The organism is Streptomyces sp. NPDC051322 (genome assembly GCF_040689485.1).
Taxonomy (GTDB): Bacteria; Actinomycetota; Actinomycetes; order Streptomycetales; family Streptomycetaceae; genus Streptomyces.
Window position 1 is genome coordinate 113,192 of sequence record NZ_JBFBAK010000009.1, and the last position, 114,267, is coordinate 227,458.

Genomic DNA, 114,267 nt, shown 5'->3' on the forward strand with positions numbered 1-114,267 from the left:
TGAGATGCCCGAGATTCCCCAGCAGCGGCCCGGTCTTTTCGTGATCGATCTCGACGGAACGATGATCGGCATGGTCGAGCTCAAACGGCACCGCGCGGAGGGTGCGGGGCACGTCCGTCAGGGTGTCGGGGAGGCCGAGCTCGGCTACCTGTTCCTGCCCGGGGCGTGGGGACACGGGTACGGCACCGAGGCGTGCGCGGCAGCACTCGGCTGGTTCGCCGACGTGCGTCCCGGCGAGCCGGTGGTGCTGTACACCCAGACCGCCAACGACCGCTCGATGCGCCTCGCGGCGAAGCTGGGCTTCACCGAGGTGGAGCGGTTCGAGGCATACGGCGCCGAGCAGTGGTTCGGCGTGTGGTCCTTGGCCGCACCGTCCGGCTGATCGAGCGGGGCCCGCCGCTCGTCGACTTCGGCGTGGCCCAGTCAGGCCCGAGGGCGCCCGTGTCGCCCTGCGGTCCCGTCACGACGCCTGCGTCACCGTGTTCACCCAGCCGAACAACTACCTGGCCGAGGTCAACGGCCGGTTCCTGGAGACCGCTTCGAACCCCGCGGCGGTCACTGAGCGACGGGGCTCGCTGAGAAGGCCCTGCAGGGGGCACGACTTCACGCCGTGCTCGATGAGGTCCTCGACGGCCTGGCGCAGCCAAGAGTTGAAGTCCGGGAACCGGTCCCGCTGTTACCAGCCGGGACTCGCGAAGCTTCAAAAGGTCGGCCATGGCTCGGGGCACCGTCCCCTGGGTACAGCGTGCAAGCCGGTGTCAGCGCCCGGACGCGTACGCCACGAAGTCGGCCCACGGTCCGCGCGGGAAGGCCAGCCGTTCGCCGTCCTTGTTCTTGGAGTCCCGGACATGGACGGAGGTGGTCGCGGACGCGACCTCGACGCAATCATTGCTGTCGCCTGCGCTGTAGCTGCTCTTGAACCACTGCAGTTCGGTGTTGGTCACGTCTCTCCCCGCACTTTCTCGATGAAGGCCAGCGACTCACGAGGCGTGAGAGCCTGCGAACGGATGATCCCATAGCGCAATTCGAGGATCTGGAGCTCCTTGGGATCGGAGATCAGGTAACTGGCCAACTGGGCCTCCGTGTACCCGACCGTAGACCCGTCCTCCAGCTTCAGCACCTGGATCTGGCCGCCCATTCCCGCATGGTCCTCGCGCTCCGTCGGCATCACCTGGATCTCGACGTTGCGCAACTCCCCCACCGCACCGAGCCGTTCCAGTTGCCGCCGCAGCACGGGCCGGCCGCCGAGCGGGCGTCGCAGGGTGACCTCCTCCAGCACGAAGGTGAGTGTGGTGCCCGCCCTCCCGAAGATCTCCTGGCGCCCCATGCGCGCTTCGACCTGCCGGTCGATCTCGTCCGGCGAGTAGCCGGGCCTCCGCATTTCGAAGAGGGCCCGGGTGTACTCCTCGGTCTGGAGCAGGCCGGGCATGTTGTGGTTGCTGTACGCCCCGAACTCGACGGCCGCCGCCTCCAGCCGCGCCAGGTCCCGCACCTTCTTGGGGTACCGGGCCTCCGCGACGTCCTTCTTCATCGCCGCGATGATGCCGCCCGCGCCCAGCACCTCGTCCGCCCGGTCCAGAAACTCCGGCCTCGGCACCCGCCGCCCGCGTTCCACCGACGAGACCTGCTCCTCGCCGTACCCGACCGCCTCACCGAACTCCGACTGCCGCAGGCCCGCACGCTCCCGCCACAGTTTGAGCTGCCGGCCGACCGCTTTGAGTACGGCTGCCGACTCGTCGTCCGTCGACTGGTCCATGTCCGCCCACCCTCCACACGGGGTACTCGAACCGGGCGGCCCCGGACAGCACCCGGACAGTGACGCTCCGTACGGGCGCCAAGCCTGTTCAGGGTATGCACGACCGGACACGCTGAGTGACGTGAATCAGGAAATCGCCCTCGCATCCACCCCCGTACGGCACTTCAGCGTGCTGCTGTCCGCGACCCGCCGGGGCGTCCGGCTGGCACGTCTACTGAGCGTGCAGCAACTCATCGACTGGGAGCTGCCGTTCGACGCGGCGGCCCATGTCGTGGCCGAACTCGCCGCGAATGCGGCCACGCACGGCCATGTACACGGCAGGGGATTCCGCCTGACCCTCTCGGTGCACGACAACGGATCGCTACGCATCGCGGTGACCGATCCACGCCCCGAGCGTCTCCCGGGCCTGGCCCGACCGGATACCGGGGACGCGGAATCCGGTCGGGGCCTGCTCCTGGTCGACGCGTACGCCGACCGGTGGGGTGTCGACGACGGCCCCGCACCCTGCAAAACGGTCTGGGCGGAGCTGGATCCTGCCTGATGGGCACCGGGTTCCGGAAACCCGGGCACCGGCCGCGCGCAACGCTAAAAGACCAAAGAACCGAAGAAAGAACCAACCCGACCCCACCCCTCCTCCACCTCGTCACCCACACGGGTGATCAGCGCCAACTCGGCTGGCGCCCAGGCGGTTTGGTAGGGCAGGGTCGCCCGCAGCAGACAATCCGCACATGAGACGGCCCCCGCCGGGACTAGTGATCCCGAACGAGGGCCTGACCACCAAGGAAGTTAGGCCCTTCCCAGATGGCTGAGCAGCAGCTTAACGCGCCTTCGCGCGCCCCGTCCGCCCGTTCACGAACCGGTCTCCGGCACCTGGATCAACACCACCCCGATCGGTTCACCATGGTCGGAAACCACCTCGCCCAGCACCCCGATCTGTCGTTGACGGCGATCGGTCTCGCCACCCACATCCAGTCGCTGCCGGACGGTGCGCGGGTCAGCATCAGGGCCATCGCCGCGAAGTTCCAGGAAGGTGCGGCCCGCGTTGCCTCCGCGCTGCGGGAGCTGGAGACCTTCGGCTACGTGTCCCGGACCAAGGAACGGCTGCCGTCCGGGCAGATCGTGACCCGTACGACCTCGTACAACACTCCTCACGGCGCACCAACCCTCCCGTTGCGACCGGCGAAGCCCGCCCGCGCGCCGCTGACCGCATTCACACCGCCCGCGCCGCCCAACGCTCCGGATCCCGAGTGGATGCCGACGCCAGCACCGGAGCCCGGCATCGTGCCGGCCCAGGAGTCGGTGCCGCCCTCCGTCCGGCCAACTTCCGCGCTGCTCCCGGCTCCGCGTGTCCCCGACCCGGACCGCAGCCATCCGTGCCCGGCCGCCGAGCTCCTGGCGGGTCTCCGCGCCCGCGACCCCCGGCTTCTCCTCTCGGCGCGGGACATCGACCGTCTCACCGGGGCGGTGTCGGCCTGGCTGGAGCGCGGTATCGACCCCGCCGCCGTACAACACACGCTCACGGCATCCCTGCCCCAAGGACCTCTGCGCCACCCGGCCGGGTTCCTCGCACACCGCCTCACCGCGCTGCTGCCGCCACCGCTTCCGCTCGTACCAGCGGCACCCGCACACCCGTATCCGCTGCAGAACTGCGACACCTGCGACCGCGCTTTCCGCGCTCCGGAGCCGGGCCGCTGCCGGGACTGCGCCTCATACGCCGCGGTGGCGGCCTGACCCGCAGCAGCCCGACCGAAGTAGTACACAACCTGTACCGTGGAGATATGGCCTTGAAGCGCACCAATGTCTACGCAGACGACAGCGACCTCAGCCTGATCAAGGAGGCGGCGGCGCGCCTCGGCGTCTCGGAGGCGGAAATAATCCGCGAGGGCATCCACCGCATCGCCCTGGCCCATCGGGTCTGGAACGAACCGTTCGTCACCGACGAGGAGACCTTCGACCTGGGCGGGCCCGTCACCGGAGAGGACATCCGTTCCGCCGCGAACGACTCCCATGACGCACGGGAGCGCCGGAACGGTGGAAGGGCGGCGTGATCGCCATCGCCGATACGTCCGGCCTGCTCACGCTCTTCAACCGCGCGGATCCGGACCACGACGCAGCCAGGAAGGCCGCTGACCAGTGCGGCCTCCTCGTTGCGACTCCCCTGGCTCTGACGGAGATCCACCAGGTGGCCACCAACCGGGCCGGAAGGGCCGCCGCCGACGGAATCCTGCGTTCACTGACGGCGCGCATGCGGCAGATGCGGCTGGTCCTGGCACCGTCCACGCCCGAGATTCTGGATGCCGCCCTCTCCGTACGGGCGAGATACGGAGCTCTCGACCTGGACCTGGTGGACGCGGTGAACGTGGCGCTGGCTGCCGAGTACGAGACGGACGCCGTCCTGACCCGGGGCATCCGCGATTTCCGGACCGTCAGGCCGCTCGGAGGCAGGCGGACGCATTTCCGGATCCTGCCCGACGATCTCTGACTGAGCGGGATGATGCCCCGCCGCGCCACAATCGATGGACCACTCGCCCGAGCGACCGAGGAGCAGCGAGCGATGACCCATCTGGACGCGCGGCCACTGATGTTCGTCGTTTCCGGCCCCAGCGGCGCCGGCAAGGGGACGGCGCTGCGGTTCCTCACCGGCCAGTCCCTGCTCCAGCGGGTCCCCACCTACACCACCCGGCAGCCGCGCGTGCACGAGAAACCGGGGATGGACTACATCTTCGTGGGCGAGGACGAGTTCTTCCGGCTGCACCACGAGGGAACGATCTTCGAGTACACCCGGACGTACTCGGCCAGCTACTACGGCTCACCGCAGCGGCTGCTCGCCGACGACCAGGCCGAGCCGCTGCTCACCGAGCTCGACCCCGGCGGATTCGTACGGGTGCGGGCCGCGTCCCGGCGCCGGGTGATCGGCATCTTCGTGACCACCACGTCCGAGGACGAGCTCCGGCAGCGGCTGCACCGCCGCGGGCAGGGCGACGAGGCCAACCAGCGGCTGCGCATCCGCACCGATCAGCTCACCTGGGCCTGGGTGTACGACTACGTGCTCGTGAATGAGGACCGCGGACAGTTCCTGCGCGACCTGGAGACGGTGGTACGGAGCGAGATCCTCCGGTCGGACGGAGCACGCAGGATGCTGGAGCTCAAGGCCGAGTCGAACCCTACGCTCCGAGACATCGACTGAGCCGGCGCGGGCAAGGCGGACGACCCGTCCGACCTGCGCGTGATGACCAAATGCTTGACGTGGACCAGTCAGAGTTGTAGACAACAAGCCTCTTTGAGAGCGCTCTCAAAGAGATGTCGGCCTCCCCGTCATGCGCCCGATGCCGTACCCCCCACATCGCACCCCACCGTGCAGCGCGGGCGCACCCCCACCTGAGGAGAACCCCGTATGCACCTCGGACAGACACCGGAGCAGGAACGGATACCCGGCCAGGGAAGCGGCGGCGCCCACCGGTCACGGCGGTCACGGGCGCGGATCACGCTCGCCGCGCTGGCAGTCGGCGCGCTGGCTGCGGCAGGCCTGGGAGTCATCGCGGCGCCCGGCGGCGCGGCCACCCCGACGGCTGCCGCAAAAGCCGCCGTCACGAAGGCCGCTGCGGCGCAGAGCGAAGTACCGGCGCCGCCCGCCGGTTTCACCACCACCTGGAGCGACGATTTCAACGGCGCGTCGGGCACCGGGCTTGACACCGGCACCTGGAAGTACGACACCGGGCCGGGCAGCAGCTTCGGCACCGGCGAGATCGAGACGATGACCGACTCCACCGCGAACGTCTTCCACGACGGGAACGGCCACCTCGTCCTGCGCGCCAACCACAGCGGCAGCGACCCGGCAGCGGGCTGGACCTCCGGACGGGTCGAGACCCAGGCGGCCACCTTCGGCGCCCCGGCCGGCGGGGTGGTCGAGATGGTGTCGTCCATCCAGCAGCCCGACGTCAGCACCGCCAACGGCGCCGGATACTGGCCGGCCTTCTGGATGCTGGGCTCCACGCTGCGTACCGGCACCACCTGGCCGACCTCCGGCGAGGTGGACATCATGGAGGACATCAACGGCCGGAGTTCGGTCTTCGGCACCTTGCACTGCGGGACCAACCCGGGCGGCCCCTGCAACGAGAGCACCGGCATCGGCAGCGGCGAACAGGCCTGCGCCGGCTGCCAGAGCGGCTACCGCACGTACGCCGTGCAGATCGACCGCTCGGTCTCGCCGGAGCAGATCCGCTACTACCTCGACGGCAAGCAGTACTTCAGCATCGACTCCACGAAGGTCGACGCGGCGACCTGGTCGAGCGCCGTCGACCACCCGTTCTTCATCATCTACGACCTCGCCATGGGCGGCGGCTTCCCCAACGCGTTCGGCGGCGGCCCCAACGCGGCCACGGTGTCCGGCGGTCAGATGAACGTCGACTACGTCGCCGTCTACAACAAGGCGCCGTAACGAGGCACTCGGACAAGACACCGGACGACTGCCGGCGGAGGGGCCGTCCACCAGGACGCCCCTCCGCCGTGCATCAGCGTGCGGCAGCCGGTCAGGCGCCGGCCGGGAGCCGGCTGACGAGCTCGCGGCCGTCGGCCTTGAAGGCGGGCGGGAAGACCAACTTCAGGCCGTCCGTCTCACCGTGCACGGTGATGACCGTCTTCAGACCGAGACCGAGCAGGGCCTTGGTCAGCGGCGCCGCGGCGATCAGCCCACGCTCCAGCGACATCAGCGGCTTGCCCGGCTTGCCGCTCGTGGTGGCGCCATCGAGAAACAGCAACCGCCGGTCCGTCAGGGCCAGATACATCGGACGCGGCTGGACGGTGGCGATGACGGTGCCCGCGCTGAGCACCCCGACCAGTGCGCTGGTGAGCACCTGACGCTTCACCGACACGGTTCCGACCTTGGCCAGACCGGTGAACTCGATCTGCTCACCCGCGATCAGGAGCGTGGTGGCGGCGTCCAGGACTTGGCGTCTGCGACGGCTGTTCATGACGCCACGATCGCGACCGGCGCGTCCCACGCGTTGCGGTCGATGGTGAGCGTGCCCCCGGTGTGGGTGACCTTCTTGTTGACGGCGTACTGATGCCCGCGGCGGTGCCCGGTGTACAGCGTCGAGGCGTACGGGAAGCCCTTGGTGGTCGAGTAGACGTTGTCGTACCGGGCGTACCAGAGGATCTCCGGCAGGTCCGTCCGGGTCTTGGCGTTGGCGACGACCGCGGCGCTGGAGTTGCTGAAGCCGTAGAAGCCGGACCAGTAGCCCTTGGCCTTGACGGTCTTGTCGAAGGACCGGATGTAGGAGAGGACGGTGTTCACGCAGGAGGTGTTCTTCGGGTCGAAGTACTCCATGTCGAGATAGACCGGGCTGCCGGCCTTCATTCCGAGCGCCGACTCCTTCTTCACCGCGTCCGCGGCATCGGCGGCGGCCAGTGAGGTGGCGTTCGACGCGGTCATCTTCTCCGGGTTGTTGCTGGTCTGGCAGGGCGGCTGCGCGCCGACATACAGCGGGACCAGCTTCCAGCCGGTGGCGCTGACCGACTTCACCCAGGAGGCGGTGAGGTTCGGCTGGGCGCAGCCTCGGTTCTTCCCGCCGACGTACACGGCGGCCCCGCGGTACACCGACGTGGCGTACCAGCCCTTCATGGCGGTCAGCGACGGGGCGGTGCAGGTGTCGAAGGCGTGGCCGGTGAAGATCTTCGGCGCGGGCCGGGTGACCGTGGTCGCGGTGGCGGCCTCGGCGGCGAACGCGCCACCGACCAGAACGGCCAGGCCCGCCACGGACATTCCGATATAGCGCCGCTTTTTGGATATGCGGTGATTCGACACAGAGACCTCGACGGTTCTCGAAGAAGAAAAGAAAGGGGAGCCGAGCCGCGCGCATCGACAGCGGGCTCAGCGGCAGATCACAGTCTCACGCCGGACCCCTGGTGGAACCCCTGGTGAGGGTGATGCGCGAATACATTGCGGAAGTTTGGTGAATCCATTGCCGAACAACCGTCCGCACACGGGTGGTTGCCAGACGGGGGAGGGGCCGCACTCCTCGCGAGTGCGGCCCCCTTGCTCATACGGCTACCCGGTCACCGGTCAGGCGACGGGCCCGGTCTTGCGGCGGCGCACCACGAACAGCGCACCGGCACCGAGCACCACGGCGACGCCGCCCGCGATCCCGATGGTCGGCACCATGGACGACGAACCGGTCTCGGCGAGACTGCCCTCGACCGGCACGGTGGTGGAGGTGTCGGGCTTCTTGGTCGGGACCGGAGCCTCGCCGCCTTCCTGCGGCTTGGTGCCACTGGTGTCGGTACCGGCCGCGACGATCCGGAACTTGTACGCCACGTCGTCGGTGCCCACGCAGTCGTCGGCGCCGAGATAGACGCCCGCGCCGAGCGTGAAGCCGGCTCCGGCGGGGGCGGACGACGTGACGTTGATCCGCAGCGGGATGTTGACCTCGTAGTCCGGCTTCAGCTGGTCCGTCTCTCCGACGTAGCCGACCGCCTGGCCGTCCTCGCTGAGGTCCTCCCAGACGTTGGTCTGCGGGTTGAGGGCCTGCAGCGCGACCTTCTTGGACGCGAAGAGCTTGTCGCCGTTCTTGTCGGAGGACGCTCCGGCGAAGAAGGCGACGCCCTTCGCGACCGCGTCCGAGGAGTTGTACACGTTCAGCGTGAACTTGTGCCATCCGCTGCCTGCGGAGATCTTGCCCGGCAGACCCTTGATGGTGAGGTCGAGCTGCGCCTTCTCACACGCCTTGGGCGGCTCGCCGCCGCCGGGCGGCGTGCTCGCAGCGTCCGACGGGGTGCCGGACGGGGTGCCTGACGGGCTCCCGGACGACGTGTCCTTCCCGGAAGGAGTCGACGCCGACGTACTCGGCTTCCCGTCCTCGGACGGCGTGTCCTTGGACGGCGTGTCCTTGGACGGCGTGTCCTCGGAGGCCGTCTCCGGAGCCGTGGTGTCCACCGACTCGGAAGCGCTCGGGGAGCCACTCCCGCTCTCGGCCGGGGCCGACTGCGCAAGAGCAGGGTCGTCGGCGGCGAATGCGGCCGGAGCCGCCAGGAGAGCGGCCGGTGCGATGGCAGCCGTCGCGGCAGCGACAGCTATGGCATGGCGAAGCTTCATGCAGACCTCGTAATGATGCGGCGCACCAGACGATGCGCCGTGCCGACGATGAAGGGCCCCTCGTGGATGTGGCGGCACACGGGCGGGGCTGTTGGTTGCGCATGTGTGACCTGTGAAAGCTGTGAAAGGTTGCCACAACGTGACGCCGGACTCATGTGGCGTGCACCACAACCGCCATGGGCGGTCGCGTCGGCACCACCTTGACAGCGGCGCGCGTCGGCACCGCCGTGGTCACCGTGCTCTCCAGCAACGGCACCGACAACGGCGCAGCCGAAGGGACGAAGCTGACCGCTCGGATAGTCTCCGCGCTCAACGGCAAGGCCTGAGCCGACCCCCAGGGCCCCGTGTGTGTGCGAGGCCCTGCGGGTACGCCGACCCGCGCCTCAACCCCGCCGCATCTCGCGGTTCCGCAGCAGCGCCCGGCGCAGTTCCACCGGGAGCGGGTGGTGCGGGCCGTACAGGCGTTCCGTGTCGTAGAGCAGTTCCTCGAGCTGGCGGTGCGCCTCCGCGTGGTCGCCCAGGGCGAGCAGCAGGTGTCCGATGCGGTGGCGGATCTCGAAGGAGCGGGCCGGGTCGTTGCCGGTCGCGTACTGGTTCTTGTAGTACGGCAGCATCGCGCGGTACTCCGACAGGGCGGCGGCCGCTTCGCCCAGCTGCTCGAGGCACTGCGCGGCGTCGAAGCGGAACTGCAGCGCCTGTTCGTCCGCGGTGCCCGACTCCGATGTGCGGATGTCGGTCAGTTTGCGCAGTTCGGGCAGGGCCCGGCGGTACTGGCCGTCGTCCATCAGGGTGGCCGCGTACTGCTTGCGCAGGATGCGGACCACGGGTGACCGCTCGCCGTGCTGCTCGGCCGCCGCCGGCAGGATGCCGCCGAGGATGTCGACGGCCTGGGTGATCCGGCCCTCCCCGAGCAGCTTCTTGACCTCGTCGACTGCGGCCGCCACATCCGGTTTGGCCGCCACCGGGGCCGGTAGCGCGGCGGGCGGGGTGGTGACGCGGTCGGGCCACGGTGCCTGTGGGCGCAGAAACGGGCGGGTCGGGTCGAGCGGGCCGGACGGCTGTCCGGATCCCCGGGCGGGCAGCAGCGGTATGAGGTGTTCGTACACCTCCTGGGCGCTCGCCGGCCGGTGCTGCGGGTCCTTGGCCAGCAGGCGCAGTACGAGGTTCTCCAGCTGCGGGGGGACCTCGGGCCGGGCCCGGCGGACCGGCAGCGGCGGCTCGTACAAGTGGCGGTGCAGCACACCGAGCGCGGTCGATCCGGCGAACGGCACGTCCCCGCTGAGCAGTTCGTGCAGCACCACGCCGAGGGCGTAGAGGTCGGTGTACGGGCCGACCGCGCCGCCCATCGCCTGCTCGGGTGCCATGTATGCCGGGGAACCGATGGGCGTACCGGTGTGGGTGAGGCGGGTGGTGTCGGTCTCGGTGTCGAGTACCGAGGCGACCCCCAGGTCGAGCACGGTGACCGTACCGTCCGGACGCACCATCACGTTGCGCGGCTTGAGGTCACGGTGCACGATCGGCACCGCATGCACGGCGGACAGCACCGCGCACAGCTGGGCGGCGACGGACACCGCCCACGGCCAGGGGTACGGGGTGTGCTCGGCCAGGTGGTCGGCGAGGTCGGCGCCCTCGACGTGCTGCATGACGAGGTAGAGGTCCTCGTGGTCGCTGCCCGCGTCGTGCACGGTGACCAGGCCGGGGTGGTCGACCTGCGCGGTGACCCGGCACTCCCGCACGAAGCGGCGGCGCAACTCTTCGGCGTCGGCCGAGCCCGCGACCCGGTCGGGCCGCAGCAGCTTCACCGCGACCCGGCGGTCCAGTCGCTTGTCGTACGCCGTCCAGACCTGGCCCATGCCGCCCTGGCCGAGAATCGCAGCGAGCTCATAGCGCTCGGCGACGACGCGTCCACCGGTCAACGGCTCTCCCCCCGGCGTCCGTCGGTGTCCTTGCGCAGCAGGTCACTGAGCTCGTCGAGCTCGGCACGGACCTGATCGATGCGATGCGCCGGCCGGTCCGCCGGAAGGGACGGCTGCGGTTGCGGCTGCGGTTGTTGCGGTTGCGGTTGCGGTTGCGGCTGGGCGTACGGAGCCTGGTGCGGAAACGGGGGCTGTGGCGCCTGCGGCCGCTGCCTCTGCGGGTGCGCCTGCGCGCCGGGGACCGGGGTCGGGGCCTGCGGCGGGTAGCCGTAATTGACCTGCGGCTGCGTCGGCGCGCTGTACCCCGGCCGCGACGCGAAGTACGACGGGGCCGCCGAACGCTGCCGCTCCAGGTCCCGTATGTCGAAGATGACGAAGTGGACGGCGCTGCCTGCCCCGAGCAGCAGGACACAGGCCAGGGCCACATCGGTCCCGTGGTTCGATTCGGGCAGCGAACCGACCACCGCGAAAGCGCTGATGGACACCGGCAGACTCAGCCAGGCCGCCGTCCAGTCGTACCAGCGCCCCCGCATCATCGCGATCCGGAACAGCGGGAGACAGGAGAGCAAGCCACAGGTCAGAAAGGCAGCGACGGCGAAGACCACGCGCAGAGCGATCCTGCTGCCCGCGCTCGACGAAGGCGGCGAGGGCGGCGCGGGGCTGGGGCCGAACATGGCTGCTCCTGGGACCTGGTGGGACGTGGATTCGAGCGTATACACCGACACCGACAACCGGTCATCGGTTGTACGGAACCGTTGTCCGACTGATCACATCAACTCACACCGCCGGGCCCGGGAGCCCGCCGGGTCACTGCATACTGGTGAGCTCATGGGCGCAGCCACGACATGAGCGCCGGCTCCCGACATCTCACCCCTGGACCGCCGTGATACCTCCTCGTGCCACCCGCCGCACCCACCCACTCATACCGGTCGCTGTCCTGCTGATGGGCGCACTCGCGCTGGCCGGCTGCAAGGCCGGTACCGGGCCTGCGGACTCGCACCCCGGGGGGCCCGCCTCCGCGACCACGGGAGCCGCGCTGACGGGGACCGCGCTGCGGGCCGTCGAAGGTCTCCCCGTGAAGGGGCGGGCGCCCAAGACCGGCTACGAACGGGACAAGTTCGGCTCCGCCTGGGCCGATACCGATCACAACGGCTGCGGCACCAGGGACGACATCCTGGCCCGTCAACTCCGGTCGGCCACCCGGGCGTCGGACGGCTGCAAGGTACTGAGCGGAACGCTCGACCCGGACCCCTACACCGGCACCCGCGTCCGTTACGTACGGGGGCACAGCAAGGTCGACATAGACCACCTCGTCGCCCTGTCCGACGCCTGGCAGAAGGGCGCGCAGCAGTGGGACGACGGAAAGCGGCGTGCTTTCGCCAACGACCTTATGTTGGCGGCATAGATGTCTCACGGTGATGTGTCTCAGGGGAGGAGTGGTCGTGTGACCAAGCGGTGTCTCACGAGCGGCGTGATGCATGCCGGCGCTGTACTGGTTGTCGGGACGGTCCTGGCGGGCTGTACAGGAGGTGAACTCTCCGGCGAGAGCGCTTCATCAGGTGGCGGCACGTCCGCCAGGTACGGGACGAGCCCCCTGGCCGATCCTGACGGAACCAAGCCGGGACTGGCCCCGATCTCGGCAGAGAAGGACGAGGCGACAGCACGGGCGCTGATCTCCAAGGTGACGACCAAGGGGAGAGGGCCGAAGACGGGATACGACCGGGACGAGTTCGGCTACGCGTGGATGGACACAGCGGACGGGGTGCCGCTGGCGCGAAACGGCTGTGACACACGAAACGATCTGCTGAAACTCCACGGTCGGAACGTCGAGTTCCGTACGGGTTCCGACTGCATTGTCGTGTCGATGGACCTGTACGACCCGTACACCGGCAAGGACATCGCCTGGAAGAAGGCCAAGGCCACCGAGGTGCAGATAGACCACGTGGTGCCGTTGTCGTACGCCTGGCAGATGGGCGCCGCGCGCTGGAGCAAGGAGAAGCGGCGGCAGTTGGCCAACGACGTGCTGAACCTCTTGCCGGTCTCGGGCTCCACGAACTCCTCCAAGCGGGACTCCGGTCCGGCATCCTGGCTGCCGCCGAACAAGGCGATCCGCTGCTCGTACGCGGTACGGTTCGCGCAAGTGGCAGCCAAGTACGAACTGCCCGTGACGTCGGCGGACAAGACCATGATGCTGCAGCAGTGCAGCGCTTGAGGTTCCAGAGGTTCGGCAGCTCTGCAGGCCGCTGCTGTCAGGCTTGGGCACCCTCGTTCTCGTCTCTGCAGGCATCCTTTGGACCGCACCACCAGGAGAAACCAGTGTCGTACCCGCAACCGCTCACCGCTGAGGAGAAACTCGCCGACGCGAAGAAGCAGCTGAGCCTCCCGCGTATCGTGGTGATCTGCGGTTCCACCCGCTTCATGACCGAGATGACCGAGGCCGATCTGCGGGAGACCAAAGCCGGAAAGATTGTCGTCAAGCCGGGCTGTGACATGAAGTCGCCGCACGAACTTTGGTCCGATCCTGTCGAGGCCGAGGCGCTGAAGGTTCGACTCGACGACCTGCACCGGGCGAAGATCCGGCTCGCTGATGAGGTGCTCGTAGTCGGCGACTACATCGGAGACAGCACCCGAGCCGAAATCGCCTACGCCCGGTCGCTGGGCAAGCCCGTACGGTTCACGCACCCCGAAGTCGACCCCGACGCCTGACCGCCCACCCCGGGCTGGATGCGTGGCAGCGCTACCTTCAGCAGCCGGAGAGCGCGACAGGACGGCGTGAGTGAGTCAGGGCTGCACTGGTGATGAGCCCGTGGCCGTCCTGGCACCTTTGAGCTGCTTGACCACCCCTCCCTGCTTCCCGGCAAGCTGAGCGTGAAGGCGACGGGCGTCCGATTCCAACTCGGCGTTCCTCAGGGCGAGGATCTGGATCTGGTTCGCGTACGCCGCGACGGTGGCACGCAACTCCCGGATCTCGGCGCCCTTCTCCCGGCGGAGTTCCCGCTCGGACTGTTTCAGGCGCGCGACTTCCTGCCTTAGCTCGTCGGACTCAGGACGCCTGGCCTCAGGCGAGCTGAGAATCCCCTTGATGACTGCCGCGACGGGAGAGCGGTAGTACGAGGCTCGGGAGACGCCTGCCTCGGCGGCGATGTTCACTGCTGAGGTGCGCCCGTCGGTGATCTCGGGGCGGCCGAGCATGAGCTGCTCGAAGGCGCGCGTGATCCGCTGGTCGATGTCGGTCAGGCCGGAGTTCTCCCGGGCCAGGCGGGCGAAGGCGGTGCGGACGGCTTGAAGGGTCTCGTCCATGGAGCCGGTCATCGTCAGGAGTCCTCGTGGTCGATCTCGGCAATCAGGCGGGTGAGCGTGGACAGGTGTTCGGCGATGGCGAGCTGCTGGAGTCGCGGGAGGTCGGCGGCCTCGCCGAATTCGGCCCGGGCCATGTCGTGTGCTCGTTCCAGGCAGGGCAGGTGGACGGCGGAGCGGCGGGAGTTAGGGCAGTTCATGCACATGTCGAGCATGGGGACGGGGCGTCCCAGTGGCTTGGCCCGCTTGCGGCACACGGCCGTCTCCGCCTGGTAGAAGCAGTCGTTCAGCACGCCGGGATGCAGGGTCTTCGTCAGGTGGTGCAGCAGCGTTCTCAGCCGGGAGGGGCTGGCCACCACGCCCGGCAGGTCGCCGAGTTCGCTGCGGATGCGGTCGAACTCGACCTCGATGCGCCGGGCGGCACCGCCCGCTGAGGGGCCGCCGTCGTTCCAATCGTGGTAGAGGTCCTCGACGTAATCGAGCTTGGCCACGGCCTCCTCGGCCGCGACCTCGTCGGCGAAACCGGAGGCGGACGTTCCCGCGTAGCCCTCGAACATGGTGATCGCGGCGTGCTTGTACTGGCGGGCGCCCGCAACCACGCCGAAGGGCTGGTGGGCGATGTGCCAGGCGAGGGTCCGGCGGAACTGCCGGGTGTCGAAGGCCCATGGAAGAGCTGTGGACTCTGCTACTGCTGCCTCTTCCGCTGTGTCGTTCGGAACCGCGGCGTCGGTGATCGGGCCGGTATCGGGCGGTGGGGTTGCTGTGATCGTGGGTACGTAGAGCCCCTCCGGTGTGCTGAACAGCTCGTTGAGATGGTCCCGGAAAGCCCGGATGCGGCGTGGCATGTTGCTGAGCAGCACGTACCCGTTGCGCCCACCGCCGTCGTAGCCGAAGAGGTGGCCGGGGTCGTCGTTGATCTCGCGGAGTACGGCGACGGCCCGGTGGACGACATCCAGCACGACCCATTCGGCTTCCTCCCCGCTCAGGTCGCGCCCCTTGCCCTTGTAGACCCGACCCCGGAGTTTGTACCGGGTCCGTCCGTCGGCTCCGCGCTCGGTGATGGCGCAGTCCCGGCCCAGCTCACGCACCTCCACGTCCCGCATCCCCGACAAGTAGGCGATGACGATCCAGCAGGCCGTTCGCAAGAGGGACAGCTCGTTGGCCAGGGTGAAGGGGCTGAGCCTCGGCCGCCAGGGGCCGGCCGAGCCGGACCATGGCGACATCGGTGTGTCGAGCCCGCCCTCCTCGTAGCCGATCTCCTTCCCGGCCTCGACCACGAGCGCAAGCACTTGTGACGTCTTGGCGACACCGGCGAGGAGGGAGACGAGGCTGTGGTTGGGCACCTGTGGCACGCCGTCGACGACGACGGCGCCGGGCACGGTGTGGGCCGTCCCGAGCGGTACTGCGGGGATGCCCCGCCCGGCCTCGCGCCGTTCGGCGATGAAGGACAGCACACGTTCCCGCGCCCGGCCCTGGGCCAGACAGCGGCTGTCGCGTGCTGTTTCGAGCGCGTCGATCTCTTTCTGGGCGGCGAGGATGTCCCCGCTCGCCGTCTCCACGTAGAAGATTGCCGCTCGCAGCAGGGGAGCGAGGACCTCCTCAGGGATGCGGGGCGTGGTGTTCTCGCCCTTTACGCGCTGGAGTCCGACGACACCGTAGGCGCTCCGGCCGTTCCACGGCAGGACGCCCAGCCTGGCCTCGGACAGGAACGGTCCGTGGGCCGACAAGTGCTTCAGGAAGGTCACGTTTCGAACCGCGGTGTGCGGGCTGCTCTGCCACCTCTTCAGCGCGGCGTCCAGGTGGGTGTGTTCCACGTCGGGCATTCGTGCGGCGCCCACGGCCTGCAGATCCTCCATGACGACGATGAACGTGCGCAGCTCGGTGGCTGCCGTCGTCGCCTTGAGCGGCCCCAGGCCCAGCGAACCCCTGTTCAGGCGGGAGGCGATGTACTCCTTCGCCGCGCGTCGCGTCACAGGGTCGACGATCTGCGTGAAGTCGAGCCGCCACGTCCGCCAAGTGCGGGGGAGCACGCACCGTAGGTCCCAGATGTCCTCGGCCAGGCGCGGGCCACGGCCCGGCAGCCCGACCGTGAGGCGCTTGGGGAGCACGAACTCCGCGGAGCCCTCGGACGGTGTCAGGTCCTGCTGCCCCGACCTGGGGTGGGGTACGGCAGTCACGAGATGACCTCCAGAAAGGACGAAGGCAGGAGCAGGCGATCACCATCGGCCTCGGCGATGGCCTGGGCCGTGGCGAGCTGTCGCGTACTGAAGCGGGCACGGACACCATGGACGATGCGATCCCATGCGAGACCGAACCGTGCATCCCACTCGGCGGTGGGGTACTCCTCGCGCTGCCGCTCCAGGAAGTCCAGGAAGGACAGTAGACTCGGCAGGTGACGGCCGGTGAACACCGCGTTCGGGCACTCCAGACAGCCCCAGGCCGGTACCGGGCAGGCGGCTCCCGGCTTGCGGGCGAACGGGGAGGCAAAGAAGTCGCGGCAGGAGGCAAGCCACACGTCCTGCTCACCGGAGAGTGCCGACTCGATCTCCTGCGCGCTCAGCGCGGCCTCACCGTCGTCGAGTCGACCGCCGACGTCCGAGAGCACCACCGGCGGGGCCAGAGCCGCGCCGAGCGCCTGTTCAAGACCTGCCTCCACCGCCTGCTCGTGCGTCTCCTTGTGGGCATCGATATCGGCGTAGTGCTTCGCCGCGACCGGCCGGGTGTGACCGGATGCGAAGTCCTCCAGCACCCCGCCGGCCCTCAGGTACTGCCGGGACTTGACGGTCTTGCGTACTCGGCGCAGGTCAAGGGCGACGGGTTCGCCGTTGCTGTCGGTGAGGCGGTCGAGCCCCCGCCTGGACATCCACTCCCGCGTCGCGCCCGACCATGGGGTCAGCCCGCCAAAGGGTGCGCGTGCTTGTCCGTGGCTGCTGACGTCGCACCAGAGCGCGTCGGTGCCGACCAGGTCACGTGTCCTCTTCGTGAGACGCAAGGCCAGCCGGATCACGCCGCCGGGAAAGTGCAGCGAGCCACCGTCGGAGACCCTGATCGTCTTGTGCGTGGAGCCCGGGGCACGCTTCTTGACGTAGGCGACGCTGACGAAGCCGCGTGCCGGGCTGACCAGACAGTCTGAGCGCAACTGCCGGAGGCTCTCGGGTTCCATACCCGTCTGGCAGGCCAGCAGGAGGAGGAAGGGCACCAGGTCCCGCGCAGTGAGGTGGAGACGGCCGTTGATCTCCGGTCTGCCGCCCAAGGGTCGCAGGATCTTGTACGAGATGTCGTCGGCGGTCAACGGCCCGTGGTGGGCGATGTACCAGAGGACGTTCTCCACTCGGTCCCAGCCGTGCTGACGTGGGTCACGGCCGGTGGCTGCCAGCTTCTCGCCCTCCAGGATCCGGTCGCGGATGCGGGCGATGTCGTCCCGGGCGGCACTCTCCAGCGCGTCCAGCACCGGGAACGGATACGCGTCGAGCGGTTTCGTCGCCCGGTGGGCTGAGGCCGATGTGAATCCCAGCCGTGCATGAAAGGTGGCGTCGAAGGCGTCGGGGTGCGCCTCGTGCACCAGCTTCAGCAGCCGCACGAGGTACGTCATGGTGAGGTACGGCTCCTTGCTCCGCTCCCCGTACTGGATGATCAGCTTCTGCTCGAACGCGTCCAGGAGGTCGGGGGCCAGGTCACCGAGGTGCAGATCAGCGGCGGCCGCAGGCAATGCCGCGGCGGTGAACTCGACGAACTCACGGATGCGCCTGACGACGTAGCGGACGCCGTTGCGGTCACGCATGGTGCCGGGGCTGCTGATGACGTCGGCGAGGGCACCGGCCAGGGCGCGGGTGAGACGCGGACATGGAAGCTCCGACAGATCGATGTGCTCGGGAGTTCCGTCCAGATCCACGGCGAAGACCACGGGGCCGATCGACGGTACGGGATCCGCCGGGGCAGGGGCGTTGACCGCGGCGGGGAAGCGGACGCGGCGCGGGCTCACTGGTACTCCTCCGTCTCCGTGCGTACCTGCTCGAAGGCTGCGGCCTGTTCGTCCCAGTCGTCGAGAGCCGCAAGAACGATCTCCTGGGCCTCGTCCAGCACGTCCAGGTAGGTGTAGACCGTCGCCTCGTGACGGTGGCCCAACAGCAGCTGGAGCCTGCGCAGAGGGTTGCCGATGAGCAGGCGTTTCACCTCGGCGTGCGTGAACCGTCGGTCCTCCTGCATGCCCAGCGCCCGGACCGTCTGCCGCAGCAGGAGGCCGAGCATGTGGACGGCGAAGGAGTGCCGCAGGGTGTGCGGGTGGACATCGAAGTCAAGGCCGAGGGCTGAGCACCGCTCGTTCGCCCGCCGGAACACCGACTGCCAGGTGCTGGCGCGGAGCGGCAGCCCGTTCTCCCCCAGCCACAGCCACAGGGGTCCGCTGGCACGGCCATTACCGTCGAGCTGCAGGAGCCGTGCCCGGTCCATCGTGCCGATCCGCGAATACGACCAGCTGGTGCCGGACTCGAGCGCCAGGGCGTGCCGGTTCGCCCGGCGCACCGGAAGCCGATCCGCGCACGCCTCGTACACCCCCTCGACGCGCCGCCGTTGCACGAGCTCGTCCCGCTCGATACCGACGTAGTGGTGCAGGTCGCGGGCGACCCGGGGGCGGACATACACCGTCCGTGCCCTATTGCGCTTAGCCACGGCGGCCGAGACAGTGATGTCGCCGAGCACACGTCTTCCGGTGACCGGCGGCAGTTCCGCCGTCAGCAGGCTCGTGGCTTCACCCAGGCGCATGCCGGTACAGATCAGCAAGTCTGCGAAGAGGGCGTTGCGTTCGCCGTTCCGTCCCCGCCAGGCGGGATCGGGGGAGCCGTCCGGCAGCAGCCCCCGCAGGCCGATGTCCCGCCAGAGCATGAAGTCTTCGTGCGACAGGAACCTGATCGGCTGCCGGGGCACCTCGGGCTCGGCGGCGGCGTTGACCCGAACCCGCTTCGGTCCCTGCGGCGATACCACGGTCTTGTCGACGTACCGGAACGGCTCGGCAGGTAGCAGTTCCTCGTACAGCGACCACTGCACCCACTTGTCGAGCGCCGCGATTGCCCGGTTCCAGGTCGCCACCGACACCTTGCCCTGACCGCCACCGTGCAGCCGTACGGCTTTGTAGGCGCGCAGGTCGGCGCCGTCCGAGTTCCAGATGGATTTGCCGCTCCGGGACTCGTGGAGGAAGCGGCAGTAGAGCATGACGTCGGTGCTGTAGGCGATGCGGCTGTTCTCCGATCGCACGCCCCAGTTCTCCAGATCGCGGAGGAACCGGTTGAGGTGGAGGTCGTAAGTGCCGTCGGGGCCGAGGATGAAAGGTCTTTGGTCATCGGCCCCGGCTCGGCGGAGCACGGTGCTCGCGTCGAAGGGAGGTTCATCCTTCGGGGAAGGGTTGAGCACCGTCCTATGGAGGAGAACCGTCGATTCCACGTCGGTACCAGCATCGTCGGAGTCCGTCGCGTGCAAGTCGCCCTCCCCCTGTGAGACATGTCGTACGCACAGATAACGGGGCGACTGGTGAGACAGTTACGGGTGCCGACATAAACGACCCGCTCAATCTGGTCGCCGCCGATTCCTCCGCGAACCGCCAGAAGGGGGACGGCGACGCGGCGACCTGGCTGCCCGCCAACAAGTCCTACCGCTGCACCTATGTGGCGGGCCAGACGGCGGTCAAGAAGAAGTACGGGGTGTGGGTGACGCAGGCCGAGAAGGACGCGATGGAGCGGGTGCTGCAGGGCTGCCCGGACCTGAAGCTGCCGTCGGGCGGCAACCCCACCGAGGCGCCGGCCACATCCACCGGCTGACGTGATCGCGCCGGTACGGGCGACACCGGCGGCCCGCGCGTAGGGTGAAGCGCATGGCCCCGCCGCTGCCCGGCCCGCTGGCCGCCCTGGCTCCGCTGCTGGACGACTACGGCTATCTGGCCGTCGGTGTGGTGATCTGCATCGAGGACTTCGGCGTCCCGGTACCCGGCGAGACGATCCTGATCGCCGCCGCCGTGTACGCCGGAGCCGGGCAGCTGAACATCATCCTGGTCGCCGTGATCGCGGTGCTGGCAGCCGTCCTCGGCGACAACATCGGCTACCTGATCGGCCGTACCGGCGGCCGTGCCTTCGTGCACCGCTGGGGCCGCTACGTCTTCCTCACCCCCGCCCGGTTCCAGAAGGCCGAGGACTTCTTCACCCGGCATGGCGGCAAGATCGTCACCGTCGCGCGGTTCATCGAGGGACTGCGCCAGGCCAACGGCATCATCGCCGGAACCAGTGGCATGCCCTGGCGGCGCTTCCTCGTCTTCAACACGCTGGGCGCGGTGCTGTGGGTCGGGCTGTGGGCGAGCCTCGGCTATCTGACCGGCACACACATCGGGACCATCTACGAGCAGATCAGCCGCTACACGATCTGGGTCGTCGTCGCGGTCGCCGTGGCCCTGGCCGTGTTCGTCGCCCGCCGTCTGCTGAAGCGCCGCAGGAACCGGGAGCAGTGACCGGACACCCGACCGGCCCTCAGGACCGCCGGTCGGGACAGCAGGCCCGGACAGCAGGTCAGGAGCCCAGGATGCTTGCCAGGAACTCCCCTGTCCACGACAGCAGTTCGCGCCCCACCACCGGCTTGCCGCCGATCCGGCCGGCCGTCGGGCGCGGCACCAGGATCTGGTGGGCCGACGCCTTGATGACCGTACGCGGGTAGAGACGCTTGAGGCGCAGCTCCTGCGACTCCCGCAACTCCACCGGAGCGAAACGGATGTTGGAGCCCTGCAGGACGATCTCGCCGACCCCGCAGGCCCGCGCCAGCATCCGCAGGCCGGCCACCAGGAGCAGGTTCTCGACCTGCTCGGGAAGCTTGCCGTAGCGGTCGGTCAGCTCCTCGCGTACCGCCTTGATGTCCGCCTCCGAGTTGGCGGAGGCGATCGACCGGTAGGCCTGCAGGCGCAGCCGCTCGCCGGGGGCGTACTCGTGCGGGACGTGCGCGTCGACCGGCAGCTCGATCTTGACCTCCAGCGGCGGCTCCTCCTCCGCGCCGCCGTCGACCGCGGTGCGGTAGTCCGCCACCGCCTCGCCGACCATCCGGATGTAGAGGTCGAAACCGACCCCCGCGATATGGCCGGACTGCTCGCCCCCGAGCATGTTGCCCGCGCCGCGGATCTCCAGGTCCTTCATCGCCACATACATGCCGGCGCCCATCTCGGTGTGCTGGGCGATCGTTGCGAGCCGCTCGTGCGCGGTCTCCGTCAGCGGCTTCTCCGGCGGGTACAGGAAGTACGCGTACCCCCGGTCACGGCCGCGGCCCACCCGGCCGCGCAGCTGATGGAGCTGGGAGAGGCCGAAGTTGTCGCCGCGCTCCACGATCAGCGTGTTCGCGTTGGAGATGTCGATACCGGACTCGACGATCGTCGTGGAGACCAGCACATCGAACCGCTTCTCCCAGAAGTCCACCACCACCTGCTCCAGCGCGCTCTCCCCCATCTGCCCGTGCGCCGTCCGGATCCGCGCCTCCGGCACGATCTCGCGCAGCCGGGCGGCCGCCCGGTCGATCGAGTCGACCCGGTTGTGGATGTAGAAGACCTGGCCCTCGCGCAGCAGTTCACGCCGGACGGCGGCCCCGATCTGCTTCTCCTCGTACGGGCCGACGAAGGTCAGCACCGGGTGGCGCTCCTCGGGGGGCGTGGTGATCGTCGACATCTCGCGGATGCCGGTCACCGCCATCTCCAGGGTCCGGGGGATCGGCGTCGCCGACATCGTCAGCACGTCGACGTTGGCGCGGAGCTTCTTCAGCTGCTCCTTGTGCTCCACACCGAAACGCTGCTCCTCGTCGACGATGACCAGGCCGAGGTCCTTGAACCTGGTCTCCGAGGAGAACAGCCGGTGGGTGCCGATGACCAGGTCGACCGAGCCGTCCCGGAGTCCTTCCAGGGTGGCCTTCGCCTCGGTGTCGGTCTGGAAACGGCTCAGCGCCCGCACGACCACCGGGAACTGCGCGTACCGCTCGGTGAAGGTACCGAAGTGCTGCTGGACCAGCAGCGTGGTGGGGACCAGCACCGCCACCTGCTTGCCGTCCTGGACCGCCTTGAACGCGGCGCGCACCGCGATCTCGGTCTTGCCGTAGCCGACGTCGCCGCAGATCAGCCGGTCCATCGGGACCGTCTTCTCCATGTCCTCCTTGACCTCGGCGATGGTGGACAGCTGGTCGGGGGTCTCCACGTAGGGGAAGGCGTCCTCCAGCTCCCGCTGCCACGGGGTGTCCGTGGCGAAGGCGTGGCCGGGCGCCGCCATCCGCGCCGAGTACAGCTTGATCAGGTCCCCGGCGATCTCCTTGACGGCCTTCTTGGCCCGTGCCTTGGTCTTCGTCCAGTCGGCGCCGCCGAGCCGGTGCAGGGTGGGCGCCTCACCGCCGACGTACTTGGTGACCTGCTCCAGCTGGTCGGTGGGGATGTAGAGCCGGTCACCGGGCTGGCCGCGCTTGGCGGGGGCATATTCGACGAGCAGGTACTCGCGGGTCGCGCCCTGCACCGTGCGCTGCACCATCTCGATGTAGCGGCCCACGCCGTGCTGCTCGTGAACGATGAAGTCGCCGGTCTCCAGCGTCAGCGGGTCGATGGTCTTCCGGCGGCGGACCGGCATCCGGCCCAGGTCCTTCGACGCGGTGCGCTGACCGGTGAGGTCGGTCTCGGACAGCACGGCCAGTTTGATCGCCGGGTCGATGAACCCGTAGTCGAGCGACCCGCAGGACACGTGCACGACCGACGGGACGAGCTCGCCGAGGTCCTGGTCGAGGCGGGCGGCGATGCCCTCGCCGCCGAGCACCTCGACGGTACGGCCGGCCGGGCCGTGGCCCTCCGTGATGTACACCGTGCGCCAGCCGTCGGCGAGCCAGCCCTTGGTGTCGGCGAGGGCGCGCGCGGTGTCGCCGCGGTAGGACTCGGGGGCGTGCATGCCCAGTTTGAGGGTGTCTCCGTCGAGTTCTTCGTCGGCGGCGAACGGGCTCACCGACCACCACATCATGCCGAGCTCACTGGCCCGGTCGCGGACGTCCGCCATCCCCCGCAGCGATGCGGCGCCCACGTCGATGGGTGCCTCGCCGCCACCGGCGGTGGCCGCCCAGGACGCCTCCAGGAACTCCTGCGAGGTGGCCACCAGGTCGGCCGCCCTGCTGCGTACCCGCTCCGGGTCGCACACCACGGTCATCGCACCCGCGGGCAGCACGTCGAGCAGCAGTTCCATATCGTCGACGAGTACCGGAGCCAGTGACTCCATGCCCTCCACCGCGATCCCCTCGGCGATCTTGTTCAGCAGCTCGCCGAGCTCGGGATGGGCCACCGCCAGGGCGGCGGCCTTCTCCCGCACCTCACCGGTCAGCAGCAGCTCACGGCAGGGCGGCGCCCACAGACCGTGCTCGGCGACCTCCAGGGAACGCTGGTCGGCGACCTTGAAGTAGCGGATCTCCTCGACCTCGTCACCCCAGAACTCCAGCCGCAGCGGATGTTCCTCGGTGGGCGGGAACACATCGAGGATGCCGCCGCGGACGGCGAACTCGCCCCGCTTCTCGACCAGCTCGACCCGGGCGTACGCGGCCGCCGCGAGCGCCTCGGTCACCTCACTCAGGTCCGCCGACCGCCCCGAGCGCAGTGACACCGGTTCCAGGTCGCCGAGCCCCTTGACCTGCGGCTGCAGCACCGACCTGATCGGTGCGACGACCACGCTGACCGGCCCCGCCGACGGGTCGTCCGCCTGCGGGTGCGCAAGCCTGCGCAGCACCGCGATCCGCCGGCCCACCGTGTCCGAGCGCGGGGAGAGCCGCTCGTGCGGCAGCGTCTCCCAGGACGGATACTCCACCACCGCGTCCTCGTGGCCCGCCGGCATCAGCGAGCGCAGCGCCGCCGCCAGGTCCTCCGCCTCCCGCCCGGTGGCGGTCACCGCGAGCACGGTCCGCCGGGTCTCCCGTGCCAGCGCCGCGATGGCGAAGGGCCGCGCGGCGGGCGGACCGACCAGGTCGACATGGCTACGGTGCCCGTCGGTGGCGGCCTTCACCGCTTCGGCGAGCGCGGGGTCCGACAGAGTGGCATCGAGCAGACCGTGCAGGCTCATGAAGAACGCTTTCCGTCCGGGGGCAACGCGGGGGGCAACGCGAAGGGCCCGACACGTGTCACGGGCCGGGGCTCTCCAGCGTACGACGTGCCGAGCACCGGCCGCCGCTCGGAGCCGCTCATCGCTGACGCCCCGCCCCGGCCGGGCCGGACATGATCCGGCCCCGGCAAGCGCACCTGGCGCTCACCGGGGCCGCACCCCCGTCCCCGTTCCCCCGGCTTCGCTAGTCGCTGGCGATCGCGTTCAGTACGTTCATCCGGCCCGCCCGGAAGGCCGGGATCAGCGCGGCGAACAGTCCCACGAAGGCCGAGGCGACGAAGACCCCGATGATCGTCGGCCACGGGATGTCCAGCACCCGCATGCCCTCCAGGGCGAGCAGCTGGTGCGCGGTGGCGCCCCAGCCCATTCCGAGGCCCAGGCCGAGCAGCGCACCGAAGAGCGCGATGACCACCGACTCCAGCCGGATCATCCGGCGCAGCTGACGGCGGGAGAGGCCGATCGCCCGCATCAGGCCGATCTCCCTGGTCCGCTCCACCACCGACAGGGCCAGGGTGTTCACCACACCCAGCACCGCGACGATGATCGCCAGCGCCAGCAGACCGTAGACGATGTTGAGCAGCTGACCGATCTGGTCCTTCAGGTTCTGCTTGAAGTCCGTCTGGTCCCGCACCTGGTACTGCGGGTAGGCGGCCATGGCGTGCTTGAGCGAGGCGTACGCCTGCTTCTCCTGGCCGTCCTTGGCTCCCGCGAACATGATCTGGTTCAGCGGCATCTTCGCGGCCGGCACGTACCGCTCGGCCGTCGAGATGTTCATGTACATGGCGCCCTGGTCGACCACGGTGTCGTCCGAGGTGATCGCCGCGACCGTCAGACGCGCCGTGCGCCCGTCCTGGAAGTCCACACTCAGCCGGTCACCGACCTTGACGTGCTTGGCCTTGGCGTAGCCGTCGCCGACCGACATCGAGTTCTTGGCGTACGCACCCGTCAGATCGCCCGAGACCGTCTTGCGCTGCAGGTCCTTCTGGTACGACGGGTCGGCGGCGGTGACCGTGGTGGTCTCCTTGACGCCGTTCGGCGCCGTGAGCGTCGCGTCGATCACCTTGTACTGGGTGACGTGGTCCAGGCCCGGCACCGACGCCATCGCCTTCGCCGCCGCCGGCACGATCGGGCCGCCGGCGTCGCTCTGCACCAGGAAATCGGCGCCCACCGACTTGTCCAGCTCGTCGGTCGCCGAAGCGACCATCGACGAGCCGACCACCGACAGACAGGCCACCAGCGCCAGTCCGATCATCAGCGCGGCACCCGTAGCCCCGGTACGCCGCGGGTTACGCAGCGCGTTGCGCTCCGCGAGCCGCCCGACCGGGCCGAACAACCGCAGCACCACCGCACTGATCGCCCGGACCACCACACCCGCCAGCAGCGGGCCGATCACCACGAAACCGATCAGCGTGAGCACCACGCCCAGACCCAGCCAGAGCGAACCCTCACCCGACTTGTCGGCGCCCGCCGCCAGGAAGAGACTCCCCGTGCCGGCGCCGGTGAGCACCAGACCGATCACCGCACGCACCAGCCCGGCCCGGCCGTCCGCCGGCGTACCGGCGTCCCGCAGCGCCGCCATCGGCGAGGTCTTCCCGGCCCGCCGGGCCGGCACATACGCGGCGACGACCGTCACAATCACGCCGAGCAGCACACCCACGGCCGGCGTCGTCCACTTCACCGTCAGGTCACCGGTCGTCAGATCCATCCCCACGGCGCCCATGAGCTTCATCAGCCCCACCGCGAGCCCGACCCCCGCACCGACCCCGAGAACCGAACCGAACACACCCAGCAGCAGAGCCTCGACCAGCACCGAACGGTTGACCTGCTTACGGCTGGACCCCAGGGCCCGCATCAGGCCGATCTCCCGGGTCCGCTGGGCCACCAGCATCGAGAACGTATTGATGATCAGGAAGATGCCGACGAGGAAGGCGATCCCCGCGAAGCCCAGCATCGCGTACTTCATCACATTGAGGAACGACCCCATGGAGTCGCGGTTGGCGTCCGCGTTCTCCTTCTGCGTCTGGAACTTGTACGGGCCCGGCAGCACCGCGGCCACGTTCCGCTTCAACTGGACGTCGCTGACGCCGGGCTTCGCGGTCACCGCGATACCGGTGAACAGGCCCCGCCCGCCCAGCAGCTTCTGCTGCGCCGTCGCGGTGTCGAAGTACACGATCGCCGCACCCGGATTGGTCACCTTGAAGGTGGCGATACCGGAGATCCTGGCCCGGATGTCACCGGTCACCGCGATGGTGCGCAGCGGGTCACCGATCTTCAGGTGGTGCTTCTTCGCGGTGTCCGCGTCCACCATCACCTCGCCCGGACCGCGCGGCCGGTGACCGGAGGTGACCTCCATCGACTTGGCGTCGCTCGCCGTCCAGTTACCCGCGATGGTCGGCGCGCCGGTGCTGGAACCCATGTTCTTGTTGGCGCTGTTGACGACGGTCACGCTCATGCTGCTGACCGTGCCGTCGGCCGACTTCACCCCGTCGGCCTTGGCCGCCTGCCGCACCGCGGAAGCCGGCAACGACACCGGCTTGCCGTTCCGCGGGGTTTCGTCCGCGCCCTTCGCGGACTTCGGCGAGACGGTGACGTCCGGCGCCGTGGCCGAGAACAGCTTGTCGAACGTGGTGTTCATGGTGTCGGTGAAGACGAGCGTGCCGCACACGAACGCCACCGACAGCAGGACCGCGACGGCGGAAAGCGCCATCCGCCCCTTGTGCGCGAAGAAGTTGCGCATCGAGGTCTTCCAGACGGTCATGACGTCCGCCCGCGCGCGTCGAAATCCTTCATACGGTCGAGGACCTGGTCGGCGGTGGGACCGTACATCTCGTCCACGATCCTGCCGTCCGCCAGATACAGCACCCGGTCCGCATACGAGGCGGCCACCGGGTCATGAGTGACCATCACGATCGTCTGCCCCAGCTCGGACACCGACCTCCGCAGAAAGCCCAGCACCTCCGCGCCGGCCCGCGAGTCCAGATTCCCGGTCGGCTCGTCCCCGAAGATGATCTCCGGCCGCGCCGCCAGCGCCCGCGCCACCGCGACCCGCTGCTGCTGACCGCCGGACAACTGCGTCGGCCGGTGCTTCAACCGGTCGGCGAGACCCACCGTCTCCACCACCTGACGCAGCCACTGGACATCAGCCTTGCGGCCCGCTATGTCCATCGGCAGCGTGATGTTCTCGATGGCGTTGAGCGTCGGCAGCAGATTGAACGCCTGGAAGATGAAACCGACTCGGTCCCTGCGCAGCTGCGTGAGCTTCTTGTCCTTCAGCCCGGTGATCTCCGTGTCGGCCAGCATGATCTGCCCCGAACTGACCGTGTCGAGACCCGCCAGGCAGTGCATCAACGTCGACTTGCCCGAGCCCGAAGGACCCATGATCGCGGTGAACTCGCCCCGGGCGATGTCCACATCGACATGGTCCAGGGCAACCACCCGGGTCTCCCCCGAGCCGTACGCCTTGACGACCTGCCGCGCCCGCGCGGCAACGGCCGTACGCCCTCCAGTGCCCCCGTGCCTGGGAATGCTCACAGCCGTTGTCACGGTCAATCTCCTCAGTCGGTCCGTCTCACGTGCCGGTCAGCCGGTACACCAGGAGTCTGCCGAGCTCACCACGCCCGCACACTGGTGCACGTATCCGACTGCGCCCTGGGGTTTTCCCCACCCGAACCCTCGGGCGGACGCCCCGGCAGCCATCAACAAACGCTAAGGACCGGCCGGGCTCCGCTCGTCCTCCGCGTGGACGAACAGCCCCCCGGCCATCAGTAGGGGACGGACCTTAAGGGACCTCACCCCGCGAGCGGGGCCGCTCTCGGGGTCACCGGCGGCCCCCGGACCGGGCGGGGGCCGGGAAAGCCGGTCAGCCCTCCGCCGGCGCCCGGCCGGTCAGCGCCGCCAGGCTGCTGCGCACGTGCGTCAGATGCGCCCGCAGCTCCTCCTGCGCGGCCGCGTTCTCCCGGAGCAGCCGCTCCGTCTCCCGCTCCACCCGCTCCGCCCGCACACCCGCCCGCGAAACCAACTCCGCAGCCCGGGCCTCCGCCTCCTCCTGACCGTGCCTGGCCGCCTCCTCGGTCTCCGTCAGGGCCCGCTGAGCATCCACCAGACGGCTCTCCGCCCGGGTGATCAACTCGGCGTGCCGGGCGTCGAACTCGGTGTCCCTCGCCACGAGTTCACGCTCCGCGCTCTCCCAGCGCTTCCGGTGACCCTTCTCCAGCCCGGCCAGCTCACCCGCCGTCCGCTCCCGCGTCTCCCGCAGCAGCGCCAGCGCCTCGGCACGCCACTGCTTCACATCCTGCCGCGACCCGACCCGCAGCTTCTCCGACTCGGCCGCCGCGGCCGTCAGCACCTGCTGGGCATGCGCCTCCGCCGCCGCCAGCACCGCGTCGGCATGCGCACGCGCCGCATCCCGCACCTGCCGCGCCGCTGCAGCCGTCTCGTCCTGCAACTTCTGCGCGGCCGCCCGCGCCTCCGACCGCAGCTCATCGGCCTCCTCGGTGGCCAGCGCGATCATCGCCTGCGCCCGCTCCCCGAGCGACTCGTACGTCTGCGGCGGCAGCGCCGCCACCTGCTCGGCCAGCTCCGCCGTGGCAGCGGCCATCTCCTTCTCGAGCACGGTCAGCCGCGCCGCCCGCTCCCACGCCTCATCACGCTCCGCGGAAAGCCCGGCCACGAACCGGTCCACCTGCTCCGCCCGGTACCCACGGCCCCGCACACCCGCGAAGCCATGCGGTGACTCCGATGCTGCACTCATCCTTCAAGCCCCTCTTCGACACGACACGCGACACGGCACGCAACTCGGCAACCGACACAGCACCCACCCCGCAAGCACCGGTACGACACTCGACGCAGCTCGGCGCGACTCGCGCACATCTTGCTGGATCACCACGAAGCACTCATAATGCGACACTCCGCCCATCCCACCCCACCAGGATGCGTCACCTCGCCCCGTAAGTCGGCATCACACCGCCGAACACCCCTCGCATCCGGACACCCCGGCGCACACGACGAAGGCGCCCGGCCGCACTCTGCGGCCGGGCGCCTCGCCCACACGATCAGCTCACCTGCTCAGAGCAAGCCGTCCCACATCTGCTCGAGCAGCACCGACCACCAGTTCTCCGGCGAACCCAGCGCCGCCGGATCCAGCATCATCAGCTGCGCCTGGAAATCGACCGTCCAACGGCCCGCCTGCTCCGGCGTCAGCCCGAACCGCAGCCGCCACATCCGGCCCAGCAGCGCCAGCGACCGGACGAACTCCGGCAGCCCCGAATTCACGAACTGCGGCGGCACCGGCTGACCACCCGGGCCCGCCTCCACCGGCACGGCCACCACATGCGCCGTCCCGTACTGCACACAGATCGCGCGCCCGAAGTCCGAGCCCATCACCAGATACGAACCCGCGTCCGGGGCCGGCTGCACCTGCCGCTGCGCGGCAAGCTCCGCCAACGTCGGTACCGGCTGCCCCGGCACCGCCTGCGCCCAGAAGAACGGACCGAAATCGACCGGCAACCCCGCCCACACCAGCGTCTGCGCCACCAGATCCGGCACACCCTGACGCGAAACAGCCCGCTGGTCGAAACGGAAGACCCCCGGCCCGAAACTCTGCGCCAGCTCGTGCGCGACCCCCTCCGGGGGAATCGGCGGCACCGGCTGGACCGCCGGCAACGGAGCCCGTACCGGCGCAGGCCGCGCCGGACCGTCCGCCACCTGGTGCAACTCACCCTGGTGGGTGAGCAAATGCTGCATGCCCTGCTGACGACTGGCGTGATCCCTGCCGTACGGAGCCACGCTGGTGATCCGCACCTGCGGCCAGGTCTCCCGGATCATCCGCGCGCAGTACCCACCGGGCAGCTCACACGACTCCAGCTCCGTATGCAGCTCGATGACCTGCTGCGGAGGCACATTCATGGCCCGCAACTCGTGCAGCATCTGCCACTCCGGATGCGGAGTACCGGGCGCCGAACGGCGGATCAACTGCTGCTCGGACCCGTCCGGCGCACGGAAGCGCAGCACCGCCTGATAGCCGGGGCCCACCGTCGGCACGCCGGAGGGCTGCTGCGGCGGATAGCCGTACTGCGGGGTCCCGGCCACCGGCGGCGGACCTGCAACCGGCGGCGGACCGGCCACAGGTCCCGGACCGGCCAGCATGGTCTCCGCATGGTGCACCCCGCCACCCGCACTGCCCCGCGGCGGAGTCGGCGGGCCGGGGGGAGCGGGTGGGCCGGGCGGCTGCGGTGCGCCGGGCCCGGCGGGGCCGCCCTGGCTCGGATGCGCGAGCATCGTCGCGGCGTGGTGCACCCCACCGACGCCGCCGGCCGGCGGCGTCGGCGGACCGGGCGGGCCGGGCGGAACCGGTGGCTGCGGGACACCGGGAACCCCGGGCGGACCCGGCGGCCTCGGCACGCCGGGTCCGGCCGACTGACCGCCCTGGCTGGGGTCGGCGAACATCGTCGCGGCCTGGTGCAGACCACCACCACCGCCGGCCGGCGGCGTCGGCGGGCCGGGCGGCTGCGGGCCCTCGGGGCCCTGCTGCGAGACCAACTGCGTGGGCACGTACCCGCCGGCACCACCGGCCGAAGCCCCGGTGGACGGCACAGCGCCCGCGCCAGGACGCGCACCCGGGGTTCCCGGGGCACCGGGCGGCGGCGGCGTGCTCACGCCACCGCCGCGCGGAGTCCGCGCCGAACGCGGAGGCGACACGGCCTTGCTGGTCGCGGCATCGTAAATATCACCGGAACCGTCACTGCTGTCAGCAGCAGGCGGCGCGGACTGCTGCGGCAACGGCAGCGGCTGGGCCGGTTGCTGCTGGGGCAGTTGCTGCTGCTGGGGCGGCGGCCCCTGCGGGTCCGGCGCGTTCACCGCCGGAGCGACCGCGGTGGGCGGCAGCTGACTGCCGCCCGACAGCAACGCGGTCCTGGCCTCCGGCGCCGCAGCGGGCGGCGGCGGAGCCGACTCGCCGGGATCGGACAGCGGCGGCGCGAACACCGTCGCCGGCAACGGCACCGACGCGTCGTCACCGTCGGAAGCGACACTGGTGTCGATCCCGGCCCACGGCGTCCCGCCCGCCGTAACACCTTCATCAGCCGCCGGCTCGCGGTCGGCCCCGGGCGTACCGGCCCCGCCCACAGACGTACCGGCCCCCGCAGACGTACCCGGGCCGGAATCCGAACGCCGGTCCGGGATACCCAACTTGTCCGCCGCGTCCTGCAACCACTCCGGCGGCGTCAGCAGGAACGACGTCTGGTTCAGATCAATCCGCTGCGCAGGCCCCGGCGCCGCCGGCGCATCATCCGGCGCCCCGTACTCCTCCTCGTACCGACGGACCACCTCACCCACCGGTAGCCCCGGCCACAGCGTCGCCTCGCCACTGTCCCGAGCGATCACCAGACGCTGCCGGCCGCCCCCGCCCGAAGGGCCTCCCCCAGAGCCTTCGGCCTGGGAGGTGCCCCCATCACGGTCCTCCGCCCACACCACGAACCCGAGGTCGAACTCCCGCACCCGCACCTCACGGTGCTGATACGCCGGAACGTCCCCATTGACCCACTCCTCCGCGCGCTCCTGCGCCTGCGCGAACGTCACCATCGGCTCATCACCCCTCGGCCGAAACCGGAACAGCCTGCGCGAAGCCGCCGTCCACCATCAGGTTCGCCACCGTCTCCAACTCCGGCGGATTACCCGCAAGACGGCTCAGGAACTCGTCGAAATCATCACCGCACGGCAGCAACAGCCGCTCCACCCGCTCCGGCGGCGGCCACTCGTCCCGGTCCCGCGCATCGTCATACGCACAGAACCAGACCGAACCCATCCCGCCGCCCTTGACCTTCACCGCGAGCAGACCACCCTGGACGAAACCGACACCCAGATAGTCCTTCGTCAGGTGATCACGCAAGCACTTGTTGACGTACACCAGATCGTTCACCGCGGCCTCGTCCCGCACCGTGAAGAACGGCTGGTCCACCAACAGACCCAACTCCGCGTCCAATGCCGTACCCACCGGCGCACAACCACCCGCCGCCTTCAGGAACGAACGGTACGCACCGGGCAACCGGTACCCCAGATCCTCCTCGGCGCCCAGCACCTGCTGCTCGCCCACGGCCACCGACCCCTTCGGCAGACCGAAATGCGCGGGACGGGTGTCCTGAAGCGGGCGCGTCCCCCGCTTCGACTGATCCACCGCCGCCGTCGCCAGACCACCGTGATGCCGCAGCAACGCCTTGACCTCGACAGGAACCAACTCCAGCCGCCGCACACCCGGCACATGGTGCCAAGTCCAGCCATGCGGAGTGGCAACCGCCGGAATCGTGTCCCACAACTCATGCCCCGACGCGGCCAGCGCCGCATTCGCCGACACGTAATCCGTCAACCGCAACTCATCGACGCCGAACCCCTCAGGAGGATCAGCGATCTCCGCGGCGGCACGCGCATACGGCGAAAACACCGGAAACCCGTTCTCGTCCACCCGCACACCCCGGGGGTGACGCGAGGCCCGGACCGGATCCGGAAAGTTCACCAGCTGCCCGGCGTAGGCCGCATTCGGTGGCGCGGTCTGCTGCCCCAGCCGACCTGTCGTCATGGCGGTTGCCCCTTGCTGCGAATGGCTTAGTAGCGAACAGACTATGCGGTGCGGCAAGACCCGGCCCCGCACCTCCACCGCCGTAACGGACTGTCACGTTCGAGTGACCCCACGCCGACACAACACACCGAACCACCGCCCCAGCTTCCGCACCACCCGCCACATTTGGCAGGCTGACCCCGCAACTCGGGGGCGTAACACCAGCAGTAGCCCGCTGCGGGGTGGGAGGGGTAACACACCATGCACACCACACAGTCACCACAAACCGGACCAACCGGCGACCCACGCCTGCGCTGGTCCACCAGCGAAACCCGCCCACCACAACTCCGCCACCGCCGCGACGGCATCCTGCCCACCGTCGCCGCCGCACTCTCCGTACGCGGCGCCGACACCCTCACCTCCACCGCCGGCAAAGCCGACCAGCCGCCCGCCCTGCACCCCCTCGTCCAGGACTTCCTCGCCACCCTCACCAGCGGCCAACGCGAACGCTTCACCGGACGCTGCCCCGAAGCGATCCTGCTCTCCCGCCACCTCACAGCCGCCGAAGCCGGACGCTCCAAACGCGCCGCCCGCAAACCCCTCACCAACGGCGAAGCCCGCCGTACCCTGAAACACGCCAAGATCACCGCACGCCACATCCGCGAGGACGGCGACCCCCTGCACGGCAGCTACGCCCCGCCCTGCCGCTCCTGCACGGCCATGCTCGCCCACTTCGGCGTACGCGCCGTCGACCCCGCCGCCGAGAAGGACTGAACCACCGCAGATGGAGCCGCAGATGGAGCCGCTGACGGCACCGCCCACGGGACCGCACCCCGCCGACCCACCCGGCACCCGCTTCCCCGACACCGTCGACACCGCACTGCGCGAAGCCGGCTGGCAACCCGGCCGCTGGGACATCCGCGGCGCCGAACAATGGGCCGACGCCCTCCGCGCCCACACCTCCCCCGCAGGCCACCGGCACGCCGTCTTCCCCGCGGCCGTCGAAGCCTGGGCGGAATTCGGCGGACTCCGCATCACCGGACCCCCACCCGGCCGGCAGAACGCCCCCACCCCCGTCCACATCGACCCACTCGCCGGACTGCACCTCGCCCGCACCCTCGCCGACCTCGGCCGCGCCCTGGAAACCGACATGGCGCCCCTCGGCGAAGAAGGCAACAGCCAAGCCCTGCTCGCCATCGACTTCCACGGCCGGATCTACAGCATCGACCACACCGGCGACTGGTACCTCGGCGAAACCATCGACCACGGCCTCACCACCCTCATCACCGGCCTCCAGCCCATCCGCCTCGGCGGCAGCTGACCCGGCCGGCTCAGCAGCTCCCGCTCAGACCGGCAGCACCGCCGACACCCGGAAACCGCCCGCCTCCGTGGGCCCCGAAACGAACACCCCGCCCAACGCGGTCACCCGCTCCCGCATCCCCACCAGACCATTCCCACCGCTCGGCAGCCCCGCATCGGCCACCCCCGCATCCGACGGCCCGTTCTCCACCTGCATGGCCACCTCGGCACCCCGATGCGCCAACCGCACCCACGTCTTGGCGCCCGCCGCATGCTTGTGCACATTGGTCAGCGCCTCCTGCACCACCCGGTACGCGGTCTGCTCCACCAACGCGCCGTACGCCCCCGCCTCACCCTCCACCAGGAACTCCACCACCATCCCCGCCGCCCGGGACTGCCCCACCAGCACATCCAGCTCGTCCAGACACGGCCCGTCCTCCCCCGCAGCCGCAGCCGCCGCCGCAGCGGCCGCCCCCACCGCAGCCAACGGCACCGCGGCCGGCGCCCGCACCGGCTCCCCCGACCGCAGCACCCCGAGCATCTCCCGCAACTCCGTCAGCGCCTGCCGGCCCATCTCCCCCACCAGCGCCGCGTTCCTCACCGCCTTCGCCGGATCCTTCAACGCCACCGCCTGCAACGCAGCCGAATGCACCACCATCAGACTCACCCGATGCGCGACCACGTCATGCATCTCCCGCGCGATCCGCGTCCGCTCCTCGGTCCGCGCCCACTCGGCGCGCTCCTCGGCCCGGTCCGCCAGCAACGAGAGCTCCCGCTCCAGACTGTCCGCACGCTCCCGCAAGCTTTCCATCAGCCGCCTGCGCGCCCCTATGTACAACCCCAGCAACACCGGCGGCGCAGTCAGGCCCAGCGACATGAACACCGAGCCGAGCACGACGAACAACATCCCGGGATCGTCCGCATCCGTACCGATCCCGTGCCGCAACCGCACAAACGTGACGATCAGCGTCCCGACCATCGCCATGGCGGTCAGCGACCCGGTCAGCCGGCGCGGCAGATCGGACGCGGCGAGCGTGTACAGCCCGACGATGCCCATCAGGAAGCCCATCTCGGCCGGCGTGGTCGCGACCGACACCAGCACCACCGCGATCGGCCACCGGCGCCGCAACACCAGCACCGCCCCGGCCAGCAGTCCGAACACCACCCCGACCGGCACGGGCAGACCGGACTGCCCCGAGAAGTCGACACCCTCCAACGCACACTCGAGGGCCGACACGAAGGCCAGCCCCACATCGAGCACGGCGCTCCGCCGCCGCTCCCACCACCACCAGCCACGGGTGGTCAGCCCCGTCGCCGTGGCGTCGTACGCCCCCGTTGCGGTCATGCCCACCAGCGTACGGGCGGGGGCCGCTTCCGCCCACGAGTTTCATTGCGGGAGGTTACGTCCGATAACCGCCATCCACTCGAACCGGTGAATCGCCCAGGTTTTCGACCCGGAGGTTCGCATTCCGGACGACGCTCTTCACATGACGGAAATCAGCAGCAAGTACAGCGACTTCGAGGGGCTGCGGAAGCAGGCGATCGCCTTGCGGCGGGAGGGGCTGAGCCGACGCCAGATCCGGGACCGGCTGTTCGTCGACAACAACGACATCCTCAACCGACTGCTGGAGGGCGAGCCGGCGCCGGAGTGGACGAAGCGGCCCCGCGCCAAGGACGACCTGCGGGCGAAGGCGCGGGAGCTTCGGCTGCAGGGCCTGACCTATGACCAGATACAGCTGGAGCTGGGGTGCTCGAAGAGTTCGATCTCGTTGTGGGTGCGGGATCTGCCGAAGCCGGAACGCAGCCGCACGGCGGTCGAGCAGGCACAGATGGCCAACCGCATGCGGTGGGAGCACGAACTGGCGGTGCGTGACCGCGAGCGTCAGAAGACGAAGGCGGATGCCGAAAGCGACGTCGGGACGTGTCTGGACGGGAACTCTTCCTCACCGGGGTCGCCCTGTACTGGGCGGAAGGTGGCAAGGACAAACCGTACGACCGCCGAGAGAACGTCACGTTCATCAACAGCGACCCAGGAGTGATCAAAGTCTACCTGGCATGGCTCAAGCTCCTCGAAGTAGAGCCGGACCGCCTGTGCTATCGCCTCTCGATCCATGAGAGCGGCGACGTCGAGGCAGCGACGCTCTACTGGGCCGATCTGGTCGGCGTCGACGCCAGCGTCTTCCAGAAGGCGACCTTGAAGAAGCACAACCCGAAAACGGTTCGGAAGAACACGGGCGAGAACTACCGGGGCTGCCTGATCATCCGGGTCGCGAAGGGAGCCGACCTGTACCGACGTATCGAGGGATGGTGGCGTGGCATTGTGGAAGATGCACCTCGGGTAGGGTCGGACGCTGTGATCCGCCGTGGGGTAGCGGCATCCCGCAGGCCTTTGGAGCCTTGAGACGCTGGTTCGAATCCAGCCGGCGGAGCCACAGTTCGGGTCCTGGCTGTCACCAGTCAGGGCCCGCCCGCATTTCCGCCCAGAAGCCCCCCGGTATCCTGCGGTTGTCCACCACCCGCAGCCGAAGGGTTCACCGTGAGCACCAATTTCCCCCCAGTTCTCGGCTCCACTCGAACAGGGGAGACCCCACTCGCGGCGGTCGTCGTCCTCGCAGCGGGTGAGGGCACCCGCATGAAGTCGGCCACCCCGAAGGTCCTGCACGAGATCAGCGGGCGCTCGCTCGTCGGGCACGTGGTCACCGCGGCCCGCGAGCTGGACCCCGAGCAGCTGGTCGTGGTCGTCGGGCACGCGCGGGAGCAGGTGCGGGCGCACCTGGCCGAGATCGACCCTGGCGTCCGGACCGCCGTGCAGCACGAGCAGAACGGCACGGGGCACGCCGTCCGGATGGCGCTCGAGGAGCTGGCCGAGGTGCCGGACGGGACCGTGGTGGTGGTCTGCGGGGACACTCCGCTGCTGACCGGCGCGACGCTGACCGCGCTCGCCGCGACGCATGCGGCGGACGGCAATGCGGTGACCGTGCTGACGGCCGAGGTGCCGGACGCCACCGGGTACGGGCGGATCGTCCGGGATCACGCGAGTGGCGCGGTGACGGCGATCGTCGAGCACAAGGACGCTTCGGAGGGCCAGCTGGCGCTCCGGGAGATCAACTCGGGGGTGTTCGCCTTCGACGGGCGGCTGCTGGCCGATGCGCTGGGCAAGGTGCGTACGGACAACAGCCAGGGCGAGGAGTACCTCACCGATGCGCTGGGGATTCTCCGCGAGGCCGGGCACCGGGTGGGTGCGTCGGTCGCCGGGGACCACCGGGAGATCGTCGGCATCAACAACCGGGTGCAGCTGGCCCAGGCGCGTGCGCTGCTGAATGCCCGGCTGCTGGAGCGGGCGATGCTGGCGGGGGTGAGTGTGATCGATCCGTCGTCGGTGTTCATCGATGTGACGGTGACCTTCGAGCAGGACGCGGTGATTCATCCCGGTACGCAGCTGCTGGGGAGCACGCATCTGGCGGAGGGTGCGGAGGTCGGTCCGAACTCGCGGCTCACGGACACCGCGGTGGGCCGGTTCGCCCGGGTGGACAACACGGTGGCGGACCGGGCGGAGGTCGGTGAGGAGTCGACGGTCGGTCCGTTCGCGTATCTGCGGCCCGGTACGAGGCTCGGTGCCAAGGGCAAGATCGGGACGTACGTGGAGACGAAGAACGCGACGATCGGCGAGGGCACCAAGGTGCCGCATCTGTCGTATGTCGGCGATGCGACGATCGGTGAGTACACGAACATCGGTGCGGCGAGTGTCTTCGTGAACTACGACGGTCAGGACAAGCACCACACGACGGTCGGGTCGCACTGCAGGACGGGTTCGGACAACATGTTTGTGGCGCCTGTCACGGTCGGGGACGGTGCTTACACCGCGGCCGGCTCGGTGATCACGAAGGACGTGCCGGCCGGTGCGCTGGCCGTTGCCCGGGGCCAGCAAAGGAATATCGACGGTTGGGTGGCCCGTAAGCGCCCGGGCAGTGCGGCCGCGCAGGCGGCTCAGTCCGCGGCCGGTGAGTCCGGTGGCGGAAGCTGACCGGAAACAGTCCCGTTCATCTGCGCGTAACGTGATAGGCGCATCCACCCCGCTTTTCATACAACCCGTCTGAGGAGACTGTGCTGTGACCGGGATCAAGACGACCGGCGAGAAGAAGCTGATGCTCTTCTCCGGCCGCGCCCACCCCGAGCTGGCCGAGGAGGTCGCACACACACTGGGTGTCGATCTGGTGCCGACGAAGGCCTTCGACTTCGCGAACGGTGAGATCTACGTCCGTTTCCGCGAGTCGGCCCGTGGCGCGGACTGCTTCCTGATGCAGAGCCACACCGCTCCGATCAATCAGTGGATCATGGAGCAGTTGATCATGATCGATGCGCTGAAGCGGGCTTCGGCGCGGTCCATCACGGTGATCGTGCCGTTCTACGGCTATGCCCGCCAGGACAAGAAGCACCGTGGCCGTGAGCCGATCTCCGCGCGGCTGATCGCGGACCTGATGGAGGCCGCGGGTGCCGACCGCATCCTCACGGTCGATCTGCACACCGATCAGATCCAGGGTTTCTTCAACGGCCCGGTGGACCATCTGTTCGCGCTGCCGATCCTCGCCGACTACGTGGGCGCCAAGGTGGACCGGCAGAAGCTCACCATCGTCTCGCCGGATGCCGGCCGGGTGCGGGTGGCGGACCGCTGGTGCGACCGGCTCGGCGCGCCGCTGGCGATCGTGCACAAGCGCCGTGACAAGGACGTCGCCAATCAGGTCACCGTGCATGAGGTGGTCGGTGAGGTGAAGGGCCGGGTGTGCGTGCTGGTCGACGACATGATCGACACGGGCGGCACGATCTGTGCGGCGGCCGACGCGCTGTTCGCCAATGGTGCGGAGGATGTCATCGTGACGGCGACGCACGGTGTGCTGTCGGGTCCGGCTGCGGACCGGCTGAAGAATTCGAAGGTGAGCGAGTTCGTCTTCACGAACACGCTGCCCGATCCGGGCAATCTTGATCTGGACAAGATCACGGTGCTGTCGATGGCGCCGACCATCGCGCGTGCGGTGCGTGAGGTCTTCGAGGACGGTTCGGTGACGAGCCTCTTCGAGGAGCAGGCGTAGGTGCGTCGGACATAGGTTGTAGATCGATTTCAGTACGGCCTCCCTCGCCGGGTAGACTCACGGAGTTGCTCGGCGAGGGAGGCCGTACTTTTGGTACGGGCGCTCCGTTATCGACGCGCTCTTCGTAGCAGGCCGCGATACGTGGCCGGGTGACCCATCCGTTTTTCGTCACCTTCGAGGAGTGCCACATGGCTGAGGTCAAGCTCACCGCCGAGATCCGTACCGCGTTCGGCAAGGGCGCCGCCCGCCAGATCCGTCGCGAGGACAAGGTTCCCGCGGTCATTTACGGTCACGGTGCGGACACCGTTCACGTCACCCTGCCGGGCCACGAGCTGATGATGGCGCTCAAGACGGCCAACGCTCTGCTGAGCCTCGACATCGAGGGTCGCACCGAGCTGGTCATCCCGAAGGCCGTGCAGCGTGACGCCATCAAGCGCAACCTGACCCACGTCGACCTGCTCGCGGTCAAGCGCGGCGAGAAGGTCACCGTCGAGGTTTCGGTGCACGCCGAGGGCGACCTGGCGCCGGGCGCCAACCTGCTCGAGTACGTGCTGAACACGCTGACCGTCGAGGCGGAGGCCACGCACATTCCGGAGTCGGTCACCGTGTCGGTGGCGGGTCTGGACGCGGGTGACTCGGTCCTGGCGAAGGACATCACGCTGCCGGCCGGCACCGTGCTGGACATGGACGAGGACGCGGTGGTCATTCAGATCGTGGCCGCGCAGGCCGAGGAGGCTGCTCCGGAGGCCGAGGCCGAGGGCGCCGAGGCCTGAGTCGGGTCCTGATCGTTTTCTGTTCCGCCGCCGTCCGCATCGCAAGGTGTGGGCGGCGGCGGGCTGTTCACCGCCTGTTTTCAGGTTCGCCGGCTGTTTCCAGGGAGAGCTGCAGATGTCCGATCCGATCGCTTCCGACCCCACCGCGCCCTGGCTGATCGTGGGTCTCGGCAATCCGGGCCCGGAGTATGCGGCCAACCGTCACAATGTGGGATTCATGGTCGCGGATCTGCTGGCCGAGCGGATGGGCGGCAGGTTCAAGTCGCACAAGGCGCGGGCGCAGGTCGTGGAGGGCCGGGTGGGTCCGCCGGGGCCGGGGAATCGGCGGGTGGTGCTGGCGAAGCCGATGTCGTTCATGAATCTGTCCGGCGGTCCGGTGACGGCGTTGCGGGATTTCTACAAGGTGGGCACGGCGAACATCGTCGCGGTCCATGACGAGCTGGACATTGATTACGGCGCGTTGCGGTTGAAGCTCGGTGGTGGGGACAACGGGCACAACGGTCTGAAGTCGATGACGAAGTCGTTGGGGCCGGATTATCACCGGGTGCGTTTCGGTATCGGGCGGCCGCCGGGGCGGATGCAGGTGGCGGATTTCGTGCTGCGGGACTTTTCGTCGGCCGAGCGGAAGGAGCTCGGTTATCTGGTGGACCGGGCGGCGGACGCGGTGGAGGCGCTGGTGATCGAGGGGCTCGAGCGGGCGCAGTCGGCGTACAACTCCTGAGCGGGGTCGGGTCGGACGGGGACCGGAGTTGACCGGGCGTGGCGCTATGGCCAAGGATCGCGCTGCATGAAGCGGAGTCGGGGCGTCCTGTTGTATGCGGGCCGGGCAGTGTTGGGCTGTGTCGCGGTGCTGATCGTCGTTGCGGGGTTCTGGTCGTCGTGGGGGACGGCGCAGCATGTGCTGCTGGCGAAGGGCCGTGATCACGGCTCGCTGACGGTGAGTTCCTGCACGGGGAAGGTGTGTACGGGGCGGTATGTGCCGTCGGCCGGTTCCGCGCCGCATGCGGGGTTGTGGATCGACAGGTCGACTGCGGCGAAGAAGGGTGAGCGGCTGCCGGTGGTGGTCCGTCCGGGGTCGCACGAGGCGATACGGACGGGGGCGGCGGGGGCGTTGCATGCCTGGGTTCCGTTGGGCGGGGCGCTGCTGCTGGCGGCGTTGGTGGTGGCCGGGGGATTGCGGATGACGCGTACGGCGTGGGTGGCCGGGGTGGCGGGTGCGGGGTTGCTGGTGGCGGCGTTCGTGGCGCTGTGAGCGGGAGCGGCTGTGCACGCCTGAGGGGCGGGCCCCATCGGCTGATGGGGCCCGCCCCTCGGTGGTCGGGCGTTGTCGTGGACCGGAGTCCTGCGGGAGGGGTCAGCCGGTGTTGCGCAGGCCGGCGGCGACTCCGTTGAGGGTGAGCAGCAGGGCCCGGGAGAGTGTCGGGTCGGGTTCTTCGCCGCGGGCGGCAGCTGCGCGCTGGCGGGCGAGCAGGGAGACCTGGAGGTAGGAGATCGGGTCGAGGTAGGCGTCGCGGATGCCGAAGGTCTGCTGGAGGACCGGGTGGGAGTCGAGCAGCTTTTCGCCGCCGGTGACGTGCAGGACTTCGCGGACGGTGAGTTCGTGTTCGGTTTCGATGTCGGTGTAGACGTGCTTGAGCTCGTCGGGCACGAGGGTGTCGACGTAGTGGCGGGCGATCCGCAGGTCGGTCTTGGCCAGGGTCATTTCGACATTGGAGATGAAGTTCTGGAAGAAGTGCCACTGTTCGTGCATTTCGCCCAGGACGGTGTCGAGTCCTGCTTCGCGGAGTGCCTTGAGTCCGGAGCCGACGCCGAACCAGCCGGGCACGATCTGCCGTGACTGGGTCCAGCCGAAGACCCAGGGGATGGCGCGCAGCCCGTCGACTCCGGCGCCGGAGTCGGGGCGGCGGGAGGGGCGGGAGCCGAGGTGCAGTTCGCCGAGCTGGTCGACCGGGGTGGACGCGAAGAAGTACGCGGGGAGGTCGGGGTCCTCGACGAGCTTGCGGTAGGCGTTGTGGGCGGCCTCGGAGACGACCTCCATGGCGGCGTCCCAGCGGGCGAGTGCCTCGTCGGACTGGCGGGGCGCGGTGTGCAGGGCGGAGGCCTGCAGGGTGGCGGCGACGGTCAGTTCGAGGTTTTCCCTGGCGAGTGAGGGGACGAGGTACTTGTCGGAGATGACCTCGCCCTGTTCGGTCACCTTGATCTCGCCGTCCAGGGTGCCCCAGGGCTGGGCGAGGATCGCGTCGTGCGAGGGACCGCCGCCGCGGCCCACGGTGCCGCCGCGGCCGTGGAAGAGCCGCAGTCGTACGCCGTAGCGGTGGGCGACGTCGCGCAGCCGGCGCTGGGCGCGGTGGATTTCCCACTGGCTGGTCGTGATGCCGCCGAACTTGGAGGAGTCGGAGTAGCCGAGCATGACTTCCTGGACGTCGCCGCGCAGCGAGACGAGGCGCCGGTAGGAGGGGTCGGCGAGCATTTCGTCGAGGATGACATCGGCGGCGCGCAGTTCGTCGGTGGTTTCCAGGAGCGGCACGATGCCGATCTTGGCCCAGCCGCCGTGCAGGTCGATGAGGCCGGCTTCGCGGGCGAGGACGGCGGCGGCGAAGACGTCGTCGGCGCCTGCGCACATCGAGATGATGTAGGACTCGATGACTTCGGGCCCGAAGCGTTCGAAGGCCTGCTTGACGGTATGGAAGACGCCGAGGGTCTTTTCGCCTGCCGCGTCGAGCGGTGCGGGGGTGGGGGCGAGGGGGCGCCGGGACCTGAGTTCCTTGGCGAGGAGCTTCTGACGGTAGTCGCGGGGCATGTCGGCGTAGCGCCAGGATTCCTCGCCGAGCCGGTCGAAGAGCTGGCCGAGGGCGTGGTGGTGGGCGTCGGCGTGTTCGCGTACGTCCATGGTGGCGAGTTGCAGGCCGAATGCGGCGAGGGTGCGGATGGTGCGGTCCATCCGGCCGTCGGCGAAGAGTCCGCCGCGGTGTTCGCGCAGGGAGGTCTGGATGAGGGTGAGGTCGTTGACGAGTTCGGCGGTGCCGAGGTAGTCGCGGCCGTCCTGGTGCGGGGTGCCCTTGGCGAGGCGTTCGCGGGTGTTGACGAGCTTCTGGCGGATGCAGGTGGCCTTGAGCCGGTAGGGCTCTTCGGCGTTCAGCCGCTTGTAGCGGGGGCTGATCTCGGGGAGCCGCTGCAGGTCGAGCTGGAGCGAGTCGAGGAGTTCCTGGGTGGCGCCGGTGTAGCGGATGGAGTTGGAGAGCAGGCCGCGCAGGTAGTCGATGAGCTCGATGGCGTCGGTGATGCCGTGTTCGTGCTGGAGGATCAGCACTTCCCAGGTCACGGCGGGTGTGACGTTCGGGTTGCCGTCGCGGTCGCCGCCGATCCAGGTGCCGAAGGTGAGCGGGCGGGTGCCTGCGGGCAGCTCGACGCCGACGCGTTGGAGTTCGGCGGCGAGGTCCTCGAGGACGTCGCCGACGGCTCCGGCATGGAGTTCGTCGAGGTAGTAGATGGCGTTGCGGGCTTCGTCGGCGGGCTCGGGGCGTACGACGCGCAGCTCGTCGGTCTGCCAGATGAGGTCGATGGATTCGGCGAGGCGCAGGTCGTGCCGGCGCCGGTCGGCCTCGATGACGGGGGTTTCGAGGAGTTCGGCGATGCGTCGCAGCTTGTTGAGTACGGAACGCCGGGCGGCTTCGGTGGGGTGGGCGGTGAAGACCGGGCGCACGTTGAGGTGCTGGACGGTCTGGCGCAGGTGGGCGGGGTCGGCGTCCTTGAGCCGGTCCGCGGTGCGGGCGAGCAGGCCGCCTTCGGCGGCGCGTACGGCGCGCAGTTCGCGTCCGCGGTGGACCTGCTCGGTGACGTTGGCCAGGTGGAAGTAGGTGGAGAAGGCGCGTACGAGCTTGGCGGCGGTCTCCAGGCCGGTGTCTCCGAGCAGCTCGGCGGCTGCTTCGCCGTCCTCACGGGTGAGGGCGCGGACGCGTTCGACGAGTTCCAGGAGTTCGGGGCCCTCCTGGCGTACGAGGGTTTCGCCCAGCAGGTCGCCGAGGCGGCGGATATCGGCACGCAGCTCGGGGCTGGCTGAGGGGGCGGGGGTCAGGTCGGCACTGCTCACAGGTGCGGCTCCTTGCAGTGTTGGCACGACTGGCAAAGGGGGTCTGGGTGTGATGGCCCAGAAGTCACAGAACGGACCGCGCTGTCCGACGACACGCGTACAGGATAGGTGCCCGCCCGGTCGGGTCGGTCGCGCCCCTTTGTGGCGCTCTTGCCGCGGGGCCGGTCGCTGACATACTTACGAGGCCGTAGGTTACGGAACCGTAGCCGGGCATCAGCCGTATTCCTCACCCCACAGGGGACGTCCCTATGAGCAATGGCCCCGATCTGATCGACGACGCCCGGACTACCGCGTCCGGGCTTCCCTCCGCGACTCTGGGCGGAGACAACAAACGTTCCATCGAGCAGGTCACCCTCCTGCTCTTCATCGTGTTGCCGTTTGTGGCCCTGGTGGCCGCGATTCCGCTGGCCTGGAGTTTCGGCGGCGTGAGCTGGCTGGATCTTGGTCTGCTGGTGGCGATGTACTACATCGGCTGCCATGGCATCACGATCGGTTTCCACCGCTATTTCACCCATGGTTCGTTCAAGGCGAAGCGTCCGCTCCGTGTCGCCCTGGCCGTCATGGGTTCACTCGCCGTCGAGGGTCCTCTCGTGCGGTGGGTGGCGGATCACCGCAGGCACCACAAGTTCTCGGACGCGGAGGGCGACCCGCATTCGCCGTGGCGGTACGGGGAGACGCTTCCCGCGCTGCTGAAGGGTCTGTGGTGGGCCCATATGGCGTGGATGTTCGACGAGGAGCAGACGTCGCAGCACAAGTACGCCCCGGATCTGATCCGGGACCCGGCGATCCGCTGGGTCTCCCGGAACTTCATCTACTGGACGGCTCTGTCGCTGGCGATTCCGCCGCTGGTCGGCGGTCTGGTGACGATGTCCTGGTGGGGGGCGTTCACGGCGTTCTTCTGGGGCTCGCTGGTGCGGGTGGGCTTGTTGCACCATGTCACCTGGTCGATCAATTCGATCTGTCACGCGGTCGGCAAGCGTCCGTTCAAGTCCCGTGACCGGTCGGGCAACGTGTGGTGGCTGGCGGTGCTGTCCTGCGGGGAGTCCTGGCACAACCTGCATCACGCGGATCCGACGTCCGCCCGGCACGGTGTGCTGCGCGGCCAGATCGATTCGAGCGCCCGTCTGATCCGCTGGTTCGAGCAGCTGGGCTGGGCGTACGACGTGCGCTGGCCGTCCGCTTCGCGTATCGATGCCCGGCGCAAGAGCGAGCTCACAGAAACGGCATGATGACAGACGTGGCGATCGAAGGCAGCAGTACCAGCGGCGACAAGCGCCGGCCGACCGCGTCCCGGCGGACCCGCCGGGTCCGTATGACCGGGAAGGAACGCCGCGAACAGCTGCTGGACATCGGCCGCGTCCTCTTTGCCGAGAAGGGCTTCGAGGGCACGTCGGTGGAGGAGATCGCCGCGAAGGCGGGGGTTTCCAAGCCGGTCGTGTATGAGCACTTCGGTGGCAAGGAGGGCCTGTACGCGGTGGTGGTCGACCACGAGATGCGCCGGCTCCTCGATATGGTGACCGGTTCGCTGACCGCGGGCCATCCGCGGGAGCTGTGCGAGCAGGCCGCTTTCGCGCTGCTCGACTACATCGAGGAGTACACGGATGGTTTCCGCATCCTGGTGCGGGACTCTCCGGTGGCCCAGTCGACGGGTACGTTCGCTTCGCTGATCAGTGATATCGCCACGAAGGTGGAGGACATCCTGGGCAGCGAGTTCAAGGCCCGCGGCTTCGACCAGAAGCTGGCCCCGCTGTATGCGCAGGCCCTGGTGGGCATGGTGGCGCTGACCGGCCAGTGGTGGCTGAACGTCCGCAAGCCGCCGAAGGCGGAGGTGGCGGCGCATCTGGTGAATCTGGCCTGGCACGGGCTGGAGAACCTGGAGCCGAAGCCGCGGCTGATAGGCCACCGCAAGAGCTGACGCCTCCGGGAGCCCGAGTCGACGACGACGCCCCGCCCCACCGCTTCGAGCGGTGGAGCGGGGCGTCGGTCATGCGGGGAAGGAACGGGTCATCCGAATGAGCGACCTACGAGACGGATTCCCTTCGCCGGCATTGTCCGGATCAGGTGCTGGGGGTCGCCTTCCGGTCTCGTCTCCTGACCTTCCGGCCTCTCAGCCCGACCGTCGACGTCGGCAACGGCGGAAACTCGCTCTCCGCCAGAGTCGGCTACGACGGTTGAACTCCCTCATACGTCCCGTAGGCCTGTCTCCAGGTTAGCACTCCCAACTCGGCACAAAAGGGGTGGAACAGCGATTTTTCCGACGCAGATCGGCGCACCGGCCCGCTGTCACCCATGGTGATGACGCATTCGGAGTTCCGACCGCTACCGTAAAAGGGCCGGCCGAGAATCCCGCTTCCCCGACGCCCGGCCAATGGGCGTGTGCGCCACTGGGGCACACGCGATGCCGCCACGCCGTGGGCCGCTGCGCCCGGACAGTGCCGGATGTGGTCCGATCCGCCGAAAGGCCGAGGTCAGCTCACCGGCTGCAGGAACTCGATGCGGTTGCCGGCCGGGTCCCAGGAGTAGAAGCGGCGGTGGCCGGGGAGGTCGCCGTCCCACACCACCCGGGCGCCGCGTGTCTCCAGACGCTCCGCGTAGGCCCCGATGTCCGTGACGCGCAGCGCGGGGTGGGCCTTCGCCGAGGGGCGGTGGTCCTCCTCGATGCCGAGGTGCAGCTGGACGGGGCCGGCCTGGAACCAGCAGCCGCCGCGGGCGGCCAGGGCGGGCGGCTTGGGGATTTCCGTCATGCCGAGCACGCCGGCGTAGTACGCGCGGAGCCGGTCCTCGGTGCCGGGCGGGGCGGCGAGCTGCACATGGTCGATGGCGGCGATCATCGCGCTGCCTTGCGGGCGACGGCGAAGATGCGGCGGAACGGGAAGACCGTGCCGTGCGGGCCGGCCGGGTAGGCGGTGCGCAGCAGGTCGCGGTATGCGGAGAGGAAGGCGGATGTCGCTTCCGGGTCGTGCGCCAGCGCGGTGAGGACGGGGCGCAGGGCGGTGCCCTTGACCCAGTCGAGCACGGGGTCGTCGCCGGTCAGCAGCTGGAGGTAGGTGGTCTCCCAGACGTCGGTCGTGCAGCCGAGGTCGGCGAGGAGGGCGAGGTAGGCGGCGGGGTCGAGGACGGCGGCCGTCCTGTCCCCGACGCCGGTGAGCCGGGATTTCCAGCGGGGGGACTCGCGTAGTTCGGCGAGGAGCGTGTGGCTGGGCGCGGTGAAGTTGCCGGGTACCTGGAAGGCGAAGGTGCCGCCGGGGGTGAGGGCGTTCAGCCAGTCGGGGAAGCGGTCGGTGTGGCCGGGGACCCATTGGAGCAGGGCGTTGGAGACGATCAGGTCGTAGGTGTCGTCTGGTGTCCAGGTCGTGGCGTCGGCGTGGGCGAAGTCGAGCAGCGGGCCCGCGTACCGCTGGGCCTGCTCGAGCATCTGCGGGGAGTTGTCGAAGCCGGTGATACGGGCCTGCGGCCAGCGTTCGGCGAGCAGTGCGGTGACGTTTCCCGCGCCGCAGCCGAGGTCGGCGATCCGGGCGGGGGCGCCGGAGATACGGGCGAGGAGGTCGCGGAAGGGGCGCGTGCGGTGGTCCGCGTGGCGCAGGTACTGCTGCGGGTCCCAGGTGGGTGCGGTCATGGGATCAGCCTTCCCCGGAATCTATCTCGATGTCAAGATAGTTGTCATCGAGATAGTCGACAACAAGAGACTTCATGTCGAGGCACCCTTTACACTGATCGATATGGAGGACGAGGTCGACCGTCTGGTCGCTGCGTGGCGCCGAGAGCGCCCTGACCTCGATGTGGAACCACTCGAGGTGCTCAGCCGCGTGTCCCGGCTTGCCCGCCATCTCGACCGGGCCCGCCGCCTCGCGTTCGCCGAGCACGGCCTGGAGCCCTGGGAGTTCGACGTGCTGACCTCGCTGCGCCGGGCCGGCTCCCCGTATCAGTTGTCACCGGGGCAATTGCTCACCCAGACGCTGGTGACCTCGGGCACCATGACCAACCGTATCGACCGACTGGCCACCAAGAGCCTGGTCGAGCGGCTGCCCGACCCGAGCGACCGGCGCGGTGTGCTGGTGCGGCTCACCGCCGAGGGCCGGGACCGGGCGGACCAGGCGCTGGCCGGGCTGCTCGCCCAGGAACGGGCGCTGCTGGTCGAGCTGTCGCGCGGTCAGCGGGGTGAACTGGCCGGTCTGCTACGCCGGTTGACCGCCCCGTTCGACAACGTTCCCGGCTAGTGCGGCGGCCGGCGGACCGGCCGCCGCCAGGTCCGCCGGTCCGACGCCGGCCCTTCGGGCGAGCGCCACCGCGGCCAGCGTGGAGTGCACGCCCAGCTTCCCCAGCACGTTCTGCATGTGCGTGCGCACGGTGTGCGGGGAGAGGAAGAGCCGCTCGGCGACCGCCTTGCGCCCCAGGCCTGCCACCATGCACCGCAGCACCTCCCGCTCGCGCGGGGTCAGCGACTCGACGAGCAGTTCGCTCTCGGAGCGGTGCTTACGGGCCGCGGTCAGCTCCCGCAGGACGCCGGTGAGCAGCGCGGGCGGCAGGTGCGTCTCGCCCCGCAGCACGCCGCGTATCACGGCGAGCAGCCGCTGCAGCGAACAGTCCTTGGCCACCCAGCCCGACGCCCCGGCCTGCAGTGCCAGGGCGGCTCTGCGCGGGTCGTCCTTCTCGGCGAGCACGACGATACGGGCGGCGGGAAAGCTCTCGCGCACCCCCGCCACCAGGGAGATGCCGTCGGCCGGGCCGCTTCCGGCGAGCTCGGTGCACTCAGTGAGCTCGGCGCGTTCGGTTCGGTCGGTGCTCTCGGCAGGCTCCGTATGCTCCGTCGGCTCCCTGGGGTGGGGGACGACGACGGTGGCGCCCCGGGGCGCCGTGATGCCGAGGTCGGCGTCGACCAGCAGCACGTCGAATCGTCGTCCCTCGGCGGCGGCCCTCGCCAGGCAGCGCTGCGCGGCGGGGCCACTGCCCGTTGCTATGACGTCGACGTCCGGCTCGGCGGCGAGGGCCGCGGCGAGCGACTCGGCGAAGATGCGGTGGTCGTCGACCACGAGAACCCGGACACGGACCACATGAACCCCCAGGCTGCGTCTTCAGGGGGCGGGTTCGGTGTGGGGTACGGCGCCCGGCGCGGATCGCTGCTGTCGCACGGCCGCCGCCGCGCAGTCGCTGCTGCCTTCCGCTCCGGAGCGTCGTACCCGACACTGTCTCGACCCCTGAACAACACCGGCCCCCACCGGTGCTGCCTTTCAGCGTACGGCGGGGGCGCGGCGGCGGAGGGGGAATCGCGGAACTGGGCGAGTCGGGCGGGTGGCGCCCCCGCTACGACAGGCGTCGGGTGCCAGCCGAGGGGGTCGCCTCGAAGACGCGCGGCTCGGTGTAGCCGGCCGCGGCGAACGCCTCGGTCACCGACTTCGTCACCGCCGCCGCGTGCGACGCGTCGACGAGGACGACGGCGGAGCCGCCGAATCCGCCGCCGGTCATCCGTGCGCCCAGCGCTCCGCCCGCGTTCGCGGACGCCACCACCAGGTCGAGTTCCTCGCAGGAGATCAACAGGTCGTCACGGAGCGAGGCGTGGCCCTCGGTGAGGACGGGGCCCACGGCGCGGACGTCGCCCGCGTCGAGCAGGGCGATGGTGCGCTCGACCCGGTGGTTGTCGGAGACCACATGGCGGACGTATCCGCGCACCTTCGGGTCGGTGAGCTGCGACAGGGCCTGCGGCAACTGCTCGTACGGGATGTCGCGCAGGGCGGGGACACCGAGGATCCGGGCGCCCTCCTCGCAGCCGGCGCGCCGCTCCGCGTAGGCGCCGTCGCCCAGGGCGTGTTTGACCCTGCTGTCCACGACCAGGAGTTGCAGGCCGTGCGCCGCCAGGTCGAAGGGCACCTGGCGGGTGGAGAGGTCGCGGCAGTCGAGGTACAGCGCGTGGCCCTCGGTGCAGCAGGCCGAGGCCGTCTGGTCCATGATTCCGCACGGCACGCCGACGAAGGCGTTCTCGGCGCGCTGTGCGACGACCGCCAGGTCCTGGCAGCTCAGGCCGAGTTCGTAGAGGTCGCTGAGGGCGTGCGCGGTGACCACCTCGAGGGCCGCCGACGAGGAGAGTCCGGCGCCGGTGGGGACGGTGGAGCTGAGGTGGATGTCCGCGCCGGCTATCGGGTGGCCCGCCTCCCGCAGCGCCCAGACGACGCCGGCCGGGTAGGCGGCCCAGCTGGCGTTGGCGAGCGGTTCGAGTTCGTCGATGCGGAGCTGGACGATGCCGCCCTCGATGTCCGACGAGTACAGCCGCAGCACACCGTCGTCGCGGCGGGACACCTGGGCGACCGCCGTGTGCGGCAGCGCGAGCGGCATCACGAAGCCCTCGTTGAAGTCGGTGTACTCACCGATCAGATTGACCCGGCCCGGTGCGGCCCAGGTGCCCTCGGGGGCGGATCCGTACAGCTCCTCGAAACTCATGCCTCAGCAACTCCCATGCTTTGAGATGACACAGTTTGAGCGAAGGTCCAGGCGTCGGCGACGATGCCGGCCAGGTCGGATCGCGACGGGCTCCAGCCCAGCCGCTCGCGTGCGGTGTCCGCGGAGGCGACCAGTGCGGCCGGGTCACCGCCGCGGCGGTCGGCGATGATCTCCGGGATCGGGTGTCCGGTGACCTTGCGGACGGTCTCGATGACCTCGCGGACCGAGAAGCCGCTGCCGTTGCCGAGGTTGCAGATCAGGTGGCTGCCCGCCTCGGCCGCGCGCAGGGCGAGCAGGTGGGCGTCGGCCAGGTCGGCGACGTGGATGTAGTCGCGGATGCAGGTGCCGTCCGGGGTCGGGTAGTCGTCGCCGTACACCGAGATGGTGTCGCGGCGGCCCTGCGCGACCTGGAGGACGAGCGGAATGAGGTGCGACTCGGGGTCGTGGCGTTCCCCGTACGCCCCGTACGCGCCCGCGACGTTGAAGTAGCGGAGGGAGACGGCGGCCAGGCCGTGCGCCGCGCACTCGCCGCTGATCATGTGGTCGACGGCCAGTTTGGTGGCGCCGTACGGGTTGGTCGGCGAGGTCGGGGCGCTCTCCCTGATCGGTACGGTCGCCGGCTCCCCGTAGGTCGCGGCGGTCGAGGAGAAGACCAGGGTGCGCACGCCCGCCGAGCGCATCGCGGCGAGCAGCGCGGTGGTGCCTCCGACGTTGTTCAGCCAGTACTTCTCCGGGTTGACCACCGACTCGCCGACCTGGGAGGAGGCGGCGAAGTGCAGCACCCCGTCGTAGCTGGAGTCCAGCCAGCGGGCGGCATCCTGGATGCGGCCCTCGATGAAGGTGGCGCCGGCCGGGACGCCCGCACGGAAACCGGTGGAGAGGTCGTCGAGCACGGTCACCTCGTGGCCGGCCTCCAGCAGGTGGGCGGCGACGACGCTGCCCACATAACCCGCGCCTCCCGTGACCAGGTACTTGTTGCTCACTTGCTCGCTACCTCTCGCAGTCGCTCGGCCGCGGTCTCCGGCGGCACGTCATTCACGAAGACGTTCATGCCCGACTCGGAACCCGCGAGGAACTTCAGCTTGCCCGACGTGCGCCGGATGGTGAAAAGCTCGAGATGCAGGGCGAATTCGTTCCGGTCGAGCTGGAAGTCCTCCAGTTCGCCGAAGGGCGCCTGGTGCCAGGCGGCGATGTAGGGCGTGGGCGGCTCGCCCTCGCCGAAGATCCGGTCGAAGCGCCTCAAGAGTTCCAGATACAGCTGTGGAAACTCTGTGCGCGCCGCGTCGTCCAGGCGGCGCAGGTCGGGTACGCGCTTCTTGGGGTAGAGGTGCACCTCGTACGGCCAGTGCGCGGCGTACGGCACGAACGCCACCCAGTGCTCGCCCTCCAGCACCACACGCACGCCGTCGGCCAGCTCGCGGGCCACCGTCTCGTCGAAGAGGTTCCGGCCGCCGCTGTTCTCCAGGAAGTCCGCTGCGGAGCGGAGCATCAGTGCGGTGCGCGGGGTGATGAAGGGATAGCCGTAGATCTGGCCGTGCGGGTGGCCGAGGGTGACGCCTATGTCCTTGCCGCGGTTCTCGAAGCAGAACACCTGCTTGACCTGGTCGAGTGCGGCCATCTCGGTGGTCCGGTCGGTCCAGGCCTCGAGGACGAGGCCGGCCTGCTCCTCGGTCAGGTCGGCGAAGGACGCGTCGTGGTCGGACGTGAAGCAGACCACTTCGCAGCGTCCGGAGTCCCCGGCGAGCGAGGGGAAGCGGTTCTCGAAGACCGCGACGTCGTAGTCCGAGTCCGGGATCTCGCTCTGCCGGCCGTCCCGCGAGGGGCAGAGCGGACACTCGTCGGCCGGCGGGTGGTAGATGCGCCCCTGGCGGTGCGATGCGACGGCGACCGAGTCCCCGAGCAGCGGATCCGTGCGGATCTCGGACGCGGTGGCCACCGGGTCGAGGGGCCGCCGGTCCACGGCGTCACGGACGGTGTCGTCCCGGGAGTCGTAGTAGAGCAGCTCACGACCGTCGGCAAGCCGGGTCGATGTCTTCTTCACGCTGGCGCTCCTAGCCCACTCCCAACAAACAGAACCGCACACAACAAACCACAAGTAAACAGAACAGTCAATGGGTAGGCCGGTGCGAATGTGACCGGGGCCACGCGTGGCACGCACCTGCTCACCCCGCCCATCTTCGACGACCCGATCACAATCAAACAAAGAACACCAGAGAACTGTTCATTTTTTGAACACGGACGCGTAGATTCCGCAAGGATCAGTTCTGGCAACGAAGCGAGTACGCATGCAATACCTGGCTGACGGGCTCCGGCTCCCCACCAACGGGCTCGACTACACCATCCTGGCGATCTACTTCGTCGTGGTCCTCGGCATCGGCTTCGCAGCCAGGTCGAGCGTGAAGACCAGCCTCGACTTCTTCCTTTCGGGCCGCTCACTGCCCGCCTGGGTCACCGGCCTGGCCTTTGTCGCCGCCAACCTCGGCGCGACGGAGATCCTGGGCATGGCCGCGACCGGCGCGCAGTACGGCGTCGCCGTCGTCCACTGGTACTGGATCGGCGCCATCCCCGCGATGGTCTTCCTCGGCCTCGTGATGATGCCCTTCTACTACAAGTCGAAGGTGCGCTCCGTACCCGAGTTCCTGCTGCAGCGCTTCGACAAATCCGCGCATCTGCTGAGCTCCATACTCTTCGCCTTCGCGGCGATCCTGATCGCGGGTGTGAACCTCTACGCCCTGTCGATCGTCGTGGAGGCGCTCCTCGGCTGGCCGCAGTGGGTCGCGATCGTCGTCGCCGGCCTCTTCGTCCTCGTCTACATCACCATCGGCGGCCTCTCCTCGGCGATCTACAACGAGGTGCTGCAGTTCTTCGTCATCCTCGCCGCGCTCATCCCGCTCACCATCCTGGGCCTGAAGAAGGTCGGCGGCTGGAACGGGCTCTCGGACACCCTGGAGAAGAGCCACGGTCACAACTTCATGTCCGCCTGGGGCGGCACGGCCATCGGCCAGGCGAACCCGCTGGGCGCCAACTGGCTGACGATCATCCTCGGACTCGGTTTCGTGCTGTCGTTCGGTTACTGGACGACGAACTTCGCGGAGGTGCAGCGCGCCCTGTCGGCGAAGAACCTGTCCGCCGCCCAGCGCACCCCGCTGATCGCCGCGTTCCCGAAGATCTTCATCGTCTTCCTGGTGATGATCCCCGGCATGGTCGCCGCCGTGGTCGCACCGCGGATCGGCACCGCGGGCTCGGACCTCACGTACAACGACGCCATTCCGCTGCTGATGCAGAACCTGCTGCCGAACGGCGTGCTCGGTATCGCGGTGACCGGTCTGCTGGCCGCGTTCATGGCCGGTATGGCCGCCAACGTCTCCTCGTTCAACACCGTCTTCACGACGGACATCTGGGCGCGGTACGTCAAGAAGGACAAGCCCGACGCGTACTACCTGCGGTTCGGGCGGCTCATCACGGCGGTCGGCGTGCTGGCTTCCATCGGCACGGCGTTCATCGCAGCCAGCTTCTCCAACATCATGAGCTACCTCCAGACTCTCTTCTCCTTCTTCAACGTCCCGATGTTCGTGGTCTTCATCATCGGCATGTTCTGGAAGCGCGCGTCGATGAAGTCCGGGGTCTGGGGGCTGGTCGCCGGCACCTGCGCCGCGATGGTCAACTACTTCGTGTTCTACAAGCAGGGGATCATCGGTTTCCCGAGCGACCAGGGCGCCAACTTCGTCTCGGCGATCGTCGGCTTCGTCGCGGGCGCCGTGGTCATGGTCGCGGTCACGCTCGTCACCGCACCGAAGCCGGAGGCCGAACTGGCCGGTCTGGTGTACGGGACGGAGTCGCCGGACGCGCCGGAGGTCCCGGAGGAGGGCGACAGCGCGTGGTACCGCAAGCCGGCCCTGCTGGGCTGGGGCGCGATCGTCCTTGCCGCCCTCTGCTACCTGCCCTACTCGCTCTGATCGGAGGCACCCACCATGTCTGAACTGCAGAACGAAGTCTCCGACCTGGAGCGCAAGTCCGCGACCGCGGCCCGCCTCTTCGACATCCGGCGGATCATCGGCGGCCTGTTCGTGGTCTACGGGGTCATCGTGACGATCGCCGGCGCCACGGTGTCCGACGCCGATCTCAAGAAGGCCCAGGGGATCAACATCAACCTCTGGACGGGGCTCGCGATGCTCGCCCTCGGTCTGTTCTTCCTGGTCTGGCTGAAGCTCCGCCCGACGGCGCCGCCCACCCGGAACGAGCTCCTTCTGAAGGACCCGAAGGACCCGAAGAACGCCTAGACCGCCCGCCGAAGGGGCCGGACCTCCGCGTGTCACTCGGCGAGGTCCGGCCCCTTCGGCATGTCCGCCGCCACCCGGTCGAGCAGCCCGGTGCGGGCCGCGAGCGCCGCCGCCTCCAGACGGGACCCGACGCCCAGCTTCATCAGCAGCCGCTGCACATGGGTCCGCGCGGTGCTCGACGCGATCCCCATCGCCGCGGCGATCAGCCGGGTGTCGTCCCCCTCGGCCACCCGCACCAGGACCTCGACCTCGCGCGGGGTGAGCATCCGCAACAGCCGCTGCCCCTCGTCGTCGGGCCGGGCCGCCGGGTTGAGCAGTTCGGCGAAGGCGCCCTGCAACAGCGCCGGGGCCACCGCCGCCTCTCCCGCCCTGGCCTGCACCATGGCCCGCTCGACGCCCTCGATACGCTCGTCATGGCGGACGTAACCCGAAGCGCCGGCCGCGAAGGCGGCGGCGATCCCGCGCGGACTGGGCACCGGTCCCAGCACCACCACCGCTACCTGCGGGCGCTCCGCCCTGATCCGGACGATCGGGTCGAAGGCGCCGGGCTCGGCGGGGAGTGCCGTACCGAACAGACACACCTCGGGCGCCCTGCTCACCACCAGTTCCGCCGCTCCCCCGGTGGGGGCGGCGGCGGCGAGCACCCGGTGCCCGCGGAGTTTCAGCGCCGAGGCGAGCGCCTCGGCGAGCAATCGGTGGTCGTCGACCACCATGAGCCGCACGCCCATGGAGCAATCCCCCACTTCCCCTGCACCCCGTGGCCGCCCCCGAACCGGCCGTTCCTGCCCCGGCAAGCTACACGCTGGTTCGACCTGGCGCGGTCATTACCGGACAGAAGCCCACTCCGCTTCGCACGGGCCGTGCCGAAGGGGGTGCCGCCCGGTCGGGCCGCACCCCCTTCACAGGCCTGCGGATCAGCTGGTGCCGAAGCCGATGGCCAGGTACGTCTTGTCGTCCGAGTCTCCGTACGGCTCGCTGATCAGGTCGTCGGCGAGGTAGAGCCGCCCGCCCGCGTAGCGGATCTCCGAGGAGTCCGGCAGGAAGCCGGCTTCCGCCCTGCGGACCGCCTCGTCGGCCGGGTTGTTCATCAGCAGCGTCTGCTGGAACGTCGAGCCGTCGATGCCGGTGACCTGGCCACCCTTGTCGTACGGGCCCGTCTTGTACGCGATGACGTTGCTGCCGTCCATCCGCACCGGGTACGCCGTGTAGCCCTTGCCCGCCGAGGCCTTGCCGTTCACCAGTTTGCCGGTGGCCAGGTCGAAGGCGACGATCTCGTTGGTCTGGCCGACGTCGCCGCTGGCCCCGTCGTGCTGCTCGGTGGGGACGTAGAGCCGGTCGTTGCCCACCACCAGGTTGTGGCAGTCCTCCACTTCGGTGCTGCCGCATTTACCGGCGTAGGTGTCGGCGTCGGCGGAGATGCGGGCCCGCTGCTTGCCGGTCTTCTCGTCGATGGAGAAGTAGTCCGAGATGCCGCTGCCGTCCCCGGCGGTGTCACCGACGTCCGCGGCGACGACCAGCGGTTTGGTGGACACGACGTGCGCGTACTGAACACCGGACGGCATCTTGAACGTGGCGGTCGGCGCACCGGACGTGGGGTTCAGGACCTGCACGCTGACCTGCGGGTGGTCGTAGTCGCCGCAGCTGCGCACGGCGACCAGGTTGTCCCCGCCGGCGTAACCGCGGTCCTCGCACTGGTCGGCGCTGGCCTTCGGCGCCCAGCGCTGGGTGCCCGTTTCGAGGTCCCAGGCGGCGCCGCCGCCGGTGCCGCCGGCCGCGGCCGTGCCGCCGCCGAGCGTGACCTCGTCGAAGCTGACCTTCTCATCGCCGTCCTTGGCCGACTTCGTCCAGAGCAGCTTGCCGGTGTTGAGGTCGAGCGCGGCGACCTCACTGCAGCCCCAGTACTGCTTGGTCTTGGTCGGCACCTTCGGCTGGAAGGCGATGACCGTCTTGTTGTCCTTGCTGATGTGGTCGGTCGCGGCGCACAGCGGGCCGGGAAGCGGCGTCGTCCAGGACTGGGTGCCCTTGACCGCGTCGTAGCCGACGACCTTGTTGACCCCGGACTTCACGTACAGCGTGTCGGTGACCCATGAGCCGTTGACCCCGGTCACGTCGGCGACCTTGGGGTACGGCAACTGGAAGAGCACCCGGGAGTTGACGTTGGCGGGCGCTTTCTCCTTGCCGCCGCCGCCCTTGGCTCCGCCCGTGTCGCCCGTGGTGGGGCCGCCGGTGGGACCCGCGCTCGACACGTCGTTCTTGCTGTCGCCCTTGCTGGACGAGTACACGAAGCCGGCGCCGATGATCAGCACGATGGCGACCGCCGCCGCAGTGATGATCTTGGCGTCGATGCCGAACGTGAAACCGCCGCTCCGGCCGCCGCCGCCGCCGGCCTGCTGGGGCTGCATCGGCTGCGTCGGATAGCCGTAGGGCTGCTGCGGCTGCGGCTGGTTCTGCGGGTAGCCGTAGCCCGGCTGGGCGGGCGGAGTCTGCGGATAGCCGTACGCCGGGTCCTGCACGGTGGGCGGCTGCGGCTGGTACGGCTGCTGCGGCTGTTGGGGCTGCCCGTAACCCTGGCCGCCCGGCGGCGGAGGCTGCTGCGGGGCGGCCGGCGGCGGAGGCTGCTGCGGGGCGGCCGGCGGGACGGGCGGGGCCTGTGGAGGCATCTGCGGTGGGGCCGGCGGCTGGTTGGGCGGCGGCGGACCGCCGTAACCACCGGCCGGGGGCTGCTTCGAGAAGCCCCCGGCCGGTGGTTCTTCGGGTGGCTGGGGCGGCGGCTGCGTCATCGTGTTTCTGCCTTTGTCGAGGGGGAGGACGGGACGTGCGGACCGCTCACTTGCCGAAGGCCATCATGGTCTTCTCGGTGGTGTCGCCCTTCTTGCCCCTGACCTGGCCGGTCATGATGAAGAGCCGGCCGTTCACATAGGAGACCGACTTCGAGTAGAAGGAATTCTCGATGTCGGCCGTCGACTCCGGGTTCTGCAGCAGAGTCTGCGGCTTGCCGCCGGTCCCCGGGATGCTCACGACGGCGCCACCACCGTCGTACGAGGGCTCCTGGTACGCGACGAGGTTACCGCCGTCCACCTGCAGCGGAAGCATGGTGCGGTCGGCGGCCGCAGGTGAACGCCACTTCTCCTTACCGGTGTTGAGGTCGAAGGCGACGATCTCGTTGGCGCCGCTCTTCACCTCGGTCGGCAGGTAGAGCGTGTTGGCGTCGGCGGCGGTGCCGAGGCAGCCCTGCAGATCGCTCGAGATGATCGAGAGTCCGCACTCCGGCGCGAAGCTGTCCTTGGTGGTCAGCTGCGAACGCCTGCTCCCGTCCGCCTTGAGGATCGAGACGTTCCAGCTCTTCTTCTTCTCGTTGGTCGAGTAGATGACCAGCGGGTCGACCGAGTAGACCCTCTTGACCTCCCAGCCGGCCGGCAGCGCGAACGTCCACTTGGACTTGCCGTTGTCCGGGTTGAGTTCCTGCACCTGCTGGTTGGCGTTCGACTCGCCGTCCTTGGTGCAGGATTCGACCGCGATCAGCTTCGGACCGCCGGCGAACGCGTTGGGCCTGCAGGCCCCGGTGGACGCGCCGAAGACCTTGTGGCCGTCCTTGACCGAAAAGGCGCTGGAGAGGCCGAACCGGCTGGCGGCGACCGTGTTGCCGGAGATGGAAAGCTCGACGGAGGTCATGATGTCGAAGCTGCCCTCCTCGGGGATCTGCTTCTTCCACCCTCCCTTGCCGGTCTTCAGGTCGATCATCTGCATCTGGTTGCAGTCGGCCTTCTCGGTGTCATTGCTCTCGTAGGCGATGACGATCTTGCCGTCGGACGTGGTCTGCCGTGGAGCGGCGCAGATCGCGTGAGGGATCGGCACACTCCACTTCTCCTTGCCGTCGGTCACGCCGTAGGCGGTGACCTTCTTGTACATGGCTTTCACGACAACATCACCGGTGAACCACATTCCGTGGTTCTCGGCGCCGTCCGCGGGCAGCGCGACGTCGTTCGTCTTCAGCCAGAGGACCTTGTCCTCGCCCGCCTTGCGGCCGGCGTTGAGGTCGTCGTCGGTCTTGCGTCCGTCGCCGCTGCCGTCGCCCTGGTCGACACTGGCCGAAACGGACGGCTCGGCCGGGTTCTTGCTGTCGCTCGCGACCGGCTTCTTGTCGTCGCCGCCACCGCCGACCGCGGCGTACACCCCGCCGCCGACGAGCAGCAGGGCCACCACGGCCGCGCCGACGATCACGGCCGGCTTGCCCTTGAACGGCCCCTTGCCGCCGCCCTGCGGGGGGACCGGGCCACCGGCGTACTGCTGCTGCGGGTAACCGTAGGGGCCTGGCTGCTGGCCGTACGGTCCCTGTTGCGGCGGCTGTCCGTAGGGGCCGGGGGCCTGCTGGGGGTAGCCGTACGGGCCGGCCTGCGGCGGCGGCGCCTGCTGGGGGTAGCCGTAACCGGGCTGCGGCGCCGGGGGCTGTCCGGGCGCGGCGGGCGGGCCCTGCGGCGCGGGCGGCGGCGATCCCTGCGGCGGGCCCTGCACGGGCGGCGGGCCCTGCGGAGGCGGCGGCATCTGCGGCGGCTGGGCCGGCGGCGGCGGACCGCCGAAGCCTCCCGGCGGAGGATCCTGCGGAGCGCCGAAACCGCCCTGCGGCGGCTGCTGGTCGGGCGGCTGAGTCATCAGCACATACCTCTTCACGCGGGATCCACTGCCCGACCGGCCTCCCCCGCAATTCCGGCGGCACGCGGCGCCGGAAAGGAGCGAATCGGGTGTGGATCCCACACATCAACGTCAGTCGAGCGGGAGTTCTTTCTATCACTCGGACAGCGCTGTGCGAGGCGCCGGTCCACCCCTGTTCCCAAGGGAGGACCGGGCCGTGATGGAGCCGTTACGCGAACCGGCCGGGCGGCTCAGGCGTCTTCGGCGAGCTCCAGCCAGCGCAGTTCCAACTCTTCGCGCTCCCCCGCCAGTTCACGCAGTTGACCGTCCAGTTCGGCCACCTTTTCGAAGTTCGTGGCGTTTTCGGTGATCTGCGCGTGCAGTTTGCTCTCCCGGTCGGAGAGCTTGTCCAACTGCCGCTCGATCTTCTGGAGTTCCTTCTTCGCCGCGCGGCCGTCCTTGGCGGACGCGGCGCCGGACGCACCCTCCTTGGCCGCCGGCGGTGCGGGCACCGGGGTCTGGGACGCGACGACCTGGCGGCGGCGTTCCAGGTACTCGTCGATGCCACGCGGCAGCATCCGCAGGCTCGCGTCGCCGAGCAGCGCGAACACCCGGTCCGTGGTGCGCTCGATGAAGAACCGGTCGTGCGAGATCACGATCATCGAGCCGGGCCAGCCGTCGAGGAGGTCCTCCAGCTGGGTCAGCGTCTCGATGTCCAGGTCGTTGGTCGGCTCGTCGAGGAAGAGCACGTTGGGCTCGTCCATCAGCAGCCGCAGGATCTGCAGCCTGCGCCGCTCACCGCCGGACAGATCGCCGACCGGGGTCCACTGCTTCTCCTTGGAGAAGCCGAACTGCTCGCAGAGCTGACCGGCGGTCATCTCGCGGCCCTTGCCCAGGTCGACCCGGTCCCGCACCTGCTGCACCGCTTCGAGGACCCGCAGCGTCGGCTTGAGTTCGGCGACCTCCTGCGAGAGGTGGGCGAGCTTCACGGTCTTGCCGACGACGACCTTCCCGCCGGCCGGCTGCGCCTCGCCCTGGGTGCGGGCCGCCTCGGCGAGCGCCCGCAGCAGTGAGGTCTTGCCCGCGCCGTTGACCCCGACCAGACCGATCCGGTCGCCCGGTCCGAGCTGCCAGGTCACATGGGTCAGCAGTACCTTCGGGCCGGCCTGGACGGTGACGTCCTCCAGCTCGAAGACGGTCTTGCCGAGCCGGGCGTTGGCGAACTTCATCAGCTCGGAGGTGTCGCGCGGCGGCGGCACGTCGGCGATCAGTTCGTTGGCGGCCTCGATGCGGTAGCGGGGTTTGGACGTACGGGCCGGAGCTCCGCGCCGCAGCCAGGCCAGCTCCTTGCGCATCAGGTTCTGCCGCTTGGACTCCTCGGTGGCGGCGATGCGCTCCCGCTCGGCGCGGGCGAAGACGTAGTCGCTGTAGCCGCCCTCGTACTCGTGCACGGTGCCGCGCTGGACGTCCCACATGCGGGTGCACACCTGGTCCAGGAACCAGCGGTCGTGGGTGACCACGACGAGCGCGGACCGGCGGGCCCGCAGGTGTCCGGCCAGCCAGGAGATGCCTTCGACGTCGAGGTGGTTGGTCGGCTCGTCGAGCACGATCAGGTCCTGCTCGGCGATGAGCAGCTTGGCCAGCGCGATACGGCGGCGCTCGCCGCCGGAGAGCGGGGCGATGACGGTGTCGAGGCCCTGCGAGAACCCCGGCAGGTCGAGCCCGCCGAACAGCCCCGTCAGCACGTCCCTGATCTTGGCGCTGCCCGCCCACTCGTGGTCGGCGAGGTCACCGATGACCTCGTGCCGCACGGTGGCCTGCGGGTCCAGCGAGTCGTGCTGGGTGAGCACACCGCTGCGCAGCCCGCCACTGTGGGTGACCCGGCCGGTGTCCGGCTCCTCCAGCCTGGCGAGCATCCGGATGAGGGTGGTCTTGCCGTCCCCGTTACGGCCGACGACGCCGATGCGGTCGCCCTCGGAGACGCCGAGGGAGACACCGTCGAGCAGGGCACGGGTCCCGTAGACCTTGCTGACGGCCTCGACATTGACGAGGTTGACGGCCATTGACGCTCCTGGGCAGGGGATGGATCGATCTCCAGCGTACTGGCCTGGGCAAACCCGGCTATCGCCGGGAAGTGCGGCCGGCGGCCCGATCGGATCGCAGCACCGTCGCACCGGCGACTCCCGATACCGCGACCCGTGCCGCACGGCACGTCCCCGATCCCCGCAGTGCCGCGGCGACCGCCTCTGCCGACTCCGCGTCCTTCGCCAGGAAGGCTGTCGTGGGCCCCGACCCGGAGACCAGTCCCGCCAGCGCACCGGCCGCCATGCCCGCGGCCAACGCGTCGGCGAGCGCGGGCCGCAGGGAGAGCGCGGCCGGCTGGAGATCGTTGGCCAGCGCGGCGGCCAGCGCTACCGCGTCGCCCGTACGCAGCGCCTCGATCAGGTCCGGGGAAGCCTCCGGCTCGGCCGCGTCCGGGGTGAGCCGGTCGAACTCGCGGAAGACGGTCGGGGTGGAGAGGCCGCCGTCGGCGAGCGCGAACACCCAGTGGAAGGGTGCGCCGAGTTCGAGCGGCGTCAGCCGCTCGCCGCGCCCGGTGCCCAGGGCCGCTCCACCGACCAGACTGAACGGTACGTCGCTGCCCAACTCGGCGCAGATCTCCAGGAGTTCGTCGCGCGAAGCCCCGGTCGACCAGAGTGCGTCGCAGGCCAGCAGAGCGCCCGCGCCGTCCGCGCTGCCGCCGGCCATGCCGCCGGCGACCGGGATGTCCTTGTCGATGTGGAGGTGGACGTCGGGGGCGATGCCGTGCCGCGCGGCGAGCAGTTCGGCCGCCCTTGCTGCCAGGTTCGTGCGGTCCAGCGGCACCTGGTCGGCGCCGGGCCCCGCACAGGTGACCCGCAGGGTTTCGGCCGGGGTCGCCGTGATCTCGTCGTGCAGGGACACCGCGAGGAAGATGTTGGCCAGGTCGTGGAAGCCGTCTGGGCGGGCCGCGCCCACCGCGAGCTGGACGTTGACCTTGGCCGGGACGCGGACCGTGACAGTGTCGGTGCCGGTGCCGGTGTCGTGCATGCTCACGCCTTGGCCTCCGCGATCCGCGCGAACTCGTGCACGGTGAGCGATTCGCCACGTGCCTGCGGGGACACCCCGGCGGCGACCAGCGCCGCTTCGGCGGCGGGCGCCGAACCGGCCCAGCCGGCCAGCGCGGCCCGCAGCGTCTTGCGGCGCTGGGCGAAGGCCGCGTCGACCACCGCGAAGACCTCCTCCCGGGAGGCCGTGGTCTTGACCGGCTGCTCGCGGCGGACCAGCGAGACCAGCCCGGAGTCGACGTTCGGGGCCGGCCAGAAGACATTGCGGCCGATGGAACCGGCCCGCTTGACCTCCGCGTACCAGTTGGCCTTCACCGACGGCACGCCGTACACCTTGTTGCCGGGCTCGGCCGCCAGCCGGTCGGCGACCTCCGCCTGGACCATCACCAGGGTGCGCTTGATGGTCGGGAAGCGCTCCAGCATGGTGAGCAGGACCGGCACCGCGACGTTGTACGGAAGGTTCGCCACCAGCGCGGTGGGCGGCGGGCCGGGGAGCTCCCTGACCTGCATCGCATCGGCGTGCACCAGCGCGAAGCGGTCGGCGCGGGTCGGCAGCCGGGCCTCGACCGTCGCGGGCAGCGCGCCCGCGAGCACATCGTCGATCTCGATGGCGACCAGGCGGTCCGCCGCCTCGAGCAGCGCCAGGGTCAGCGAGCCGAGACCGGGGCCGACCTCGACGACCGCGTCGTCCCGGGTCACCTCGGCCGTCCGTACGATCCGGCGCACCGTGTTGGCGTCGATGACGAAGTTCTGGCCGCGCTGCTTGGTCGGGCGTACGCCCAGCGCTGCGGCCAGTTCACGGATGTCGGCGGGGCCCAGCAGGGCGTCGGAGACTGCGGGGGCCTCGGGTTCAGTGCTGCTCACCCGTAAAGCCTACGGCCGCAGTGCGGCCACGGACTCGCCCCCCGCTGTACGTAGAGCCGCTTCGCCCGGTCCGTCTGCTCGTCGGCGGGCGCGTCCTCGGGCAGTCCGCTGCCGCCGAGTGCGTGCCAGGTCTGCCCGTCCAGCTGGTAGAGGCCGCCGTAACTGCCCGAGGCGTCGACCGCGTCCGGCCGCCCGCCGGACTCGCAGTGCGCGAGGCCGTTCCAGTCCAGCCGGTCGGCTCCGGCGGGCGATGCGGGGCGCGGCCGGGTGCCGATCCGTACCACCCGGGCCTCGGGCCGGCGCACCAGCTCCGTGGCGAGCTGCCGCGGTTTCTGCCGGACGCCGTTGACGGTACGCAGTTGGTAGGTGATCCGGCGCAGGCCGGGCACGCCGGGCCGGGTCACCGATTCCGTACCGGCGAACAGTGAGCTGTCCAGAACCCGGTTGGTGACAAAGGCGATGGGTTCCTCGCGCGTCTCCTTGCTGCCGGTGATGCGCAGCACGGTGATGGTCTGGCCGTCGCGCGGGAAGGTGTCGGCGGGTACGGATGTGGTGTCGTGTCCGCGCAGGCCGATGCCCGCCTGGTCGAGGGCTTCGCGCACGGTGGCCGCGTTGGTGCGGATGGTGCGCTCGCGGCCGTCGGCCATGAAGGTCACGGTGCGTTCGGTCCGTACGTTCACCGCCAGGCCGTGCCGGGAGATCGCGGCGGAGCGCGAGGTGGAGATGTACGCGCCCGCCGTGCGTACCCCGAGTTGGCGCAGCGCGCCCTCCACGGTGCGTGCCGTGGTCCAGACCCGGTGGCGCCGTCCGTCGAGGGTGAGGGCGAGCGGACGCCCGTAGCGGACGTCGATCTCGTCACCGTCGGTGAGCGCGGTGTGGTGTCCGGGGGCGACCGCGTCGTGGACGCCGAGCGGCACCTGCTCCTCGACCAGCAGTTCGTCCACCGTGCCGGCGAAGGTGTGCAGGGTGCGCGGTACCCCGTCGACACTGAGCTGTACGGCCTTGTCGTTGGCCACGAAGGCGGAGGTCCCGCCGGCCAGGAAGGCCACGACCAGCGCCTGCGGGAGGAGTCGGCGCAGGCCGTCGGGTGGCCGTCGTGGGGCCCGGCGGCGGCCGGTGGGCCGCCCGCCATCGGGCCCGGCCGCCGCGGAGGACGTATACGGGGCGGGTGTGGCGCCTGCGTCGATGGTGTCGGCGTACGCGGCGATGTAGCTCGGCACGGTGGGGGTGTACGGCGGCGGGTAGGTCGATGGGCGGTCCGTCGCGTGACGGCCGCCGCGTGCGGCACGGTGACTGCCCTGCGCATTGCTCACGACGCTCCAGCGGTCCGGTCCGGTCGTAGCCGGTCGGCGATCCCGTCGGCGATCCGGTCGGGCCGGGACACTAGCGGAGCGTCAGTCACCCAACAAAGTCATACGGTCACTCTTAGTAAGCAGGAAGTTCGAACGCGCGAGCCGTGTTGGCCATGATCGCCGAGGCCAGGGCGTCTTCTCCGACGCTTTTCACCTCGGCCATCGCCCGCACGGTCACCGGAACGAGATACGGCGCGTTGGGCCGTCCGCGGTAGGGAGCCGGGGTGAGGAACGGTGCGTCCGTCTCGACCAGGACGAGTTCCAGGGGGGCCACGGCGAGCGCGTCGCGCAGCGGCTGGGCGTTCTTGAACGTCACGTTGCCGGCGAAGGACATGAAATAGCCCCTGGCCGCGCAGATGTCCGCCATCGCCGCGTCGCCGGAGTAGCAGTGGAAGACGGTGCGCTCCGGTGCGCCTTCCTCGTCGAGGATGCGCAACACGTCGGCGTGGGCGTCCCGGTCATGGATGACGAGGGCTTTTCCGTGCCGTTTGGCGATCTCGATATGGGCCCGGAAGGACCGCTCCTGCGCGGCGGCGCCCTCCGGCCCGGTACGGAAGTGGTCGAGGCCGGTCTCGCCGACGGCCCTGACGTGCGGCAGAGCGGCCAGCCGGTCGATCTCGGCGAGCGCCTCGTCGAGCGCTGCGTCCCCACCCGCCGGACGCGCCCCCTGCCGCGACCGGTTGTCCTCGTCCCCGAGCACGATGCGCGGCGCCTCGTTGGGGTGCAGTGCGACGGCCGCGTGCACGTTCTCGTACGCCGCTGCCGTCTCTGCCGCCCAGGCGGAGCCCTTGAGGTCGCAGCCCACCTGGACCACCGTGGTCACCCCCACCGACGAGGCCTTCCGCAGGGCCTCGTCGACGGTGGTGTCCTGCATGTCCAGGTGGGTGTGCGAATCGGCGACCGCCACCCGGAGCGGTTCGGGCAGCGGCGGGATGGTGACCTTGGCGGCTTGCGGGCTCATGGCGCCCGATCCTACGGCGCGCCTCCCAGCGGGTTACCTCCGGTGGAACAGGTGCAGCAGGTCGGAGAGATGCCAGTGGTGCGGCTCTCCGGCGGCACTGGCGGCGAGCGTCGCGCCGGAACCGGACTTCGGAGCGGGCCCGGGGATCCGCTCCGTGGTCGGCTCGGTGCCGGACGCAGTCGCGAGCAGGGAAGCAGACCTGGGCTTCGCGGCCCGCTCACCGACCGGCCTGACTCCGGTTGCCGTCACGCCCATGCCCCCGGCGAGCATCTGTCGGACCGAGGACACCCGTCCCGGCCGCATTATTCGGACGACATGCCCCCCGCAGTTCGTGCACGTCGGCGTGGACAACGGTGAGGGAACCCGTCGCCCATCGGCCTTGTAGACGACAAACGCCCGGCCGGACACGTCGACGTGGTGCTCGATGTCGTACGCCTGTTCCCAGCCGTGCCCGCACCGCATGCAGGCGAAGGCATACGCCTCATGTGCGGTGATGTCAGTGCTCTCACTCATGCCAGCTCCTCTTGCCCGACGGACAAGGCTTCCGCGGGACGAATCCGTCCCCTTTCCAGTGGACTGCTATCGCCTGCGGAATGCACGAGGGGCTGCCGACTATTGGAGCGCTCTTGGTCGTCTCGTGGCCCAGAGCCCCGCGATCACGCTCGCTCTTTGCTATTCACGCGGCTCCTTTACCTTCCGGTTGGCCGGTCCGGGCGGCGTTCTTTGCCGCGACCACCGCATCGAAGACCTCCCGTTTGGGCAGCCCCGCGTCGGCGGCGACCGCGGCGATCGCTTCCTTGCGCCGCTCCCCCGCCTCTTCCCGCACCTGCACCCTGCGTACCAGCTCAGCGGGGTCCAGCTGCTGCGGTCCGGTGTCGGGGGCGCCCTCGACGACCACGGTGATCTCGCCCCGTACGCCGTCGGCCGCCCACTCGGCGAGCTCCTTCAGCGGGGCCCGCTTCACTTCCTCGTACGTCTTGGTCAGCTCGCGGCAGACGGCGGCCCGGCGCCCGTCGCCGAAGACCGCGGCCATCGCGGCGAGCGTGTCGTCGAGGCGGTGCGGGGCCTCGAAGTACACCAGCGTCCGGCGCTCCGCCACGACCTCCCGCAGCTTCCCGAGCCGTTCGCCCGCCTTGCGCGGCAGGAAGCCCTCGAAGCAGAAACGGTCCACCGGCAGGCCGGAGAGCGCCAGTGCGGTGAGCACCGCGGACGGTCCCGGTACGGCGGTGACCTTGATGTCCTTCTGCACGGCCGCCGCGACCAGCCGGTAGCCGGGGTCGGAGACCGACGGCATCCCCGCGTCGGTCACCAGCAGGACCCGGGCGCCGCCCTCCAGCGCCTCGACGAGTTCCGGCGTACGGGCGGTCTCGTTGCCCTCGAAGTAGGAGACGACCCGCCCCGTCGTGTGCACGCCGAGCGCCTGGGTCAGCCGGCGGAGCCGCCGGGTGTCCTCGGCGGCCACGACATCGGCCGTCTCCAGTTCCCTGGCGAGCCGGGGCGGCGCGTCCGACACGTCACCGATGGGGGTCCCTGCGAGTACCAGCGTTCCAGTCACGTCTTCATTCTTCCAGCCCCGCACACACCACTCACACAGTCCGGGTCCTTACGATGGCGCGGTGACGAGTACAGCGCCCCAAGCCCTGAAGGGCCACGACGCCGGAGACCAGCCGCCGCCATGGGAACGCCGGCTGCGCCGGTTCGGCCATGTGGCCCGGCGGGACAGCGGCCTGCGCGAGCGGCTGGTGCCGCCGTTCACCGCGCCCGGTCCGCAGGTGTGGAGCGTGCTGGGGTTCTCCCCGGCCTTCGCCGAACGCCTGCTGCGCTGGTCGGCCTGGGGCGGCCCGCTGCTGGTCACACTGGTCGCCGGGGTGCTGCGCTTCTGGAACCTGGGCAGCCCGCACGCGGTGATATTCGATGAGACGTATTACGCCAAGGACGCCTGGGCGCTGATCCACCAGGGGTACGAGGGCAACTGGCCGGACGACATCAACAACGCGATCCTCGCCAACCCCTCGCACGTCACGGTGCCGTCCGACCCCGGCTATGTGGTGCATCCGCCGGTCGGCAAGTGGATCATCGGCCTCGGTGAGCACTTCTTCGGGTTCACGCCGTTCGGCTGGCGTTTCATGACGGCCCTGCTCGGCACCCTCTCGGTGCTGATGATCTGCCGGATCGGCCGGCGGCTGCTGCGCTCGACCTTCCTGGGCTGCCTGGCGGGCGTGCTGCTCACCGTCGACGGACTGCACTTCGTGATGAGCCGCACCTCGCTGCTCGACCTCATCGTGATGTTCTTCGTGGTCGCCGCCTTCGGCTGTCTGCTGATCGACCGGGACAGATCCCGAGCCCGGCTCGCCGACGCACTGCCGGTGGGCGAGGAGGGCGGGTTGCGCCCCGACGACGCCATCGCGTCGACCCTGCGCCTGGGGTGGCGGCCCTGGCGGATCACGGCCGGTGTGATGCTGGGCCTGTCGGCTGCGACCAAGTGGAACGGTCTCTACGTCCTGGTCTTCTTCGCCGTGATGACCGTCCTGTGGGACGTCGGCGCCCGCCGCACCGCCGGCGCCGTCCAGCCGTACCGCGCGGTGCTGCGCCGCGACGTGCTGCCCGCCTTCGGGGCGACCGTGCCGGTCGCGGTGGCCACCTACCTCGTCTCCTGGACCGGCTGGTTCGCGACCAGCGGCGGCTACTTCCGCGACTGGGCGGACCACCGCGGCGGGCTCTCCCCGGACCACGTGAAGCTCCCGCTGCTCGGCACCGTTCATCTGCCGCAGTTCGGCATGGACTGGGTCCCCGCCTCGCTGCGCAGCTTCTGGCACTACGAGGCCGAGGTCTACAGCTTCCATGTGAACCTGACCGAGGGACACCAGTACCAGTCGAACCCGTGGAGCTGGCTGGTCATCGGCCGCCCGGTCTCGTACTTCTACGAGTCCCCCAAGCCCGGCGTCGACGGCTGCCCCACCGGCACCGAGAGCTGCGCCCGCGAGGTCCTCGCCATGGGGACCCCGCTGCTCTGGTGGGCGGCGTGCTTCGCCGTGCTGTACATCCTGTGGCGCTGGATCTTCCGCCGCGACTGGCGGGCCGGGGCCATCGCCTGCGGGATCGCGGCCGGTTACCTGCCCTGGTTCATGTACCAGCAGCGCACCATCTTCTTCTTCTACGCGGTCGTCTTCGTGCCCTTCCTCTGTCTCGCCGTCGCCATGATGGTCGGCGCGATCCTGGGCCCACCCGGCTCGACCGAACGCCGCCGGGCGCTGGGCGCGATCGGCGCGGGCGTGCTGGTGCTGCTGATCATCTGGAACTTCATCTACTTCTGGCCCTTGTTCACCGGGGACGCGATTCCGCTCAGCCAATGGAACAACCGGATGTGGCTGGACACCTGGGTGTGATGCGGGACATGGTCCCGGTCATGTAACGGCTTTCCCCCTTGCCGCCACTGTCCCGTACGCTGCTGCCGTAACTCTCTTGAACATGTTCAAGGAGACTCCTGGGGAGGGGACGCAGTAATGCGAGGTGGGGCGAAGATCGGTCTGGTCGGCGGCGTGTTCGCGGTCGTGGTCGGCGGGGTGGGGTACGGCGCCTACAACGTGTGGACCGGACTCAACAGCACCGGCGGCAGCGGCAGCGGGGATGACAGCAACACGACGCAGGCCGCCCCCGCACGCACCGGGCCGCCCAGCGACGACGAGATCAGCGCTACGGCGAAGGACTTCCTGGCCGCCTGGGCCGCCGGTGACGCCGACAAGGCATCGCAGCTCACCAACAACGCGGTGGACTCGCAGCCGCTGCTTGCCGGGTACCGCACGGACGCACACGTCAGCAAGGTGACCCTGACGCCGGGGGCCGTGAACGGGGCCACGGTGCCGTACACGGTCAAGGCCACCATCTCGTACGACGGGAAGACCAAGCCCTGGTCGTACTCCTCCTCGCTCACCGTCGTCCGGGGGCTGACGACCGGCAAGGCACTGGTCGACTGGAAGCCGTCGGTCATCCACCCGGATCTGAAGAAGGGCGAGACGATCCGTACCGGCGAGGCGGCGAGCGCACAGATCAAGGCCGTCGACCGGAACGGGACCGAGCTGACGAAGGAGAAGTACCCCTCGCTGGGGCCGGTGCTCGACACGCTGCGGGAGCGGTACGGGAACAAGGCGGGCGGCAAGCCCGGCATCGAGACCGACATCGAGGGGGCGGCGTCGGCGGACGCTTCGGCGGACAGCACACCTGCCCGGACGCTGGTGGTGCTGTCCAAGGGCAAGCCCGCGCTACTGCACACCACACTGGACGCCGGGGTGCAGGCGGCGGCCGAGACGGCGGTGAAGCAGTTCAGCGAGTCGTCGGTGGCGGCGGTCTCGGCCAGTACGGGTGAGATCCGGGCGATCGCCAACCACCGCGCGGACGCGTTCAACGCGGCCACCCAGGGCAAGCTCGCGCCCGGCTCGACGATGAAGATCATGACGGCCGCGATGCTCATCAACAACGGGCTGGCCAGCGAGAACAGCTCGATCCTGTGCCCGGTGTCGGTCATGTGGCACAGCCAGACCTTCCACAACCTGAACAACTTCTCGATACCCGGCGGCACCCTCGCGACAAGCTTCGCCCGCTCCTGCAACACCGCGTTCATCAAGCCGCTCGGCAGATTCTCCGACCGTCACCTCGACCCGGACACCGCACTGCCGTCGACCGCGCAGAAGTACTTCGGCATCGGCAAGACCTGGAACGTCGGCATCCCCTCGTTCGACGGCAGTGTCCCGCAGACCACCGGGCCCAACACCGCAGCGGCGATGATCGGGCAGGGCCTGGTGCAGATGAACCCGCTCAACATGGCGTCGGTCACCGCCACCGCCCGCAACGGCACCTTCCACCAGCCGATCATCGTGCCGAAGTCGCTGCTGGACGGCGACCGCGCCACCGCGCAGTCGCTGCCGTACAACACCGCGCAGCAGCTCCGCGACATGATGCACACCACCGCGACCGCCTCCTACGGCACGGGCACCGTGGCGATGTCGAGCGTCGGCGGCTACAAGGGCGCCAAGACCGGTTCCGCCGAGGTGGACCAGCAGGGCAAGTCCAACAGCTGGTTCACCGGGTTCAGCGACGATCTGGCCGCCGCGGCGGTCGTGCAGTCCGGCGGGCACGGCGGCGACGCCGCGGGTCCGGTGGTCGCCGCGGTGCTCCGCGCGGGCTGACCGCTGCCGTCTGAGTGCTGCTGTCCGAATCCTGTTGGCATGGCCCGCACGCCGGACGTTAGCGTGCGGGCCATGAGCTCTTCCGAATCCGCCGTCCATCCCCGTTTCTCCGAGGCCCTGCGTGAGCTCGGCCTGGAGGTCGAGGTACGTACCTTCCCCGAGGCCACCCGCACCGCCGTCGAAGCCGCCGCCGCCATCGGCTGCGAACTGAGCGCCATCGTCAAGTCGCTGATCTTCGAGGCCGACGGTGCGCCCGTGCTGGTCCTGATGGACGGCTCCTCACGCGTCGACGTCGACCTCGTACGGACCGTGCTCGGCGCGGAGAAGGTCAAGCGCGCCGACGCCGCTCTGGTCCGTGAGACCACCGGGTACGCCATCGGCGGTGTCCCGCCCTTCGGTCACCGCACCCGCACGCGGGTCGTCGCCGACCGGGGTCTGCTGGACCACCCGGTGGTGTGGGCGGCCGCCGGCAACCCGCACACCGTCTTCGCCCTCGAACCCAAGTCGGTGGTCGAGTACGCGGGCGCCACCCTGGCCGATGTGCGGGAGCACACCGCGTGACGCTGACGGTCATCATCGCGGTCGTCATCGCCGCGATAACGCACGCCAGTTGGAACGCGATAGCCCACCACATCAAGGACCAGCTGCTCTCCTTCACGCTGATATCCGGCGGCGGGCTGCTGATCGGCGCGCTGGCAGCGCCCTTCGTGCCTTTCCCGGCGCCCGCCGCCTGGCCGTTCCTGATCGGTTCGGCCGCGCTCCATGTCACCTACATGCTGCTGCTGATGCGGTCGTTCACCCTCGGCGACTTCGGTCAGATGTACCCGATCGCGCGCGGCACCGCGCCGCTGGTGGTGACCGTGCTGGCCGCGCTCTTCGTTCATGAGACCCCGGACGTCTGGGTGTTGGCGGGTGTCGCCGTCTCCTGCGCCGGCCTGGTCGGTGTCGCCCTGTGGGGCCTCAAGGGCTCCCGCCCGCACTGGCCGGCCATCGCGGCCGCCCTGGCGACCGGCCTGGCCATCGCCTCGTACACCACGGTCGACGGGGTCGGCGTACGCGACTCCGGTTCCTCGCTGGGCTATATCGCCTGGCTGATGATCCTGGAGGGCATCTCCATCCCCGTCTACGCCGCCTACCGCCGGCGGGCCCGACTCCTCACCCAGCTCCGGCCGTACGCGGCGCGGGGACTGGCCGGTGCGGCGATGTCCGTCGTCGCCTACGGCCTGGTCCTCTGGGCCCAGACCCGCGCCCCGCTCGCTCCGATCGCGGCGCTGCGCGAGTCCTCGATCATCGTGGGCGCGGCGATCGGCGCGGTCGCCTTCAAGGAACGCTTCGGCAGACCGAGAATCGCGGCGGCCGGGCTGATGGTCGTGGGCATCGGACTGATGCTGCACGCCGGGTAGCGGTGCTCCGGCCGGGTTGAGTCATCGCCGGGTGCGGACATCGCCGGGTGCGGTCATCGCTCCACCGTTTCCGGGCTGTCCGGCTCTGTCCGGGAGGGCGCTGCCAGCAGGTCGGTCAGCAGGAGGCTGAGACCGAGGTCGAGCGTCCGCTCGCGGTCCGGATCGCCGACAGCCTGAGGGCACAGGGCGGTGGGCCGGGCGATCCAGAGGACTTTCCAGGCCAGGGCGTCGACCGCCGCCAGTTCATGCGCCCTGCCTGCGAGCCGTAGCGGATAGAGGAGTTGCTTGACCCGGTGGCGTACGGCGTCCGACAGGAAACCGTCCATCGCCGTGAGCGCGTGGGCCATCACCGCCGGGGCGGTCCGGGCGATGGCCGCCGTTGTCGGGGGTGTCGGATACTCCGCGCGACGTACACGAGGTGAGCGACCGTTCCGGAGACGGTTCCGTCGACAGGACAGGCGTCCTCGGCCGCATCGGGGGGAACGCCCGGCCGCGAGCCGTCAGTTGTCGTCCCGTTCCAGCGGCAGCGCCTGGCCGAAGGACGTGTTGACGGCCAGCAGGCCGCCGTCGACCCGCAGGGTCGTCCCGGTGATCCAGGCCGCGTCGGACGAGGCGAGGAAGGTGATGGCCGCCGCGATGTCCTCCGGCTCGCCGACCCGGCCGAGCGGGTAGACGGCAGCGAGGCGGTCCAGGGCGCCTTCCCGGCCGGTCCAGGCGTCGGAGCGGATCGTGCCGGGTTCGACCAGGTTGACGCGTACGCCACGGGGCGCGGCGTCGCCGGCCAGGGTGCGGGTCAGGCTGGCCAGGCCCGCCTTGGCGGCGCTGTAGGCGTGGTTGCCGAAGTCCTGCGACCCGTTGACCGAGCCGACGTTGACGATGGCGCCCCGGCCGCCGGCCGCCGCGAGGTGCGGGAGGGCGGCGCGGCAGGTGTGGAAGGCGCCGGTCAGGGTGGCGTCCAGGTCGCGGTGCCAGGAGGCGTCGTCCTGGTCCTCGAAGAGCGGGGCGTCGAGCGAGCAGGCGTAGGCGTTGTTGACCAGCACGTCGAGGGAGCCGAACTGCTCGACGGCGTGGGCGACGGCCGCGCCGACCGCTGCCCGGTCGGTGACGTCGCAGGGGAACGCGGCCGCGCCGGGGATGCTGCCGGCCGTCTTCGCGGCGCGCGGCCCGTCCAGGTCGGTGACCAGGACGCGGGCGCCCTCGGCGGCGAATCTGCGGGCGGTGGCTTCGCCGATGCCGCGGCCCGCCCCGGTGATCAGTACGCCGTACCCCTCGAACCGCTGCGTTCGCTCCATACGGCGATCATGCCGCCGCGCGCACCGCCCTGACCAGTGCCTGGGCGCGGGGGTCTGCGGTGACGCCCTTCTGCAGGCCGTTCGTGACGTAGCCGAAGGCGATGCCCGACTCCGGGTCCGCGAATCCGAGGGAGCCGCCGCGGCCGGGGTGGCCGAACGAGCCGGGGCCGAGGAGCGGGGCGGCGGGGCCGTGCAGCATGAAGCCGAGGCCGAAGCGGGTGTGGACGACGAGGACTCGGTCGGGGCCCGACGATTCCTCGGTGCGCGCGAGTGCGAGGGTCGCCGGGGCGAAGAGCCGGGTGCCGCCGTCGACCGGGCCGCTGTCGACCGGGCCGATCATCGCCGCGTACACCCGGGCGAGCGCGCGGGCAGTGGAAATGCCTGCCGACGCGGGGAGTTCGGCGGCGCGATAGGCGGGGTCGTTCTCGTCCGGGGCGGGGTCGATGGCACCGAAGGCGCGGCTGGTCAGCGAGTGCGGGTCGTGGTAGGCATCGGCCACCGACCGCTTGGGCCGGATCTTGAGCCCGCCGCCGACCGGGGCCGCTTCGACGGGGCCGATGCGACCGACCCGGTGTGCCTCCTCGGGCGGCAGCCCCACCCAGAAGTCCAGGTCGAGCGGGCGGGCTATCTCCTCGGCGAGCCACCGGCCGATCCGCCGGCCGGTCACCCGCCTGACCAGCTCGCTCAGCAGCCAGCTGTAGGTCTGCGCGTGGTAGCCGTGCTCGGTCCCCGGCTCCCACACGGCCCGCTGCGCGGCGATCGCCCGTGGGCCCGACTCGCCGTCCATCGCCTCGGCGGGGGTGAGCGGCCGGTCGAGGAGCGGTACGCCGGCCCGGTGGGCGAGCAGGTGCCGTACCAGGGCGCGGTCCTTGCCGCCCGCCTTGAACTCCGGCCAGTAGGTGGCGACGGGCGCGTCGAGGTCGAGCTGTCCGCGCTGGTGCAGCAGGAGGGGTACCACGGCGGCGACGCCCTTGGTCGCGGACCGGACGATCTGCGCGGTGTCCACCGCCCAGGGCTCCGGGCCGTCCACGTCCCTGGTGCCGGCCCACAGGTCGACGACCTTGTGCCCGTCGCGGTAGACGGCGACGGCGGCGCCACGTTCACCCCGCCGGTCGAAGTTGCCGACAAAGGCGTCCCGGACCGCCTCGAATCCGTCCGCCACTGTGCCCTGGACTGTGCCCTGGACGTCCACCACGTCGTGCTCCCGCGTCTCCCCGCACGCCCCGTCGACGTACACCTCCCATGGTGCGGGGCGCCTCCGGCGGGGGGTTGCCGGGGGGTGCGGTGTTTCCGGGCCGTCCTCGAATGCCGGACGGGCTTGATCCGGTCAGACCGCCGCGCGCGGGTTGAAGCCGAAGGGGAGCTCCAGGCGATGTGAACGCATCAGGTCGTCGTCGGAGAGGACGTCCGCCGTCTCGCCGTCGCCCACGATCACGCCGTCGCTGAGGATGACGGAGCGGGGGCACAGTTCCAGGGCGTACGGAAGGTCGTGCGTCACCATCAGGACGGTGACGTCCAACGATCGCAGGATGTCGGCGAGTTCCCGCCGTGACGCCGGGTCCAGGTTGGATGAGGGCTCGTCGAGGACCAGGATCTCCGGCTCCATGGCGAGCACCGTGGCGACCGCGACCCGGCGCCGCTGCCCGTAGGAGAGGTGGTGCGGCGGCCGGTCGGCGAAGTCCGCCATGCCGACCTGGGTGAGGGCGGCGACGACCCTTGCCTCCAGTTCCGCGCCGCACAGTCCGGACGTGGCGGGCCCGAAGGCCACGTCCTCGCGGACCGTCGGCATGAAGAGCTGGTCGTCCGGGTCCTGGAAGACGATGCCGACCCGGCGCCGGATCTCCGGGAGGTTCGCCTTGGCGACCGGCAGACCGGCCACCGCCACCGTGCCCGCGCCGCCGGTGAGGATGCCGTTGAGGTGCAGGACCAGGGTGGTCTTGCCGGCGCCGTTCGGGCCGAGGAGCGCGACGCGTTCGCCGCGCCGGACGGTCAGGTCGACGCCGAACAGGGCCTGGTGTCCGTCGGGGTAGGCGTAGGCGAGGCCGGACACTTCGAGGGAGGCGGCGGCGGGAGCGGTGGTCATAGGGTCCATCCCAGCAGACAGATGCAGAGCGCGGCGACGGGGAGTGCGGCGGCGTACCGCCACTGCGCCCGGGACGCCGTCACTTCGTCGATGACCGGCATGGTGCCGGTGTAACCGCGGCTGACCATCGCGAGATGGACCCGTTCGCCGCGTTCGTAGGAGCGGATGAAGAGTGCCCCGGCGGATTTCCCGAGCACGCCCCACTGCCGCACGCCGCGCGCCTCGAAGCCGCGGGAGCGGCGGGCGATGGACATGCGCCGCATCTCGTCGGTGATGACATCGCCGTAGCGGATCATGAAGGAGGCGATCTGGACGAGCAGCGGGGGCAGTCTCAGCCGCTGAAGGCCGAGCAGCAGCGCGCGCAGTTCGGTCGTGGAGGCCAGGATGACCGAGGCCGCCACCCCGAGCGTCCCCTTGGCGAGGACGTTCCAGGCGTCCCAGAGCCCGCTGCGGCTGAGTGCGACGCCCAGGACGTGGATCTGGTCGCCCGGCACCACGAACGGCATCAGGACCGCGAAGGCCACGAACGGGATCTCGATCAGCAGGCGTTTCAGCAGGAAGGCGGCGGGGATCCGGGCCGCTGCTGCGACCCCGGCGAGCAGCAGGGCATAGAGCGCGAACGCCCACATCGCCGTGCGCGGGGTGGACACCACCACGATCACGAAGGCGAGAGCGGCCGCGAGCTTGCAGTGCGGGGGGAGGGCGTGCACCGGCGAGTGGCCGTGCCGGTACAGCTTGTGTGCGTGGCCGGCGCCCATCAGACGGCTTCCGCGCGGGTGGAGGTGGTGGTGTTCGTACGACGGCGGCGGACGACCCAGAAGATCCCGCTGCCCACCACGACCGTGGTGCCGACGCCGATCACCCCGGCCAGGCCGCCGGAGATCCGGGCGTCGGAGATGTCCTTGACGCCGTATCCGGCGAGCGGGGAACCGTCGCTGTGGTGCGGGCTCTCCTTGGCGTCGATGCCCTGGTCGTGGGCGACCTTCTCGAGGCCGTCGGGGCTGGCGGAGGCGTAGAAGGAGACCACACCGGCCAGCAGCAGCGCGGTGATCAGGCCGAAGCCCCAGACCTTGCGGGTCGAGCGGGCCGCCGCGGGTGCGGCGACCGGCGTGGGCGCGTCGACGAGTTCGCCGCCGATACGGAGCTTGAGCGGCGTGGTCAGGCCGCGGGCGCCGTACACCAGGTCGGGCCGTACGGCGATGACGGCTCCCACGGTGAGGGAGGTGATCACGGCCTCGCCGATGCCGATCAGCACGTGGACACCGACCATCGCGGTGAGCACCTTGCCGATCGGCACGTTCGTGGTCCCGCCGAGTGCGTACATCGCCGTGAAGGCGAGCGCCGCGCAGGGCACCGAGAGCAGCGCGGCGACGAACGAGGCGATGGTGACCGAGCGGCGGCGGCGCGGCAGCACCTTCACCAGTCCGCGGAAGACGGCGTACGCGACGACGACCGTCACCAGCGCCATGTCGGTGATGTTCACGCCGAGCGCGGTGAGGCCGCCGTCGGCGAAGAGGATGCCCTGCATCAGCAGGACCACGGAGACACAGAGCACCCCGGTACAGGGGCCGACCAGGATCGCGGCCAGCGCACCGCCGAGGAGATGGCCGCTGGTGCCGGCGGCGACGGGGAAGTTCAGCATCTGCACGGAGAAGATGAACGCGGCGACGAGCCCGGCGAGCGGAGCGGTGCGCTCATCCAGTTCCCGCCGCGCGCCCCGCAGGCTGACGGCGATAGCGCCGGCGGCGAGCACCCCGGTCGCCGCCGAGACGGGGGCGTTGATGAAGCCGTCGGGGACATGCATGGGCGACTCTCTCCTGGCGGTGGGGGCTCCGGCGGTGACGAACCGTTCAATGATAGGGCCTTGTTGCGAATGACTTGCAAGAGCGTCTAGGGGTCAGGTGGGCGAACTCACGACAGAACAAATGAGACAAAAGGTGCAATATTGGGTGTAAAGCACCTGCGAGGAGGAGAAGACGGGGGAGTAGGCAGGCCGAGTGCAAGGCGAGGAGACAACGATGGAGATGTCCCGCCCCGTCGAGATATCCGTACGAGGACATGTGGTCACGGACTCACCGGGCAACTGGTTCGTGGTGCGGGTGGCTCTCCGCTACGACCCCGAAGCCGACCCCCGGGCCGTGCACCTGATCTTTCCCGGCGGCACCGAATGGGTCTTCTCCAGGGACCTCCTCGAAGCCGGTCTGCTGACCCCGCAACGCAGCGGTGACGTGGGGGTCTGGCCGTGCGGGCGGGCGCAGGCGGTGCTGGAGTTCCACTCCGCGCACGGGGTGGCCGTGGTGCAGTTCGACAAGGCGCCGCTGCTGCGCTTCCTGGGCCGGACGCACGAGGCCCGCGCGCACGAAGCCCTGGCACAGGAAGCCCGCGCGCACCAAGCCCTGGCGCAGGAAGCCCGTAGGGACGAGGCCCGCCCACGCGAAGAGGCCCCCCACACCGTCGGGCATGGCGGACCTCCGCGCTGAGCGGGCGCGCTGGGCGGGCGCCGCGAGGGATCAGGCGTCGACCAGTTCCCGCCGCTCCTGCTGCTCGATGTGCTTGTTCAGGCCCTCGCCCTCGACGTCCACATTCGGCAGGATCCGGTCCAGCCAGCGCGGCAGCCACCACGCCCGCTTGCCGAGGAGTGCCAGGACGGCGGGCACGATCGCCATCCGGACCACGAAGGCGTCGAAGAAGACCGCGATGGCGAGGCCGAAGCCGATCATCTTGATCATCGAGTCACTGGCTCCGATGAAGCCGGAGAAGACCGCGATCATGATGACGGCGGCGGCGCAGACCACCCGGGCGCCGTGCTTGAAGCCGGTGACGACGGCCTGCCCCGGCCGTTCACCGTGTACGTAAGCCTCCCGCATCCGGGTGACCAGGAAGACCTCGTAGTCCATCGCCAGGCCGAACACCACGCCCACCATGAAGATCGGCATCATGGACATGATCGGGCCGGTCTGCTGGACCCCGAAGAGCGAACCGAGCCAGCCCCACTGGAAGACCGCGACGACCGCGCCCAGCGCGGCGACCACCGAGAGCAGGAAGCCGAGCGCCGCCTTCAGCGGGACCAGCACCGAGCGGAAGACCACCATCAGCAGGAGGAACGCCAGACCGACGACCAGCGCCAGATACGGCAGCAGCGCGTCGTTCATCTTCTGCGAGAAGTCGATGTTCATCGCGGTGGCACCGGTGACCAGGACGGTGGCCCCGGTATCGGCCTTGATCTCCGCGCCGGTGTCCCGGATGGAGTGGACCAGGTCCTCGGTCTTCACCGAGGAGGGCCGGTCCTTCGGGACCACGATGATCATCGCGGTGTCGTGCTGATTGTTGTAGTGGGCGGGGGCGACCGAGACCACACCGTCGAGCGCGGCGATCTTCTGGTGCACCTCGTCGACGGCGGCCCTGCCGTCATCGACACCCTTGACGTCGACGACCGCCGTCAGCGGACCGTTGAAGCCGGGTCCGAAGCCCTCCGACAGCAGGTCGTAGGCCTTGCGCTGGGTCGTGTTGGTGGGCTGTGAACCGTCGTCCGGCAGGCCCATCTCCAGGGAGGCGGCCGGTACGGCGATGGCCCCGAGGCCGATCACCCCGACCAGCAGCACCATCACCGGGCGGCGCAGCACGAAGCTCGCCCAGCGGGTCCCCCCGTTGGGCTTCACCGGGCCGCCCGCCGCCTGCCCGGAAGTCGCCTGCTGCTTCCGGGCCTTGCGCCTCAGCACCCGCTTTCCCGCGAAGCCCAGCAGCGCGGGGATCAGGGTGAGCGCGATGAGGACGGCGATAACGACCGTACCGGCGGCCGCGAAGCCCATCTTCGACAGCATCGGGATGTTGACCACGGCCAGTCCGACCAGGGCGATCACCACGGTCAGCCCGGCGAAGACCACCGCAGAACCGGCCGTACCGACGGCCCGCCCGGCCGCTTCCTCGGGTTCCCGGCCTTCGGTGATCTCGGCCCGGAAGCGGGAGACGATGAAGAGCGCGTAGTCGATGCCGACCGCCAGGCCGATCATCATGGCCAGCGTTGAGGTGGTGGAGCCGAGGTCCAGCACATTGGCCAGCGCGGTGATCGTGGAGACGCCGATGCCGACGCCGATGAGCGCGGTCAGCAGCGGCAGCCCCGCGGCGATCAGCGATCCGAAGGTCACCACCAGCACGACCCCGGCGATCACCACCCCGATGATCTCGCCGGACCCGGTCTCCGGCATGGCCTGGAGGGCGTCACCGCCGATCTCCACGGTGTATCCGTCGTGCTGTGCCCGGTCACCGGCGTCCTGGAGCGCGTCCTTGGTCCTGTCGGTGAGCTCCATCGAGCTCACCTTGTAATCGACCTTGATGTAGGCCGTGCTGCCGTCCTTGGAGACGGCGTGGGCGGCATACGGGTCGGTCACCGAGGCGACCTGCTGCGAGCTCCCGCGCAGTTCCTTCGTGACGTCCGTGACCTCCGCCTTGTTACCGGCGTCGGTCATCTTCTCGCCGGCCGGCGCCTTGAAGACCACCCGGGCGGTCGCCCCGTCGGCGCTCGCCCCCGGGAACCGCTGGCTCAGCAGGTCGAAGGCCTTCTGGGCCTCCGTGCCCGGTATGGAGAAGGAACTGGAGGTGGCGGTGGCGGCGGACGAGGCGCCGAACCCGGCGAGCGCCAGCAGCGCCACCCACACCAGGACGACGTAACGGCGGCGCCGGAAGGCGAACCGTCCGAGCTTGTAGAGATAAGTGGCCACGGCGGGCGACTCCCGGTCAGGTCGGGGGCGAAAAGGGCGTAAGGAACCAGCCCGACGACGAGAGCGGCGTGTCAGGTGGAGAGGTGTGCAGTTGACGGAGTGGTGCTGACGAAAGGTGCGGTCGAGGGACTAGACGCCGAGTGCGGGGAGAACCACAGCGTCCAGGTACCGGGCGAGGAAGGCTCGATCGGCCGGCCGGTCATCGATCAGCTGCCGGGCGACGAAGGCGCCGACCAGCATGTGCGGGACGAAATGCAGCGCGGGGTTGTCGGCGCTGACCTCGCCGCGCTCGACGGCGCGCCGCAGCATCCGGTCGAGCCCCGTCATCTCGGGCTCGATCAGCAGCTCGCGCAGCGCCTGGTGGAGGTCGGGGTTGTCGTGAACGGCGCGCATCAGACCCCGCATCAGCGCGGAGTTCTTCTCCATCTCGCAGTCGTCCTCGCGGGACGTCATGGCATGGAAATCGCTCCGCAGCGAACCGGTGTCGATCTCGTCGATACCGCCGGGCTTGTTGTGCCGCAGCGCTCTGGCGACCAGTTCGGGCTTGCTCCCCCACTGGCGGTAGAGGGTGGCCTTGCTCGACTTCGTACGGGCGGCGACGGCGTCCATGGTCAGGGCGTCATAGCCGACTTCGCGCAGCAGGTCGAGCACGGCCGCGTACAACTCGGTCTCGCGCTCGGGCGTGAGTCTGCCGGCCATTCCCAACCTCCCGTCCGAAACGGTTTCGTACACCGAACGGTACGCCCCCGAAGTGCGAAACGGCAACGTTTCGCATGTGGGGTCGGTCACCGTTGTCAGCCGGAGGTAAACAACCCTGCACTGATGTGCGGTCCGGCAGGCCCCGGCCACGAGTTGCCGGGCCCCGCCCGCACGGAAAGCATTGGAGGGTGAGCCAAGTCGACGCAGGCGATGACGCATACCTCCGCTTTCCGCACCTCCATGGCGACCTGCTGTGTTTCGCGACGGAGGACGACCTCTGGGTCGCCCCCCTCGTCCCCGCGGACCGCCGGCCCGACCGGGCCTGGCGGATCACCGTCGACCGCACGAGGGTGGGCCACCCACGGTTCTCGCCCGACGGCCGTCACCTCGCGTACACGAGCTGGCGCAGCCTCGACCCGGAGATCCACCTCGCCCCCGTGGACGGCGGGCCGTCCCGGCGGCTGACCCACTGGGGGGCGCTCGACACCCGGGTCTGCGGCTGGACCCCGGAGGGCGACATCCTGGCGGTGGCCTCGCACAGTCAGCCCTTCGCGCACTTCAGCTGGGCCTATACGGTCGCCACCGACGGCTCCCCCGGCGCCAAACTGCCCTGGGGCCCGGTCAGCGACATCGCGGTCGGCGACGTCGCGGGGCAGCGCCGTACCCTGCTGCTCACCGGAAAGCCGCCGCACGAACCCGCCGCCTGGAAGCGTTACCGCGGCGGGGCGACGGGACGGCTGTGGCTGCACGGCGACCGGCTGCTCGCCGACATCGACGGGCATCTGGAGTCCCCGATGCTGGTGAACGGCCGGGTCGCCTTCCTCTCCGACCACGAAGGCATCGGCAACCTCTACTCCTGCCTGCCGGACGGCACCGACCTGCGCCGCCACACCGACCACGACGCCTACTACGCCCGGAACGCCTCCAGCGACGGCCACCGGGTGATCTACCAGTGCGCGGGCGACCTCTGGCTCGCCGACGACCTGTCGCGCGGCGCCGAGCCGCGCAAGCTGGAGGTGCGGATCGGCGGCCCACGGGCGGGCCGGCGCAGCTACCAGGTGCCGGCCGCCCGCCACGTCGACAGCCTCTCCGTCGACGAGACCGGGCGGGCCAGCGCGGTCGTCGTACGCGGCAGCCTGTACTGGCTCACCCACCGCGACGGTCCGGCGCGCGCCATCACCACCACCCCGGGGGTACGGGTCCGCCTCCCGGAGATGCTCGGCAGCTCGGAACGGGTCGCGTACGTCACCGACGCCGGGGGCGAGGACGCGATCGAGATCGCCTACATGCCACGGGCCAGCGGCGACCGGCTGCCGCGACGACTGGCAGCGGGCGAGCTGGGACGCGTGCACGAGCTCATCTCGGACCCGGAGGGCGAGCGGCTGGCGGTCGCCTCGCACGACGGACGCCTGCTGCTCATCACCGTGCCCGACGACGAGGACACCGACGCCATCGCCGACAGTGACGGCGATCGTGGCGGCGAGGTCACCGAACTCATCCGCTCGATCAACGGTCCCGTCCGCGACCTGGCGTTCTCGCCGGACGGCACCTGGCTCACCTGGTCCCATCCCGGCATCGGCCGCTCACTGCGACAGATCAAGATCGCCAAGATCGCCGGAGCCATGGCGCCCACCATCGTGGACGTCACCAACGGCCGCTTCGAGGACGAGAACCCGGTCTTCACCAGCGACGGCCGTTACCTGGCCTTCCTGTCCTGGCGTGGCTTCGACCCGGTGTACGACGTGCACACCGGCGATCTCTCCTTCCCGCTCGGCTGCCGCCCGTATCTGGTGCCGCTCTCCTCCGCCACGCCCTCGCCGTTCGCGCTGTCCCCCGACGGCCGCCCCGCGGCGGGCGGCCTCGACCCGGTCGGTGACATGAGCGACAGCGGAAAGGTGCTGGTCGAGACGGAGGGCCTGGAGAGCCGGGTCACGCCGTTCCCGGTGCCGGCGTCCAAGTACTCCGCGCTCTGCCCGGTCAGCGACGGTGGCCTGGTCTGGCTGCGCTGGCCGATCTCCGGCGCGCTCGGCGAGACGTTCGCCAACCCGGCCGACATGTCGGGCCGGCCCACGCTCGAACACTTCAACATCGCCAAGGGGCGCAGGACCGAACTGGTCGGCCACCTGGACTGGTTCGCGGTCAGCGGCGACGGCAGCCGCCTGGTGGTGGTCGACGAGGGTGAACTGCGCGCCGTCCCCGCCACCGACCTGGGCGACAACGACACCACCGTCTTCCTCGACCTGCGCCGCATTCTGCACGAGGTCGACCCGCCGTCCGAATGGCGCCAGGCCTTCGAGGAGGCCGGCCGCATCATCCACTCCTACTTCTGGGAACCGGAGATGTGCGGCATCGACTGGCCGGAGATCCTCGCCCAGTACCGTCCGCTGGTCGAACGGGTCGCATCGCCCGACGAGTTCGCCGATCTGCTCCGCGAGGTCCTGGGCGAACTGGGCACCTCGCACGCGTACGTCAGCCCGGCCCGCCGCAACGAAGGCCCCCCGCACTACCAGCGCGCCATGGGGCTGCTCGGCGCGAACCTGGTCTGCCGGGACGGCGCGTGGGTGGTCAAGCGGATCCTCCCCGGCGACTCGTCGGACTCCAAGGCCCGCTCGCCGCTGGCCGGTACGGGTATCCGCGAGGGCGCCGTACTCACCCACGTGGACGGCCGCCCGGTCGACCCGCTCACCGGTCCGTACCCGCTGCTCTCCGCGGCCGGCGGCACCACCGTCGAGCTCACCTTCCGCCCCGCCGAGGGCAACGGCCGCTCCCGCCGGGTGGCGGTGGTCCCGCTGGTCGACGAACGGCCGCTGCGCTACCAGGACTGGGTGACCAAACGCCGCGCCGTCGTCTGGGAGCTGAGCGGCGGCAGGTGCGGCTACCTGCACATCCCCGACATGGGCGGTTCGGGCTGGGCCCAGTTCAACCGGGACCTCCGCCTGGAGGTGTCCCGGCCCGCGTTGATCGTGGACGTACGGGGCAACGCCGGCGGAAACATCAGCGAGCTGGTGGTCGAGACCCTCACCCGCAGGATCCTGGGCTGGGACCTCACCCGCAACGCCCAGCCCGTCTCGTACGCCTCCAACGCCCCCCGGGGCCCGGTCGTCGCACTGGCCGACGAGGCGACCTCGTCCGACGGCGACATGATCACGGCCGCGTTCCGCCTGTTGAAGCTCGGTCCCGTCGTGGGCCAGCGCACCTGGGGCGGCGTGGTCGGCATGACCGGCCGCCACCAGCTGATCGACGGCACGGTGATCACGGTGCCGATGAACGCGGCCTGGTTCGACACGTACGGCTGGTCCGTCGAGAACCACGGCGTCGCACCCGACCTGGAGGCGCTGCGCACCCCGCTCGACTGGGCGGAGGGCCGCCACGCCCAGCTCGACGACGCGGTGTGGGTCGCGCTGGATCTGCTGGCCGCGCAGCCGGCGAAGGTCCCACCGGACTACAGCGCGGTCCCGGACCGCCGGCGCCCTGAGCTGCCGCCCCGGTAGCGGCCGGCGTCAAGGATGGCCTCAATCGCCGGCCGGGCTTGATTTTGGCTGAGCACTGGATATCAGCGGGTCCGGGGCGGAGCCCCGCAGCGGCGCGCGGCAGGCGAAGAGGCGCACCCCCCGAGGGGGCACGCCTCAACACACGGACCCGGCGGGTCAGGAGTCGAACTCGTCCCGCATCCGCTCCTGCATGCCTTCGCCCTCGTCCCGCATGCGGTCCTGCATGCCCTCGGCCCGCTCACGCCCCGCGTCACCGCCCCGCGAAGACCGCTCCGAACGACCGGACTTCTCGTCCTTCATCCGGCCGCCGGACTTCTTGGCCTGGTCGGCGAGCTCCTGCTGCTTGTTCTTGAACTGGTCCTTCATGCCCATGAGATTCGCTCCTAGTGGCGTATGGGGAGGCCAGCGACCCATAGCCGCTGACCTCGACCAGAGTTACACGAGCGGACATGCGGCGCATTTCGGAAGTTAACCCTCCGTGCGCGCCTTCTCGTCCGCCGCTCCCCCGGCGCCCACCAGCCCCCGGGCGACCCCTGCCAGCCGGGGTTCGAAGCGGCGCATCTCGCGCTGTCCGACCACCCCGATGACCGACGGCAAGTAGCCCCGGACCGACTGCATCCCGCGCAGCCACCACTGCGCGTACACATGCGCGGAGCGCCGTTCGATGCCCGCCACGATCCGGTCGACGGCCGGGCCCAGCGGGTATGTGCGGTTCGTCGGCCACGGCAGTCGCTGCCGCAACTCCCGCATCACGTCGTCCTGGTCGGCGCCGCGCACCATGTCGGTGTCCGTCCAGGACAGGTAACCGACGCCCACCCGCACGCCCTTGTATCCGACCTCGGCCCGCAGACAGTGTGCGAAGGCCTCCACCCCGGACTTGGACGCGCAGTACGCGGACATCATCGGGGCCGGGGTGATCGCGGCCAGCGAGGCGATCTGCAGGAAGTAGCCGCGGCTCTCCATCAGCACCGGGAGGAAGGCCCGCGCGGTCACCGCGCCGCCCACCAGGTTGACTTCGATGACCCGCCGCCAGGCGTCCGGGTCGGAGTCCACCAGCGGCCCGCCGGTCGCGACACCCGCGTTGGCGACGACGATGTCGACCTTGCCGAACCGCGCCTTGACCTCCTGCGCCACCCGCGCCATCGCCGCCTGGTCGGTGACGTCGGCATGCCAGTGATCGCTCTCGGTGTGCAGCCGCGCCGAGACGGCCTTCAACTCGTCGGGTTCCAGCCCGATCAGCGCGACCCGGGCGCCGCGCGCGGAGAGCTTGCGGGCCAGCAGTTCGCCCACCCCGCGGGCCGCGCCGGTGATGACCGCGACCTGGCCCTCCAGGCTGTTCCTGCTCATACCGCCGCCTCCTTGTTCTCCGCGCGTACATAGGTGTCGACGAGTTCCCGCAGCCGGGCGCCGACCGCTTCGGGGGCCTCCACCGGCGACATGTGCCCGACGCCGGTCAGTTCGGTCAGGCCCAGGCTGTCCGGCAGCGCCGCGGCCAGCGCGCGGGCGTGGACGGGCGGGGTGAGCCGGTCAGCCGTACCGACGATGACCGCGGTCGGCACCCGCAACTCCCGTACGCCTGCCTCCAGATCCAGCTCGGCCAGCACGTGCGACCAGGCCACCCGGGTCGCACGTGGGCAGGCATGTACGATCCGGGCGCACTCGGCGACCCGGTCGGCGGCCGAACCGGGGCCCATCGTCGCGTACTTGAGGATCCGCTTCGACACGGCCGTGACGGGTCCGAGCGGAGCCCGCGCGCCGAGCACCGTGCGGGTCAGCCGGGTCCGCAGCCGCCCCGGCCGTATCGGTACGACGACCGACTCGGCCAGCAACCGGGACGCGCCGGTGCTGCAGAGCAGCACCGCGGCGGCGTGCTCCCGGAACCCGGGCCGTCCGGCGGCGGCCATCATGGTCATCCCGCCCATCGAGTGCCCGCCGAGTACGGCCCGCTCGCCCGGCGCGAGCGTCGCGGCGAGCACCGCCTCCAGGTCGTCGGCCAGCGCGTCCGTGCTGTGTCCTTCGCGGGCCGCGCGGGGTGAACGCCCGTGTCCGCGCTGGTCGTACACCACCACCCGGTGATCAGCCGAGAGCTCCCTGATCTGGGCGCGCCAGAATTCGGTCGAGCAGGTCCAGCCGTGCGAGAGCACCACGGCGGGGGCATCCTGCGGCCCGTACACCTCGGCATGGACCCGCGAACCGTCGGCGGAGATCGCGGTCAGCTGCCGCGGCGCGGTACTCACACCGCCTCCTTGTCGGCGGCGCGGTCCGCGATCCCGGCATCCGCGGACACCGGCCGGATCACCTGGTACTCCCCGAGGTCCACCTCCCGGGTGGCCCGGCGGAACTCGGTGGTGGTGCCCGGCCAGATGGTGGTGTTGCGTCCGTTGGCGTCGAGGTACCAGCTGGTGCAGCCGCCGGTGTTCCAGACGGTCCGTTTCATCCGCTGCTGCACCCGTTCGTTCCATGCGCTCACCGCGGCGGGCCGGGGGTCCAGCGCCGCGCGCCCGCCCAGTACGTTCAGCTGCCGCAGGTAGTCGGCGAGGTAGCTCAGCTGGGACTCGATCATCAGGATCATCGAGGAGTTCCCGAGACCGGTGTTCGGACCGATGATCGTCATCCAGTTGGGGAAGCCCGCCGCGGTCGCGCCGCGCAGCGACTCCATGCCGTCCTTCCACGCTTCGGCGAGAGTGACGCCCTGGGCCCCCACCACACGTTCGGCGATCGGCATGTCGGTGACATGGAAGCCGGTACCGAAGATGATCACGTCCGCCTCGGTCTCCGTGCCATCGGACGCCACCAGGGTGTTGCCGCGCACCTCCTTGAGCCCGGAGGCGACGACGTCCACATTGGGCCGGGCGAGCGCCGGGTAGTACGTGCTCGACAGCAGGATGCGTTTGCAGCCGATCCGGTACGAGGGGGTGAGCTTGGCCCGCAGCGCCGGGTCCTTGATGGAGCGGCGGATGTTGGACCTGCCGATGGACTCGATGAGCCCGAGTTCGTTGGGGTGCTTGGTGAACGCGCCGACCTGCAGCTCCCGGATGCCCCAGAGCAGTCGCCTGCGAGCTGCGGCGGTGACCGGGACCTTGTCGTGCAGCCACCGCTCGGCGCCGCTGATGGCGCGGTCCATCCGGGGCATCACCCAGGGCGGGGTGCGCTGGAAGAGCGTCAGCCGGCCGACCTCGGGCTGGATGGCGGGCACGATCTGGATCGCGGACGCACCGGTCCCGATCATCGCGACGCGCTTGCCGCGCAGTTCGTAGTCGTGGTCCCACTGCGCGGAGTGGAAGACCTTGCCGTCGAACCCGGCCAGTCCGGGGATCTCCGGGATCTTCGGATCCGAGAGCGGCCCGGTGGCCGAGACGACCACGTCGGCGGTGAGGGTGCCCTGCGAGGTCTCGATCTCCCAGCGCAGTTCGTCGGCGTCCCACCGCATCGTCAGCACCTCGTGGCCGAGGCGGATGTGCGGCCGCAGTCCGAAGGTGTCGGCGACGTTCTCCAGGTACGCCCTGATGTGCGGCTGGCCGGAGAAGGTGCGCGGCCAGTCGGGGTTGGGCGCGAAGGAGAAGGAGTAGAGGTGGGACGGCACGTCGCAGGCGCACCCCGGATAGCTGTTGTCGCGCCAGGTCCCGCCGACGGAGGCGGCCCTTTCCAGGACGACGAAGTCGGTGATCCCCTCGCGGCGCAGCCGGACGGCGGCCCCCAGGCCGCCGAATCCGGATCCGATCACCGCCGCTCGCACGTGCTCGTACCGGTCCATGCTGCCGCCTCCCGCAATGCCCCGACTCCGCCAGCAATCACTGGCACTGTTGGGAGACTAGAGCACCCGCGTACTGATGGGTAGGGGTGGGCGGAGCGAAAGTTACCGCAGGTACGACATAGGCTTTCCGACGTGGCAGCGGAGAGAGCAGGGCGCGAGTACCGCATGGAAGAACTGGCCAAGGAGGCCGGCATCACCGTGCGCACCCTGCGCTTCTACCGCGAGCGGAAGCTGATCCCGCCACCCCGCCGGGAGGGGCGCATCGCCTGGTACGACGAACACCACCTGGCCCGGCTGCGCACCATCGCGGCGCTGCTGGAACGCGGCCACACCCTCAGCGGCATCGCCGATCTGGCCACCGCCTTCGAGAGCGGCCGCGACGTGGGGCAACTGCTCGGCCTGGCAGCCTCGGAAACACCCTCCTGGTCGGAGGAGGAGCCGGTCCGCCTCACCCCCGAGGAACTGGCCGACTACTTCGAGGGCGAGGTCACGGCGGAGAACCTCGCCACCGCGCTGAACCTCGGCTACCTGGCGACGGACGGCGAGGAGATCATCCACATCAGCCGCCGGCTGCTCGAGGTGTCGGCCGCCCTGGTCGCCCAGGGCGTACCGCTGGCCTCGGTGCTCGCCGCCGGCCACCGGGTGCGGGAGCACACCGAGGCGCTCACCCGCCTCTTCACCGATCTGGTCCGCGCACATCTGCCGGACACCGAGTTCGGGGAGGCCATGGCGCGGCTGCGCCCACTGGCGAAGAACGTCGTCGAGGCGGAGTTGTCGATGGCGATGGACCGGCAGGTCCGGGCGGAGCGAGAGGGCTCTCAGAGGTCGTAGACGGCGGTCACCGGCGCGTGGTCGCTCCACCGCTCCTCGTGTGTGGCGGCGCGCTCCACCCAGGCCTTGACCGCCTTGGCCGCGAGGCCGGGCGTCGCGACCTGGAGGTCGATGCGCCATCCGGTGTCGTTGTCGAAAGCGCGCCCGCGGTACGACCACCACGAGTACGGTCCCTCGACGCCCGGGTGCATCGCCCGCACCACGTCGACGTACGCCCCCTCACCGCTGTCGAGGACCCGGGTCAGCCACTCCCGCTCCTCGGGCAGGAAACCGGCGTTCTTCCGGTTGCCGCGCCAGTTCTTGAGGTCGGCCTCCTGGTGGGCGATGTTCCAGTCTCCGCAGACCACCACCTCGCGGCCGTCCGCCGCAGACCGTTCCCGGAGCCCCTGGAGATACGGCAGGAACTCCGCCATGAACCTGGTCTTCTCTTCCTGCCGCTCGGTGCCGACCTCGCCGGACGGCAGATACAGGCTGGCGACCGTGACGCCGGGCAGGTCGATCTCGGCGTACCGCCCGGACCCGTCGAACTCCTCGCTGCCGAATCCGGTCCGCACCCGGTCCGGCTCACGCCGTGAGTACAGGGAGACTCCCGCGCGCCCCTTGGCGGCCGCCGGCGCGTGCAGCGTGAACCAGCCCTCCGGCTCCCGCACGGCGGGGATCAGCTGCCCGGGCTCGGCCCTGACCTCCTGGAGGCAGATCACATCGGCGGAGGTCAGCGCCAGCCACTCCACGAAGCCCTTCTTGGCAGCGGCGCGCAGGCCATTCACGTTTACAGTCGTCACGGTGAGCACCACGGCACCCTACCGACAGGCCCGACCACTCGGCCTCCGCATAGATATATGATATCCCGTATGAATATCCGTCCGGTCCGTTACGACCACCCCGACGCCGTCAAACTGAACGACCAGGTCCAGCTCGAATACGCCGAGCGCTATGGCGACGAGGGCGACATCACCCCGCTCGACGCCACCATGTTCGACCCGCCGTCCGGGCTCTACCTGCTCGCCTACGACGCGGACGACCGCCCGGTGGCCACCGGCGGCTGGCGCAACCAGGACGCGGCGGGCGACTACGGATACGCACCGGGCGACGCGGAGATCAAGCGGATGTACGTGGTCCGCGAGGCCCGCGGCCTCGGCCTCGCCCGGCGGATCCTGGCCGCCCTGGAGGACAGCGCCCGTGCGGCCGGCCGCACCCGGATGGTGCTGGAGACCGGCGACAAGCAGCCGGAGGCGATCGCGCTGTATGTCTCCAGCGGCTACACCCCGAGCGAGAAGTTCGGCCACTACCGCGAGTACGAGAGCAGCCTCTGCTACGCGAAGTCCCTGGTCCCGCCGGGAAAGCCGACCGCCGGAAGGCCGTGACGGTGAAGCCGGCGCACCCCAAGGACTGAAAGAGGTTTTCCTCCCTCCATATGGCTACTCGCCCCATATGTCCGTTCCCGGAGGGCAGCGCACCGGGCACGGGATCCATGCCATACCCGTAGGAGGAACCTTGAGTGACTTCGACGAAGCCGGCCGCACGGACCGCAGCACCACGGCGGCCGCAGCGAAAACGGCTCAGGACAAGGCAGCCGAGGGCGCCCAGGTGGTGAGCGACAAGGCCACCGCGGTCACCGACACGGCAAAGGAACAAGCTGCCGGCGTCGCGAACGAGGCAGCCGCGCAGGCCGGGGACCTGGTGAGCGAGGTACGCAGTCAGCTCCAGGACCAGGCCAACTCCCAGACCCATCGGCTGGCCGGCAACGTGCGCCGGCTCGCGGACGAACTGGGCCGGATGAGCGACAGCGGCGAGCCGGACTCCTCCGCGGCCAAAGCAGTACGCAAGATCGCCGACGGCGGCCAACAGGCGGCCTCCAAGCTGGAGAGCCGCGGGCCGGACGGCCTGCTCAGCGACCTGCAGGGCTTCGCGCGGCGTCGGCCCGGCGTGTTCCTGGCCGGGGCAGCTCTGGCCGGTTTCGCCGTCGCGCGCGCCGGCAAGGGAGTCGGCGCGGCCGGCTCGGACGGCGACGGCTCCGGAGCCTCCGCCGGCGGTGGTGGCGCCCACCGCGCGGCGCCCTGGCCGGAGGACACCGCTCGCGCGCGGCCCGCACCCGGTCCCGTCCAGGCGCCACCGCCCGTCACCGCCCCTTCGTACGAATACCCCCAGCGACCGCAAGGGAGTTGAGCCGTGGCTACGTCCTACTCGGAGCGCGTGGCAACCGGCGCGCACCCGCAGCCCCCGCCTGTCCCGCAGCACCCGCCGGGCCCTGATCCCACGCGCGTTTCGCCCGACGGTTCTGCGGCCGAGCCCTCGATAGGCGACCTGGTCGGTGACATCAGCAAGGACCTCTCGCAGTTGGTCCACGACGAGATCGAACTGGCCAAGGTCGAGCTCAAGGAGGAGTCCGCCAAGGCGGGAAAGGCCGCCGGCATGCTCGCCGGGGCCGGTTACGCGGGCCACCTGCTGATGGTGGTCGCCAGCTTCGCCGCCGTCTTCGGTCTCGCGCACGTGGTCGATCTGGCCTGGGCGGCGCTGATCATCGCCGGGGTGTGGGCGGTCGCGGCAGCGGTGCTGTTCGTCACCGGCCGCAAGCGCATGCGCAGCGTCAATCTCAAGCCCGAGCAGACCATGGAAACACTGAAGGAGGACGCCCGATGGGCACGCAACCCGACGAGCTGAGGCACGACGTGGAAGACACCCGGGCGCATCTCGCCCGTAACATCGACCTGTTGGCGGACCGAGTGGCTCCACGGAACGTCGCGCGCCGCAAGGCGCACGCGGCACGACGCAGGGCGGGCGCGGCACGCCACCGGATGACCGGAGTGAAGGAGCGCGTCATGGGTTCGGCGTACGACACCCGGGACAGCCTGGCGGACACCGCACACGGAGTGGCCGACGCCGCGCAAGGGGTGGCCGATACCTCGGGGCAGGCCGCCGAACGGATCGGCGAGACGGTCAAGGACACGACCGGCCAGGCGACCGGCGCCGCCCAGCAGGCCCCGGAACGCATCAGGGAACGCACCGAGGGCAGCCCGGTCGCGGCCGGCATCATCGCCTTCGGGGCCGGCATGCTCGCTGCCGCGCTGCTCCCGGCGTCCAAGGCCGAAGAGCGGGTCGGCGAACGGCTCCGGGAGCACTCGGACGAACTCCTGCAGCCCGCGAAGCAGACCGCCCAGGAAATCGGGGAGAACCTCCGCCAACCGGCCACCGAAGCCGCGGAGTCCGTCAAATCCGCTGCCCAGGACGCGGCCCGTACCTCCAAGGAGCAGGCCCGCAGCGCCGGCCAGGACGCCACGCGCGATCTGCGCGATGTCGGCCAGGACGCCGCCGACTCGGTCCGCGACCGCAAGGAAGGCCCTGCCGGCGGCTGAGGCGGGCCGTGGGACGTCACCCGGCCGCCGGGCACCCGGGAGGCGGGCGCCCGGCGAGTGGTTCAGCGCGCCCGGCGGCCGACCCCCACGTAGAACCCGCTCAGTTCGTCCTTCGGGGCGGGCTCGTCCCGGTACCACTCCACGGCAGGCACCAGCCCCGGCTCCACCAGTTCCAGCCCGTCGAAGAATCGTTCCACCTCCGCGCGGGTGCGCATCCGCAGGGGGATGGCGCCGTCCTTGTAGGCGTCCTTGGTCGCCTGCTCGAGTTCCGGATGCTGGTCGGCCGTGCCGTGCGAGAACACCAGATAGCTGCCCGGCGGCAACGCCTGCACCAGAGTGCGGGTGATCCCGTACGGGTCCTGGTCGTCGGGCAGGAAGTGCATCAGCGCGATCAGCGACAGCGCGATCGGCCTGCTGAAGTCGAGCAGTTCACGGGCCCGCTCGAGGATTGCCTCCGGCTCCCGCACATCCGCCTGGACGTAGTCGGTGGCCCCCTCGGGGCTGCTGACCAGCAGCGCCTCCGCATGCCGCAGCACGATGGGGTCGTTGTCGGCATAGACGACCCGGGCCGACGGCGTGATGGCCTGCACGATCTGGTGCAGATTGGGCGCGGTCGGGATACCCGTACCGATGTCCAGGAACTGATCGACCCCACGACCCGCCAGCCAGCTCACCGCCCGCTGCATGAACGCCCGGTTCCGCGCCGCGATCGCCCGCGCCTGCGGCGGCAGCGTCTCCGCGAGCCGCTGATCGACGGGGTAGTTGTCCTTCCCGCCCAGCAACCAGTCGTATACGCGCGCCGGGTGCGGTTTGCTGGTGTCGATCGGCGGTCTGTCCATACCGGCAGTCACGGGAAGCTCCTCGGGGTGGCGATCACGGGGGGAGGAGCTCAGCGTATCCGGGCCAACCACCAGTCTCCGCACGGGTGTTCGCCCGCCGGGCGGAACACCTAACTCCGGTTCCCGAGATCGCCCAGCCCCGTGTTCGCGCCGCACAGCACGACGCAGACCTTCTCCCCGGCCGCCGGAGCGTAGGCCCCGGTCCGCAGCGCGGCGAAGGCGGTCGCCGCAGCATGTTCGACGGCGAGTCGGCGCTGTTCCCACAGGGCTTCGCGGGCGGCGATGATCGCGTCGTCGGGGACGAGCACGGAGACCGCGTCGGCGCGCTGCGCCCACTCCAGCGCCATCGGGGTGACCCGGCGGGCGCCCAACGAGTCCGCCGCCACCGAACGCACCGGCACGTCGACCGGCGCGCCGGCTGCCAGCGCCGCGTTCAGCGCGCGGCAGTCCGCCGGTTCGACGGCGACGACCCGGATGCCGTGCTGGTGTGCGGCGACCGTGACGCCGGCGAAGAGGCCCCCGCCACCGACCGCGACCACGACGGTGTCCACATCGGGGCTCGCCGCGCGGATCTCCTCCAGGAGGGTGCCGGCCCCGGCGGCGATCAGCGGGTGGTCGTAGGCGTGGCTCTGCAGCGCGCCGGTTTCGGCCGCGTACTTCTGGGAGGCCTCCAGCGCTTCGGCGTATTCGCTGCCCACCTGCCGGATCCGCGCGCCGAGGGCGTGCAGCCGGGCCACCTTGACCGCGGGAGCGGTCTCCGGCAGGAAGACGGTGGCCGGCACGGAGTACTGCCGCGCCGCCCAGGCGCACGCGAGGCCCGCGTTCCCGCCGCTGGCGATGACGATGCCCGCCTCCGGCAGCGTGCCCGCCTCCGCGTGCGCCCCGACGAAGTTCGCCGCGCCGCGCGCCTTGAACGACCCGGTGTGCTGCACGAACTCGTAGGCGAAACACCCCTGTGCCCCGGCGAAGTCCGCCCCGCGTTCCGGGTGTGACAACGCCACCGGCCGGGTGCGGCCGTCGATACGGGCGAGAGCGGCGGTGATGTCGGTGTAGGCGATGCTCACGAGGTCTCCCGACGTCAGTTCTGGCGTTCGTCCATACCGGCCATGAGGGCCTGGTGGCTCAGGCGGACGTGCTCACGCATCACGCGCTCGGCTCCGTCGCCGTCCTTGGCGAGGATGAGGCTGAGTACCCGATGGTGCTCGACGTCGGACTTGCTCAGGCGACCGGGCTGGGACAGTGAGGTACGGACCAGGCGGGCGTAGGCCAGCTGGTTCATCAGGGTGCGGTAGTGGGCCTCCAGCTTGCTGTTGTCGGCCCCGGTGACGATCAGGTCGTGGAACTCGTGGACCAGTTGGGCGTACCGGTCCGCGTCGCCGTCGCGTACGGCCGCGTCGGCGGCCCGCATGTTGGCCTCGAGCTGCTCCACCATCGGGACGTTGCCACGGAAGGCGAGCAGCCGGGCGGCAGCGCCTTCCAGCAGTTCCTTCATCTGGAACAGCTCGGTCAGCTCCCGCCGGGACGGTACGGCGACGAACGTACCGACCCGGGGCCGGACCTCCACGAGCCCCTCGATCTGCAACTGCTTGAGGGCCTCCCGGATGGGCGTGCGGCTGACTCCGAAAGTCTCCGACAGCGCCATCTCGGAGAGGCTGGAGCGTGGCGGCAGCTCGCCGCTGATGATCATCTGACGCAGCTCTTCGGCGACCCGCGCCTGCATGCTGGTCTGCTGGATCCGCTTCCCTGCCCGCCCTGTGGGTTGTTGCATGGTACGTGACAGTAGGTGCGACCTGGGTTCTCCGTCAACCGGGAGAACGGGCCGTCCGCCTGCCATGCAAGCATCGCCGTACGGTGCCGGCGTCACGGTCATGACCGGAGGGTGAACGGATCGCCGGTCGGCTCCTCGCTGGTGTTGACCCACACGCTCTTCAGCCGCGTGTACTCGCGCATCACCTCCGTGCCGTGCTCGGTGCCGGAGCCGCTGTTCTTAAACCCGGCCCGGGGCGACATCGGCGACATCGAACGGTAGGTGTTGACCCAGACCGTGCCGGCCTCCAGCCGGGCCGCCATCCGGTGGACACGGTTCACGTCGCGCGTCCAGACACCCGCCGCGAGCCCGTACACCGAGTCGTTGGCGATCGCCAGCGCCTCCTGTTCGGAGCTGAAGGGCATGACGGTGGCGACCGGGCCGAAGATCTCCTCCTGGCAGATCCGCATCGCGTTGTCGGTGCCTGTGAAGACGGTGGGAGTGTAGAAATATCCGCCGAGGCCGGTGTCGGGCCGCTGCCCGCCGCAGGCGATCTTGCCGCCCTCGGTCAGCCCCAACTCGACGTAGGACTCCACCTTCGCCAGTTGGTCCGCGATGGCCAGCGGGCCCAGCTCGGTGGCGTCGTCCAACGGGTCGCCGATACGGATGGTCGCCGCCCGGGCGGTCACCCGCTCCAGGACCTCGTCGTAGACATCGCGGTGCACCAGCACCCGGCTGCCCGCCACACAGGTCTGGCCGGCGGCTGCGAAGATCCCGGCGACGACGCCCATGGCTGCGGAGCCGAGGTCCGCGTCCGGGAAGATGATGTTCGGCGACTTCCCGCCGAGTTCCAGAGTGCAGCGCACGAACCGTTCGGCGCAGGTACGGGCGATCCGGCGGCCGGTTTCGGTGGAGCCGGTGAAGGTCACCTTGGCGACGTCCGGGTGCTCGGCCAGCGGAGCGCCGGCCGTCGTGCCGAAGCCGGTGACCACGTTCACCACGCCCGCCGGGAAACCGGCCTGCTCGAAGAGCGGGGCCAGGGCGAGCAGCGAGGCGGAGGTGTGTTCGGAGGGCTTGACCACGACCGTGTTCCCGGCGGCGAGCGCCGGGGCGAGCTTGGTGGCGGTGAGCAGCAGCGGGGAGTTCCACGGAGTGATCGCGCCGACCACACCGACGGGTTCGCGCAGCGTGTAGTTGAGCAGATCACGGCTCGCGCCCGGCACGACCTCACCGTGGATCTTGTCGGCCAGGCCCGCGTAGTAGTGGAAGTACTCGGGCAGCCCCTCCAGTTGGGCCCGCATCTCCCGCAACAGCTTGCCGTTGTCCAGGCTCTCGGTACGGGCCAGATCCTCGGCGTGCTCGCCGATCAGATCCGCGAGGTTGCGCAGCAGACGTCCGCGCCGGGTCTGGCTGAGATCCCGCCAGCGTGGGTCCTCGAAGGCGGTGCGGGCGGCGGCGACAGCTCGGTCGATGTCGGCAGCGGTGCCGTCGGCGGCCTCGTACCACGGCAGGCCCGTGGTCGGATTGAGGCTCTCGAAGTACGCGCCGGAGGCGGGCGCGGTCCACGTACCGGCGATGTAGTGGTCGTGACGCGGCAGGCGGTTCATGGACTTACTCCTGTCCGGTGGACTGTCCGGTGTGCTGTCCGGTTTGTTGTCCGGTGTGCTGTTCGGTGTGCGTGAGGATGGCCCGGACCAGCTCGTTCGGGCGCTCCAGCGGCAGCAGGTGGCGGGTTTCGGGGAGGACCAGGGCGCGGGCTGCGGGGATGCGGGCGGCCAGTCGCCGGGTCATGTCGGGGGTCGACCCGGGATCGTCGGCGCCGGTAACCGCCAGCGTCGGCGCGGTGATCCGGGGCAGCAGGGGCCACAACCGGGCGTCGGCGGTGGCGAAGACGTCGTAACAGGCGAGATACGACAGCGGGTCGTTGCCCAGCAGGGTGGCGAGCACTTCGGCGGGCAGTTCCGGCTCTCGCTCGAGCCATCGGGGCGAGAACCACCGGTCGACCGCCGCTCCCGCCGAAGCGCCGAAGTCCTCGGCGGCGGCGCGCCTGCGCCGCGTCACGGCTGCCCGTTCCTGCGTTGTCCGGCCGGCGACCGAGCTGACCAGGGTGAGCGAGGCGATGAGTTCCGGCCGGGTCAGACCCGTCTGCTGGGCCACCAGGGCGCCGAGTGAGAAGCCGACGACATGGGCGGGCGCGCCGAGGCCGTCGACCAGCGCGGCCACATCAGCAGCCAGCTCGTCGAGGGTGACCCCGGGCGTCGCCGCCGGGGAGCCCCCGTGCCCCCGCAGGTCGGCGCAGACCACGCGGTGCCGGGCCGCCAGAGCCGGCAGACACCGCCGCCACATCGTCCGGTCGAGCCCGACCCCGTGCAGCAGCACGAGCGGGGGGCCGGTGCCCACCACCTCGTGTGCGAGGGCCGCGGGGGCCGGACCGCGCACCGAGGTCACCTCGCTCACCGTTCGCTCGACAGGGGCGCCAGCCGGGCCTGCGGCCTGCCCTGAGCGGCGGCGGCGAGCCCGATGACGATCTCGTCGGGGCGCGGGCCGTCGGGGACCCGGACCTCGATGGTCTGGTGGTGCGAGCGGACGGTCGCGTCCGTGACGTGTTTGAGCGGGATGTCGAAGACGGTGCCCGCGGCCGCCCGCTTCTCGACGGCCGGGAGTAGCGTGGTCGCTTGCGCCGCCTTGCGGAAGTGGTCGCCGAACTTGAGGGTGTGGATCAGCGCCGATCCGTGCTCGATCTCGCCGTCCAGGCCCACGATCGCCGCCTTGCCGTACGCCTCCACGGGCGCGCCGAGCGCCTCGACCACGCGCGGCGCCAGCAACTCGCCGAGCTTCGGGGCGATTTCGTCGATACCCGGCATGAGGTCGTCGACGAAGCCCTGACCCGCCCAGGGGTTCTCGACGACGGCGAGCACCACCGCCGTACGCGCCGGCGGGTCGACCGGGCGACCGCCCTCGGTGTGGATGTCCTCGACGAAGGTGATGATCTTGCGGATGCTCACAGGGTCTTCTCCAGTTTCTCCGAGTCGGCAAGCCTGACCACGGGATCGGTGCGGCGGTCCCCGATCCGCGCGTTGGGGCGGGGACCGGACGCGCCGGCTGCGACGACGACGATCTCGTCCGCACGCGGCGCGTCGGGGATACGGATGTGGCAGGTCTGGTAGTGCGAGCGGGTCGCGGCAGCGGTCTTGTGCCACAGCGGGACGGTGAGCGGTTCCCCGGCGGGGAGCCGGTCGTCGCTGAAGACGATGATCGAGGTGCCCTCGGCCAGCTCGCGGAAGAGGTTGCCGAAGAACGGCGTGTGGATCAGGGCGCTGCCGTGCTCGATCTCCCCGTCCAGCCCGACGATGGCCGCCTTGCCGAAGGACTCGATGCGGTCGGTGCCGCCCAGCGCCTCGCTCACCCGGCCGGTGAGCAGCCGGGCCAGCCCCGGTGCGATCTGTTCGACCTCGGGCTGGAGATCCGTGACGAAGCCGCGTCCGGCCCAGGGGTTGCGGATCACCGCAGCCGCCGCCGCCCGCCGCACCGGCACGGCGACCGGGCTGCCCAGTTCCAGCAGCACCTCGTCGACAACGGTCACCACTTTGCGCAGATCGCACCGCGGCTCAGACATCGGTGAACTCCGGCATGACCTTCTCCGCGAACAGCTCCAGGCTGCGCATCGCCTTGCGGTGCGGGAGGCCGGGGTGCGTGGTCCACAGCAACAGGTGCTCCAGGCCGACCTCGTCGCGCAGCTCGGCCACCTTCTCGGCAACGTACTCGGGCGTGCCGACCAGCAGATTCCGGTCCATCAGGAAATCGAAGGACAGCTCGTGCGCGTCGGTCAGCTCCTCACCGGCCTCCATCAGGTTGCCCAGGCCGCGCCAGTGCATGATCCACCGATAGGTGGTCATGAGCGCCTCTTCGAAGTCGGCACGGGCCTGTTCCATCGTGTCCGCGACATACACGTCGCGGACGAGCCCGATGCCCTCGCCGAGCGCGTAGCGACGACCCGACGACTCGCTCGCCGTCGTGCGGTACAGCTCGAAGCGGTCCTTGAGCGCCGAGACCGGCGGCAGCCAGAACATGCCCTGCACGCCGTCGGCCGCAGCGGCCCGGATGGACCGCGGGCTGTCGATGACCTGCCAGAGCGGCGGGTGCGGCCGCTGCAAGGGGGCCGGCGTGACCTGCATCTTCGTGATGACGCCGGCCTCGGTGTAGTCGTCGGTGGCCGGTGAGAGCGGGTGATCCCACCGCACGCCGGGAGCGGGGAACTCGTGGAAACGCCCCTTGTGCGCGAAGAACTCGCCGCTCCAGGCCTTGCGGAGGATCTCTACCGTCTCGTCGTACAGCGCCCGGTTCTGCTCCTGGTCGCGAGGATCGGCGACCGGGTTGAGGTTGAGGGCTTCACGGCCGTAGAGGCCACGGCCGAGACCGACCTCGACGCGGCCGCCGGAGAGCTGGTCGAGCATGGCGATGTCCTCGGCGAGCCGCAGAGGGTGCCAGAAGGTGGCGATGCTCGCCGCCTGGCCGATCCGGATCCGCTCGGTGCGGGCCGCGATGTCGGCGCCCATGAGCACCGGGTTCGGGGTGATTTCGATCGCTTCGTGCCCGAAGTGGTGCTCGGTGTACCAGGTGGACCAGAAACCCGCCTGCTCTGCGGCTGTCGCGAACTCGCGAGCTTCGTCCATGACTTGGGCGTACTCGCCGAGTCGGCCGGGCGCTCCGAGGTTGTGGAATATCGAGAATCGCATCCGACGTCCTTCCCGCTCATGCTGTGCCATGGCACCGAGGCTAGGAGTCCTCCTCCAAGCCGTCAAGGGCCTACTGTCAGGAGACGGCCTTGACCTGCCATTTGGTCAATTTCTCTGTTCCTGCCCAGTAATTTCGAGCGATCCGTTGACAGCGACCTGGGCCATGCCTACCGTCCTGTGCCATACAAGAGGCTGATCGAGGGGACTTGTCATGACCCACACTCTTGACCGCGCCGACCGCGCTGCTCGCATCCGCTCCGTCTGGCGATCCGCTTGGGACCGGGGGCAGGTCGACACGCTCGACGAGCTGCTCAGCCCCACGTACGTCCGGCGCCGCGGCCCCGCAGGCGTGCCGCAGGACCGTGCGGGCTTCAAGGAATCGATCCGCGCCGTGCGCGCGGCCTTTCCCGACCTGCGGACCGAGATCGAGGACATCGTCGAGGAGGGCGAAAGGCTGGCGATCCGCTGGCGCAGCACCGGCCATCATTCGGGCGCCTTCCTCGGCGTGCCGCCCACCGGACGGCCGGTCGAGGTCTCCGGCGCGACCTTCGCCCGCTTCGACGGGTCCGCGGTGGCCGAGGAGTGGGTGACCTTCGACTCCCGTCACATGCTGGAGGCGCTGGGGATCATCACGACCGCCCACCGGGCGGCTGTCGACCCCGATCTCGTGAAGGGGGTGCACCGCAAGTTCATCACCGGGGTGACGGTGGTGACCGCCGATGACGACGGCACGCCCCGCGGCCTGGCAGTCAATGCGTTCTCCAGCATCTCGCTGGACCCCCCGATGGTGCTGGTCTGCGTACAGCGCAGCTCCGCCACCCACCCGGTGCTGCACCGGGCGAGCCATCTCGGCATCAGCATTCTGGCCGCCGACCAGGTCGACGTCGCCAAGGTCTTCGCCTCCAGGGCGGACGACAAGTTCGCCGGTCTGTCCTGGAGTCGGGGCGGCTTCGGAGCGCCGCTCATCGACAGGTCGTGCGCGCAGTTGGAGGTGGAGATCGGGGAGCGCCTGGAGGCCGGCAGCCACACCGTCTTCACCGGCCGGGTGGTCTCCGCCCGCCATGACGACCTGGCCCCTCTGGTCTACAGCGGTGGCGGGTTCTTCGACATCTCGCAGACGGCCCCCCTGCCGTGGTGAGACCACGCCCCTTCGTCTCCTCCCTCCCCAGGAGCACTTCATGACCCACGACACCCCGGCACAGGTCTACGGCAGCGCGGTCGCCAAGGTCGAGCCCTTCGGAGTCGACCACATCCCCGACAGCGAACGGCACGGCAAACCGAGCTCGCAGTTCTTCGTGTGGTTCGCCGCCGGGCTCAACTTCCCGATCATCCTGCTCGGTTTCAGCGCGGCCTGGTTCGGCCTGAGCTTCACCTCCGCGGTCACCGCCATCGTCATCGGAGCGGCCGTCGGCTCGCTGCTGATGGCGGTGATGTCCCGGATGGGTGTACGGCTCGGAGTGCCGCAGCAGATCCAGTCCCGCGGCGCGCTCGGCTTCTTCGGCAACTTCCTGCCCGTCGCCTATATCAACATCTTCGCCGGAATCGGCTGGGCGTCCGTCACGGTGATCCTGGGCGGTAAGGCACTGGCCGAGCTCACGCACCTCCCGTTCTGGCTCTGCGGGCTCGTACTTACCGCGATCGAGCTGGTCGTGGCCATCTACGGCTACAACATGATCAACTACCTGCAGAGGGTGCTCACCTACGTCCTCACCCCGCTCTTCGTGCTCGTCACGATCGTGGCCGTGGTCCGCGGCGGAGGCACCTTCGGGGCCAACGCGCACGCCGCGGGCTTCATCGGAGGCACCGGCGGCTGGATCACCTTCGCCGGCTGGTTCCTGTCCTTCCTCGTCGCGTGGGCCCCCTTCGCCTCGGACTACTCGCGGTATCTCCCGGACTCGCCGCAGGTCGTGACCCGTACGGCCTGGTACACCGGCCTCGGCAACTTCGTCACCATCTGCTGGCTCGGCATCCTGGGCGTCCTGGTCGGCGGCAGCGCCACCAGCTCCGACACCATCACCGCGCTGCACCAGCTGGCCGGGCCGCTCGCCGTCCCGGCGCTGATCGCGGTCAGCCTCTCGGCGCTGGCGCAGAACTTCCTCAACGTCTACGGCGGTGCCATCTCGGTCCAGACGCTGAAGGTGCCGGTCAGCCGCACCCAGGCAGTCGTCGCGATCTGTGCACTGGCCTACGCCATCAGTCTGTGGGGCGCGGCGGGCACCGAGGCCAAGTTCAAGGTCTTCCTGAACCTGACGGCCTACTTCATCGCCCCCTTCGCCTGCGTGCTGCTGCTCGACTACCACCTGGGTGGACGCTCGGACCCGAACAGGATCTCCGAGCTGTACGACCGCCGCCGGGTGCTGGGCTGGGGCTTCGTCGCCTGGGCCGGAGGGGTCCTGGCATCGGTACCCTTCTGGCAGTCCAGCTTCTACACCGGTCCTTTCTCCGCCGCACACCCGGGCGCGGGAGACCTGAGCATGTTCGTCGCGGCGGGCGCCTCGGTGGTGCTGTACCTGCTGACGTACCGGCTGAAGCCACTGTGGGTGCGCGGCCATCGCCACGGCGACCCCGAGCCACTGAACGACGCATCGGCGACGAGCTACTCCCGCACCTGATGCGTGCCGCCCGGGTTGGTCGCTGAGGCCATGCGCATCTTCGGCACCAAGACGAAGGCCAGGGACAGCGCGGAGGCAACCCGCATCAGCACCTGGCTTCACGCCGTCGGACCGTCCTCCACTACGACGGTGAGTTCGACACGACCGCCTCCCTCACCGGCCAACCCACCGAATGGGTCCTCCCGCCCGGCAACCCGGACCGCTGACCCAAGTGCCGTCCGACATCGCGCCGCCACAGACCGCGCCCAGGACACATCGCACGCAGAGCGCGAGACGCATTCTTTGCCAGGAGAAAAGGTTTCCCGGTGCGCCGCATCCGTATCACCGGGCGACCAGAGCGCCCCGTCGAACCACCGCACCGGGGCCGCCGATCCATGCCAGGAGGCACGATGCGCATGTCACGGAACATGGCGGGGCCCGTTCTCGTGGGCGGCGGCCTGGTGGTGACCCTCGCCGCCCTCGCCTACCCCGCCGTGCTCGGACTGCAGACGACCGGCAGCTCCCCGGCACGCGTGATCGCCAACACCCGCTTCGGCCCGCTGACCGAAGGCGACCGGGACTTCGTCGTCAAAGTGCGGGCTGCCGGTCTGTGGGAGTTCCCCGCCGGCGAGATGGCCCTGACCAAGGGCACCACCAAGGCCGTGCACACCGCCGGCGAGCATCTGGTCACCGGGCACGCCGGCCTCGACGCCACCTGCCGGGCCATCGCACCCCAGTTGGGCATCACCCTGCCCAATCAGGCTTCCCCGCAACAGCAGGGGTTTGTGGCAACCCTGAACTCGGACACCGGCAAGCAGTTCGACACCGACCTCGCCAACATCCTGCGGGTCACCCACGGCCAGATCTTCCCGGCCATCGCCAAGATCCGCGCCACCACCAAGAACACGCTGGTCCGCCAACTCGCCGACCAGGCCAACGACACCGTCCTCGACCACATCACCGTGCTGGAGAACACCGGCCTGGTCAACTTCAACCAGGTCGACTTCCAGGAGACCACCCCGCCCAAGCTCCCCGCCAACCAGATGACGCCGCCCCCGCCGCAACCTGGAGTACCGGTCGTCGCCCTGACGCCGCCCGCGGACACCAGCACACCAGCGCCCGCACCCTCCCCGACGACGGGGTGAAACGGGTTTCGGGCCACACACCGCAGACAAGGTCCGGGTGGGAAGGAACCCCGCAGCTTCGCGACCAACACCCTGCACTGGGCCTCCATGATCCGCACGGAGGAGCCGATCGCCAACCTGTCCGGGAACGGCACCCAAGGCGTGATCGATCCGCGCGACATCGCCGAGGTCGCGGTTGCGGCGCTGACCACGCCGGACCACGCGGGCAGGACTTACACGCTGACCGGTCCCGAGCTGCTGAGCACGCCCGACCAGGTGGAGATCCTGCACTACTCTGCGGTGAGCGCACATCCCGTCCGAGGCCACGCGGCGAGCCCTCGAGAAGCTGGGCAAGCACCGGCGCGCAAGATCAAAGGTAGTTGCTGTACTTCGCTGCTGTACGACGCCAAAGAGCCCCTACCGGATTTCCCCGGTAGGGGCTCTGAGCTGCGGTGGACCTGTGGGGATTTGAACCCCAGACCCCCTCGATGCGAACGAGGTGCGCTACCAGACTGCGCCACAGGCCCTTGCAACGTGTGAAACCTTAGCACCCCGATCGGGGTGCTTGGAAATCCGTTCCTTCGCTGGTCACGGATCCGCCGACGGATGCCGTCACTCGTTGGCGGCGCGTGGCCGGTCTTCGTCCTCGTACTGGTCGAAGAGCGGGGTGCGGGCGCGACGGGAGGCCGCGGTCTGCTGGCGGGGGGCCGGCGGCGGGTTCTCCCCGGGGGCCGGCTCGGCAGTGGGTCCGGCGGTGGAGGAGCGGGCGGAACTCCAGGTGTCCGGCGCGCCGAGGTCCACGCTGCCGGTGGCGCGCGGGGCGACGGGGGCGGTGACGTAGGTGGGCAGCGGTACGGGCACCGGCTCCCAGCTGTCGCCCTGGGCGCGGCCGCGGTCGCGCTGCTGGTCGACCCACTCGGCGTGGTCGGTCTGCTCGACCAGGGCGCGTCGGCCGGCTTCCTGGGCGGAGACGGCCGGTGCGGGTTCCGGTTCCGGGTGGTGCTCGTCGGGCTCGTCGTCGGCCGGGGCGGCGCTCTGCCGGGGCGGCCGGTTCTCGCGCAGCCGCTGCGCGGCCAGCTCGGCCCGGCGCCGGTCCATGGTGAAGGCGAACCGGCGTCGCTCCTGGGTACGCAGATGCACGATGTAGGTGCTCAGCAGCAGCGCGGGCACGGCGGGCGCCCAGAGGAAGGCGAGGCCGCCGACCGCGGCGACGACCGCGCCCAGCGTGAACGCCCCGAAGAGCAGCACCGTGGTGCGGCGGCGGCGCGCGAGGACCTTCGTGCGCCGGGCGCGCTCGGCAGCGGCCCCGGTGGGACGGGTCCGGCGCGCCGGCTGTGCGGGGCGCTCCTGGCGGGGCGCGGGCTGCCGGGGCGTCGAAGGCTCGGGGCGCGACGGCGGCTCCGGTGGTGCCGGGGACACGGCGAAGGACCGGACGTCGACGGAACTCGGGGAGTCCGCCGTCACATCCGGCTCCGCGGTGCCGGGGCCGCCCTCGCCGTCCGTGCGCTCCTGCAGCTCCTTGGCGTACCGGCGCTCCATGCCCGCCCGCCCGGACAGCAGCCGGATGGCGGTGGAGAAGCGTTCCGTCGGACGGGCCTCGTTCAGCTCGTCCTGCCTGCGGAGCCACATCGGCACCAGATAGGCGGCCCAGGCCCCGACGATGACTGCGTAGATGAGGCCACTGCTGCTCACCCTCACACCGTAGAGGGGCGCACGCGAAGGCATCGCCCAATTGGCTCGGTGTGTCGCCCGAACCGGCCGGTATCTCGAACTTTTTTGTAGCGGTTCGGATCAAAGGTCTCTTATTAAGGGCACCTTCGGGGATTAAGGGCACCTACGTGGTCAAGGCGCGCCTATTGCCGAGCAATTTCGAACGTTTATTGCATTGACGCAGTGCCGGTCGCTGGTTACGGGCTGTTCCTGGTCGTGCCGGGGCGTGCTCTGCGCCAGCGGTTGAGCAGGCCGTCCGGCACTTCCTCCGCGGTGAGGGCGTAGACCAGGTGGTCGCGCCAGCCGCCGTCGATGTGCAGATAGCGCGGGCGCAGTCCTTCCTCGCGGAATCCGAGTTTCTCCACCACCCGGCGGCTGGGTCCGTTCTCCGGGCGAATGCAGACTTCGATGCGGTGGACGCCGACGGTGCGGAAACAGTGGTCCACGGCGAGTGCGACGGCGGTCGGCATGACACCGCGGCCGGCCACATCCCGGTCGACCCAGTACCCCACATGGCCCGAGCACATCGAGCCCCAGGTGATCCCGGCGACCGTCAACTGGCCGACCAGGCGGCCCTCGTACTCGATCACGAAGGGCAGCATCCGGCCGGTGTGTGCCTCCGCGCGCAGATGGCGGACCATCTGGCGGTACGTCGGGCGCTGGGCGACCGGGCCGCCGGGGACGGGCGGCGGAACGGTCGCTTCCCAGGGACGGAGCCAGTCGCGGTTGCGCTGGTTGACCTCGCGCCAGGCCTTCTGGTCGCGCAGCTTTATGGGGCGGAGGGCGACGGGGCCTTCCGCCAGTTCCACGGGCCAGGGCGAGACGTTCAGCTCATGCTCCTGGGGGCAGGCCCGGACGGGGGCCGAGGCGCTGGTCCGGGGTGGTCGCCGCCCCTGATCTGGTCGACGGCGTGCAGCAGCAGCCGCTCCAGTACGGCGAGCCCGTCGCGTACTCCGCCGGTGGAGCCCGGCAGGTTGACGATGAGCGTCGTACCGGCCACGCCGGCGAGCCCCCGGGACAGCGCGGCGGTCGGGACCTTGGCCAGGCCTTCCGCGCGGATCGCCTCCGGGATGCCGGGGATCTCGCGGTCCAGCACCCGGCGGGTCGCCTCGGGCGTGCGGTCGGTGGGTGACAGACCGGTGCCGCCGGTGGTCACGATGACGTCGTACGCCGCCGCCGCACCGGCGCGCAGCGCCTGCTCGACCGGCTCGCCGTCCGGGACGACCTGCGGCCCTTCGACCGCGAAGCCCAGACCGGCGAGCGCGGTGGCGATCAGTGGGCCGCCGCGGTCGGGATAGACGCCCGCCGACGCGCGGTTCGACGCCGTCACGACGAGGGCGGTGTACGGGGCCGGGGGCCGTTCACCGTGCGACCGGGCACCGGACGGGTGTGCGGTCATGCGTCCGTTCCCTCCGGTGCCGGGCGCCGGTAGGTTCCGGACTTGCCGCCCGACTTCTCCTCGACGCGTACGTCCGTGATGACCGCACCCTTGTCGACGGCCTTCACCATGTCGATCACGGTGAGCCCGGCGACCGCGACGGCCGTCAGGGCCTCCATCTCGACGCCGGTCCGGTCCGTGGTGCGCACCGTGGCGGTGATCTCCACCGCCTCGTCGGTGACCGCCAGATCGACGGTGACCCCGGAGACCGCCAGCGGGTGGCAGAGCGGGATCAGGTCGGGGGTGCGCTTGGCGCCCATGATGCCGGCGATGCGGGCCGTGGCCAGGGCATCGCCCTTCGGAACGCCCTCGCCCCGCAGCAGCTCGACGACGCGCGGCGATACCAGGACCCGCCCGCTTGCCCGTGCGGTGCGCGCGGTGACGTCCTTCTCGGAGACGTCGACCATGCGGGCCGCGCCCACCTCGTCGATATGGGTGAGCCGTTGCTGCGTACTCATTGCTGTGCGCTCCCGGTCTGCCTGTGTGGTCAGACACGCTACCGCCACAGCCGGGGGTTCAACCCAGGAGGATCACCTCGAGCTCCGTACCGGGCTCCACTCCGGTGGCGTCCTCGGGCACGACAATCAGACAGTCGGCGTGGGCGAGGGCCGCGATCAGGTGCGATCCGGAGCCGCCGACCGGGGTGACGGTGCCCGCTGCGGCGTCGTATACGCCGCGCAGGAACTGCCGCCGGGCCTGCGGGGAGGTGAGCGCCTTGTCCGCCTTCAGCACGGCCCGCACGCTAGGCCGGCCGACTTCGGTCAGGCCCATCAGGGCCCGGATCGCGGGCCGCACGAACAACTCGAAGGAGACGTAGCTGGAGACCGGGTTGCCGGGCAGCGCGAGCAGCGGGGTGTGGTCGGGACCGATCGAGCCGAAACCCTGCGGCTTGCCCGGCTGCATCGCGAGTTTGCGGAAGTCGACGCCGGTGCCGCCCGCGTCACTGCCCCTCTCCTCGCTTCCCGCATCGCCGTCGGCATCGTCACCGGCCGGAAAGAAAGCGTCACCCACCGAGGAGAGCGCCTCCTTGACCACGTCGTACGCCCCGACGCTCACTCCGCCCGTGGTGACCAGCAGATCGGCGCGGACCAGCTGCTCCTCGATGGTGGCGCGCAGCGTGTCCGCGTCGTCGGTGACGGCGCCGACCCGGTAGGCGATGGCTCCGGCGTCCCGGGCGGCGGCCGCCAGCGCGAAGCTGTTGGAGTCGTAGATCTGGCCGCCGGCGAGCGCTTCGCCGGGCTGGACCAGTTCGCTGCCGGTCGACAGCACGACGACCCGGGGGCGCGGGCGGACCCTGACGGTGCCCCGGCCGATCGCGGCCAGCAGACCGATCTGCGGCGGGCCGAGCACCGTACCGGCCTCAAGGGCCAGGTCGCCGGGGCGGACGTCGCTGCCCTCGGCGCGGACGTGGGCGCGGGCCTCGGCCTCGCGGTAGACCCGGACCTCGCCGCTCGCACCCTCGGGGGCACCGCTGGCAGCCCGCATGGTGGTGGCCGCGCCACTGCCCGACCCGCCGTCGGTCCATTCGACGGGTACGACGGCTTCCGCACCGGGCGGCAATGGGGCACCGGTCATGATCCGGGCGGCCTCGCCGGGTCCCACGGTGGGCAGCTCGCCGCTGCCGGCCGCGACATCCCCGATGACGGTGAGGACGGCGGGGAACTCCTTGCCTGCGCCCGCCACATCGGTGGTGCGGACCGCGTACCCGTCCATCGAGCTGTTGTCGAAGGGCGGCAGCGAGATCTGCACCGTGACGTCCTCGACCAGGACGCAGCCCTGCGCGTCCTGCAGGGGCAGCTCGATCGGCTCGAGCGGGCGGATCGAGCCGAGGATGTCGTCCAGATGCTCGTCCACCGACCAGATCGGGGTGTTGCTCACGTGCTACATCTCCTCGGTGACATAACGGCGCAGCCAGGCCTTGAAGTCCGGGCCCAGGTCTTCACGTTCGCACGCGAGTCTGACAATGGCGCGCAGATAGTCGCCACGGTCGCCGGTGTCATAGCGGCGACCCTTGAACACGACGCCGTGCACCGGGCCGCCGACCTGCTCGTCGGCCGCGAGGTGCTGCAGTGCGTCGGTCAGCTGGATCTCGTTCCCCCGGCCCGGCGCGGTCCTGCGCAGTATGTCGAAGATCGCGGGGTCCAGGACATAACGGCCGATGATCGCCAGATTGCTGGGGGCTTCGTCCACCGCCGGCTTCTCCACCAGGTCGGTGACCTTGACAACGTCCGCGTCGCCCGACGGCTCCACGGCCGCGCAGCCGTACAGGTGGATCTGGCCGGGATCGACCTCCATCAGCGCGATGACGCTGCCGCCCTCGCGCTCCTGGACCTCGACCATCCGGGCGAGCAGCGGGTCGCGCGGGTCGATCAGGTCGTCGCCGAGCAGGACCGCGAAGGGCTGGTCGCCGACGTGCGGAGCGGCGCAGAGCACCGCGTGGCCCAGGCCCCGTGGGTCGCCCTGGCGGACGTAATGGATGTTCGCGAGGTCACTGGACTCCTGCACCCTGGCAAGCTTCTCCGCGTCGCCCTTGGCGGTGAGCGCCGACTCCAGCTCGTAGTTGCGGTCGAAGTGGTCCTCCAGCGGACGCTTGTTGCGACCGGTGATCATGAGTACGTCGGCGAGACCCGCCGAGACCGCTTCCTCGACCACGTACTGGATGGCCGGCTTGTCGACAACAGGCAGCATTTCCTTGGGAGTGGCCTTGGTGGCCGGCAGGAACCGGGTTCCGAGGCCCGCTGCCGGGATGACAGCCTTGCTGATCCTGGGGTGCGACTTAGTCATGTGGGGCACCATATCCGCTGGCTCTGGGCGGAACATGACCCTCCGGTTAATGCGCTCTCATATAGGGCTTACGAGACGATTGCGAACGGCCGAAGATGACCATGAAACTGGACAAAGCGTCCATGCGACGGCAACTGCTCGCCGCGAGAACCCTCTTGACCAGCGAGGACGCACAGAAGGCTGCCACGGCACTGGCACGCCGGGCCATCGACCTCCCCGAGCTGGCATCGGCCGGGACGGTGGCCGCCTATGTCTCGGTCGGCCGCGAACCGGGCACCCGCCCGCTGCTCGACGCGCTCCGGGCGCACGGAACACGTGTGCTGCTCCCGGCGCTGCTCCCCGACAACGACCTCGACTGGGCCGCCTACGACGGCGCGGACTCCCTGCAGCGCGCCGGGCGCGGACTGCTCGAACCCGGCGGCGCGCGGCTCGGCGTGCGGGCGGTGCTCGATGCGGAGGTGGTGCTGCTGCCCGGTCTCGCCGTGGACGGGCGCGGGATGCGGCTGGGGCGCGGCGGCGGCAGTTACGACCGGGTGCTGGCCCGTATCGAACGGTCGGGCGCACACCCCGCACTGGTGGTGCTGCTGTACGACGACGAGGTGGTCGCACGGGTCCCGGAGGAACCGCACGACCACCCCGTTCACGCGGTGGTGACCCCTGCGGGCGTACGGCGCTTCACGGCTTGAGCACCAGGGTGTCGACCGTGCTGCTGTCGACCGCCGCCTTACTGAACGACCACTTCAGCAGCTCCCCGTTGGCCCACTTCTCCGTCTGATCGGTGTAGTGCGCGCTGTACGCGTGCCCGGAGGCGCCGGTCAGGTTGATCCAGCGGGACTTGTCCGGATCGGCGAGATTGACGACCATCCGCATCGAGGGCACCCAGATGACGTCGTAACCGCCCGCCGCGTTCCATCCGGTGGCGTCCACCGCCGCCTCGCCGCCGCTCAGGTTGTACGGGCCCCGGTTCAGCATCCACTGCAGGATGCCCGGGCCGTCGGTGCCGAGCGTCTGGTTCGTGAGCATCAGCTGGTGCAGCCGTCCCCAGCTCCAGGTGTCCATGTCCTTGCCGAGCTTGGCGGTCAGCTCCCAGCGGGCGTCCTTCATGGCGCGCGCGAGCAGCTCGTCACGGTTGTGGGTGGCGGGATCGAGGCGCGTCCTCGGTGCCTTCCACCAGTCGCTGTCGGGCTTGTCCAGCAGATTGCGGACGACCTCGAACCAGCGGTCGCCGCCGTCCGGTTGCGCCGAGTCGGCGGACCGCTGGCCGCACTCCCGTACCAGCTTGTTCTGCTCGTCCGCGGGGACCGTGGACTTGTCGGCGGGCGGCACGTTCAGACAGTCACCCTTGGCCCGCAGCTCCTTGGGGAGCTTGTTGCCGAAGGCCAGCTTGAGGACGTTGCGCCAGACCGCGTTGAAGTAGGCGGCGGCCGCCGAGTCGGAGTCCTGGTTGTACTCCCAGCTCTCCAGCAGCTTCTGGGCGTCCCGCACGTCGGGGTCCTTGATGTTCAGCTTCAGCAGGTACGGGGTCAGCAGCTTGGCGATCTCGCTGCTGTTGTCCATCTGCATCTTCTGCATGTCCTCGGTCGAGATCTTCCCCCCGTCCTTGGTCTTCTGCGTGATGAGAGCGGTGATCCGCTGACTGCGGGTGCCGTAGCCCCAGTCCTCGGTCAGCAGATACGGGTACTTCTTGGCGTCGATGACCGCCTGGTTCGCGGTGACGATGTAGCCGCGCTCCGGGTTGTACTCGTAGGGCAGCTGGTCGAAGGGGATCGGGTCCTTCTTCCAGGCGTACGCGGAATCCCAGCCGGGGGCCGGCATCGTGCCGTCATCGCCCTTGGCGCGGACCGGGATGGTGCCCGGGGCCTGGTAACCGATGTTGCCCTGGGTGTCGGCGTAGATCATGTTCTGCGAGGGGACGTCGAAGTCCTTCGCAGCGGCGCGGAAGCCGGTCCAGTCCTTCGCCCTGTCCAGCTCGAAGACCGCGTCCATCGCATTGCCGGGCTGCAGCGCGGTCCACTTGAGGGCGACCGCGTAACCGTTGCCGCGGTCCGGGGCGGCCGCGGTGACCGGGGCCGTCTCGCCGACCTTGGCCAGCTCGGTGTCCCGGTCGGAGACCAGCGGACCGTTGTTGGTCTCGCGCACCACGATGGTCTTCGACTTGCCGCCGGCGACCTTGATGGTCTCCTTGCGGGTGGTGAAGGGCTTCTCCCGGCCGTCGTAGAGGTAGCCGGTGTCGGTGACCTTCTCGAGGTAGAGGTCGGTGACGTCGGCCCCGAGGTTGGTGAAGCCCCAGGCGATGTTCTGGTTGTGGCCGATGACCACGCCGGGCATGCCGGAGAAGGTGTAGCCCGCGACGTCGTAGTGGCAGGTACTGGAGACGGTCCGGCAGTGCAGACCCATCTGGTACCAGATCGACGGCAGCTGCGGCGCCAGATGCGGGTCGTTGGCCAGCAGCGGCTTGCCCGTGGTCGTGTACTTGCCTGCCACTACCCAGGAGTTGGAACCGATGCCGCTGCCGCTCGGACCGAGCAGCGACGGAATCTCGTCCAGGGAGTCGGAGAGCGAGGAGAGCTGCGACTGCATGCCGCTGACGGCGTCCGACGCGGTGTTCGTCGTGTTCGTGGTACCGCCCAGGGAGCCGGTCGGGGTCGCCTCCGGGTCGAACGTGCCGGTCACCGGGCTGATGCCGCCCTGCTGCACGATCGGCTTGTTCCTGCTGGTCGGATAGGCCGGATACAGATCATCGATCTGCTTGCCGGTGAGCCGCGAGGTCATCAGCGAACGGTCGATCTCGTCCTGCATGTTGCCGCGCAGGTCCCAGGCCATCGCCTTCAGCCAGGCCACCGAGTCGACGGGCGTCCACTTCTCGGGCTTGTAGTCGTTGGTGAGGCCGAGGGCCGCGTACTCGACGGAGATCTGCTTGCCGTCCTTGCCCTTCAGGTAGGCGTTCACCCCCGCCGCGTAGGCCCGCAGGTACTTCTTCGTCGAGGGCGACAGCTTGGTGTCGTACTCCTTCTGCGCGACCCGGCGCCAACCGAGCGTCCGCAGGAAGGAGTCGGTCTTGACCTGGCTCGAACCGAACATCTCCGACAGCCGGCCCGACGTCATGTGGCGGCGGACGTCCATCTCGTAGAAGCGGTCCTGGGCCTGGACGTAGCCCTGCGCGCGGAAGAGGTCCTCGTCGGTGTCGGCGTAGATCTGCGGAATGCCGTACGCGTCGCGCTTGACGTCGACGGCGCCGGAGAGACCGGAGACCTTGATCTCGCCGGTCGTCTGCGGGAAGGAGGCCCGCACCGTGCTGATGCCCCAGTACGTGCCGTAGCCGACACCCGCGACGAGTGCCAGCACCAGGACGATCACGAGCAGTCGGGCGCGACGCCCTTTCTTCTTCCGGGACTTCGTGCCGGAATGCGTGCCGGAAGGGGCGGCGGAGGTGGTGGCGGGCATCGCTGTCCTTCGAGGGCAGGGTGGTCTGTAGTGCCGACTGAGCGCTGGAGCAACCATAGGCGCAGCGGCCGAGCGGGCCGGACGCGGTATGCCTCCAGAGATCGCGCAAGCAGTAGAAGCGTCAAGGAATCGTCAAGGATTAGATAGGGTAACGAAGTAACCCCTATGCATACGAGGGAAGGAAGGGCCGCTGACTGTCCACCATCTGAACGAGCTGTTGCTTATCTGTTCGCTCGTCCTGCTGATCGCCGTGGCCGCGGTGCGCATCTCCTCGCGCAGCGGTCTTCCCAGCCTGCTGCTCTATCTCGGCATCGGCATGGTGATAGGGCAGGACGGCATCTTCCACGTCAAGTTCGACAACGTCGAGATGACGCAGGTGATCGGCTACGCGTCCCTCGTGGTGATCCTTGCCGAGGGCGGTCTGGGCACCAAGTGGAAGGAGATCCGGCCGGTACTGCCCATGGCGGTCGTACTGTCGACGCTCGGCGTCGCGGTGAGCGTCGGCGTCACAGCCACCGGCGCGCACTATCTGGTCGGTCTGGAATGGCGGCAGGCGCTGATCATCGGCGCGGTGGTTTCGTCCACCGATGCCGCGGCCGTCTTCTCGGTGCTGCGCAAGGTGCCACTGCCGTCCCGGATCACCGGCGTGCTCGAGGCCGAGTCCGGCTTCAACGACGCCCCGGTGGTGATCCTGGTGGTGGCGTTCTCCGCGGCGGGCCCGGTGGAGCACTGGTACGTACTGATCGGTGAGATCGCCCTGGAGCTCGCGATCGGAGCGTCCATCGGCATCGCGGTGGGCATGCTCGGCTCGTGGGGGATGCGACGGGTGGCCCTGCCCGCGTCCGGTCTCTACCCGATCGCGGTGATGGCGATCGCCGTGCTGGCATACGCGGCAGGAGCGATCGCTCACGGCAGTGGCTTCCTGGCGGTCTATCTGGCCGCCATGCTGCTGGGCAACGCCAAGCTGCCGCACTGGCCCGCCACCCGCGGGTTCGCCGAGGGGCTCGGCTGGATCGCGCAGATCGGCATGTTCGTCCTGCTCGGTCTGCTGGTGACCCCGCACGAGCTGGCCAACGACTTCTGGCCCGCGGTGATCGTCGGCCTGGTGCTCACGATGGTGGCGCGGCCCGTCTCGGTGCTGCTGAGCCTGGCGCCGTTCCGGCTGCCCTGGCAGGAACAGTCGCTGATGTCCTGGGCCGGGCTGCGCGGCGCCGTGCCCGTCATCCTGGCGACCATCCCGACGGTCTCGGGGGTCCGCAGCAGTGACCGGATCTTCAACATCGTGTTCGTGCTGGTCGTCGTCTACACCCTGGTGCAGGGGCCGACCCTGCCCTGGCTGGCCCGCGTGCTGAAGCTGGGCGACACCTCGGAGAGCGCTTCCGACCTGGGGATCGAGTCGGCGCCGCTGGAGCGGCTGCGCGGCCATCTGCTGTCGGTGGCGATCCCGCCGAAGTCCCGGA

The 114,267-nt window shown here is 70.0% G+C and carries 102 protein-coding genes, 2 tRNA genes, 3 pseudogenes and 1 riboswitch (2 of these 108 only partly in view); of the genes and pseudogenes, 43 read left to right on the forward strand and 64 right to left on the reverse strand.

Annotated elements, in window-relative coordinates; genetic code table 11:
- A protein-coding gene (locus AB0436_RS21650) for a GNAT family N-acetyltransferase (RefSeq protein ID WP_366469543.1) crosses the window boundary here: on the forward strand, window positions 1-382 show its 3' portion. The gene continues 167 nt to the left of window position 1, outside the view; 382 of the gene's 549 nt are visible here — the last part of the coding sequence; the start codon falls outside the window, past its left edge; its stop codon occupies window positions 380-382.
- A 376-nt stretch (window positions 383-758) separates the two neighbouring features.
- Here the strand turns inward: AB0436_RS21650 and AB0436_RS21655 are convergent, their stop codons facing one another.
- Both AB0436_RS21655 and AB0436_RS21660 read right to left on the reverse strand, forming a co-directional pair.
- The gene (locus tag AB0436_RS21655) at window positions 759-944 is read right to left on the reverse strand and encodes a DUF397 domain-containing protein (protein WP_366469544.1); all 186 of its coding nucleotides are present in this window, start codon (window positions 942-944) and stop codon (window positions 759-761) included.
- Window positions 941-1,756, reverse strand: coding sequence for a helix-turn-helix transcriptional regulator (locus AB0436_RS21660; protein WP_366469545.1), 816 nt, complete (start codon window positions 1,754-1,756; stop codon window positions 941-943). Before AB0436_RS21660 ends, AB0436_RS21655 begins: the two co-directional genes overlap by 4 nt.
- 121 nt (window positions 1,757-1,877) lie before the next feature.
- On the opposite strand from AB0436_RS21660, the gene AB0436_RS21665 reads away from it, so the two are divergent.
- From AB0436_RS21665 to AB0436_RS21690, 6 genes are all read left to right on the forward strand, one after another.
- Window positions 1,878-2,297, forward strand: a complete 420-nt coding sequence (locus AB0436_RS21665) for an ATP-binding protein (protein WP_366469546.1) — start codon at window positions 1,878-1,880, stop codon at window positions 2,295-2,297.
- A gap of 359 nt (window positions 2,298-2,656) precedes the next feature.
- Window positions 2,657-3,487 carry a helix-turn-helix domain-containing protein gene (locus tag AB0436_RS21670; protein ID WP_366469548.1) on the forward strand — a complete coding sequence of 277 codons (831 nt, stop codon included), beginning with the start codon at window positions 2,657-2,659 and terminating at the stop codon, window positions 3,485-3,487.
- A gap of 47 nt (window positions 3,488-3,534) precedes the next feature.
- Window positions 3,535-3,804 carry a CopG family transcriptional regulator gene (locus tag AB0436_RS21675; RefSeq protein ID WP_366469550.1) on the forward strand — a complete coding sequence of 90 codons (270 nt, stop codon included), beginning with the start codon at window positions 3,535-3,537 and terminating at the stop codon, window positions 3,802-3,804.
- Window positions 3,801-4,238: a PIN domain-containing protein gene (locus AB0436_RS21680; protein ID WP_366469551.1), complete on the forward strand. Its 438-nt coding sequence runs from the start codon at window positions 3,801-3,803 to the stop codon at window positions 4,236-4,238. Before AB0436_RS21675 ends, AB0436_RS21680 begins: the two co-directional genes overlap by 4 nt.
- 72 nt (window positions 4,239-4,310) lie before the next feature.
- Window positions 4,311-4,943 (forward strand): hypothetical protein, encoded by a 633-nt coding sequence (locus tag AB0436_RS21685; protein WP_366469552.1) that lies wholly within the window; start codon window positions 4,311-4,313, stop codon window positions 4,941-4,943.
- A gap of 207 nt (window positions 4,944-5,150) precedes the next feature.
- The gene (locus tag AB0436_RS21690) at window positions 5,151-6,194 is read left to right on the forward strand and encodes a glycoside hydrolase family 16 protein (protein ID WP_366469553.1); all 1,044 of its coding nucleotides are present in this window, start codon (window positions 5,151-5,153) and stop codon (window positions 6,192-6,194) included.
- Window positions 6,195-6,285: 91 nt separating this feature from the next.
- On the opposite strand, the gene AB0436_RS21695 is transcribed toward AB0436_RS21690, so the two are convergent.
- The 3 genes from AB0436_RS21695 to AB0436_RS21705 form a co-directional block, all read right to left on the reverse strand.
- A complete protein-coding gene (locus AB0436_RS21695; protein ID WP_366469554.1) occupies window positions 6,286-6,726 on the reverse strand; it encodes a hypothetical protein in 441 nt (146 codons plus the stop codon).
- Window positions 6,723-7,559, reverse strand: a complete 837-nt coding sequence (locus tag AB0436_RS21700) for a glycoside hydrolase domain-containing protein (protein ID WP_366469555.1) — start codon at window positions 7,557-7,559, stop codon at window positions 6,723-6,725. Before AB0436_RS21700 ends, AB0436_RS21695 begins: the two co-directional genes overlap by 4 nt.
- Before the next feature lie 258 nt (window positions 7,560-7,817).
- Complete coding sequence (locus AB0436_RS21705) at window positions 7,818-8,846, reverse strand: LAETG motif-containing sortase-dependent surface protein (RefSeq protein WP_366469556.1); 1,029 nt, start codon at window positions 8,844-8,846, stop codon at window positions 7,818-7,820.
- A gap of 176 nt (window positions 8,847-9,022) precedes the next feature.
- Between AB0436_RS21705 and AB0436_RS21710 the strand changes: the two genes are divergently transcribed.
- Window positions 9,023-9,172: a hypothetical protein gene (locus AB0436_RS21710; protein ID WP_366469557.1), complete on the forward strand. Its 150-nt coding sequence runs from the start codon at window positions 9,023-9,025 to the stop codon at window positions 9,170-9,172.
- 57 nt (window positions 9,173-9,229) lie between these two features.
- Here the strand turns inward: AB0436_RS21710 and AB0436_RS21715 are convergent, their stop codons facing one another.
- The gene (locus AB0436_RS21715) at window positions 9,230-10,762 is read right to left on the reverse strand and encodes a serine/threonine-protein kinase (protein WP_366469558.1); all 1,533 of its coding nucleotides are present in this window, start codon (window positions 10,760-10,762) and stop codon (window positions 9,230-9,232) included.
- The gene (locus AB0436_RS21720; RefSeq protein ID WP_366469559.1) at window positions 10,759-11,436 is read right to left on the reverse strand and encodes a hypothetical protein; all 678 of its coding nucleotides are present in this window, start codon (window positions 11,434-11,436) and stop codon (window positions 10,759-10,761) included. The genes AB0436_RS21715 and AB0436_RS21720 overlap by 4 nt, the downstream gene beginning before the upstream one ends.
- A gap of 269 nt (window positions 11,437-11,705) precedes the next feature.
- On the opposite strand from AB0436_RS21720, the pseudogene AB0436_RS21725 reads away from it, so the two are divergent.
- The 3 genes and pseudogenes from AB0436_RS21725 to AB0436_RS21735 all read left to right on the forward strand — a co-directional run.
- Window positions 11,706-12,149, forward strand: a pseudogene (locus tag AB0436_RS21725) (HNH endonuclease family protein); the annotation flags it as partial.
- An 87-nt stretch (window positions 12,150-12,236) separates the two neighbouring features.
- A complete protein-coding gene (locus AB0436_RS21730; protein WP_366469752.1) occupies window positions 12,237-12,974 on the forward strand; it encodes an HNH endonuclease family protein in 738 nt (245 codons plus the stop codon).
- Between the two features lie 104 nt (window positions 12,975-13,078).
- Entirely contained in the window at window positions 13,079-13,468 is a 390-nt protein-coding gene (locus tag AB0436_RS21735; protein WP_366469560.1) for a hypothetical protein, read from the forward strand.
- A gap of 75 nt (window positions 13,469-13,543) precedes the next feature.
- Here the strand turns inward: AB0436_RS21735 and AB0436_RS21740 are convergent, their stop codons facing one another.
- Genes AB0436_RS21740 through AB0436_RS21755 form a run of 4 tightly spaced genes read right to left on the reverse strand, consistent with a single transcriptional unit; the run spans window position 13,544 to window position 19,417 of the window.
- Window positions 13,544-14,074, reverse strand: a complete 531-nt coding sequence (locus AB0436_RS21740; protein WP_366469561.1) for a hypothetical protein — start codon at window positions 14,072-14,074, stop codon at window positions 13,544-13,546.
- Between the two features lie 2 nt (window positions 14,075-14,076).
- Window positions 14,077-16,236: a hypothetical protein gene (locus AB0436_RS21745; protein ID WP_366469562.1), complete on the reverse strand. Its 2,160-nt coding sequence runs from the start codon at window positions 16,234-16,236 to the stop codon at window positions 14,077-14,079.
- Complete coding sequence (locus AB0436_RS21750; RefSeq protein ID WP_366469563.1) at window positions 16,233-18,041, reverse strand: hypothetical protein; 1,809 nt, start codon at window positions 18,039-18,041, stop codon at window positions 16,233-16,235. The genes AB0436_RS21745 and AB0436_RS21750 overlap by 4 nt, the downstream gene beginning before the upstream one ends.
- Window positions 18,038-19,417, reverse strand: a complete 1,380-nt coding sequence (locus tag AB0436_RS21755) for a tyrosine-type recombinase/integrase (RefSeq protein WP_366469564.1) — start codon at window positions 19,415-19,417, stop codon at window positions 18,038-18,040. Before AB0436_RS21755 ends, AB0436_RS21750 begins: the two co-directional genes overlap by 4 nt.
- Before the next feature lie 191 nt (window positions 19,418-19,608).
- Between AB0436_RS21755 and AB0436_RS21760 the strand changes: the two are divergent.
- Window positions 19,609-19,869: pseudogene (locus AB0436_RS21760) on the forward strand (HNH endonuclease family protein); the annotation flags it as partial.
- Between the two features lie 53 nt (window positions 19,870-19,922).
- Window positions 19,923-20,549, forward strand: coding sequence for a DedA family protein (locus tag AB0436_RS21765; RefSeq protein ID WP_366469565.1), 627 nt, complete (start codon window positions 19,923-19,925; stop codon window positions 20,547-20,549).
- Window positions 20,550-20,607: 58 nt separating this feature from the next.
- On the opposite strand, the gene mfd is transcribed toward AB0436_RS21765, so the two are convergent.
- The 6 genes from mfd to AB0436_RS21795 form a co-directional block, all read right to left on the reverse strand.
- Window positions 20,608-24,147 carry a transcription-repair coupling factor gene (gene mfd, locus AB0436_RS21770; protein WP_366469566.1) on the reverse strand — a complete coding sequence of 1,180 codons (3,540 nt, stop codon included), beginning with the start codon at window positions 24,145-24,147 and terminating at the stop codon, window positions 20,608-20,610.
- A 223-nt stretch (window positions 24,148-24,370) separates the two neighbouring features.
- Window positions 24,371-26,944: an FtsX-like permease family protein gene (locus tag AB0436_RS21775; RefSeq protein ID WP_366469567.1), complete on the reverse strand. Its 2,574-nt coding sequence runs from the start codon at window positions 26,942-26,944 to the stop codon at window positions 24,371-24,373.
- On the reverse strand, window positions 26,941-27,729 hold the full coding sequence (locus AB0436_RS21780) for an ABC transporter ATP-binding protein (RefSeq protein ID WP_366469568.1): 789 nt from the start codon (window positions 27,727-27,729) through the stop codon (window positions 26,941-26,943). Before AB0436_RS21780 ends, AB0436_RS21775 begins: the two co-directional genes overlap by 4 nt.
- Window positions 27,730-28,045: 316 nt before the next feature.
- On the reverse strand, window positions 28,046-28,936 hold the full coding sequence (locus AB0436_RS21785) for a cellulose-binding protein (protein WP_366469569.1): 891 nt from the start codon (window positions 28,934-28,936) through the stop codon (window positions 28,046-28,048).
- A 314-nt stretch (window positions 28,937-29,250) separates the two neighbouring features.
- The gene (locus tag AB0436_RS21790; protein WP_366469570.1) at window positions 29,251-31,764 is read right to left on the reverse strand and encodes an SUKH-4 family immunity protein; all 2,514 of its coding nucleotides are present in this window, start codon (window positions 31,762-31,764) and stop codon (window positions 29,251-29,253) included.
- Window positions 31,765-31,771: 7 nt separating this feature from the next.
- Entirely contained in the window at window positions 31,772-32,755 is a 984-nt protein-coding gene (locus tag AB0436_RS21795) for an SMI1/KNR4 family protein (protein ID WP_366469753.1), read from the reverse strand.
- A gap of 240 nt (window positions 32,756-32,995) precedes the next feature.
- Here AB0436_RS21795 and AB0436_RS21800 point away from each other — a divergent pair, with 240 nt between their 5' ends.
- The gene (locus tag AB0436_RS21800) at window positions 32,996-33,508 is read left to right on the forward strand and encodes a YwqJ-related putative deaminase (protein WP_366469572.1); all 513 of its coding nucleotides are present in this window, start codon (window positions 32,996-32,998) and stop codon (window positions 33,506-33,508) included.
- 22 nt (window positions 33,509-33,530) lie between these two features.
- A complete protein-coding gene (locus AB0436_RS21805; protein ID WP_366469573.1) occupies window positions 33,531-34,055 on the forward strand; it encodes an SUKH-3 domain-containing protein in 525 nt (174 codons plus the stop codon).
- Between the two features lie 24 nt (window positions 34,056-34,079).
- Here AB0436_RS21805 and AB0436_RS21810 read toward each other — a convergent pair whose 3' ends face one another.
- The gene (locus AB0436_RS21810) at window positions 34,080-35,378 is read right to left on the reverse strand and encodes a histidine kinase (protein WP_366469574.1); all 1,299 of its coding nucleotides are present in this window, start codon (window positions 35,376-35,378) and stop codon (window positions 34,080-34,082) included.
- A gap of 142 nt (window positions 35,379-35,520) precedes the next feature.
- Here AB0436_RS21810 and AB0436_RS21815 point away from each other — a divergent pair.
- From AB0436_RS21815 to AB0436_RS21845, 7 genes and pseudogenes are all read left to right on the forward strand, one after another.
- Window positions 35,521-36,434: pseudogene (locus tag AB0436_RS21815) on the forward strand (hypothetical protein).
- Window positions 36,391-36,465 (forward strand) — tRNA-Gln (locus AB0436_RS21820). The pseudogene AB0436_RS21815 and the gene AB0436_RS21820 overlap by 44 nt, the downstream one beginning before the upstream one ends.
- A 104-nt stretch (window positions 36,466-36,569) precedes the next feature.
- Complete coding sequence (gene glmU / locus AB0436_RS21825; RefSeq protein WP_366469575.1) at window positions 36,570-38,057, forward strand: bifunctional UDP-N-acetylglucosamine diphosphorylase/glucosamine-1-phosphate N-acetyltransferase GlmU; 1,488 nt, start codon at window positions 36,570-36,572, stop codon at window positions 38,055-38,057.
- Window positions 38,058-38,142: 85 nt separating this feature from the next.
- The gene (locus tag AB0436_RS21830) at window positions 38,143-39,120 is read left to right on the forward strand and encodes a ribose-phosphate diphosphokinase (protein ID WP_366469576.1); all 978 of its coding nucleotides are present in this window, start codon (window positions 38,143-38,145) and stop codon (window positions 39,118-39,120) included.
- Between the two features lie 188 nt (window positions 39,121-39,308).
- On the forward strand, window positions 39,309-39,893 hold the full coding sequence (locus AB0436_RS21835) for a 50S ribosomal protein L25/general stress protein Ctc (protein ID WP_366469577.1): 585 nt from the start codon (window positions 39,309-39,311) through the stop codon (window positions 39,891-39,893).
- Between the two features lie 115 nt (window positions 39,894-40,008).
- Entirely contained in the window at window positions 40,009-40,614 is a 606-nt protein-coding gene (pth, locus tag AB0436_RS21840; protein ID WP_366469578.1) for an aminoacyl-tRNA hydrolase, read from the forward strand.
- 66 nt (window positions 40,615-40,680) lie between these two features.
- Window positions 40,681-41,145 (forward strand): hypothetical protein, encoded by a 465-nt coding sequence (locus AB0436_RS21845; protein ID WP_366469579.1) that lies wholly within the window; start codon window positions 40,681-40,683, stop codon window positions 41,143-41,145.
- Window positions 41,146-41,247: 102 nt separating this feature from the next.
- On the opposite strand, the gene ppc is transcribed toward AB0436_RS21845, so the two are convergent.
- The gene (ppc, locus tag AB0436_RS21850) at window positions 41,248-43,983 is read right to left on the reverse strand and encodes a phosphoenolpyruvate carboxylase (RefSeq protein ID WP_366469580.1); all 2,736 of its coding nucleotides are present in this window, start codon (window positions 43,981-43,983) and stop codon (window positions 41,248-41,250) included.
- A 248-nt stretch (window positions 43,984-44,231) separates the two neighbouring features.
- Between ppc and AB0436_RS21855 the strand changes: the two genes are divergently transcribed.
- Complete coding sequence (locus tag AB0436_RS21855) at window positions 44,232-45,212, forward strand: fatty acid desaturase (RefSeq protein ID WP_366469582.1); 981 nt, start codon at window positions 44,232-44,234, stop codon at window positions 45,210-45,212.
- Window positions 45,209-45,898, forward strand: a complete 690-nt coding sequence (locus tag AB0436_RS21860) for a TetR/AcrR family transcriptional regulator (protein ID WP_366469583.1) — start codon at window positions 45,209-45,211, stop codon at window positions 45,896-45,898. The genes AB0436_RS21855 and AB0436_RS21860 overlap by 4 nt, the downstream gene beginning before the upstream one ends.
- 102 nt (window positions 45,899-46,000) lie before the next feature.
- Window positions 46,001-46,176: riboswitch (TPP riboswitch) on the reverse strand.
- Between the two features lie 275 nt (window positions 46,177-46,451).
- Here AB0436_RS21860 and AB0436_RS21865 read toward each other — a convergent pair.
- Both AB0436_RS21865 and AB0436_RS21870 read right to left on the reverse strand, forming a co-directional pair.
- Window positions 46,452-46,814 (reverse strand): VOC family protein, encoded by a 363-nt coding sequence (locus AB0436_RS21865; protein ID WP_366469585.1) that lies wholly within the window; start codon window positions 46,812-46,814, stop codon window positions 46,452-46,454.
- On the reverse strand, window positions 46,811-47,599 hold the full coding sequence (locus AB0436_RS21870) for a trans-aconitate 2-methyltransferase (RefSeq protein WP_366469586.1): 789 nt from the start codon (window positions 47,597-47,599) through the stop codon (window positions 46,811-46,813). The genes AB0436_RS21865 and AB0436_RS21870 overlap by 4 nt, the downstream gene beginning before the upstream one ends.
- Window positions 47,600-47,702: 103 nt before the next feature.
- Between AB0436_RS21870 and AB0436_RS21875 the strand changes: the two genes are divergently transcribed.
- The gene (locus AB0436_RS21875) at window positions 47,703-48,200 is read left to right on the forward strand and encodes a MarR family transcriptional regulator (protein ID WP_366469754.1); all 498 of its coding nucleotides are present in this window, start codon (window positions 47,703-47,705) and stop codon (window positions 48,198-48,200) included.
- On the opposite strand, the gene AB0436_RS21880 is transcribed toward AB0436_RS21875, so the two are convergent.
- The 4 genes from AB0436_RS21880 to galT form a co-directional block, all read right to left on the reverse strand.
- Complete coding sequence (locus AB0436_RS21880) at window positions 48,159-49,034, reverse strand: response regulator transcription factor (protein WP_366469587.1); 876 nt, start codon at window positions 49,032-49,034, stop codon at window positions 48,159-48,161. The genes AB0436_RS21875 and AB0436_RS21880 overlap by 42 nt on opposite strands.
- Window positions 49,035-49,284: 250 nt before the next feature.
- Complete coding sequence (gene galK / locus AB0436_RS21885) at window positions 49,285-50,415, reverse strand: galactokinase (protein WP_366469588.1); 1,131 nt, start codon at window positions 50,413-50,415, stop codon at window positions 49,285-49,287.
- Complete coding sequence (galE, locus tag AB0436_RS21890; RefSeq protein ID WP_366469589.1) at window positions 50,412-51,398, reverse strand: UDP-glucose 4-epimerase GalE; 987 nt, start codon at window positions 51,396-51,398, stop codon at window positions 50,412-50,414. Before galE ends, galK begins: the two co-directional genes overlap by 4 nt.
- Window positions 51,395-52,456 carry a galactose-1-phosphate uridylyltransferase gene (gene galT, locus AB0436_RS21895; RefSeq protein WP_366469590.1) on the reverse strand — a complete coding sequence of 354 codons (1,062 nt, stop codon included), beginning with the start codon at window positions 52,454-52,456 and terminating at the stop codon, window positions 51,395-51,397. Before galT ends, galE begins: the two co-directional genes overlap by 4 nt.
- Before the next feature lie 244 nt (window positions 52,457-52,700).
- On the opposite strand from galT, the gene AB0436_RS21900 reads away from it, so the two are divergent.
- Both AB0436_RS21900 and AB0436_RS21905 read left to right on the forward strand, forming a co-directional pair.
- Window positions 52,701-54,371, forward strand: a complete 1,671-nt coding sequence (locus tag AB0436_RS21900; RefSeq protein WP_366469591.1) for a sodium:solute symporter family protein — start codon at window positions 52,701-52,703, stop codon at window positions 54,369-54,371.
- Window positions 54,372-54,386: 15 nt separating this feature from the next.
- Entirely contained in the window at window positions 54,387-54,695 is a 309-nt protein-coding gene (locus AB0436_RS21905) for a hypothetical protein (RefSeq protein ID WP_366469592.1), read from the forward strand.
- Window positions 54,696-54,727: 32 nt separating this feature from the next.
- Here AB0436_RS21905 and AB0436_RS21910 read toward each other — a convergent pair whose 3' ends face one another.
- The 10 genes from AB0436_RS21910 to rsmI all read right to left on the reverse strand — a co-directional run bounded on the left by AB0436_RS21910 (window position 54,728) and on the right by rsmI (window position 67,142).
- Window positions 54,728-55,423, reverse strand: coding sequence for a LuxR C-terminal-related transcriptional regulator (locus AB0436_RS21910; protein WP_366469593.1), 696 nt, complete (start codon window positions 55,421-55,423; stop codon window positions 54,728-54,730).
- A gap of 186 nt (window positions 55,424-55,609) precedes the next feature.
- Window positions 55,610-57,475 (reverse strand): PQQ-binding-like beta-propeller repeat protein, encoded by a 1,866-nt coding sequence (locus AB0436_RS21915; RefSeq protein ID WP_366469594.1) that lies wholly within the window; start codon window positions 57,473-57,475, stop codon window positions 55,610-55,612.
- A 46-nt stretch (window positions 57,476-57,521) separates the two neighbouring features.
- The gene (locus AB0436_RS21920) at window positions 57,522-59,345 is read right to left on the reverse strand and encodes a PQQ-binding-like beta-propeller repeat protein (RefSeq protein WP_366469595.1); all 1,824 of its coding nucleotides are present in this window, start codon (window positions 59,343-59,345) and stop codon (window positions 57,522-57,524) included.
- Window positions 59,346-59,575: 230 nt separating this feature from the next.
- Window positions 59,576-61,387: an ABC-F family ATP-binding cassette domain-containing protein gene (locus AB0436_RS21925; RefSeq protein ID WP_366469596.1), complete on the reverse strand. Its 1,812-nt coding sequence runs from the start codon at window positions 61,385-61,387 to the stop codon at window positions 59,576-59,578.
- A gap of 58 nt (window positions 61,388-61,445) precedes the next feature.
- Window positions 61,446-62,393, reverse strand: a complete 948-nt coding sequence (locus tag AB0436_RS21930) for a 4-(cytidine 5'-diphospho)-2-C-methyl-D-erythritol kinase (RefSeq protein WP_366469755.1) — start codon at window positions 62,391-62,393, stop codon at window positions 61,446-61,448.
- Window positions 62,394-62,395: 2 nt separating this feature from the next.
- Entirely contained in the window at window positions 62,396-63,274 is an 879-nt protein-coding gene (rsmA, locus tag AB0436_RS21935) for a 16S rRNA (adenine(1518)-N(6)/adenine(1519)-N(6))-dimethyltransferase RsmA (RefSeq protein WP_366469597.1), read from the reverse strand.
- Complete coding sequence (locus AB0436_RS21940; protein WP_366469598.1) at window positions 63,271-64,587, reverse strand: ubiquitin-like domain-containing protein; 1,317 nt, start codon at window positions 64,585-64,587, stop codon at window positions 63,271-63,273. The genes rsmA and AB0436_RS21940 overlap by 4 nt, the downstream gene beginning before the upstream one ends.
- Before the next feature lie 112 nt (window positions 64,588-64,699).
- Window positions 64,700-65,587, reverse strand: a complete 888-nt coding sequence (locus tag AB0436_RS21945; RefSeq protein ID WP_366469599.1) for a TatD family hydrolase — start codon at window positions 65,585-65,587, stop codon at window positions 64,700-64,702.
- A 33-nt stretch (window positions 65,588-65,620) separates the two neighbouring features.
- Window positions 65,621-66,100 (reverse strand): hypothetical protein, encoded by a 480-nt coding sequence (locus AB0436_RS21950; RefSeq protein ID WP_366469601.1) that lies wholly within the window; start codon window positions 66,098-66,100, stop codon window positions 65,621-65,623.
- A 163-nt stretch (window positions 66,101-66,263) separates the two neighbouring features.
- Entirely contained in the window at window positions 66,264-67,142 is an 879-nt protein-coding gene (gene rsmI, locus AB0436_RS21955) for a 16S rRNA (cytidine(1402)-2'-O)-methyltransferase (RefSeq protein WP_366469602.1), read from the reverse strand.
- A gap of 61 nt (window positions 67,143-67,203) precedes the next feature.
- On the opposite strand from rsmI, the gene AB0436_RS21960 reads away from it, so the two are divergent.
- The 4 genes from AB0436_RS21960 (at window position 67,204) to AB0436_RS21975 (ending at window position 72,173) form a co-directional block, all read left to right on the forward strand.
- Window positions 67,204-68,973, forward strand: a complete 1,770-nt coding sequence (locus tag AB0436_RS21960; protein ID WP_366469603.1) for a phospholipid carrier-dependent glycosyltransferase — start codon at window positions 67,204-67,206, stop codon at window positions 68,971-68,973.
- Window positions 68,974-69,090: 117 nt separating this feature from the next.
- Window positions 69,091-70,770, forward strand: coding sequence for a penicillin-binding transpeptidase domain-containing protein (locus tag AB0436_RS21965; RefSeq protein WP_366469604.1), 1,680 nt, complete (start codon window positions 69,091-69,093; stop codon window positions 70,768-70,770).
- Between the two features lie 72 nt (window positions 70,771-70,842).
- Window positions 70,843-71,331 (forward strand): YbaK/EbsC family protein, encoded by a 489-nt coding sequence (locus AB0436_RS21970; RefSeq protein ID WP_366469605.1) that lies wholly within the window; start codon window positions 70,843-70,845, stop codon window positions 71,329-71,331.
- Window positions 71,328-72,173 (forward strand): EamA family transporter, encoded by an 846-nt coding sequence (locus AB0436_RS21975; RefSeq protein WP_366469606.1) that lies wholly within the window; start codon window positions 71,328-71,330, stop codon window positions 72,171-72,173. The genes AB0436_RS21970 and AB0436_RS21975 overlap by 4 nt, the downstream gene beginning before the upstream one ends.
- Before the next feature lie 53 nt (window positions 72,174-72,226).
- On the opposite strand, the gene AB0436_RS21980 is transcribed toward AB0436_RS21975, so the two are convergent.
- From AB0436_RS21980 to AB0436_RS22005, 6 genes are all read right to left on the reverse strand, one after another.
- The gene (locus AB0436_RS21980; RefSeq protein WP_366469608.1) at window positions 72,227-72,520 is read right to left on the reverse strand and encodes a hypothetical protein; all 294 of its coding nucleotides are present in this window, start codon (window positions 72,518-72,520) and stop codon (window positions 72,227-72,229) included.
- Window positions 72,521-72,673: 153 nt separating this feature from the next.
- Entirely contained in the window at window positions 72,674-73,465 is a 792-nt protein-coding gene (locus AB0436_RS21985) for an SDR family NAD(P)-dependent oxidoreductase (protein ID WP_366469609.1), read from the reverse strand.
- 7 nt (window positions 73,466-73,472) lie between these two features.
- Window positions 73,473-74,657 (reverse strand): serine hydrolase domain-containing protein, encoded by a 1,185-nt coding sequence (locus AB0436_RS21990; protein ID WP_366469756.1) that lies wholly within the window; start codon window positions 74,655-74,657, stop codon window positions 73,473-73,475.
- Window positions 74,658-74,792: 135 nt separating this feature from the next.
- The gene (locus tag AB0436_RS21995) at window positions 74,793-75,548 is read right to left on the reverse strand and encodes an ABC transporter ATP-binding protein (protein WP_366469610.1); all 756 of its coding nucleotides are present in this window, start codon (window positions 75,546-75,548) and stop codon (window positions 74,793-74,795) included.
- Entirely contained in the window at window positions 75,545-76,306 is a 762-nt protein-coding gene (cbiQ, locus tag AB0436_RS22000) for a cobalt ECF transporter T component CbiQ (protein ID WP_366469611.1), read from the reverse strand. The genes AB0436_RS21995 and cbiQ overlap by 4 nt, the downstream gene beginning before the upstream one ends.
- Window positions 76,306-77,352: an energy-coupling factor ABC transporter permease gene (locus tag AB0436_RS22005; protein ID WP_366469613.1), complete on the reverse strand. Its 1,047-nt coding sequence runs from the start codon at window positions 77,350-77,352 to the stop codon at window positions 76,306-76,308. The genes cbiQ and AB0436_RS22005 overlap by 1 nt, the downstream gene beginning before the upstream one ends.
- A gap of 214 nt (window positions 77,353-77,566) precedes the next feature.
- Here AB0436_RS22005 and AB0436_RS22010 point away from each other — a divergent pair, with 214 nt between their 5' ends.
- Window positions 77,567-78,028 (forward strand): SsgA family sporulation/cell division regulator, encoded by a 462-nt coding sequence (locus AB0436_RS22010; RefSeq protein ID WP_366469614.1) that lies wholly within the window; start codon window positions 77,567-77,569, stop codon window positions 78,026-78,028.
- Window positions 78,029-78,058: 30 nt separating this feature from the next.
- Here the strand turns inward: AB0436_RS22010 and AB0436_RS22015 are convergent, their stop codons facing one another.
- Together AB0436_RS22015 and AB0436_RS22020 are read right to left on the reverse strand one after the other, a co-directional pair.
- Complete coding sequence (locus tag AB0436_RS22015) at window positions 78,059-80,266, reverse strand: MMPL family transporter (RefSeq protein ID WP_366469615.1); 2,208 nt, start codon at window positions 80,264-80,266, stop codon at window positions 78,059-78,061.
- Window positions 80,267-80,395: 129 nt separating this feature from the next.
- Window positions 80,396-80,965, reverse strand: coding sequence for a TetR/AcrR family transcriptional regulator (locus AB0436_RS22020; RefSeq protein ID WP_366469616.1), 570 nt, complete (start codon window positions 80,963-80,965; stop codon window positions 80,396-80,398).
- Window positions 80,966-81,153: 188 nt separating this feature from the next.
- On the opposite strand from AB0436_RS22020, the gene AB0436_RS22025 reads away from it, so the two are divergent.
- Window positions 81,154-84,456 carry a S41 family peptidase gene (locus tag AB0436_RS22025; protein ID WP_366469617.1) on the forward strand — a complete coding sequence of 1,101 codons (3,303 nt, stop codon included), beginning with the start codon at window positions 81,154-81,156 and terminating at the stop codon, window positions 84,454-84,456.
- 156 nt (window positions 84,457-84,612) lie between these two features.
- Here the strand turns inward: AB0436_RS22025 and AB0436_RS22030 are convergent, their stop codons facing one another.
- From AB0436_RS22030 to AB0436_RS22045, 4 genes are all read right to left on the reverse strand, one after another.
- Complete coding sequence (locus AB0436_RS22030) at window positions 84,613-84,828, reverse strand: hypothetical protein (protein ID WP_366469619.1); 216 nt, start codon at window positions 84,826-84,828, stop codon at window positions 84,613-84,615.
- Between the two features lie 96 nt (window positions 84,829-84,924).
- A complete protein-coding gene (locus tag AB0436_RS22035) occupies window positions 84,925-85,803 on the reverse strand; it encodes an SDR family oxidoreductase (protein WP_366469621.1) in 879 nt (292 codons plus the stop codon).
- Entirely contained in the window at window positions 85,800-86,693 is an 894-nt protein-coding gene (locus AB0436_RS22040; protein WP_366469622.1) for an alpha/beta fold hydrolase, read from the reverse strand. The genes AB0436_RS22035 and AB0436_RS22040 overlap by 4 nt, the downstream gene beginning before the upstream one ends.
- Entirely contained in the window at window positions 86,690-88,210 is a 1,521-nt protein-coding gene (locus AB0436_RS22045; RefSeq protein ID WP_366469623.1) for an NAD(P)/FAD-dependent oxidoreductase, read from the reverse strand. Before AB0436_RS22045 ends, AB0436_RS22040 begins: the two co-directional genes overlap by 4 nt.
- Before the next feature lie 165 nt (window positions 88,211-88,375).
- Between AB0436_RS22045 and AB0436_RS22050 the strand changes: the two genes are divergently transcribed.
- Window positions 88,376-89,041, forward strand: coding sequence for a MerR family transcriptional regulator (locus AB0436_RS22050; RefSeq protein ID WP_366469757.1), 666 nt, complete (start codon window positions 88,376-88,378; stop codon window positions 89,039-89,041).
- Here AB0436_RS22050 and AB0436_RS22055 read toward each other — a convergent pair.
- Entirely contained in the window at window positions 89,029-89,832 is an 804-nt protein-coding gene (locus AB0436_RS22055) for an exodeoxyribonuclease III (protein ID WP_366469624.1), read from the reverse strand. The two genes, AB0436_RS22050 and AB0436_RS22055, sit on opposite strands and share 13 nt — an antisense overlap.
- A 60-nt stretch (window positions 89,833-89,892) precedes the next feature.
- Here AB0436_RS22055 and AB0436_RS22060 point away from each other — a divergent pair, with 60 nt between their 5' ends.
- The 4 genes from AB0436_RS22060 (at window position 89,893) to AB0436_RS22075 (ending at window position 92,394) form a co-directional block, all read left to right on the forward strand.
- Entirely contained in the window at window positions 89,893-90,405 is a 513-nt protein-coding gene (locus tag AB0436_RS22060; RefSeq protein ID WP_366469625.1) for a GNAT family N-acetyltransferase, read from the forward strand.
- 130 nt (window positions 90,406-90,535) lie between these two features.
- Window positions 90,536-91,207, forward strand: a complete 672-nt coding sequence (locus AB0436_RS22065; RefSeq protein WP_366469626.1) for a hypothetical protein — start codon at window positions 90,536-90,538, stop codon at window positions 91,205-91,207.
- Window positions 91,208-91,210: 3 nt separating this feature from the next.
- Entirely contained in the window at window positions 91,211-91,702 is a 492-nt protein-coding gene (locus tag AB0436_RS22070) for a phage holin family protein (protein ID WP_366469627.1), read from the forward strand.
- Window positions 91,678-92,394 (forward strand): DUF3618 domain-containing protein, encoded by a 717-nt coding sequence (locus AB0436_RS22075; protein WP_366469628.1) that lies wholly within the window; start codon window positions 91,678-91,680, stop codon window positions 92,392-92,394. The genes AB0436_RS22070 and AB0436_RS22075 overlap by 25 nt, the downstream gene beginning before the upstream one ends.
- 62 nt (window positions 92,395-92,456) lie before the next feature.
- Here the strand turns inward: AB0436_RS22075 and AB0436_RS22080 are convergent, their stop codons facing one another.
- From AB0436_RS22080 to AB0436_RS22115, 8 genes are all read right to left on the reverse strand, one after another.
- Window positions 92,457-93,245 (reverse strand): SAM-dependent methyltransferase, encoded by a 789-nt coding sequence (locus tag AB0436_RS22080; RefSeq protein ID WP_366469629.1) that lies wholly within the window; start codon window positions 93,243-93,245, stop codon window positions 92,457-92,459.
- A 98-nt stretch (window positions 93,246-93,343) separates the two neighbouring features.
- On the reverse strand, window positions 93,344-94,297 hold the full coding sequence (locus AB0436_RS22085; RefSeq protein ID WP_366469630.1) for a serine/threonine dehydratase: 954 nt from the start codon (window positions 94,295-94,297) through the stop codon (window positions 93,344-93,346).
- Window positions 94,298-94,311: 14 nt separating this feature from the next.
- Window positions 94,312-95,001: a GntR family transcriptional regulator gene (locus AB0436_RS22090; RefSeq protein ID WP_366469631.1), complete on the reverse strand. Its 690-nt coding sequence runs from the start codon at window positions 94,999-95,001 to the stop codon at window positions 94,312-94,314.
- 98 nt (window positions 95,002-95,099) lie between these two features.
- Window positions 95,100-96,587, reverse strand: coding sequence for an aldehyde dehydrogenase (locus AB0436_RS22095; RefSeq protein ID WP_366469632.1), 1,488 nt, complete (start codon window positions 96,585-96,587; stop codon window positions 95,100-95,102).
- 4 nt (window positions 96,588-96,591) lie between these two features.
- The gene (locus tag AB0436_RS22100) at window positions 96,592-97,437 is read right to left on the reverse strand and encodes an alpha/beta fold hydrolase (protein ID WP_366469633.1); all 846 of its coding nucleotides are present in this window, start codon (window positions 97,435-97,437) and stop codon (window positions 96,592-96,594) included.
- On the reverse strand, window positions 97,434-97,985 hold the full coding sequence (locus tag AB0436_RS22105; protein ID WP_366469634.1) for an amino acid synthesis family protein: 552 nt from the start codon (window positions 97,983-97,985) through the stop codon (window positions 97,434-97,436). The genes AB0436_RS22100 and AB0436_RS22105 overlap by 4 nt, the downstream gene beginning before the upstream one ends.
- A complete protein-coding gene (locus AB0436_RS22110) occupies window positions 97,982-98,596 on the reverse strand; it encodes an amino acid synthesis family protein (protein ID WP_366469636.1) in 615 nt (204 codons plus the stop codon). The genes AB0436_RS22105 and AB0436_RS22110 overlap by 4 nt, the downstream gene beginning before the upstream one ends.
- Complete coding sequence (locus AB0436_RS22115) at window positions 98,589-99,716, reverse strand: LLM class flavin-dependent oxidoreductase (RefSeq protein ID WP_366469637.1); 1,128 nt, start codon at window positions 99,714-99,716, stop codon at window positions 98,589-98,591. The genes AB0436_RS22110 and AB0436_RS22115 overlap by 8 nt, the downstream gene beginning before the upstream one ends.
- Before the next feature lie 211 nt (window positions 99,717-99,927).
- On the opposite strand from AB0436_RS22115, the gene AB0436_RS22120 reads away from it, so the two are divergent.
- The 3 genes from AB0436_RS22120 to AB0436_RS22130 all read left to right on the forward strand — a co-directional run bounded on the left by AB0436_RS22120 (window position 99,928) and on the right by AB0436_RS22130 (window position 103,452).
- Window positions 99,928-100,854, forward strand: a complete 927-nt coding sequence (locus AB0436_RS22120) for a flavin reductase (protein ID WP_366469638.1) — start codon at window positions 99,928-99,930, stop codon at window positions 100,852-100,854.
- A 40-nt stretch (window positions 100,855-100,894) separates the two neighbouring features.
- Window positions 100,895-102,328: a cytosine permease gene (locus AB0436_RS22125; protein ID WP_366469639.1), complete on the forward strand. Its 1,434-nt coding sequence runs from the start codon at window positions 100,895-100,897 to the stop codon at window positions 102,326-102,328.
- Between the two features lie 389 nt (window positions 102,329-102,717).
- Entirely contained in the window at window positions 102,718-103,452 is a 735-nt protein-coding gene (locus AB0436_RS22130; RefSeq protein WP_366469640.1) for a DUF4142 domain-containing protein, read from the forward strand.
- A gap of 432 nt (window positions 103,453-103,884) precedes the next feature.
- Here the strand turns inward: AB0436_RS22130 and AB0436_RS22135 are convergent.
- The 7 genes from AB0436_RS22135 to galU all read right to left on the reverse strand — a co-directional run bounded on the left by AB0436_RS22135 (window position 103,885) and on the right by galU (window position 109,363).
- A tRNA-Ala gene (locus AB0436_RS22135) sits at window positions 103,885-103,958 on the reverse strand.
- A gap of 85 nt (window positions 103,959-104,043) precedes the next feature.
- On the reverse strand, window positions 104,044-105,123 hold the full coding sequence (glpR, locus tag AB0436_RS22140; RefSeq protein WP_366469641.1) for a gephyrin-like molybdotransferase receptor GlpR: 1,080 nt from the start codon (window positions 105,121-105,123) through the stop codon (window positions 104,044-104,046).
- Between the two features lie 215 nt (window positions 105,124-105,338).
- Window positions 105,339-105,950 (reverse strand): GNAT family protein, encoded by a 612-nt coding sequence (locus AB0436_RS22145; protein WP_366469642.1) that lies wholly within the window; start codon window positions 105,948-105,950, stop codon window positions 105,339-105,341.
- A gap of 17 nt (window positions 105,951-105,967) precedes the next feature.
- Entirely contained in the window at window positions 105,968-106,540 is a 573-nt protein-coding gene (locus tag AB0436_RS22150) for a MogA/MoaB family molybdenum cofactor biosynthesis protein (RefSeq protein WP_366469643.1), read from the reverse strand.
- A complete protein-coding gene (gene moaC / locus AB0436_RS22155) occupies window positions 106,537-107,037 on the reverse strand; it encodes a cyclic pyranopterin monophosphate synthase MoaC (RefSeq protein WP_366469644.1) in 501 nt (166 codons plus the stop codon). Before moaC ends, AB0436_RS22150 begins: the two co-directional genes overlap by 4 nt.
- A gap of 58 nt (window positions 107,038-107,095) precedes the next feature.
- The gene (gene glp / locus AB0436_RS22160; protein WP_366469645.1) at window positions 107,096-108,457 is read right to left on the reverse strand and encodes a gephyrin-like molybdotransferase Glp; all 1,362 of its coding nucleotides are present in this window, start codon (window positions 108,455-108,457) and stop codon (window positions 107,096-107,098) included.
- Window positions 108,458-108,460: 3 nt separating this feature from the next.
- On the reverse strand, window positions 108,461-109,363 hold the full coding sequence (gene galU, locus AB0436_RS22165; RefSeq protein ID WP_366469646.1) for a UTP--glucose-1-phosphate uridylyltransferase GalU: 903 nt from the start codon (window positions 109,361-109,363) through the stop codon (window positions 108,461-108,463).
- Between the two features lie 101 nt (window positions 109,364-109,464).
- Between galU and AB0436_RS22170 the strand changes: the two genes are divergently transcribed.
- Window positions 109,465-110,049: a 5-formyltetrahydrofolate cyclo-ligase gene (locus tag AB0436_RS22170; RefSeq protein ID WP_366469647.1), complete on the forward strand. Its 585-nt coding sequence runs from the start codon at window positions 109,465-109,467 to the stop codon at window positions 110,047-110,049.
- Here the strand turns inward: AB0436_RS22170 and AB0436_RS22175 are convergent.
- Window positions 110,039-112,807: a penicillin acylase family protein gene (locus AB0436_RS22175; RefSeq protein WP_366469648.1), complete on the reverse strand. Its 2,769-nt coding sequence runs from the start codon at window positions 112,805-112,807 to the stop codon at window positions 110,039-110,041. The genes AB0436_RS22170 and AB0436_RS22175 overlap by 11 nt on opposite strands.
- Before the next feature lie 217 nt (window positions 112,808-113,024).
- Between AB0436_RS22175 and AB0436_RS22180 the strand changes: the two genes are divergently transcribed.
- Window positions 113,025-114,267: the 5' portion of a potassium/proton antiporter gene (locus AB0436_RS22180; RefSeq protein ID WP_366469649.1), read on the forward strand. 272 nt of this gene lie beyond the right edge of the window; only the first 1,243 of its 1,515 coding nucleotides appear in the window; its start codon is at window positions 113,025-113,027; the stop codon falls past the right edge of the window.

Excerpts from the sequence above, each read along its gene's own strand:
- AB0436_RS21965 (WP_366469604.1), top strand. The coding sequence starts at position 69,091 with ATGCGAGGTGGGGCGAAGATCGGTCTGGTCGGCGGCGTGTTCGCGGTC.
- mfd (WP_366469566.1), bottom strand. The coding sequence starts at position 24,147 with ATGAGCCTGCACGGTCTGCTCGATGCCACTCTGTCGGACCCCGCGCTC.
- AB0436_RS21705 (WP_366469556.1), bottom strand. The coding sequence starts at position 8,846 with ATGAAGCTTCGCCATGCCATAGCTGTCGCTGCCGCGACGGCTGCCATC.
- AB0436_RS21685 (WP_366469552.1), top strand. The coding sequence starts at position 4,311 with ATGACCCATCTGGACGCGCGGCCACTGATGTTCGTCGTTTCCGGCCCC.
- AB0436_RS21800 (WP_366469572.1), top strand. The coding sequence starts at position 32,996 with ATGCACACCACACAGTCACCACAAACCGGACCAACCGGCGACCCACGC.
- AB0436_RS21905 (WP_366469592.1), top strand. The coding sequence starts at position 54,387 with ATGTCTGAACTGCAGAACGAAGTCTCCGACCTGGAGCGCAAGTCCGCG.
- AB0436_RS21970 (WP_366469605.1), top strand. The coding sequence starts at position 70,843 with ATGAGCTCTTCCGAATCCGCCGTCCATCCCCGTTTCTCCGAGGCCCTG.
- AB0436_RS21860 (WP_366469583.1), top strand. The coding sequence starts at position 45,209 with ATGATGACAGACGTGGCGATCGAAGGCAGCAGTACCAGCGGCGACAAG.
- AB0436_RS21865 (WP_366469585.1), bottom strand. The coding sequence starts at position 46,814 with ATGATCGCCGCCATCGACCATGTGCAGCTCGCCGCCCCGCCCGGCACC.
- AB0436_RS21695 (WP_366469554.1), bottom strand. The coding sequence starts at position 6,726 with ATGAACAGCCGTCGCAGACGCCAAGTCCTGGACGCCGCCACCACGCTC.
- AB0436_RS21790 (WP_366469570.1), bottom strand. The coding sequence starts at position 31,764 with ATGGTGACGTTCGCGCAGGCGCAGGAGCGCGCGGAGGAGTGGGTCAAT.
- AB0436_RS21925 (WP_366469596.1), bottom strand. The coding sequence starts at position 61,387 with ATGGCCGTCAACCTCGTCAATGTCGAGGCCGTCAGCAAGGTCTACGGG.
- AB0436_RS21810 (WP_366469574.1), bottom strand. The coding sequence starts at position 35,378 with ATGACCGCAACGGGGGCGTACGACGCCACGGCGACGGGGCTGACCACC.
- AB0436_RS21930 (WP_366469755.1), bottom strand. The coding sequence starts at position 62,393 with ATGCACGACACCGGCACCGGCACCGACACTGTCACGGTCCGCGTCCCG.
- AB0436_RS21875 (WP_366469754.1), top strand. The coding sequence starts at position 47,703 with ATGGAGGACGAGGTCGACCGTCTGGTCGCTGCGTGGCGCCGAGAGCGC.
- AB0436_RS21835 (WP_366469577.1), top strand. The coding sequence starts at position 39,309 with ATGGCTGAGGTCAAGCTCACCGCCGAGATCCGTACCGCGTTCGGCAAG.
- galK (WP_366469588.1), bottom strand. The coding sequence starts at position 50,415 with ATGAGTTTCGAGGAGCTGTACGGATCCGCCCCCGAGGGCACCTGGGCC.
- AB0436_RS22150 (WP_366469643.1), bottom strand. The coding sequence starts at position 106,540 with ATGACCGCACACCCGTCCGGTGCCCGGTCGCACGGTGAACGGCCCCCG.
- AB0436_RS22010 (WP_366469614.1), top strand. The coding sequence starts at position 77,567 with ATGGAGATGTCCCGCCCCGTCGAGATATCCGTACGAGGACATGTGGTC.
- AB0436_RS22175 (WP_366469648.1), bottom strand. The coding sequence starts at position 112,807 with ATGCCCGCCACCACCTCCGCCGCCCCTTCCGGCACGCATTCCGGCACG.
- AB0436_RS21995 (WP_366469610.1), bottom strand. The coding sequence starts at position 75,548 with ATGACCACCGCTCCCGCCGCCGCCTCCCTCGAAGTGTCCGGCCTCGCC.
- AB0436_RS22050 (WP_366469757.1), top strand. The coding sequence starts at position 88,376 with ATGGAAGAACTGGCCAAGGAGGCCGGCATCACCGTGCGCACCCTGCGC.
- AB0436_RS21900 (WP_366469591.1), top strand. The coding sequence starts at position 52,701 with ATGCAATACCTGGCTGACGGGCTCCGGCTCCCCACCAACGGGCTCGAC.
- AB0436_RS22005 (WP_366469613.1), bottom strand. The coding sequence starts at position 77,352 with ATGCATGTCCCCGACGGCTTCATCAACGCCCCCGTCTCGGCGGCGACC.
- AB0436_RS21775 (WP_366469567.1), bottom strand. The coding sequence starts at position 26,944 with ATGACCGTCTGGAAGACCTCGATGCGCAACTTCTTCGCGCACAAGGGG.
- AB0436_RS22035 (WP_366469621.1), bottom strand. The coding sequence starts at position 85,803 with ATGAGCAGGAACAGCCTGGAGGGCCAGGTCGCGGTCATCACCGGCGCG.
- AB0436_RS21660 (WP_366469545.1), bottom strand. The coding sequence starts at position 1,756 with ATGGACCAGTCGACGGACGACGAGTCGGCAGCCGTACTCAAAGCGGTC.
- AB0436_RS21805 (WP_366469573.1), top strand. The coding sequence starts at position 33,531 with ATGGAGCCGCTGACGGCACCGCCCACGGGACCGCACCCCGCCGACCCA.
- AB0436_RS21945 (WP_366469599.1), bottom strand. The coding sequence starts at position 65,587 with ATGAGCCCGCAAGCCGCCAAGGTCACCATCCCGCCGCTGCCCGAACCG.
- AB0436_RS22060 (WP_366469625.1), top strand. The coding sequence starts at position 89,893 with ATGAATATCCGTCCGGTCCGTTACGACCACCCCGACGCCGTCAAACTG.
- AB0436_RS22115 (WP_366469637.1), bottom strand. The coding sequence starts at position 99,716 with ATGCGATTCTCGATATTCCACAACCTCGGAGCGCCCGGCCGACTCGGC.
- AB0436_RS22130 (WP_366469640.1), top strand. The coding sequence starts at position 102,718 with ATGCGCATGTCACGGAACATGGCGGGGCCCGTTCTCGTGGGCGGCGGC.
- AB0436_RS22020 (WP_366469616.1), bottom strand. The coding sequence starts at position 80,965 with ATGGCCGGCAGACTCACGCCCGAGCGCGAGACCGAGTTGTACGCGGCC.
- AB0436_RS21950 (WP_366469601.1), bottom strand. The coding sequence starts at position 66,100 with ATGAGTGAGAGCACTGACATCACCGCACATGAGGCGTATGCCTTCGCC.
- AB0436_RS22110 (WP_366469636.1), bottom strand. The coding sequence starts at position 98,596 with ATGTCTGAGCCGCGGTGCGATCTGCGCAAAGTGGTGACCGTTGTCGAC.
- AB0436_RS21670 (WP_366469548.1), top strand. The coding sequence starts at position 2,657 with ATGGTCGGAAACCACCTCGCCCAGCACCCCGATCTGTCGTTGACGGCG.
- AB0436_RS21675 (WP_366469550.1), top strand. The coding sequence starts at position 3,535 with ATGGCCTTGAAGCGCACCAATGTCTACGCAGACGACAGCGACCTCAGC.
- AB0436_RS21845 (WP_366469579.1), top strand. The coding sequence starts at position 40,681 with ATGAAGCGGAGTCGGGGCGTCCTGTTGTATGCGGGCCGGGCAGTGTTG.
- AB0436_RS21910 (WP_366469593.1), bottom strand. The coding sequence starts at position 55,423 with ATGGGCGTGCGGCTCATGGTGGTCGACGACCACCGATTGCTCGCCGAG.
- AB0436_RS21980 (WP_366469608.1), bottom strand. The coding sequence starts at position 72,520 with ATGGCCCACGCGCTCACGGCGATGGACGGTTTCCTGTCGGACGCCGTA.
- moaC (WP_366469644.1), bottom strand. The coding sequence starts at position 107,037 with ATGAGTACGCAGCAACGGCTCACCCATATCGACGAGGTGGGCGCGGCC.
- AB0436_RS21915 (WP_366469594.1), bottom strand. The coding sequence starts at position 57,475 with ATGACGCAGCCGCCGCCCCAGCCACCCGAAGAACCACCGGCCGGGGGC.
- AB0436_RS21795 (WP_366469753.1), bottom strand. The coding sequence starts at position 32,755 with ATGACGACAGGTCGGCTGGGGCAGCAGACCGCGCCACCGAATGCGGCC.
- AB0436_RS22095 (WP_366469632.1), bottom strand. The coding sequence starts at position 96,587 with ATGAACCGCCTGCCGCGTCACGACCACTACATCGCCGGTACGTGGACC.
- AB0436_RS21855 (WP_366469582.1), top strand. The coding sequence starts at position 44,232 with ATGAGCAATGGCCCCGATCTGATCGACGACGCCCGGACTACCGCGTCC.
- AB0436_RS21730 (WP_366469752.1), top strand. The coding sequence starts at position 12,237 with ATGCATGCCGGCGCTGTACTGGTTGTCGGGACGGTCCTGGCGGGCTGT.
- AB0436_RS22120 (WP_366469638.1), top strand. The coding sequence starts at position 99,928 with ATGACCCACACTCTTGACCGCGCCGACCGCGCTGCTCGCATCCGCTCC.
- galU (WP_366469646.1), bottom strand. The coding sequence starts at position 109,363 with ATGACTAAGTCGCACCCCAGGATCAGCAAGGCTGTCATCCCGGCAGCG.
- AB0436_RS21785 (WP_366469569.1), bottom strand. The coding sequence starts at position 28,936 with ATGAGTGCAGCATCGGAGTCACCGCATGGCTTCGCGGGTGTGCGGGGC.
- AB0436_RS21870 (WP_366469586.1), bottom strand. The coding sequence starts at position 47,599 with ATGACCGCACCCACCTGGGACCCGCAGCAGTACCTGCGCCACGCGGAC.
- AB0436_RS22075 (WP_366469628.1), top strand. The coding sequence starts at position 91,678 with ATGGGCACGCAACCCGACGAGCTGAGGCACGACGTGGAAGACACCCGG.
- cbiQ (WP_366469611.1), bottom strand. The coding sequence starts at position 76,306 with ATGGGCGCCGGCCACGCACACAAGCTGTACCGGCACGGCCACTCGCCG.
- AB0436_RS21920 (WP_366469595.1), bottom strand. The coding sequence starts at position 59,345 with ATGACTCAGCCGCCCGACCAGCAGCCGCCGCAGGGCGGTTTCGGCGCT.
- pth (WP_366469578.1), top strand. The coding sequence starts at position 40,009 with ATGTCCGATCCGATCGCTTCCGACCCCACCGCGCCCTGGCTGATCGTG.
- AB0436_RS21710 (WP_366469557.1), top strand. The coding sequence starts at position 9,023 with ATGGGCGGTCGCGTCGGCACCACCTTGACAGCGGCGCGCGTCGGCACC.
- AB0436_RS22125 (WP_366469639.1), top strand. The coding sequence starts at position 100,895 with ATGACCCACGACACCCCGGCACAGGTCTACGGCAGCGCGGTCGCCAAG.
- AB0436_RS22030 (WP_366469619.1), bottom strand. The coding sequence starts at position 84,828 with ATGGGCATGAAGGACCAGTTCAAGAACAAGCAGCAGGAGCTCGCCGAC.
- AB0436_RS21690 (WP_366469553.1), top strand. The coding sequence starts at position 5,151 with ATGCACCTCGGACAGACACCGGAGCAGGAACGGATACCCGGCCAGGGA.
- AB0436_RS22170 (WP_366469647.1), top strand. The coding sequence starts at position 109,465 with ATGAAACTGGACAAAGCGTCCATGCGACGGCAACTGCTCGCCGCGAGA.
- AB0436_RS22090 (WP_366469631.1), bottom strand. The coding sequence starts at position 95,001 with ATGCAACAACCCACAGGGCGGGCAGGGAAGCGGATCCAGCAGACCAGC.
- AB0436_RS21985 (WP_366469609.1), bottom strand. The coding sequence starts at position 73,465 with ATGGAGCGAACGCAGCGGTTCGAGGGGTACGGCGTACTGATCACCGGG.
- AB0436_RS21765 (WP_366469565.1), top strand. The coding sequence starts at position 19,923 with ATGGCCCCGCCGCTGCCCGGCCCGCTGGCCGCCCTGGCTCCGCTGCTG.
- AB0436_RS22045 (WP_366469623.1), bottom strand. The coding sequence starts at position 88,210 with ATGGACCGGTACGAGCACGTGCGAGCGGCGGTGATCGGATCCGGATTC.
- AB0436_RS21720 (WP_366469559.1), bottom strand. The coding sequence starts at position 11,436 with ATGTTCGGCCCCAGCCCCGCGCCGCCCTCGCCGCCTTCGTCGAGCGCG.
- AB0436_RS21740 (WP_366469561.1), bottom strand. The coding sequence starts at position 14,074 with ATGACCGGCTCCATGGACGAGACCCTTCAAGCCGTCCGCACCGCCTTC.